Genomic DNA, 112,870 nt, shown 5'->3' on the forward strand with positions numbered 1-112,870 from the left:
GGTGATGCGCCGGACGCCCCAGGCTTCGAAGGCATGCCGGAGCATGAGGTACTTGGCCTCGGTGTTGATGCCGGTACCCCGGGCGTCGCCCGCGATCCAGGTGTTGCCGATCTCGGCGGCGTCCGGCACGGAGGTCAGCGGATCTCCATGGGGCATGCCGGGCACGGGCGGCCAGACCAGCGGCCCCCGCCAGTAGTCGAGTTCGAGGAACCGGGTCGAGCCGATGACTCGCTCGTCGGCCGTACTGACCAGAGCGAAGGGCAGGCATCGTCCTGCCGCCTGATCGGTCAGGGCGCGCGCGATGTAGTCGAGGGCCGATTCGAAGCCGTCGGGTACGGGGGTGAAGGCGTAGGCCGCTCGGTCCGCCCCGCCGGCCCGGGCGAGGGCTTCGGCGTGCCGCATCGCCAGCGGCTCCAGGCGCACGGAGCGCCCGGTCAGGAGAACAGGTACTGGCACGGAACCTCGGGTCTTTCACGGGCAGGGAAAGCTTCCGCCGAGGGGTCACCGCGGCGGCAGCAAGGGGGAGGTTCTCGCCGGTGCCGACCACGTCAAGAGAGCGACAAATAAGCAGGTAAAACGGTTCGTCACCGGTGGCGAGGAGGACAGTATGCAGCCACAAGCGCTCGGAGAACAGAACCCCCGGCGAACCCGGGTACACGCCTGGGTGAAGGCTGGCGCGCGCCCGGGTGGACCGGTCTCAAGCAACGGACGGAGCCGCCCGCCAGTCGGACGGCCGGAGGGTCCGGAAGCGGTTCAGACGCAGGTGGGATGGCCCCAGCCGTCGGGGTTCTTCGCGATGGTCTCGCCCTTGTCGTAGGCCTTGCCGCAGCGGCAGCGGCCGGAGAATCTCGCCTTCAGCGTGCCGCCGGACGGGCGACTCCGACGCGTGGCCGAGCCACCGGAGGAGTCGGCCGAGGACGCACCCGAGGAGCCGGACGGCGCTGAGGAGCGCGCGCGGGGCGCGGAGGCGCGTGTCGGGGCTTCCGGAGGCGGCAGCGGGGCACCGGCGGCGGAGCCCGTGGGCTCCTGGGTACGGGCGGTGTGGCTGGCCGCGCGGTCGGCCGCGTCGTTGAGGGGGTCGCCGTCGACCTGGTGCGCGGGTACATAGACGAAGTCGACGCGCCGGCCGGTGAGGAGCGCGTCGATGCGGACGACCAGGTCCTTGTTGGCGACGGGACTGCCGGAGGAGGTCTTCCAGCCCTTGCGGCGCCAGCCGGGGAGCCAGGTCGTGACGGCCTTCATGGCGTACTGGGAGTCCATCCGGACTTCGACCGGCACCGCCGGGTCGAGGGTTTCGAGCAGCCGTTCCAGGGCCGTGAGTTCGGCCACGTTGTTGGTCGCGCGGCCGAGCGGGCCGGCCTCCCAGCGGTCGATCGCTCCGTCGGCGCGGCCGATGACCCATGCCCAGGCCGCGGGCCCGGGGTTTCCCTTGGACGCGCCGTCGCACGCCGCGATGATCTTTTCCACCATCCCACGATCCTGACACGGCGGCGGGGGTGGGCGGTCCCACCCCCGCGGCGCCGGCCGCCGTGGGTCAGAAGTCGCCGTAGTTGACCTGCCAGGTGGGCAGGCCCATCCGGCGCCAGAGCGCGACGACACGGTCACGGTCGTCGAGCGAGACGCGCACGTTGTACCGGTGGCGCACCTGGGCGTCGAAGAGCTCGGCCTTCACGAGGTCGTCGCCGCGGCCGTCGCCGGACGCCCGCATCCACAGTTCGTCGTACGGCACCTCGTGGTGGGCGAGCCAGGCCTCGGTGAGCGCGCGGTGGTCCTCGCTCCGGCCGGACAGCAGCACGATCCGGTCCCGCTCGGTGTGCCGGAAGGCGCGCAGGGCGTCCCGCACCGAGACGTTGAGCAGGTCGCGGTCGCAGGACCTGAAGTCGTACGGGCCCCGGTCGACGCGCAGGGCGAGGGTGCCGTCGATGTCGCACATGACGGCGGTGGGGAGGCTGAGGTCGGGGACGTAGGGCTCTCCGACGGTGGGGCGGTCGTTGAGCCAGTCCGCGGTGAGCCGCCAGCCGCCCCGGGTGGCCTTGGCGTGCTTCTCGGCGAGGATGCGGATGATCTCCTCGCCGACGGGTCGCTCGCGGGCGGCGTCGCGGCGCACGCATTCGTCGACGGGGACGTCGGTGAAGTCGTGGACGGCGAAGGTGGCGAGTCCTCCCACGGCGGCCTTCAGCCGCTTCGGGATGTGCGGGGTCAGGTGGGTGTTGTCGACGACGACGTCGAAGCCGTCGTCGACGGCGGCGCGGACGGCGGCGTCCTGGATGCCGAGCACGGTCTGCTCGTGCTTGTGGGAGCGGCCGCGGTCCGGCGAGGGGACGTCGAGCATGGAGCGGAGGTCGTCGAGGTTGACGCGCCGCACGCGTCCCTCGGCGGCCGTCTGGAGGGCGCGGGCGGCCGTCGTCTTCCCGGAGGCCGGGAGGCCGGTCATGACATGGACGACTGGCACGGTCAGTTCTCCTGGTCGTCGGCGAAGGGGTCGGTGGCCTCGGGGCGCAGCCGGCGCCATACGAGGAGTTCGGTCGAGCGCCCGTCGAGGCGCAGGAAGAGGGCGGCGCGCAGGCCGCGGTCGGCCACCGCGGCGGCGGCGCGGGCGAAGGCGCCCCGGTCGTCGGCGAGGTGGGCCAGGCGCGCGTACTCCTCGTCGACGGCCCGCTCACGTTCGGCGGCCGCGGCTTCGAGCCGGCCGATCACCTCGCGCACCCAGGCGTCGAACTCGTCCGGCACCTGCTCCAGGAGGGCGTCCAGCGGCTTGCCGCCGTCGGCCTCGACGTCGGCGATCGAGCAGCCGATGCCCTTGGCGACTTCGCCGGCCGGGAGGGCGGCGAAGCGCTGGATGCCGTGGCCGCGCCAGATGTCGCGCTCGGTGACGCCCGTGAGCACCTTGTGGAGGCGTACGTACTCGGCGAGCTTGGCCTTGGCGCGCACGCCGGAGGCGAAGCGCAGCACGAAGCCCTCGGCGTCGGTTCCGGTGGCCCGGTGACCGCCGGGGAGGGTGTTGGACTCGGTCAGGGCGACGAGCTCGGCGATGTCCGTCGCGGGCCAGGTGCGGACGACGGAGCCGACGGGCTGCCAGCCGGTGGCGGCCTCGGCGAGCGGGACCTCGGTGCCGTCCCGGTCGAAGGCGGCGAGCAGGACGAGGTCGCGGCGCTCGCCGTAGTTCACGACGATCCGGTTGCCCGGGTAGAGGATCTCGGCGAGGTACGTGACGCCGGGCGTCAGGCCCGTCGTGTCGGCCGCGTCGAGCCGGCGCTGCGCCCAGGTGGCCTGGGTGCTGGTGAAGGAGCCCTTGGAGGCGACCCGCCAGCGGTCGTCGTAGTGGAAGACCACGCCGAGGCTGCCGTCGACCTTGTCGTACACCTCGAAGGGCTCGTCGGGCAGCGGCGGCGCGTAGGGGCGGCCGCCGGCGTGCTCGGAGACGTTGAAGAACTTGGGGAGGGGGAGCGCGACGATCCGTCCGGTGGCGTCGTCGGTGACGAGTCCGCGGCAGCGTGTGGTCGCCCGGTTCCAGTGCTGGGCGTACTGGCACGCGCGCGTGTACGTGTAGATCGACAGCGGCAGCTCGGGGTGCCGCTTGCGCGTGACGTGCCCGTCCGCGAGTGCGGCGGCGAGCTCCTCGGACGGCATCAGGTCGTGCAGAGTCAGGGTCGCCTGGCTCATGGGGTCCCTCCCGGTTGTTCGGTGATCCATCCTCGGCCGGTGGTGCCCGGAAGGACAGCGAATATCGGGGCACGCGGGCGTGGCGGGGCGGTGTGCGGGGCCCGAGGGGGAGGTCGGGCGTGACCTATAAGACGCCCCCTAGAGCCGGGGCGTGTCGGTAGGGCCCCGTAGACTCGCCGTCTCCCCGTCGGTGACGTCACCGGCGCAGACGAAGGAAGCGAGCTCCATGAACCACGCGGACGGTACGGCACCGATCTACGCCGAGCTCATACGGGAGCGGGGGGATGTTCCGGGTGACGTCCGCCAGGTCGCGGAGGAGGTTCTGCGGGACCTGAGCCGGGTCATCCAGGTGCCGCCGCAGGGCGTCCCGGTGCCGCAGCAGCAGGGCGTCGTCGCCCACGCGGGTGCCGTCGCGCACGCCGCACTGGGTCCGGGCATGGGTACGCACCCGGGTGCCGGCGCTCACCCGGGCGTCGGGCCGATGGGTGTCGGCGGGCCGGCGGGCGTCGTGGGCCAGGCGGGCGCGGTCCTGCCGCACCGGCCGATGCGCTAGCCGAACGTCTCGGGGCCTCGTCCGTGGCGTTGCCGGCGGCTCCGGACACCTCCTGGGCCCGTCCGTCGCGTTTCCGGGCGTTGTCAGTGCCGTAGGCCATGCTGCTTCCCGGACGGCCCGCGCCGTAGTGGGGGCGGGCCGCGTACGGACAACTGGGGATGACGACATGGCCGAGGTTCTGCTCTTCCACCACGCTCTCGGGCTGACCGAGGGCGTCGGCGCGTTCGCCGGGGAACTGCGCCGGGCGGGGCACACGGTGCACACGCCCGACCTGTACGGGGGGGCGTACGTTCACCGACCTGGAGGCCGGCGCCGGGTACGCCCAGGAGATCGGCTTCGGCACCCTGGTGGCGCGCGGCGAGCGGGCCGCGGCCGAGCTGCCGGAGGAGATCGTCTACGCCGGGTTCTCCCTCGGGGTGCTGCCCGCCCAGAAGCTGGCGCAGACCCGGGCCGGGGCGCTCGGCGCGCTGTTGTTCAGTGCCTGCGTGCCGGTGACGGAGTTCGGCGCGGCCTGGCCGGCGGGCGTCCCCGCGCAGGTGCACGGGATGGACGCCGATCCGTTCTTCGTCGAGGAGGGCGATCTGGCGGCGGCCCGCGCGCTGGTCGCGGACGCGGCGGACCGGAGGCTGTTCCTGTATCCGGGCAGTGCGCACCTGTTCGCGGAGCGAGGCGGGTCGTCCTACGTTCCGGAGGCGGCCGCGCTGTGCGTGGAGCGGGCGGTGTGCTTCCTGGACGGCGTCAAGCGCTGAAGCGACGGACGTAGCGGCGCTGCCAGGGGGTCTCCACGGCGTGCGGGTCGTAGTGGCGGCGGACGTGGTCGACGGCCTCGTCGGCCGGGACCCCGTCGAGGACGGCGAGGCAGGCCAGGGCCGTGCCGGTACGGCCCCGCCCACCTCCGCAGGCGACCTCGACCCGTTCCTCCGCGGCGCGTTCCCAGGCATGGATGAGGACGGCGCGGGCCGTGTCCCGGTCGGTGGGGAGGCGGAAGTCCGGCCAGCGGAGCCACACCGACTCCCACGGGACCTCGGGCGGCCTCCTGCCGAGCAGGTGGACGGCGTAGGTCGGATGGGTCCCGTCGGGCAGCGGGCGGCGCAGGGCGCGGCCGCGCACCAGCCGTCCGGAAGGGAGTCTCAGGACGCCGGGGGCCGACTCCTGCCAGGGTTCCGTCATCCCGTCACGGTAGTCGTCGGCGGGGGCTCGTCGCCCGGTTTCCGGGTCGGGGATCTCGGTCGGGGAGCCGGGTCCGGGGATCTGCCGGGAAGCTGTCGGGGCCACGTCGGGGTCAACCGTTCGGTCGACCCCGTTGTCGTCCGTCCCGCCCCCCCGGTGAGGGCCGGCCGGCGGACCGTGCGGGGCCGTGCGCGGGCGGAGGATCGGGACAGGGTGCGGGCCCGTCTTCCGGCGGGTCGCCCGTGTTCGCCGTACCGAGGAGTCCGTCATGACGAAGTACCGCCGTGCGTCCCGTACCGCCCGGGTGCTCCTGCCCGGGGCGGCGGCCGTGGTCCTGCTCGCCGGGTGCGCGCAGGGCTCCGGAGGGGTGGCCTCCGCGACGGGTTCGACGGCGGCGGGGGCGTCTCCCACCACCGCGCCGTCCACGTCCGGCTCCGCCGTCACCGTGACGCCCGCGCCCACCGGGAAGCCCGCCCCGGGCACGCTCCTGGTCAGCGATTTCGGCTCCGACACGGTCACCTTCGTGGACCCGGCGCGGGGTGCCACCGGTTCCGTCGAGGTCGGCACCGCGCCCTACGGCCTCGTCCTCGGCGAGGACGGCCGGGCCTGGGTGGCGACCGCGGAGGGTGTGGCCGTCGTGGACACGACGACCCGGCAGCGGCTCGCGCTCATCCCGTACGAGACGGACGCCGGGCCCGTGACCACGGGCGAGTACCGGGGCGGCGGCATGGGCATCGCGCTCGCGCCGGACGGAAGCCGGGTGTACGTGGGGGTCAACGTGCCTGGTGGGAACGGCACCCTGGAAGTGATCGACACCGCGGCCCTGCGGGTCACGGACACGGTGCCGGTGGGCCGGCGCCCCTTCGACGTGGACGTGTCACGGGACGGCGCCGAGGTGTACGCGACGAACCACGACTCCTTCGACGTCACGGTCGTCTCCGCGGGGACGCTGGACGCGCGCCGGGTGGAGGTCGCCCCGTACGGCACCGAGGGCGGGCTCGGTTCCTGGCTGAAGCCGCACTACACGGCCGTACGGCCCTCGGACGGAAAGCTGCTGCTGCCCTTCGAGGGCGAGCGGCTCGCGGTCGTCGACCCGCGGACGGGCCGCACGACGATCGAGCCGATGACGGCCGACACCCACCAGCACGGCGCCACGGTGACGTCCGACGGAACGCTTCTGACGGTGGGCACGGGCCCGATCGACCCGGACGAGGACCGCGGCCCCTCGCTGACGGTCCGGACCCCCGGCGGCGCGGAGCGGGTCTACCCCCTGGAAGGGCCGCACGAGGACGTGGCCGTGTCGAAGGACGGGCGCACCGCCTATGTGACCGGCGGGTTCACCCGGGACGGGTACTGGGACGGCCTGAGCATCGTCGACCTCGACACGGGCGACACCCGTCGCCTTGAGGCGGGTTCGCGGCCGCTGGGGATCGTGGTCCTCTGACGCGCGGCCGCCCGGGGATCGTCAGCGCTGCGGCAGGACCGTCAGGACGCGCTCGACGAAGGTCTTGAAGTCGGCCATGAAGTCGGAGAGGAACTGCATGGTCGTCGGGTCGGTGACCTCGCCGTCGTCGCCGAAGAGTCCCGGGGTGAACTGGATGTAGGCCTCCGGGGCGTTCATCTGCGGGGAGTTGCAGAAGCTCAGCACCGAGCGGAGGCTCTGCTGGGCGACGGCGGTGCCGATCTTGCCGGGTGAGGCGCCGATGACGGCCGACGGCTTGTGGGTGAAGGAGTTGGTGCCCCAGGGGCGGCTGGCCCAGTCGATGGCGTTCTTGAGGCCGCCGGGGACGGACCGGTTGTACTCCGGGGTGACGAAGAGGACGGCGTCGACGGCCGCGATGGCGTCCTTGAGGGCCTGGCCCTCGGGCGGGTAGTCGGCGTCGAAGTCGTGGTTGTAGAGCGGGAGGTCCTTGATGGGGATCTCCCGGAACTCCAGCCCGGCGGGGGCGACGCGGATCAGGGCCCGGGAGAGGATCCGGTTGATGGACTTCGTCGAGAGGCTGCCGACGAAGTAGCCGACCTGGTACGTGGTCATGCGGGCGGTCCTGCCTTCCGCGAGGGGTGCACGAGGGCGCGGGACGTCGCGGGCGCGCCGTGGCGGCCGGGGTCCCCGGGCAACGTAACCCGGTCGCCTCAGCCGGGCGACCGGAGAGCCCGGTGGGGACGACGGGGGCGCTGTCCGGGGCGGGCGGGCCGAGCGGGAGGCCCGCGAGAAAGGCACCCGCGGTGCCGAGCCCGACCGGCCCGAGGCGGACCGTGCCGAGGAGCGATCCTGCCGCAATGACGATAAAAAGGGTGAACCACGGATAATCGGCGAAATTGCCATACGCGACGTACTCGGCCCTATCCGTTGGCTTCTTGCACGCTCATACGGAAGGGCGGACAGCGTGACGCGACCGAGAATTCTCGTGGTGGGCGCCGGATTCGCCGGAGTGGCCTGCGTACGGAGGCTCGAACGACGCCTCGCGGAGCGGGAGGCGCAGCTCGCGCTGCTTTCGCCGTTCTCGTACCAGCTGTATCTGCCGCTGCTCCCCCAGGTGGCCGCGGGGGTGCTGACCCCGCAGTCGGTCGCGCTCTCGCTGCGGCGCAGCGAACGGCACCGCACCCGGATCGTGCCCGGTGGCGTGGTCGGTGTGGACACCGCGGCGAAGGTCTGTGTGGTGCGGACGATCGCCGGCGAGTACGTGACCGAGCCGTACGACCATCTGGTGCTCGCGCCCGGCAGCGTGACCCGCAGTTTCGACATCCCCGGGCTCGCCGACCACGCGCGCGGGATGAAGACGCTCGCCGAGGCGGTGTACATCCGCGACCACGTCATCGCGCAGCTGGATCTGGCGGACGCGAGCAACGACGAGGAGGAGCGGGCCGCGCGGCTGCGGTTCGTGGTGGTCGGCGGCGGCTACGCGGGGACGGAGACGGCGGCCTGTCTCCAGTTGCTCACCCACAACGCGGTCAAGCGGTATCCGCGGATCGACCCGAAGCTGATCAAGTGGCATCTGGTGGACATCGCGCCGAAGCTGATGCCCGAGCTGGGCGACAAGCTGGGCGCCGCCGCCATGGACATCCTGACCAAGCGCGGCATCGAGGTGTCCCTGGGGGTGTCGGTGGCCTCCGTGGACGACGACGCCGTGACGCTCACGGACGGGCGGGTGCTGCCGAGCCGGACGTTGATCTGGACGGCCGGTGTCGCGGCGAGTCCGCTGATCGGCACGCTCGGCCAGGAGACCTTCCGGGGACGGCTCGTCGTCTCGGCCGAGATGAGGGTGCCGGGGCTCGACGGGGTGTGGGCGCTCGGCGACGCGGCGGCGGTGCCCGACCTCACCAAGGGCGAGGAGGGCGCGATCTGCCCGCCGACCGCCCAGCACGCGATGCGGCAGGGCAAGGCGCTCGCCGACAACGTGGTCTCGACGCTGCGCGGCGAGCCGACCCATCCGTACGCCCACAAGGATCTGGGTCTCGTGGTGGACCTCGGCGGGCTGGACGGGGTCTCGAAGCCGCTCGGTGTGGAGCTGCACGGGGCGCCGGCGCAGGCCGTGGCCCGGGCGTACCACTGGGCGGCGCTTCGGACCAATGTGGCCAAGACCCGGGTGATGACGAACTGGCTGCTGAACGCCGTGGCCGGGGACGACTTCGTACGGACCGGGTTCCTGGCGTCGAAGTCGGGCACGCTGCGGGATTTCGAGTACACCGACGCGTATCTGACCCCGGAGCAGGTTCTCAGCCACACGGGCGCGTTCCGCGGGGCGGTCGGGACCGGCGGCGGGAACTGACTCCACGGGCGTGTACGGGGCCGGCCGCGATCAGGCCGCAGCCGTCACCCGCTCACCGACTCCACGCGCACGACAGGACGGACACGGGGGCCGGACGCCGACGGCGCGTCCGGCCCCCGTGTCGTGCGCTCAGCGGGCCAGTTCGGGCGCCGGGCCCATCACGATGACGGGTTCCTTGACCGGGTCGAGAGCGCGGATGAGTGCGCGCAGCGACTCGCGTTCGAGGGTGACGCAGGCCTGGGTGGGGCCGCCGTGGTCGACGTGGATCCAGACGCCGCCGCCCTTCTCCTCACCGAGCGGGCGTTCCCTGTCGAGCGGGGTCCGGCCGGGGACGCGGTTGTAGTCGATGGCGATCACATGGTCGAAGGAGCCTTCGAGTGGCTCACCGGAGAAGCCGGTGCCGCTGATGGCGAACTGGTCGTCCTCGTCGTACGGGAGGCGGGAGCCCGGGTCGGGCAGCCGGCCGCCGGCGTCGCCGAGCCGGAAGACCCCGATGGGGCTGCGCAGGTCGCCTGCCGTGTGGTCGGCGGTCCAGCCTCGTAGCGCGTTGTGGGCGGGCCACGGCCCCGCCGACGCGATCCAGCGGCCGCGGGGGTCCTTCTCGTAGAGGGTCGCGGTGGAGGTGTTGTCGTCGGCGGTGGCGCCGGTGACGACGAGGGCCTGGGTGGTGCCGTCGGGGACGAAGGACTGGGTGACGGTGCCGACGCCGGGGATCCGGGGGGCGGGGACGGGGGCGGAGGCGAGGCTGTTCGCCGCCCGACCCGGCCCGCCCATGTCACCCGCCGCGCCGGGCGGGGCGCCTTCGGGGCGGGCGTCGTCGGCGGCGGGCGGGGCCGCGGCGGCCGTCCCGGCGGGTGCGGCGGGGGCGGGTTGCGCGGTGCTCGCGCAGCCGCTGAGCAACAGGGCCGCGCACAGCGTGCCGGCGCTCAGCAGCGCGGGGGCGCCCTTGTGGACGGACATGGACGGATCCTCCTGGCCGGGGGCAATGCGTGGATCCGTACCCGTTCGATGGGCGGCCCTGCGGCAACCCCGGTGCCCTCACCCGTACGGCCGCGTCCACCGGGGTTGCCTCGCGGGCCCGAATGGTGTTGACCCGCAGGGGCGGGGCGGGTTTTCTGCTCCCATGAACGATCTTCGTATCGAGTCGGCGCGGAGCGAGCCACAGCTCGCGGACTGGCGGGCCGTCCACAACACGATCATCCCCACGGCCGTCCTCTCCCTCGAAGAGGTGCGGGAGCGCGCGGGCCGGAACCGGCTGGACGTCGCGTACCTCGGGGAGGTGGCGGTGGGTTGTTCGACGGTGCGGCCGCCGGACGAGGAGACCGCGGCGGCGACCGTGATCGCGCGGACGCTGCCCGGGTTCCGGGGCCGGGGCTTCGGGACCGCGTTGTACGAGCGGGGGCTCGCGCACGCGCGGACGCTGAGCGGCGAGGGCGTGGAGACGGTGGTCCTCGCGTCCAACGAGGAGGGGCTGCGCTTCGCGCTCGCGCGTGGCTTCGTCGAGGTGGAACGGTACGTCCTGCCGGGCGACACGGTGCCGTTCGTGACGCTGCGCCTGGCCTGACCGCACCGCGAAGGTCGCCGACCCCACTAGGAATCTGACGAATCGTCAGATCATCGCGTCACGGGTCTGGGAACCTTCGGGGCCCGGCGCTACCCTCCGCGCATGATTCGGACGGTGGTGTGGGGTACCGGGAATGTCGGGCGCGCGGCGATCCGTGCCGTGGACGCCCATCCAGGCCTTGAGCTCGCGGCCGTGCTGGTCTCCGATCCGGCGAAGGTCGGACGGGACGCGGGCCGGCTCGCGGGGCTCGGCCACGACCTCGGGGTGGTGGCCGTCGACGACGTCGGCGCGGTGCTCGACGGGCGGCCGGGGGCGGTGGTGTACGCGGCTTCCGGCGACACCCGGCCCGACGGGGCGCTCGACGACGTGGCGCGCGCGGTGCGGACGGGCGCGGTGGTGGTCACCCCCGCGCTGTATCCGCTGTACGACCAGCGCAACGCGCCGCCCGAGTTCCGGGATCCGGTGCTCGCGGCCGTCGCCGAGGGCGGCGGTTCGCTCTTCGTGTCGGGGGTGGACCCGGGCTGGGGCAACGACGTGCTGCCGCTGCTCGTGAGCGGGCTCGGCAGCACGGTGGACGTGATCCGCTGTCAGGAGATCTTCGACTACTCGACGTACGAGCAGGAGGAGTCGGTCCGGGATCTGATCGGGATGGGCCGGCCCCTGGAGTACGAGCCGCCGATGCTGCTGCCGTCGGTCCCGACCATGGTGTGGGGCGGGCAGATACGTCTGATGGCCCGCGCGCTCGGCGCCGAGCTCGACGAGATCCGCGAGACGGTGGACCGGCGTCCGCTGGAGTCGACCGTGAAGACCCGGACGATGGGTGTCTTCGAGGCGGGCACGCAGGGCGCGATCCGGTTCGAGGTACAGGGGGTCGTCGGCGGGGAGCCCCGCATCGTGATCGAGCACGTGACCCGCATCCATCCCTCGTGCGCGCCGGACTGGCCGGTGCCGCCGGACGGGGCGGGAGCGCACCGGGTGATCGTCGAGGGCAGTCCCCGGATCGAGGTGACGGTGGCGGCGACCGCCGAGGGCGAGAACCGGTCGGCGGGCGGGAACGCGACGGCGGTGGGCCGGCTGGTCGGGGCGATCGACTGGCTGGTGGCGGCGGAGCCGGGACTGTACGACGCGCTGGACGTGCCGCTGCGGCCGGCGGTCGGAAAGCTGGGAAGGAGACCACGGTGATCATCGACATTCCCGAGGGCCAGGAGCCGATCGGATACGTGTGGGGCGACATGGTCCCGGAGATCGGGACGGCGGCGGCGAACTTCTCGCTGTCGGTGTACGCCCATACGACGCTGGGGCTGCGCGAGTTCGAGGCGGCGCGGCTGCGGATCGCGCAGATCAACGGTTGCGGCTTCTGCCTGGACTGGCGTACCGACCGGGACGGCGTGAAGGTCGAGGAGGGCTTCGACGAGGTCGTCGCGGCATGGCGGGAGACGGAGGTCTCGGAGACCTTCGACGAGCGGACGCGGCTCGCGGCCGAGTACGCGGAGCGGTACGCGCTGGACCATCACGGTCTGGACGAGGAGTTCTGGGAGCGGATGACGGCCCGGTACAGCCAGGCGGAGATCGTCGAGCTGACGATGAGTCTGGGCTCGTGGCTGGCGTTCGGGCGGCTCAACCGGGTGCTCGGGCTCGACACGGTGTGCGTGCTGCCGACGCACTGAGGCGGGACGCAGGAGGGGTCGGCCGGGATTCCGGCCGGCCCCTCCTCGTTCCGATCGATGTCACGGTCGGTCAGAAGTCCTCGGCGACGATCCGTTCGATGTTGCGTTCGGCGAGTGCCGTGATGGTGACGAAGGGGTTGACGCTGGCGTTGCCGGGGATCAGGGATCCGTCGATGGCGTACAGCCCCGAGTAGCCGTGGAGCCGCCCGTGGTTGTCGGTCGCCTTGCCCAGGACCGCGCCGCCGAGCGGGTGGTACGTGAGGTGGTCGCCCCAGATCTTGTACACACCGAAGAGGTCGGTGCGGTAGATCGTGCCCTCCTTGGAGTTGATCTTGTCGAAGATGGTCTTCGCGGCGTCGATGGAGGTCTGCTTCCAGGCCCTGTCCCAGCTCAGGTCGACCGTGCCGGTGGCCGGGTTCCAGGTGAACTCGGCGCGGTGGGGGGTCTTGGTGATGGAGAGGTAGAAGGACGCGTAGGTCTCGATGCCGGTGGGCAGCGGGGCGACCTCGGCGAAGGCTCCGCCCGCGTCCCAGTTGTCGATGCCCGCGGTGGGCATGGACGACTGGAGCTTGCCGGTCGGGTCCCACATGTGGTTGGCGCGCCCGCACATGACGTTGCCGTTGTCGCCCCAGCCCTTGCCGATCTCGTTGCTGAGGGCGGGGAGGGCGCCGGTGGCCTTGAGGCGGGTGAGCAGCTTGCTCGTGCCGACGCTTCCGGCGGCGAAGAAGACCTTGTCGGCGGTGACGGTCTTGCTCGCGAGGGTGGCGCCGGTGGTGTCGATCTGGTCGATGGCGACGGTGTATCCGCCGCCTGCCGCCGGGGTGACGGAGGTGACCTTGTGGAGCGCCGAGACGGTGACGCGACCGGTGGCCGCGGCCTGGGCCAGATAGGTCTTCTGGAGGGTCTTCTTGCCGGCGTTGTTGCCGTAGATGACCTCGCCGTCGAGGGCGGACTTCGGGACGGCCCCGGCGGCCTCCTGCTTCATGTAGTCCCAGTCGTAGACGTTCGGGACGAACACGAAGGGGAAGCCGGAGCGCTGGGCGTGTTTGCGGCCGACGCGCGCGTACTGGTAGCAGGCGGTGCTCTCCCACCAGGCCTGGTCCACCTCGGTGACACCGAGCCCGGCGTTGGCGCGCGGGTAGTAGGTCGCGTACATCTCGGCCGCGTCGACGGTGGGGAGGATGGCCGCGAAGTTCTCGCGGCGCGGTGTGACGGCCATGCCGCCGTTGACGAGGGAGCCGCCGCCGACGCCCCTGCCCTGGTAGACGGTGATGCCGGCGAAGTCCTCGGCGTCGAGGATGCCCGTGTGACGGGGGACGTCCTTGTCGAGGGGGAAGCCGAGGAAGTTGCTCAGCGGCTGCTTGGTGCGGGTCCGCAGCCAGAAGGAGCGATAGTCGGGCCGGGTGGTGTTGGCGAAGATCTTGCCGTCGGGCCCGGGGGTGTCCCAGGCCATGCCCATCTCGACCATGTGGACGGCGATGCCCGCGCGGGCGAGCCGGAGGGCGGCGACGGAGCCGCCGTATCCGGTGCCGATGACGAGGGCGGGCACGTGGGCGCCGGTGGGGATCGGCGTGTCGACGAGGCGGGCTTCGGCATGGGCCGGGGTGCCGTGGCCGACGAGAGCCGCGGCACCGAGAACAGAACCTGTTCCCGCGAGGAATCGACGGCGACTGACGCCGCCGATTCCCCTTGCGGACAGGGGTAGTTCACTCATGTGATGTTCCTCACTCGATGAGCGAATGGGAACATGTTCTACTGTCGACAATCAGGGAAGTCACGAGAAACCGCCGGGTAACTTGAATCCGGCCACCCCTCTCGAACGAACCTCGCCCGATGCCGGGTCAGGCGAGCGCGGGCCCCGGGGCGCCGGTGAGGCGCTCGGGCGTGAGCAGCTGGGCGAGCCGGTCGGCGGGCAGCAGGCCCTTCTCCAGAGTCAGTTCGACGACCCCACGCCCGGTGGCGAGCGCCTCCTGCGCGATGGCCGTGGCGGCGGTGTAGCCGAGGTGCGGGTTGAGCGCGGTGGCGAGGCCGATGGAGTTCTCCACGGCCGCCCGGAGCGCCTCGGTGTTGGCGGTGATACCGCTGACGCAGCGCTCGGCGAGGGTCAGACAGGCCGCGCGCAGGGAGAGCAGGCTCTTCGACAGGGCGTGGAAGATGACCGGCTCGAAGGCGTTGAGCTGGAGCTGCCCGGCCTCGGCGGCCATGGTGATGGTGATGTCGTTGCCGATCACCTCGAAGGCGACCTGGTTGACGACCTCGGGGATCACCGGGTTGACCTTGCCGGGCATGATGCTGGAACCGGCCTGGACCGGCGGCAGGTTGATCTCGTTGAGTCCGGCACGCGGTCCCGAGGACAGCAGCCGCAGGTCGTTGCAGGTCTTGGAGAGCTTGACCGCGATGCGCTTGAGGACCCCGGAGAGCTGGACGAACGCGCCGCAGTCCTGGGTGGCCTCGATCAGGTTGGCCGAGGTGACCAGGGGCAGGCCGGTCAGTTCGGCGAGATTGCGGCGGGCGGTCTCGGCGTAACCGGGGGCGGCGTTGAGCCCGGTGCCGATGGCGGTGGCCCCGAGGTTGATCTCGTGGATGAGCTCGGCGGCCTCGGCGAGGCGGCTGCGGTCCTCCTCCAGCATCACCGCGTACGTGGAGAACTCCTGGCCCAGGGTCATGGGCACCGCGTCCTGGAGCTGGGTGCGGCCCATCTTGACGACCTCGCGGAACTCCAGGGCCTTGGCGGCGAAGGCGTCCTGGAGCACGGCCATCGCCAGGAGCAGTTCGCGGGCCGCGCCGATCGCCGCGATGCGGATGGCGGTCGGGTAGACGTCGTTGGTGGACTGACCGAGGTTGACGTCCTCGTTGGGGTGGAGGCGGTCGTACTCCCCCTTGGCGTGGCCGAGGAGTTCCAGGGCGCGGTTGGCGACGACCTCGTTGGCGTTCATGTTGGTGGAGGTGCCGGCGCCGCCCTGGACGACGTCCACGACGAACTGGTCGTGGAGCAGTCCCGTACGGATCTCCCGGCAGGCACCGGCGATGGCGGCGGCCTTGTCGGCGGGCAGCAGCCCGAGTTCCTCGTTGGCGCGGGCCGCCGCCTCCTTGACGGCGGCGAGCGCGTCGATCAGCAGTGGGTAGACGGAGATCGGCGTGCCGGTGACGGTGAAGTTCTCGGTGGCGCGCAGGGTGTGGACGCCCCAGTAGGCGTCGGCGGGAACGTCCCGGTCACCGAGCAGATCGTGCTCGCGACGGACGGGAACGGGGTGCGGGGCCGGTGCGGGAACCATGGGGTCCTCAGGGTGCGTGGCGCGCCCGGGGGGGGCGCCGGGGTTGCGGTGGGGTGGGGCGTTGCCCGTGGGGGCCGCGCCGAGGGGGCGGCCGTCCGCGTGCGCGGTGGCCGGGTCGACTTCACGGCCGTACGACGACGGGGCGGGCGGGAGCCCCGCGAAGGTTGGCTCCGGCTCGCGGGCGGGCGGGGGGGCGCCGCCCGCGAGCCGGGGTTCTGGGGTGCGCCGGGTCAGGCGCGGGCGGCGACGGCCGAGGCCGAGCGGGAGCCGCCGGTGGCGAGGGCCGGTTCCGCGCGGACGGGTCCGTCGAGGAGGCGGCGCAGAAGGGCGGTGCCGCGGGCGGGGTCGCCCGCGCCGCCGTCGGCGAGGAGCGTCGCGAGGAGGGCGATCCGGGCCTGGGCGGCGCGGAGCGTGCCGGTGAGCAGTGCTCCGGCGGCGACGAGGTCGACGGCGCCGCCCCCGGTGTAGATCTCGGCGAGCGGCCCGGCGGGGACACGGGTGGTCACGGCGACGAGGACGCCCTGGGCGACCGCGTCGGCCACGGCGGCGGCTATCTCGGGGGTCGCGTTTCCCGCGCCGGTGGCGACGAGGACGATGCCGCGGGCGCCGGCGCCGACGGCCGCATCGAGGAGGAAGGGGTCTCCGTCGGAGTGGTGCGTGACGATGGCGACCCGGGGAAGCTGGACAGCGTCGGGGACGTCGGGGTTCGCCTTGTCCGCGGCGGCGGGCAGCGGCAGGGGCGTCGGGCGCTCCGGCTGCCGCTCGATGTCGACGCGGGAGAACCCGACGCGGCCCAGGCGCTCGGCCGAGGGGTCGGAGAAGGCGTCGGCGGCGAGCGTCTGGGTCTTGACCGTGCCGCGGGCGGCGTGGACGCGTCCGTCGAAGACGACGAGGACACCGAGGTCGCTGACGGAGGAGGCGACCTGGAGCGCGTCGTACAGGTTGCCGGGGCCGTCCCCGTCGCCGGTGCCGAAGGGGCGCTGGGCGCCGGTGAGGACGACCGGGCGGGCGTCGGTGTGGTGGAGGTCCAGGAAGAAGGCGGTCTCTTCCAGGGTGTCGGTGCCGTGGGTGATCACGATGCCGTCGACGCCGGGGTCGGCGAGGGTCTCGTGGACGGTCCGCAGGAGGGCGAGCTGGTGGGCCGCGGTGATGCGGGAGCTGTTGACGTTGAAGAGGTCGACGACCTCGACGGTGACGCCCTCGGGCAGCGGGGCGGTGGCCAGGACGTCGTTGCCGGAGGCGTCGGCCGCGTAGCCGGTGCCCTGCCAGCGGCTGGCGATCGTGCCACCGGTGCTGATGACGACGATCCGGCGCGCTCCCCCGTCGTTCGTCCGCTTCATGCCTGCCGTCCTTACTCCGTACCGAAATGGCCCTGCGTCGCAACGATAGGACAGAAGGTGCGCAAGGCGATTGCGAAATCAGCCGCCGTATCGTTTCCGCGTGGTAGATAATTGCGCCATGGACCGAATCGATCTCCACATCTTGCGCGAGCTTCAGAACGACGGCCGGCTGAGCAACCAGGAGCTGGCCCAGCGGGTGGGCCTCAGCCCGTCGCCCTGCCTGCGTCGGGTGCGCCAGCTGGAGCAGGACGGGGTGATCCAGGGCTACCGGGCGATCATCGACCCGGAAGCGGTGGGGCGGGGCTTCGAGGTGCTCGTCTCGGTGGAGGTGCGGCGGGACCGGGAGACGGTGGAGGCCTTCGAGGAGGCGCTCCAGGACGTGCCGGACGTCATCGAGGCGTACCGGCTGTTCGGGAGCCCCGGCTGTCTGCTGCGGATCGCGGTGGCCGACCTCGCGGCGTACGAGCGGCTGTGGATCGAGCGGCTGACGACCCTGACCGGGGTCACCGAGGTCAATTCGCAGATCATCATGAAGCGGATCAAGGAGCCGAAGGGGATGCCGGTGGACGTCCGTGGCGTCTGAGTACTCCTGAGGGCATCCGGGGCGGATCCCCGGGTCCTACGGTTCCGCCATATGCGAGAACGTCATGGAACAGCCTCCTCCCCGTTACATGACAGGTACCTGTCGTGTGCCACTCTCCCGGTGACACGAAGTCAACACGCGTAGAACGGCGGGTTCGTCGAGCCGACCCCCGCCACCCCACGCGCACCGTCCCCCGGGAAAGGGCCCCCCATGTCCGTTGTGCGGATCGGCAGATGGAAGGTGTGGGCAGCGGCCGTCGCCGCCACCCTCGTCGGCGTCACGCTCCCCACGGTCGCCGCCACCCCCGCCGGCGCCACCACCACCGCGTACGACAGCACGTACTACAAGAACGCGATCGGCAAGACCGGCACGACCCTCAAGTCCTCGCTGCACACCATCATCAGCAGCCAGAGCAAGATCTCGTACGACGCGGTGTGGAACGCGCTGAAGGTCGCCGACCAGGACCCCAGCAACACCAACAACGTGATCCTGCTCTACAGCGGGACCTCGCGGAGCAAGAACCTCAACGGCGGCGACGTCGGCGACTGGAACCGCGAGCACACCTGGGCCCAGTCCCACGGCAACTTCGGCACCTCGGCCGGCCCGGGCACCGACCTGCACCACCTGCGCGCGGCGGACGTCCAGGTCAACAGCATCCGCGGCAACAAGGACTTCGACAACGGCGGCAGCGCGGTCAGCGGTGCGCCCGGCAGCTACACGGACAGCAACTCCTTCGAGCCGCGCGACGCCGACAAGGGCGACGTGGCCCGGATGATCCTCTACATGGCCGTCCGCTACGAGGGCGACGACGCCTGGGCCGACCTGGAGCCCAACGAGTCGACCACCAACGGAAGCGTCCGCTTCCACGGCCGCCTCTCGGTCCTGAAGCAGTGGAACGAGCAGGACCCGCCGAGCGCCTTCGAGGAGCGTCGCAACGACGTCATCTACAACACCTACCAGGGCAACCGGAACCCGTTCATCGACCACCCGGAGTGGGTCGAGGCGATCTGGTAGTCCGAGCGTCACAGCGGTGAACGGAGCCGGGCCGGGGTCGTCGTACCCGGTCCGGCTCCGTCGCGTTCCGGGCCGGGCACGTCGGGCGCCGCACACGGACAGGCCTCTACGCCTGACCGCTGAGACCGCCTTCAAACGTCAAATGGCGGATGTTCTCACGCTCTTGGCGCGAACGATGGATGCACCCAAGAGACGTTATCCATCCGTTATAAACGGTCAGTTCGGCCCGTTCTGTTTGCCTTTTCCGTGCGACCTGGCGCACATTTCCGCTCCGGGAGCCGTCGACGCATCTATCACGCCCACGTGTCCACAACAACCCCTCCGGACCAGGAAGTTCCGAGATCCACTGGGTAGCTTCGGCGCCCATGACCCCGTTGACCACTGGCCGTACGACCACGACTCCCCGCACGACACCCCCGACGATCGCGGACGGCGCCGAGCTCTGGCGGATCGCACGCGGCTCGGGGGAACTCGACCTCAACTCGCCGTACAGCTATCTGCTGTGGTGCCGCGACTTCGCCGACACGACCGCCGTCGCCCGTGACTCCTCCGGACGCCCGATCGGCTTCGTCACCGGCTACCTGCGGCCCGACGAGCCGGAGACCCTCTTCGTCTGGCAGATCGCCGTCGAGGGTTCGCACCGCGGAAGCGGGGTAGCCGGGACCCTGCTCGACGCTCTGTCCGCACGAGTGGCGGCCGAGCACGGAGTCAGCCGAGTCGAGGCGACGGTCACCCCGGGGAACCTGGCGTCCGACCGGCTGTTCCGGTCGTACGCGCGCCGGCACGGCGCCGAGGTGACGCAGGAGGTCCTGTTCCCCTCGGCCGCCTTCCCCTCGGCGGGGCACGACTCCGAGGTCCTGTACCGCATCGGCCCCCTCGGTGCCCCGGTGTCCTGACCCGTCGTCCGCGCAGACCACGCTCCCGAACCACACCCTGGAGAAGAGCTTCCGTGACCCTGACCGACATCGCCACGCCCACCGTCTTCGAGACCGTCGAATCCGAGGTCCGCAGCTACTGCCGCGCCTGGCCCGTCGTCTTCGAACGCGCCAGTGGCAGCAGGCTGTACGACGAGCACGGGCGTCCGTACCTCGACTTCTTCGCCGGCGCTGGCTCGCTGAACTACGGCCACAACAACCCGGTGCTCAAGCGGGCTCTCCTCGACTACCTCGGCGACGACGGCATCACCCACGGCCTCGACATGTCGACGACCGCGAAGCGTGACTTCCTGGAGACCTTCCGGGCGACGGTCCTGGAGCCCCGCGCCCTGCCCTACAAGGTGATGTTCCCGGGCCCCACCGGCACCAACGCCGTGGAGGCGGCCCTGAAACTCGCCCGCAAGGTCACCGGGCGGCAGACGGTCGTCTCCTTCACCAACGCCTTCCACGGGATGTCGCTCGGATCGCTCGCCGTCACCGGCAACGCCGCCAAGCGCGCCGGAGCGGGCGTCCCGCTCCATCACGCCATCCGCATGCCCTTCGACGACTACCTCGACGGGCAGCTCCCGGACTTCCTCTGGTTCGAGCGGCTCCTCAACGACGCCGGCTCCGGCCTCGACCACCCGGCGGCCGTGATCGTCGAGACCGTCCAGGGCGAGGGCGGCATCAACGTCGCACGGGCCGAGTGGCTGCGCGCGCTCGCGGAGCTCTGCCGCCGCCACGAGATGCTCCTCATCGTGGACGACATCCAGATGGGCTGCGGCCGCACCGGCGACTTCTTCTCCTTCGAGGAGGCGGGCATCACGCCCGACATCGTCACCCTGTCCAAGTCCATCAGCGGCTACGGCCTGCCCATGGCCCTCTGCCTGTTCCGGCCGGAGCTCGACGTGTGGCAGCCGGGCGAGCACAACGGGACCTTCCGCGGCAACAACCCGGCCTTCGTCACCGCCACCGCCGCCCTCGACGCCTACTGGCGCGACGGCTCCCTGCGCGAGCGCACCCTCGGCCGGGCGGGCCGGGTGGAGCGCGCCCTCCTCGACCTGTGCGCGGGCGACGGGCGCACGGGCCTCTCGGTCCGCGGCCGCGGACTGGTGTGGGGCCTGGAGTTCGCCGACGGGGAGCGCGCCGACGCCGTGTGCCGGCGCGCCTTCGAGACCGGCCTCCTCGTGGAGACCTCGGGTCCGCGCGGCGAGGTGGTCAAGCTGCTGCCGCCGCTGACCGCGACGGACGACGAACTCGACGAGGGCCTCGGCATCCTGGCCCGCTCCGTCCGCCACACCGCCTGATCCCTCTGCCGAACCGGCATTCCGCCGACCCGATGACCCGAAAGGCAGTCGTACCCCATGATCGTCCGTACCTTCGACGAGCTGGAGAACACCGAGCGGCACGTGAGGGCCGCGTCGGGCACCTGGGAGAGCAAGCGCATCGTCCTGGCCCGTGAGCGGGTCGGCTTCTCCCTCCACGAGACCGTGCTGTACGCCGGAACCGAGACCGCCATGTGGTATGCGAACCACGTCGAGGCCGTGGTCTGCACGGCCGGCGAGGCGGAGCTCACCGACCACGAGACGGGCCGCACGTACACGATCGTGCCCGGAACGATGTACCTGCTCGACGGGCACGAGCGCCACACCCTCAAGGTGAAGGCCGACTTCCGCTGCCTGTGCGTCTTCAACCCGCCCGTGACGGGGCGCGAGGACCACGACGAGAACGGCGTCTACCCCCTGCTCACCGAACCCGAGCCCCCGTCCGACGACGTCTGAGCCCGGCACGTCACCGACACCCCTACGCGAACCGACACCCCTTCACGAAAGGAAGCACGCTCCCCCATGCCCTCCGCACCCACTCGCCCCGTCGACCTCTACCCCACCCGTGGCCCCAAGGAGGAACTGATCGGCCGCAAGGACCCCGTCGTGTGGTCCGAGCCCGGTACGGCGGGCCCCTTCTGGGCCCGTGAACTGGAGGAGTACGACCGCGACGGATTCGTCACGGTGGACGAGATCGTCACCCCGGACGAGGTCGACGCGCTCCGGGCGGAGCTGGACCGGCTCGTCGCCGACCCGGCCGTACGGGCGGACGAGCGGGCGGTCGTCGAGCCGCGCTCCCAGGAGATACGTTCCGTGTTCGAGGTGCACCGGATCAGCGAGGTCTTCGGCCGGCTGGCCGAGGACCCTCGGATCCTCGGGCGCGCCCGCCAGATCCTCGGCTCCGAGGTCTACGTCCATCAGTCGCGGGTCAACGTCAAGCCCGGCTTCGGGGCCAGCGGCTTCTACTGGCACTCCGACTTCGAGACCTGGCACGCGGAGGACGGCCTGCCGAGGATGCGGACCGTCTCGGTCTCGATCGCGCTCACCCCGAACCACACCACCAACGGCAGCCTGATGATCATGCCGGGCTCGCACCGCACCTTCCTGGGCTGCGCCGGTGCCACTCCCCAGGACAACTACAAGAAGTCGCTCCGGATGCAGGACGCCGGCATCCCCTCGCACGAGGCGCTGACCACGTTCGCCGACGCCTGCGGCATCCGCCACTTCACGGGTCCCGCCGGATCGGCCACCTGGTTCGACTGCAACGCCCTGCACGGGTCGGGCGACAACATCACCCCGTACCCGCGCAGCAATGTCTTCCTCGTCTTCAACAGCGTCGAGAACCAGCCCGAGGCGCCCTTCGCCGCCCCGGTCCGGCGGCCCTCCTTCATCGCCGCGCCCGCCTGGGACCGGTCATGACCGGTCCCGCGCGCCTCGACCGCCGCGGCTTCCTCGGCAGAAGCGCGCTCCTCGGCGGACTCGCCCTGACGCCCGGGCTCCTGGCGGCCTGCACCCGCACCCAGGTCGGGACGGGGGCGCCCGAGGACGACGGCGCCCTCCTGGCGCGACTGCGGAAACAGGGCTTCGTACGGGTCGGGTTCGCCGGTGAGGCGCCGTACGGCTTCCAGGACGGCGGCGAGCCGGCCGGCGAGGCCCCGACGCTGCACCGCGAGATCTTCACGGCGCTCGGCGTACGCGAACTGCGGCCGACACTCACCGAGTTCGGGGCGCTGATCCCCGGGCTGCTCGCCGACCGGTTCGACGTCGTGAGCGCGGGCATGTCGATCACGCCCGAACGCTGTGCCAAGGTGGCCTTCTCCGCGCCCGAGTTCGTCTCCCCCACCGCCCTGATGGTCCGCAAGGGCAATCCGAAGGGGCTGAGCGACCTGCCGTCCTGCGCGGCGAAGGGCGCCACCGTCGGTGTGCTGACGGCCGCGGTCGAGGCGTCGTTCGCCAAGGCGTCAGGAGTCCCCGACCGGTCGGTGAAGACCCTGGCCAAGCAACAGGACGGTCTCGACGCCCTCCTCGCCGGACGGATCGACGCCTTCGCCCTGACCGCCATCTCGCTGCGCTGGCTCGCGCGGACGAACCGGGACGCCGCGGTGGAGGTGACCGAGGCGTTCGTGCCGGTGGTCGACGGAGTACGGCAGCTGGGCGCGGGCGGCGCCGTGTTCCGGCCCGGCGCGACCGGGCTGCGGGACGCGTTCGACGAGGAGCTCCTGAAGATCACCGGCTCCCCCGACCGTTTCGTGGAACTCCTCGGCCGCTACGGCTTCACCGCGCGCGAGGTGCCGCCCCGCTCCCTCCGGACCGCCGACCTGTGCGCCGGGTGATCGGGGACCGGATGACGGACGGCGGCCGGATGACGGGCAGCGGCCGGGTGACGGGCGCGCGGTTGACGGGAGTTCGGTGGACGGGGGTTCGGCATGGCTGACTTCCTCCCCGAGCTCCGCCGGGCGCTGCCCCGGCTCGCCGAGGGGCTCCTGGTCACGGTGGAGGCCACGGTGCTCGGCGCCGCGCTCGCCCTGGTCCTCGCGTACGCCCTCGGCCTGCTGTCCCGGTCGGCGCGGCTACCGGTACGCGGTGCGGTGCGGCTCGTCGTGGAGTTCTTCCGTGGCACCTCGCTGTACGTACAGCTCTTCTGGCTGTTCTTCGCGCTGCCGATGGTCGGTTTCCGGCTGGAGCCGCTGGCCTGCGGCGTGCTCGCGCTGGGGCTGAACTTCGGGGCGTACGGCTCCGAGGTCGTGCGGGGCGCGGTGGCCGCGGTGCCCCGGTCCCAGACCGAGGCGGCGATCGCCCTGGGCATGGGTCCCGTGCTGCGCCTGCGGCGCGTCGTGCTGCCGCAGGCGCACGCCCTGATGGTCGCGCCGTTCAAGAACCTCCTCGTCCAGCTGCTCAAGGCGACGCCGCTGCTCTCCCTGGTCACGGTCCCGGATCTCACGTTCCAGATCGACCAGTTGCGCTCGTCGACGGGCGCGACGGCCGCCTCGTACCTGCTGCTCCTGGGGCTCTACTTCGGCCTGGCCGTCGTCCTGAGCCTCCTCATGAACGCCCTGGAGCGGGCCGCGAAGGCCCGTCTCGGGCAGGAAGGAGGGGCCTGATGTGGGACGGGGAGGCGGCCCGCGCCGCACTGCCGACCGTTCTCGAGGGCTTCGGCGTCACCCTGGTCGCGACCGTGCTCGCCTTCGTCGTCGCGATGGTCCTGGGCCTGGCGCTCGCCCTGGTGCAGCGCGCGGGTCCCCCGTGGCTGGCGCTTCCGGTGCGCGGGGCGGCCGGGTTCGTCCGCTCGACGCCGCTCCTGGTGCAGCTGTTCGCGGCCTGGGTGCTGGTTCCGGGGCTCGACGCGCCGACGCTCGGCGTCCTGGTCCTCGGCGTGCACTACGCCACGTACCTCTCCGAGGTGTACCGGACGGGCATCGACGCCGTGCCGAAGGGGCAGTGGGAGGCGTGCACGGCGCTGTCGCTGCCGCGCCGGCGGGTGTGGCGGGCGGTGGTGCTGCCGCAGGCCGTCCGCAACGTGCTGCCGCCGCTGGGCAATTACGCGGTCTCCATGTTCAAGGAGACACCGCTGCTCTCGGTGATCACCGTGCACGAGATGGTGCACGAGGCGAACACCTTCGGCAGCACCCACTTCGCCTATCTGGAGAGCTTCACCCTGGCCGCCGTGGTGTTCCTGCTCGCGAGCTGGCCGACGTCGGTGCTGATACGACGACTGGAGGCGCGCCTTGCGCACTGAGGAGACCGCGGACATCAAGGACACCGGGAGCACCATGGGGGCGAGCGCCACCACCGGCCCGGCCGTCCGCTTCGACCGGGTCACGAAGCGGTACGGGGACCACACCGTGCTCGACGGTCTCGACCTGGAGGTCGCCCTGGGGGAGCGCGTGACGCTGATCGGCCCGAGCGGCTCCGGGAAGACCACGATCCTCCGGCTGCTCATGACATTGGAGCGGGTGACCGACGGTGTCATCCATGTGAACGGAGAACCCTTCTCCCACATGCCGGGCAGAGGGACCGGGACACTCGTGCCGGCGAGCGAACGTCATCTGGCCGCGCGACGGCGGCGGATCGGCATGGTCTTCCAGCAGTTCAATCTCTTCCCCCACATGAGCGTCCTCGAAAACGTCGTCGAGGCGCCCGTGCACGTGCTCGGCGAGAGCCGGGAGGAGGCCGGCCTCAGGGCCCGGGGCCTGCTCGACCTGGTCGGGCTCTCCGACAAGGTCGACGCACGGCCGACCCGGCTCTCCGGCGGCCAGCAGCAGCGGGTGGCCATCGCCCGCGCCCTCGCGATGCGGCCCGAGATCCTGCTCCTGGACGAGGTGACCTCGGCGCTGGACCCAGAGCTGGTGGCGGAGGTGCTGGACGTGCTGCGGGACGTCGCCCGGCAGACCGACATCACCCTGCTGTGCGTCACGCACGAGATGGGCTTCGCCCGGGACGTCTCGGACCGGATCCTGATGTTCGACGGCGGCCGGATCGTCGAATCGGGACCGGCCGACGAACTCCTGGACGCGCCCGCCGAGCAGCGCACCCGGGCGTTCCTGAGTTCGGTGCGCTGAAGGGGGCGCGCCGGCCGGAGTGCACGGCCCGGCGAGGGCCGGGTCGTGCACTCGGGTCAGCCGTCGGCGCCCGGCTCGACCGTGACCATGCCTTCCCGCAGCCGGTCCAGGCTCCGGGCGAGCAGCCGGGAGACGTGCATCTGGGAGACGCCGATCCGCTCGCCGATCTGGGTCTGGGTCAGCTCCTCGACGAAGCGGAGGTGCAGCAGCAGCCGGTCGCGCGGGGCGAGGGCCTCCACCAGCGGGGCGAGGGTGTGGAACTCCTCGAAGAGTTCGAGCGCGGGGTCCTCCTGGCCGATGAGGTCGGCCAGGGCGGCGTCCTCGTCGTCGCTGTCGCCGCCGGCGATCGTGGCGTCCAGGGAGGTGGAGTGGTAGCCGTTGGCGGCGACCTGGGCCTCGACCACCTCGTCCTCGGACAGGTCCATGACGGGTGCGAGCTCCGCGATGCGCGGGGCCCGGCCGAGCCGTGAGCTCAGTTCGTCGGTCGCCTTCGCCAGCTCCACCCGCGCCTCCTGCAGGCGGCGCGGGACGTGCACCGCCCACGTGGTGTCGCGGAAGAACCGCTTGATCTCGCCGACGATGTAGGGCACGGCGAAGGTGGCGAACTCCACCTCGCGCGACAGGTCGAAGCGGTCGATGGCCTTGATGAGGCCGATCATGCCGACCTGGAGGATGTCCTCCCGCTCGTCACCCCGCGCGCGGAACCGCCCCGCCGCGTAGACCACGAGCGACATGTTCATCTCGATCAGGGTATTCCGGACGTACTGGTGGCCCTCCGTGCCCTCCTCCCGTGCCGCCAGTTCGCGGAGGAACACCTTCGACAGGGCACGCGCGTCGCGGGGCGGAAGCTCGTGCGGGGCTTCCAGAACAGGCAGTTCCTCACCCGTACCGTTCGTCAGGTACGTCACGTTCGTCACGTACGTCGTCGTCGTTTCGGCCGGATCGGTCCGCACGGGGACAACCTCCTCTGGCTCACGGTCCGTTCAGCGGTCCCGGTTCTCGTACCCCGGCTTCCCCGGAGCACTCCTCGGCGGTGGCCTGCCGTTTCCTCCGCGGCGGATCAGGGGGCCGCCGGGGCGGGTTCGCCGTCCGCCGGCCGGTCGGGGCGGTGCTCCGGGAGCGCGTGGAGGCGTACGGCCCCGGGGCCTGCCGTGCAGTGGCGTTCGGCCCAGCCTTCGAGGGCCGCGCGGCAGGCGTGGTCGAGGTGGTGGAGTCCGGAGAGGTCCAGTTCGACCGGGCGGTCGCGCGGCAGCGCTTCGAGCAGGTCGAGCAGCTTCGGCAGCCGGAGGAAGTTCGCGTTCCCCGACAGGCTCACCCGGGCCGGGCCGGCGCCTTCGTCGGTGCGGTCCACGCGGACGTGGGAAAGGTCCCAGGCGGCCTTGGCGACCGAGAGGACGAGTCCGATCAGCACCCCTTCGAGCATGTTCACGCTGACGATCGCCACGGCCGTCACGACGAGGACGAGCGCCTCCCCGCGGTGGCCGTGCCACAGCGTGACCACTCCCCTGAAGGGGATGAGCTTCCAGCCGGCGTGGACGAGGATGCCCGCGAGCGCGGCGAGCGGCACGTATGCGAGGGTGCCGGGGAGCAGGGAGGCGAAGAGCAGCAGCCACACCCCGTGCAGGACCCGGGCGGCCTTGGTTCTTGCTCCCGCCTGGGCGTTGGCCGCGCTGCGGACGATCACTGCGGTCATGGGCAGGGCTCCGAGGAGCCCGCAGCCCGTGTTGCCTCAGCCCTGGGCGAGCAGTTCCTTGTCGTAGTCGGTGCGTGGTCCGTCGTGCAGCCGGTCCACGGCCGCCGCGCCGAAGAGCGACTCGGCGGAGGCGATCAGGACGAAGGCGAGGACGGTGCCCGGCAGGGCGAGGTCGGTCAGGGCGGCGAAGTCGTCGGCGCTGGGGACGCGGACGGCGTTCAGGACGCCGCTCACCCGCACGGTCGCGATCGGCAGGTCGAGCAGAGCGGTCGCGCAGGTCCGGGCGAGACCCCACGAAAGGGCCCGTGCAAGGTCATACCGGCCCGAGGTGTCGATTTCGGGCGACTCCTCGCGTCTTCCGGCCGGAAGCAGCCGGAACTTGACCCGATCCCCCACGGGGAAGGCGCCCGGGGGTGCGGCACCGCAGGGCGCATCCGGACCCAGGCGCCCGCTCACGCGGACGGAAGGAGGCGAACGGCGCCCACGCGGGGCGCACGCCAGGTGATGCAAGGGGTGACTCGACGTGTCCTGCCGGTGACGTGCGGGGGGACCTGGCGGGCCGGGGCGGCGCTCACCACCAGTAGGCGGGGTACCTCGGTGCTCGACGCCGGATGCGGGACGCGGCGTACGCGGTCAGCACGAGCAGGACCGTGGACCCGAACAGCAGGGGTACGAACCTGCCCGGCGCGGGCGCCTGGAGCACGATGACGACGGCGGTCGCGCAGGCGGGTGAGTGCGGGGTCCGGGCCAGCGTCGTGAGGGCGAGGGTGACACCGGCGGCGAGGGCGGCCGCCCATGCGCTGCCGTGCGCCGCGGCGGCGACCGCGTACCCGGCGGCGGCCCCGAGGAGGTGGCCGACGACCACGCTCCGCGGCTGGGCCAGCGGAAGCGCGGGGGCGCAGTGCACCAGCGCGGCGCTGGCGGCGAGCGGTGGTATCAGCACGGGCTCGTGGATGGCGGCGCCGATCGCGACGAGCGCGAGCAGGGCGGCCGTGGCGGCGCTGACGTTGTGGACGGCTGCCGCGGGCGCAGGCCGGGCCGGGGCGCGCCCGGCCATCCAGGGCAGGCGCGGGCGCCGGCTCCGGGAAGCGGTGTCGTCGGGGGTGGCCGGGTCGGGGCGCAGGGCTGTGTCGGTACTCATGTGATGCGGGGTTTTCCGGGGCAGGCGGCCGTGCGGCCGGACGAGACGGGAGGCGGGCTGGTGGTCGTACGGGAGGACCCTGTGGTCGACAGTCGGCCCGGCCTCGCGCCTGAGCCTGGTGCGGCGGCGCAACCTCGCACCACTCTAACCAGCGGGTTCGCGGCGGCGCGGGCGGGGGGCGGGCTCGCCCGGTCGGCGTAAAATGAGGCGGGTGAACGCACTCAGGTACGAGCTGGTGTTCTCCGACGGCAAGGGTTCGGCCCGGGACGTCGTGGTCGTCGAGCGCACCTCCTTCAAGGGCTCCGGCGGTCATCCCGTCTATGCCGACCCCACCGGCATCATCCGGGCGGAGATCAGCGACCGGGACGAGGTGCGCATCCTCGCCTCGGGCGGGCACCAGCAAGCGGCGCAGCACGTCCTGGCCCGCCCCCTCCCCGACGGCGACTCCTCCGATCCCGGCGATCCCCCGAGTGCCTCGGCCCCCGCGTTCTGAGTCCGCACCTCCACCGGGTCCTCATGCGTTCGGTCGCGTCGAGTAGCCCGGCGGCGCGGGGGTGAGCAGGCTGGGGGTGGCCCCGTGAAAGGCCGCCCCCGTGTGCGAGGAGACCGCTGATGGCCGTGCCCGATCCCGCTGCGCCCGATGCCGCCCCGTACCGGTACGACGATCTCAGCGCGCTCTATCTCAACTGCACGCTCAAGCGTTCCCCCGAGGTCAGCAACACCGAGGGGCTGATCGAGCGCAGCCGGTCCGTCATGGAGGAGCAGGGTGTGACGACCTCGCTCGTGCGGCCCGTCGACCTCGACATCGCGACCGGCGTGTGGCCGGACATGGCGGAGCGCGGCTGGGAGACGGACGCGTGGCCGGCGCTGTACGAGCGGGTGATGGCGGCCGACATCCTGGTGCTGTGCGGGCCGATCTGGCTCGGCGACAACAGCTCCGTGATGAAGCGGGTGATCGAGCGGCTCTACGGCTGTTCGAGCCTCCTGAACAGCGACGGCCAGTACGCGTACTACGGGCGGGCCGGCGGCTGTCTGATCACCGGTAACGAGGACGGCGTGAAGCACTGCGCGATGAACGCCCTCTACAGCCTCCAGCACCTCGGGTACACGGTGCCGCCCCAGGCGGACACGGGCTGGATCGGCGAGGCGGGCCCCGGCCCCTCGTATCTGGATCCGGGCTCGGGCGGTCCCGAGAACGACTTCACCAACCGCAACACCACGTTCATGGCGTGGAACCTGATGCATGTGGCCGGGCTGCTGAAGCGGGCGGGCGGCATCCCGGCGCACGGCAACCAGCGCTCGGTGTGGGACGCCGGCTGCAAGCCGGAGTTCCCGAACCCCGAGCACCGCTGACGCCACGGCCGCCTGTCGGCCGGGCATCGGCCGACTCCCGTCGCCGGAGGGCCGCACGTGTCACGGAGTGGGATCCATGCCACATCTTCTTGACGCGCACATGGAGGCCACTTAGCTTCGCCTTACCTAACCACCCCCCTTTTTTCGCCCGGAAGATCACTTTCATGCCAAGAGCCGTGCCACGTTCGCCCCGTCTCACCACCGCGACGGCGGACGTGGCGTCCGTACCGGCTTCCGGGCCGCCCCTGACACCGCAGCTCACCCCGGCCTGGCTCCTGGCCGCCGTCGGACTCCTCGCCACGGCGTTCATCGCGGGGGCCTGCTGGACGGCGGGGCACGTCCACGCGGACGGCTCGCTCCAGACGGTGGCCCGCTTCCTTCACCTCGCCTTCCTCACCGTGGGTTTCGGATCGGTGCTCGCCGTCGACTGGTTCGCCGTCCTGTGGCTGACCGGCCGACGCCCCCTCGCCGGCGTCCTCGACACCGCCTGCGCGCTCCAGACCCCGATCTGGGCCGGCCTGGGCGGCCTCGTCGTCACCGGACTCTTCCTCCGCCCCGACCTCGGATCCACGCTCACCCTCGTCAAACTCGGGCTGGTCGTGGCCGTCACCCTCAACGGCCTCTGGGCACATCGGCTCGGACAGCTCCTGGACGGGTTCCGGGATTCCGCCGTCCCGCGCGGGCTGCTCGTCCGCTCGGGCGTCGCGGCGACGGTCAGTCAGACCGGTTGGTGGGGCGCCTGCCTGATCGGTTTCCTCAACAGCCAGTCCTGAACCGGGTCATTCCGGCGGCCTGCCGGTCCCGGGCACCCCTCCCCGTTTTGGATTGTCGGAGGATCATCAATACGATCCGGCGATGATCACGAGAAAACGGCTGGCGACCGGGGCCTGCGCGCTGCTCGCCGCCCTGAGCGTCGCGCTCCTGCCGACGAGCGCGACCGCCGACGCGCCGGAGGCGAAGGAATCCCCCAAGGTCGAGCTGGTCCTCGACGTGAGCGGCTCCATGCGGGCCAAGGACATCGACGGCAAGTCCCGGATGACCGCGGCCAAGCAGGCCTTCAACGAGGTCCTCGACGCGGTGCCCGAGGAGGTCCGGCTCGGCATCCGCACCCTGGGCGCCGACTACCCCGGGCAGGACCGCAAGCGGGGCTGCAAGGACACCCGGCAGCTGTACCCGGTGGGCCCGCTCGACCGGACCGAGGCCAAGACCGCCGTGGCGACGCTCGCCCCGACGGGCTGGACCCCGATCGGCCCGGCGCTGCTCGGCGCGGCCAAGGACCTGGAGGGCGGTGACGCCACCCGCCGGATCGTGCTCATCACGGACGGCGAGGACACCTGCGCCCCGCTCGACCCGTGCCAGGTGGCGCGCGAGATCGCGGCCAAGGGCATCCACCTCGTCATCGACACCCTGGGCCTGGTGCCGGACGCCAAGACCCGGCAGCAGCTCACCTGTATCGCGGAGGCCACCGGAGGCACGTACACCTCCATCCACCGCACCGAGGAGCTCTCCCGGCGGGTCCGTCAGCTGGTCGACCGTGCCGCCGACCCGGTCGTCACCCCCGTGGCCACCGAGGGCACGCTGCGCTGTGCCGACGCGCCGCAGCTCAAGCCCGGTCTGTACACCGACCGCGAGTCCTTCGGCCAGCACCGCTGGTACCGGGTGGACCTGCTGCCCGGTCAGGAACTCCGCGCCTCCGTCAGCGTGTCGGCCGACCGTGCCGTCAACAACGACTACGGGGTGCTGCTGCGTGCCGTCACCCGCCACGGCCGGGAGATCGTCCGCGGCTCCGAGGCGGGCGACGGACGCACCGACGTGATCTCGACCGGTCTGCGCTACCCGAAGCCGGAGCTCGACGACGAGCCCGAGGACGGCAAGCCGGCCGCCGAGACGGTCTGTCTCCAGGTCAGCAACTCGTTCTCCGCTCCCCCGTCGGTCAAGACGACGCCGGGCATGCCGATCGAGCTGACGGTGGACGTCGTCGACGGCCCGTCGACGGCCTCGGACGTGGCCTCGTTCGGTCTCGGCCGCGGCTGGTGGCTGCTCGGCGCGCTGGTGCTCGCCGGCTTCCTGGCCGGTCTGGTCTGGGGCTGGCTGTCCCGCTGGCGCGTCGCTGTCTGGAGGACCAACTGATGCGTACCGTACGCACGCTCGCCACGGCCGCGCTCGCGGGCGCCGCTCTCCTCGGTCTCGTGGCTCCGGCCGCCCTGGCCGACTCCCCCTCCGCCTCGGCGGACCCGAACGACGACACCGCCTCGACCGCCGGGCCGACGGAGGCGGGCACCACCTTCCGTACCGCCGCGCGCTTCCTCCCCGGGCAGCAGGCCACCGCGCAGGCCGCCACGGGTGACTACCTGTACTGGGTGTTCCCGGCGGACACCGGGCAGCGGCCGACGGTGAACGCCACCGTCACCCTGCCCGACGCGGCCCTGCGGCACGGCTCCGCCACCTGGCGGATCGACGTGTACGACGGGCTCCGGCGGCGCCAGCCGTGCATGTACGGGACCCAGTCCCGTGCCGCGGCGAAGGAGACGGCGACCGTGCAGCTCACCTGTGTGCTGCGGCCGGTCCGCGCCTCGGCCGACGGCTGGTCGAACGACCCGCTGCCGGGCAGCTACTACGTGCGGCTGACCGCCGGCGCGCTGCCGGACGAGGACCTCGGCCAGCCGTTCACGGCCCGGCTCGGGGTGAGCACCGTCGACAAGGGCGGCGCCTACGCCACCGACGGCTCGCTCGCCGCGCCGCTCGTCCCCGGGGCGACGACGGCCGACCAGGCGGAGGCCGACGAGAAGGCCGGCCGGCCCTCCGCCGTCGAGGCCGCGGCCCCGGAGGACGGCTGGTCCTCCGGATGGTGGTCCGACCGCTGGCTCTGGACGGCGGCGGGCGGCATCCTCGCGGCCCTCGCGGGCATCGGCGGCTACAAGCTGACGCGTGGCGCGGGACGCCCGTCCCGCGTCCCGCCGGCCGTCTGACCTGTCCTCGGACGCACGAAGGCCCCCACCGCGCCGATGCGGTGGGGGCCTTCGTGCGTCCGTCCCGGCCCGGGACACGGCCCGGGGTCGGTCCGGTTCACCGGCGGGCCGGGAAGCCGTGGGCGCGGGCACCGGCCACGATCGCGACCACCGGCACGAGGAGGACGAGCACGCTCCAGGGCAGGGCGCCCGCGCCGAGGACGTCGAGCAGGACACCGCCGGCGATGCCGCCTGCCGCCATGGCCGCGTTCCAGAGGCTGACGAGCATCGTCTGGGCGGTGTCGGCGTGCTCTCCGCCCGCGTCGGCGACGGCCGTCTGGAGGAGGGTGGGCGCGCCGCCCCAGCCGAACCCCCAGAGCACGGCGGCCGTCAGGACGAGCTCGGTGCTCCCGGCCGTGACGGCGAGCACGGCGACGGCCACGGCGAACAGGACGGCGCCGGCGAGGGTCAGGGTCCTGAGCCTGCGGTCGATGTGCCGTCCGGTGAACCAGATCCCGGCGAGCGAGGCGGCGCCGAAGACCAGCAGGACGAGGCCGGTGGAGTCGGCGAGACCGAGACGGCCGAGGTAGGCGGCGACGTAGGTGTAGAGGATGGTGTGGGCCAGGACGAGGGTGAACGTGGCGGCCAGGACCGGGAGGACACCGGGCACCTTCAGGGTCCGGGCGACCTGGGCGCGCCCGCCGTGTGCCTCGCCGGGCAGGTCGGGAACGGCGAGGGCGATCCAGCCGAGGAGCCCGACGGCGATCACGGTCATGGCGGTGAACGCGACCCGCCAGCCCACCGCGTCGCCGAGGAAGGTGCCGGCCGGTACTCCGAGGGAGAGTGCCAGCGGGATGCCGGTCATGGCGACGGCGACGGCCCGGCCCTGGAGGCGCGGCGGGGCGATGCGACGGGCGTATCCGGCGAGCAGCGCCCAGGCGAGGCCCGCGGCGACCCCGGCGAGGAACCGGGCGCCCATGGTGAGGGCGTACGAGGAGGAGGCGGCCGTGACGGTGTTGGCGGCGGCGAATCCGGCGACCGAGGTGAGCAGGAGGCGCTTGCGGCGCCATGCGGCGGTGCGGGCGGCCAGGGGCACGGCGGTGAGGGCGGTGCCGAGGGCGTAGACGGTGACGGCCTGGCCCGTGGCGGCCTCACCGACGCCGAGGTCGGCGCTCATGGCGGGCAGGACACCGGCGGGGAGGGTCTCGGTGAGGCTGGTGACGAAGACCGCGGTGGCGAGGGCGAGCAGCGCGAGGAGCGGCAGCCGGCCGGACGGGGTGGTGGAGGCGGCGGGGGTCTCGGGGGCGGCGGGCGCTGCGGAACGGGCCGCCGCTGTCGTGTCGTTGGTCATGGATCTATGCTCGAACCCTCACATTGATGTGAAGGTCAAGCGAGTCCCTGGAGGGGGCGGCCATGCGGATCGGGGAACTGTCGGAGCGCACCGGAACACCGCGCCGACTGCTGCGCTACTACGAGGAGCAAGGTCTCATCGTCGCGGACCGGCTGCCGAACGGCTACCGGGTCTATGACGAGTCGAACCTGGACCGGGTCGTGCAGATCCGGGGCCTTCTGGACGCCGGTCTGCCGACCCGGATCATCAAGCAGATCCTGCCGTGCCTGAACAAGCCGCGGATCATCCATTTCCCGGACGCCACCCCGGAGATGCTGGCGACCCTGGAGGACGAGCGGGACCGGATGACCGAGCGGATCCGCTGCCTCACCCGGAACCGGGACGCGGTGGCGGAGTACCTGGACGCGGTACGGGTGAAGCCGGCGACGCCGTCCGCCTGACCGCGGCCCTCCGGGTCGTCCGTACGCTCCGGCGTCCGCCGTGCCGTTCGAGCGCGAGCGGCGGCCCGCGGCGGGCGCCGACGTGCTCGCCGGTGAGCACGTCGGCGACGGGGGCCCCGCCCGTGGCGGGGGGGGGAAGGTATGGGTGGCGCCGGAGGGCGGGCCGCCGGATCGGTCAGGCCATCCTGGCGGCGCCCTCCATCACCGCCTGCCGGATGCGGTGGTAGGTCCCGCACCGGCAGATGTTGCGGATGGTGTCCAGATCCGCCTCGGTGATCTCGCGCCCTGCCTCGCGGGCCCGGCGGACCTCCGCCACCGCGGTCATGATCTGGCCGGGCTGGCAGTAGCCGCACTGGGCGACGTCGAGGTCCAGCCAGGCCTCCTGCATCGGGTGGAGTTCGCTTCCGACGGTGTCCGGGAGGCCCTCGATGGTGGTGACCTCGTCGTCGGGGGTGAGGTCCTCGACGGGCACGGCGCAGGGCGTGAACGCCTTGCCGTTGAGGTGGCTCGTACAGGCCCGGCAGACGCCGACCCCGCAGCCGTACTTGGGTCCTGTGACGCCCAGGACGTCCCGGAGGACCCAGAGGAGCCGGACGTCACCCTCGACGTCGGCGGTGACGGCCTTGCCGTTCAGGATGAAGGTGTGCTGCGGCACGGATGCTGCTCCAGGTCTCAGAGGGCGCGGTCGCGGCCGTCGGTCGGCGAGGCGGGGACGGGCGGGACGGTCGGCAGGGGGGTGAAGGCGAGCGGGTCGGCGTGGTTGACGGGGAAGACCGTCGGCATCGTGCCGGTGGCCCGGCCGTAGGCACAGGCGACGGCCGCCATCGCGCCGGCGACCGCGAGTTCGCCCGCGCCGCCCGGCTTGTCGCCGGTCGGGGGCATGACGATGATCTCCAGCTCGGGCGGGGTGTTCCACTGCCGGGTGTAGAAGTACTGGTCCCAGCTGCCTTCGAGGAAGTGTCCGTCGCGCAGGTGGAGGCCGGACGTCAGGGTGAGGGCGATGGCGTCGGAGATGCCGCCCATCATCTGGGCCTCCAGACCGCGCGGGTTGACCGCGAGGCCGACGTCGACGGCGCAGACCACCTTGGTCACGCGTGGTCCGGTGACCGCCCCGGGGATCTTCCGCCCGGTGGTCTCGGGACGGCAGTCGATCTCGGCGAGCATCGCGACGGCGGAGTGGTACTCGGTGTGGACGGCGATGCCCTGCGCGGTGCCGGCGGGCATGGACCGGCCCCACTCCCCCACCTCGGCGACCTTGTCGAGGACGGCACGGGCCCGCGGGTCCTTCATGAGACGGCGGCGGAACGCGTACCCGTCCTGGCCCATGCGCTTCGCCAGTTCGTCCATGACGAGTTCCTGCGCGCAGCGCACGTTGGGCGAGTAGATGCCGCGCATGGAGCCGGTGTTGTAGCCCTTGTCGGTCTCGGAGAGCAGCTGGGTGGTGACGCCGAGGTGGTAGGGGCTGACCTGGGTGAGCTGGAACATCGTCTCGGAGAAGGCGAGGTCGCCGACGGGCAGCCGGGCCGCCTCGGCCGTGAGGAGCTCGCCGATGCCGTGCCCGAAGTCGGTGGCCACGGAGGTGTGACGCTGCTCGTACGTGAGGACCTCTCCGAGCGTGTACGTGGCGCGGACCCGCGAGGTGGACATCGGGTGCGTACGGCCCTGGCGGAAGTCGTCGGTGCGGTGCCACATCAGCTTGACGGGCTTGCCCATGGCGCGGGAGATCTCGGCGGCCTCGTGGGCGGCGTCGTGGAAGAGCTTGCGGCCGAAGGAGCCGCCGCCCTCGGTGACATGGACGCGGACGGCGGAGACGGGCAGGCCCAGCTCTACGGCGATCTGTTCCTGGGCGACGATCGGCGCCTTGAGCGACGCCCAGATCTCGGCGGAGTCCTCCCGGACGTCGGCGATCGCGCAGTTGGTCTCCAGTGCGGCGTTACTGGAGAAGTGGAAGGTGAAGCGGGCGTCGACCGCCTTGGTGAGCAGCGGCAGCGGCGGTACCACGAGCGGGAGTTCGGCCCGGCGGAGCTTCGCCAGGACGGTGGCGTCGGAGGCGCCCTCGGCGGTACCGGGCCCCCAGTCGACCCGGAGGGCGCGCACGGCGTCGACGCACTGACCGAAGGTGCGGCCGCGGACGGCGACGCCGGTGGAGACGGCGACGACGTCGGTGACGCCGGGCATGGCCCGGACCTCGGCGAGGTTGGCGACGGAGCGGACCGTGCCGTTGATGGTGGGCGGGCGGCAGACCATGGTGGGCAGGGCGTCCGCGACCTGGAGGTCCATCGCGAACTTCTTGCGGCCGGTGACCGCGTCCAGGGCGTCCACGCGGCGCTGTCCGGTGCCGACGACACGGAAGCGGCCGGCGTCCTTGAGGGTGACCGCGACGGCGGCGTCGGACACGGCCGCCGCCTTCACGGCGAGTTCGCCGTAGCCCAGCAGCGCGCCGGCCGGGGAGAGGACGGCGCCCGACTTGGTGGTGAGGGTGGAGACGGCCTCGCCGAGGACGAGGGAGGCGGCGCGCAGGAGCCGGCCCCGGGCGACGGCGGCGGCGACGCGGAGGGGATGGTAGGTGGAGTACGTGGTGTTGGAGCCGCCGGTCAGCTGGTTGAAGAGCAGCTCGGGCCGGGCGTCGGCGAGCGTCACCTTCACCTTGTCGAGGGGCAGGTCGAGTTCCTCGGCGACGATCATGGCGCTGGAGGTGGTGATGCCCTGGCCGACCTCGGCGCGGGGCAGGGCGAGGTGGGCCGTGCCGTCGGTGTCGAGGCGGATGGTGATGAGCTGACTGGTGGGAAGGGCCGCGAGGGTGAGCAGCTCGTTGAGGTCGAGGAGTTCGGCGGGTCCGGGCAGCGACGGAATGAGCGCCGGGGCCGCGGCGGCGGCCTGCCGGGGAGCGAGGGCCTCCGCGCCGAACTGGGCGGCGACGGTCAGGGTGGGTGCGGCGAGGACGTACCCGAGGAACCGGCGGCGGCTGGTGCCGCGCGCGTCGCCGCCTTCGGGGATCTCACGGGGGTCGGTTCCGTCCCCGGTGCCGCTCGTGGGGTGGTCGTCCCGCACGGGGTGCCGCCTCGCCATTCGGTGTGCCCTTCGTCCTGGTCCGGCGCTGCGCCCCGGGCTGTCCTCAGATGCGTCGATCATCGCTCATGTGGGTGATCCCGGGGGACCGTTCGCACTGCCGGTGTCAGGTCACCGTCAAAAAGGGGTCCCCTCGCCGCCCTCACGGGCCGGTGCGATCCCGTGAGGTCGGCTGACAGACAGCCTGCCGGGACTGGACACTTGTCACCTGCCCGATGCGACGGGCGAGCACGGACGGACGATGCGCCTTCCTCGGGAACGGGGTGGGCGGGTGACAGGGGGTACGGGGAATGGCAGGGTCGGGTGCGCGAAGCCTGTCCAGAGGGGCGTTGATTCGGCAGCGCGCGAAGGCGCGGTTCGTCGGCCGGCGTGCGCAGTTGGCTCTGTTCACGGAGAACCTGTCGAAGGACCCGCTCGCCGAGGACGATCCGGCGGAGTTCCTCTTCCACGTGCGTGGTGTGGGCGGGGTGGGGAAGTCCACGCTGCTGCGGCAGTGGCAGGACGCGGCCAGGCGCGCGGACGCGGTGACGGCGATGGTGGACGAGAACGACGTCCACGGGGTGCGACAGGCCCTGACCGAGCTGACCAGACAGCTGGCGGAGCAGGCGGGCCCGTGCAAGGACTTCGACCGGGCCGTCGAGCAGTACCGGCGTGAGCAGGCGGCACTGGTCGAACCGATGGCGCTGGAGGGCGAGGCCTCGGTGTCGAGCCGCGTCGTGACGCAGGCCGCGCTGGGCGCCGTCTCGCTGATCCCGGGAGCCGGTGTCGTCACCGCCCTGGCGAATCCCGAGGCGGCAGCCCAGGGGCTGGACCGCGTGCGGGCGGCGTCCCGGTCCCGTGTCCAGCGGCGCGGTGCCGGGGGCGACGAGGCCGGGCTGAGCCGTGCCTTCGTCTCGGAGCTGGAGCGCCTGTGCCGGCGCCACCGGTGGGTGGTCCTGTTCTTCGACACGTGGGAGCAGAACGCCGGGTACTTGGACGAGTGGCTGCTGAGCACGCTGGACGAGGAGTTCGGCCCGGTCCCGGTGAACGTCATCGTCGTGCTCGCCGGCCGCGACGAGCTTTCCGAGCGGGGGTGGGCACCGCTGCGGGATCAGGTCGCGGACGTACCGCTGGAAGTCTTCACCGAGGCGGAGACCCGCTCGTTGCTGACGACGCGTGGCGTCACCGACCCGAGAGTGGTGGAAGCGGTGCTGCGGCTCTCGTTGGGGCTGCCGCTGCTCGTGGACCTCCTCGCCCTGGCCCGCCCTCACACCGTCGACGACGTCGACGAGGGCGGACACGTCGCGGACGTGGCCGTGGAACGCTTCGTGCAGTGGATCACGGATCCGGAACAGCGTGATGCCGTACGGGCGGGGGCGTTGCCCCTGCAGCTGAACGAGGACGTCTTCCAGGCCGCGGCCGGGCCCGAAGCACCGGGACTGTGGGAATGGCTGTGCCGGCAGCCGTTCGTCAGCGGCCGCAGCGACTTCAAGCATTACCACGCGGTGGTGCGGGCCAGCATGGTGCGTCAACAGCGCACGCATTCGCCTCAGGCCTGGACCTCGACGCATCTCCGCCTGGCCGACACGCACGCCGCCTGGCGGGTCTCCGTCGAGGAACGCCTCGCCGAGGCGCAGCCGTGGGAGAACGCCGCATGGCGTCGGCACCGTCTGGACGAGACGTACCACCGGCTGTGCGCCCACCCGGGAACGTATCTTCAGCAGGCCGTGGAAGAGGTCGTCCATGCCGCGGGCCAGGACACGGCCGTACTACGGCACTGGGTCGAGAGCATCGAGCAGGCCGGGAACGACACGGCCGACGCGGCGCTCATCAGCTGGTCGGAGCGGCTCCGGGAAGCGCTCCTCTCCGACGAGCCCGCTCTCCGGTGCCTCAGCCTGCTGCTCGCCCGCGGCCAACTGACCGCCGACGGCCGGAGCTGGGCCCACACCCATCGCGGCAACCTCCTCTACCTCGCCGACCAGGACGAAGAGGCGCTCGTCGAGTTCGACCAGGCCCTCGCCGCCGACGCGGACAACGCCCACGCCTGGGCACGGCGCGGGGAGACCCACTGCTGGCTGGGCCACTACGACGAGGCCGTCACCGACCTCACGACCGCCCTGCGACTCGACCCCACCGACGCCAGGGCACTCGCCCACCGCGGTGACGTGCACCGGCAGGCGGGCCGCTACGACCAGGCCATCACCGACTTCACGGCCGCACTCGAACTCGACCCCACAGTGCCGTGGGCACACGCCCACCGCGGTGAAGCGCACCGGCAGGCGGGCCGCCACGACCAGGCCATCACCGACCTCACCGCCGCACTCGAACTCGACCCCACCAACGCCTGGGCACTCGCCTCGCGCGGCGAAGCACACCGCCAAGCGGGCCGCTACGACCAGGCCATCACCGACCTCACCGCCGCACTCGAACTCGACCCCGCCTACCTCTGGGCTCTCGCCTCCCGCGGCCAAGCGCATCGGCAGGCGGGCCGATACGACCAGTCCATCACCGACCTCACGGCCGCACTCGAACTCAACCCCACGTACGACTGGGCACTCGCCAACCGCGGCGAAGCACACCGGCAGGCGGGCCGCTACGACCAGGCCGTCACCGATTTCACGGCCGCACTCGAACTCGACCCCACCCACGCCTGGGCACTCGCCAACCGCGGCGAAGCACACCGGCAGGCGGGCCGCTACGACGAAGCCGTCACCGACCTCACCGCCGCGCTCGAACTCGACCCCACCTACGCCTGGGCACTCGCCAACCGCGGCGAAGCACACCGGCAGGCGGGCCGCTACGACGAAGCCGTCACCGACCTCACCGCCACACTCGAACTCAACCCCACCTACGCCTGGGCACACGCCACCCGCGGCCAAGCACACCGCCAAGCAGGTCGCTACGAGAGGGCGCGCCTGGACCTGGAGCAGGCCGTCGAGGCGCACCCCGAGGATCTCTCCTGCGCGTTCGAGAAGCTCATGCTCGACGTCCTGCAAGAGCGGATCGAAACAGGTACGGAGCAGTGGGAACAGCGGTTCGCCTCTCTGTCGAGCCCACAGGATGCCGCCGACATCAGGTTCCTGGCGCTGTTCAAGGCCTTGCTCTTCGAGTCGGAGGCTCGTGTACGCGAGACGACCGCAGCCGTCCTCTCCTCACAACCGGACCGTGAGGACATCACCTATGCGCTGGAGTATCTGACCGAACTGTCAGCCGTGGGAGGCGAGGTGTCCGACCGCGTACGCCTGTGCCATGACCTGATGGTCGGTCGCGCCTCGGCGTGAGGCGTCCGGGGCCGCAGCCGGGCGGACGTCCGGACGCGGGGACGGAGGCGGCTCCCGGAGCGAAGATGCGGCGCACAGGAGATCCGGGCGCGCTGACCGCCGCCCGCGATCAGGGCGTTGACGGAGGCCATCGGGTCGCCGCCCACCTGCCGGGCGAGCAGCGCGCCGAGCACCAGCGGGCCGAGGACGACCGCGAGGGCCCCACCGGTGGCGGTGACGTGCTGGAGGGGGCGGGTGCGCCGGGCGTCGAAGGTCATGGTCACAGTCCACCAGCGGGCGGGCGGGCGCCGTATCGGTCGAGGTACTCAGGTGTGTGTACGCGGCTACTCAGTCGCTCGCGCGGAGTTCACCCGAGGGGTCCCGGGCGAACGTCTCTTCGGCGATCCTCGGGGACGACGGACGCGACGAGGCGTTCCCGGGGCAGACCATGGAAGGCGGGACGACCGTGACGATGGAGATGGCGGAGACGGCGGGGAGTCGGGAAGCGGTCGTGCTGGTGGTGCAGCACGAGGAGGAGGCCGGTCCGGGGCTCGTCGGCGAGCACCTCGTACGGACCGGCCTCCGGCTCGACGTGGTGCGGGCCTGGGAGGGCGAGGCGCTCCCGGCCGGCTTGAGCGGACACGCCGGGCTGTTGGTGCTCGGCGGGTCGGTGAACTGCGAGGACGACGCAGCCGCTCCGTGGCTGCCCGGGGTCCGGTCGCTCGTCCGGGAGGCCGTGAACGGGGAGATACCCCTGCTCGGGATCTGCCTGGGCGGCCAGATCGTCGCCCACGCCCTGGGCGGCTCGGTCACGACGCGCCCCCAGGGTCGGAGTTGGGTGCCGTACCGCTGCGGAGGCTGCCGACCACGGCGGGAGACCCCGTGCTCGGCGAGGTGCGGGACGGGACCCCGGCGGCGCAGTGGCACTGGGACGAGGTGGACCGGCTGCCGCCCGGCGCGGTCCCGCTGCTCACCGGGGACGACTGCCCGCACCAGGCGTTCCGGGTCGGGAGCGCCTGCTGGGCGGTGCAGTTCCACCCGGAGGTGGGCGGGGAGGCGGTCGCGGTGTGGGCGGCCGCGGACGACGAGTACGTACGAGAGGCGGGCGCCGATCCGGAGGCCGTGGTGAATGCGGTGAGGGACGTGGAACCCGAACTCCGCAGGGGCTGGGGCGCCGTGTCGGAGGCCTGGGGTGCGGTGGTCCTGGCGTTCGCCGCCACCGCGGCGATCACCACCGTCCTCGACATCCCCGCCGCCCGCAGCCTCTGATCCACAGCCCCGGGGCGCCTCCGCGCGCATGAGACCGGGTACTCATTCTCCGGTGAGTGACTGCCCGGCGCGTCCGCTTGGCCGGGCGGGGTCGCTGGGGTTGCTTGAGCGGGCGGCCGTACCGTACGAGCACGCACCCGAGAACGAAGGAGACCGCCGCCATGGCCGACTACCGGATCGAGACCGTCCGCACCGGGTACCGGAACTGGACCGCCCGTAACGACCGGGGCGCGGAGGTCCGGATGGCCGCCGCCGACGACGCCGACGCGCAGCCCGCGTTCACGCCCGTCGAGTTGCTGCTCGCGGCGATGGGCGGCTGCGGTGGGCTCGTCGTGGACAGGACCGCGCGGGCCGTGGACCACGAAGACCTCACGATCGTGGTCGAGTCGGTCTCCGGGCCCGAGGACGACGGCCGGGTGGGCCGTATCCGGGTCAGCTACGAGTTCGAGCTGCCGGACAACAACCCGAAGGCGGCCGAGGTGTTCGCCCGCGGGGTGCGTCTGACGCACGAGAAGTTCTGCACGGTGAGCCGGACCGTGGAGCACGGCGCGCGCGTGGAGGCGATCCTGCCGGACGGCACGGTCGGCTTCGAGGGCTGATTCCCACCGGTGTCCGGACCGCCGGGGGTCATTCCTCGATCGCGCCGCCGATCCGGCGCAGATGCTGCCGGAAGGTGTACGAGGGGTCCTCGGCCCGGCCCGCCAGATAGGCGTCGAACCGGGTCTGCGTCCGGAGCGTCTCCCCCGCCCTGATCCGGCGGGCCTGTTCCCGTTCCGTATCGAACAGGGTGCGGGCCACGTCGAGCACGGCGTCCACGCGGGCGGCCGTCACGAAGAGCACGCCGTCGTCGTCGGCGAAGACGACATCGCCGGCGGTCACCTCGTGCCCGCCGAACCGGGCGGTGGTCAGCGCGTCCGGGTCCCGGGGGTCGAGACGTACGGGGCCGGGCGCGTGACGTCCGTACGAGAAGACGGGCAGCCCGATCTCGACGAGGTCGGGGGTGTCCCGGTGCAGGCCCCAGACGACGACCCCGGTGACGCCCGCCGCCTCGGCCTCCAGGACGGCGAGGTCGCCGACGCAGGCCTCGTCGTGGCGGCCCGCGTTGTCGATGACGAGGACGTCGCCGGGCTCGGCCAGGGTGAACGCCTCCAGGAAGACGTCGACGCTTCCACAGTGCCGTGCGGGCAGCGCGCGGCCGGCCACCCGCTGCCCGGCGACGACGGGCAGGATCCCGGTGGGCGCGGCGCGCAGCGGTTCCCCCAGGCGCACGCACGCGTCGGCGACGAGGGGCGTGGAGAGGTCCTCGAACTTCTTCAGCATCGGCGTTCCGTTCTGTGACGGATGGCGGTACGGCGGGCTGCGCGATGCTATCGGGCGGGCGGGCAGGCGCCTCACGGGCAGGTACCCCGGGCGGGTGAGCCGGGCCACCCGCGGCCGGGCGCCCCGGGCAGGTGGGCGCCTCCCGCGGACGGGCGCACAGGGCGGGTGGGCGGGCTCCCGCGGACATACACCCGGGTGGCCGCCTGGCGTGCGGCCGGACCCCGACCTCCCTACGATGAAGGCATACCTCTCTCCGGATTGAGGGACCAATGGCCGCAGAGGATTCCGCACCCGAAGGCCGACCCCCGGGTCTGAAGGCCAATGCGATCGGGTTCGTCGACGCCCTCGTCATCGGGCTCAACTCCACCTCCCCCGCGTACTCCCTGGCCGCCGTCATCGGCCCGATCGTCGCGCTCGCCGGGATCTACGCGCCCGGCGTGATGTTCGCGTCCTTCGTCCCGATGCTGCTCATCGCTTCGGCGTTCTACTACCTGAACAAGGTGGACCAGGACTGCGGTACGACGTTCTCCTGGGTCACGCGCGCGATGGGCCCGTGGGCCGGGTGGCTCGGCGGCTGGGCCATCGCGATGACCGGTGTCCTGGTCGTCGGTTCACTCGCCGATGTGGCCGTGAGCTTCGCGCTCCTCTCCGTCGGCCTCGACAGCTGGGTGGACAACGCCTTCGTACGGCAGTCCCTCACCGTGCTCCTGATCCTGGTGATGACGGCCGTCTGCGTCATCGGCACCGAGCTGTCGGCCCACGTGCAGAACGTCCTCATCCTGGCGCAGGTCGCCTTCCTGCTGATCTTCGTGGGTGTGGCGCTGTACAAGGTGTACGACGGCACGAGCGCGTACGACTCCGTCGAACCCTCCCTCAGCTGGCTGAACCCCTTCGGCGCCGGAGGCGCGGCGCTGACCGGCGGGCTGCTGCTCGGCGTGTTCATCTACTGGGGCTGGGAGTCGGCGGTCAATCTCACCGAAGAGGTCAAGGACTCCGCGACCGCCCCCGGCAAAGCAGGCCTCTGGTCGACCGTCATCCTGCTGGTCACCTACGTGTCCGTGGGCTTCGCGGTCGTCGCCTACGCCGGTCCGGCGTTCCTCGCGGAGAACGCGGGCGAGGAGGAGTTCATCTTCGCCCAGCTCGCCACCGATGTACTGGGCGGATGGGACTGGGTCCTGCTGCTCGCCGTCTCCACCTCCGCCATCGCCTCCACGCAGACGACGATCATCCCCGCGTCGCGGACCGCCCTGTCCATGGCCCGCCGCCGGGCCCTGCCCGCGCACTACGCGCACATCAGCCCGCGCTTCCGCACCCCCGACGTGAGTACGTGGTGGGTCGCCGGCATCGCCATCGCCTGGTACCTGGTGGTCAACCAGATCAGTACCAACGCCCTCTTCGACTCGCTCACCGCGCTCTCGCTGCTCATCGCCTTCTACTACGCGCTCACGGGCATCGCGTGCGCGGTGTACTACCGGCGCCATCTCTTCGAGAGCGTCCACAACTTCCTGTTGATCGGCCTCGGCCCGCTGGTCGGTGCCGGTCTGCTGACCTGGCTCCTGGTGAGGTCGGTCTCCGACATGTCCGATCCCGCGAACTCGTACAGCGGCACCTCGTGGTTCGGCCTCGGGCCGCCGCTCGTCATCGGTATCGGCATCGCCCTCACCGGGGTGCTCGTCATGATCGTGTGGCGGCTGCGGTCGCCCGTCTTCTGGGAGGAACGCCCGGGCGTGGCCGACCCCGACCTCGTGCACGGCACCAAGGGGCGCTGAGATGTCGGTCGTCCTCGGTTACGACGAATCCCCCGGCGCCGCCCGCGCGTTGCGGATCGCGGTCGAGGTGGCCGCCGCGTTCGACGAGCAGCTGGTGCTGGTCTACGGCGCCGCGGCGCCCGGCCCCCTGGGCGAGGAGTACCGGTCCCACTACGAGGCCATCCGCCAGAGCGGCCGCGCGGGCCTCGAACACGCGGTCACGGAGGCCGATCGGGCGGGCGTCCCGACCGTCGTCGAGGTGCTCGACGAGAAGCCGGCCCAGGCCCTGATAGACGCGGCGACCCGCCACGCGGCCCGCGTCATCGTGGTGGGCAGCTGGGGCGAGAGCCCGATGCGCGGCGCACTGCTCGGTTCCACTCCTCACAAGCTCCTGCACATGTCGTCCGTGCCCGTGCTGTGCGTTCCGCCGGAGGAGTGACGCGGAGGGCCGGAACGCACATGGGGGCGGCGGACCCGGCGAGGAAGCGGCGGCGGCTGGACATCGGGGGCTCCTTGGGCGGGACGGCGAGCGCGAGGGTCGACGGCGTGCCAGGGGCGAACGAGGGCCTGTCGTAGCGCCCCTGGCATCCGGTCGATCATCGGCTCGCCCGCCCCGGCGGACCATGCACAGCGCATGAAGAACGTGTGACACGGCCCGGCCGGCCCGGCCTCCCCTCCTTCGGGTCAGTCGAGCCAGAGCTCGCGGACCTGGGTCAGCGGGTCCTTCGCGATCCGGGGTTCCGCGTCCCAGATCATCGTGGCGCGTCCCTCCGTGCTGTAGCGGGGCCAGTCGGCGCCCGGGTCCTGGTCGGTCACGAAGGCGACCCAGGCGCGGTGCATCGCGTCGGCGAGCGCGCGCGGCGGTGTGTCCCCGGCGACGGCCGGGACTCCCTCGGCGCCTAGGAGGTCGAAGGCGAACGGCAGGTCCACGCAGTGGAAGGCGAGGCCGACGGCCGGCGAGCGCCAGGTGAACTCGTAGAGCCAGGTGGGCCTTTCGCGTGCGGCGCGGGCGTCGGCGACGGCGAGGTTCGGGGCGCGGAAGGTCGCGTCGGTCAGGGCCTGGCCGAAGAGCCGTTCCGGGCCGCCCTCCGCGTACGCCTCCGCGAGGGCGTCGGCCCTGGTGGGTTCGAGGCCGAGGCCGCCGAGGAGGACGGGCAGCGGCGGGCCGTCCGGGCCGGGCGCGGGGAACATCGTGAACTCGTGCTCGGTGAAGCCGAGCATCAGCGGGACGTCCGCGCCCGCCTCGCCCGTGGTGAGCGCTTCGAGGACGGGCAGGGGGATCAGTTCTCCGTCGGCGAAGGGGGCGAAGGACAGCAGGGGCGGCAGGCCCTCGCGGTCGGGGCCCGGCTCGTTCATGCGGTCCTGGAGGGCGAGGATCTCGTCGTCGCCGAGGTCGCGGAGGGCGGCGGCGGTGGCCGGGATGCCGGTGCGGGAGGTGAGGAGCCGGGAGGCGGCGTGGGCGGCCTCCGGGCCGTCGGGCCGCGGGACGGCGCCGGAGACGGAGAGCGCACCGCGGAACAGGCCCTCGGCGGCGGGCACGGCGAGGAGGGTCTGGACGGCGCCGCCGCCCGCGGACTGTCCGGCGACGGTGACCTTGGCGGGGTCGCCGCCGAAGGCCGTGATGTTGTCCCGCACCCATTCCAGGGCGGCGATCCAGTCCCGTACGCCCCGGTTGTCGGGGGCGTCCTCCAGGTGCAGGAAGCCCTCGATGCCGAGCCGGTAGCCGACCGAGACGAGGACGACGCCGTCCCGGTTGAACGCGGCCCCGTCGTACCAGGGGCTGGCCGCCGAGCCCGCGACGTAGCCGCCGCCGTGGATCCAGACGAGGACGGGCAGCGCGGCGGCGGGGTCGGTGCCGGGGGTGAAGACGTTGAGGTTGAGGACGCCGGCGCCCGGGATCGAGGGCTCGGGGATGGTGGTGATCTCGGCGAAGGGGCGGCGCTGGGCCGTCGGCCCGTACGCCGTGGCGTCCAGCGGCTCCGACCAGGGCTCCGGCGGTACGGGCGCGGCGAACCGCAGGTCGCCGACGGGCGGCCGCGCGTAGGGGATGCCGAGGAAACGCAGGCTGCCGTCGGCGCGGCGCTCGCCGCGGACGGGCCCGCGGGCGGTGGTGACGGTGGTGTCTGCGGTCACTGCGGTGCCGGTGCTGCCGGTGGTGCTCATGGGTGCTGCTCCTTCTGCGCGGGGGCACACGAAGCCCGGGGCACGACCCTGCCACCGGTCACTTACACGTGTCAACATCCGTCACGCGCGTCACCCCACGCGCCTCTCCCCTGGGCAGCAGCAGCGGTGTCGCGAGCAGCAGGACACCCGCCAGGCCGATCGCCGCCCTGGGTCCGACGGCGGCCGCGAGGAGCCCCCAGAGCGCGGTCAGGGCCGCGACGGAGGTCTTCGCCGTGACGGACCAGGCGGTGAGGGTACGGGCGACCCGGTCGGTCTCCGTCAGGTCGAGGCGGTGGGCGGCGAGCACCGGGGTGAACACGGCGGAGCAGGTGATCAGCGCCAGCTCGACCGCCATCACGAGCACCAGCCCCGAGACCCCTGAGTGGACGAGGACCAGCCCGACGGGCCAGCAGGCGCGGAGCACGCCCGAGGTCCACAGGACCCGGTGACGGCCGTACCGCACGACGAGCGGCCGGGAGAGCCGTGAGCCGACGAGCCCGCCGACGCAGGGCACCGCGAAGGCGAGCCCGTACTGCCAGGGGGCGAACCCCAGCGGCCCCAGCATGAGGACGGCGAGGAGGGGTGCGGTCGCCATGATGAGACCGTTGACCAGCACGGAGTTGAGGAACAGCGGGCGCAGAACGGGCTGGGCGAGGATGTGCCGCCACCCTTCGAGAAGGTCGCCGGCCCTCATCCCCGCCCCCTCCCTGCGCGCGGGGCGGGGCTCGCGCCCCTTGATCGCGCGGATGCCCGCCGCCGAGAGCAGATAGCTCAGGGCGTCGACCAGCACGGTCGCCGCCGGGCCGAGGAGGGCGACCAGAGCGCCACCGAGCGGCGGTCCGAGGACGGTCGCGGTCCAGGTCGTGGATTCGAGCCGGGCCTGCGCGACGAGCCGGCCCTCCGCCGGTACGAGCGCCTTCAGACAGGCACCGGAGGCCGCGCCGAAGGTGATGTCCGCCGCGGCGACGACCACGGAGACGACGAGGAGCTGGGCGAAGGCGAGCCGGTCGAGCGCGTACGCGACGGTGACGCTCAGCATCGCCGCGCACCGCACTAGGTCCATGGCGATCATCACGGGCCGCTTGCGGCGGAATTCCACCCAGGGGCCGAGCGGCAGCGCGACCGCCGCGCCGACGGCGGCTCCCACGGCGGCCAGCGCCGCCACTTCGGCGGAACCCTTGTGGAGCACGGTGATCGCGAGCAGCGGGAGGGCGTTGAAGGCGACCCAGGTGCCCAGGGTTCCGGCGGCGTACGACGCCCACAGCCATCCGAAGTCCCGCCCGAGGGACACCCCGCGGTCCCGCCCCGAGGACACTCCGCCCGCCATGCCCGTACCCCTCTCGCCGGCCGGCCGCACCATCACGGACCGCCGTCCGCCATCAAAGCGAGCCGAGGACGCGCAGATCAAACAACCGCGGGAGCCGGACGGCACAACCCGTGGTTGTCGGTCAAGACACCCCCTAGGGGGTGTCTTGTCGATCAGGCCGGATCAGGGAGCGGCGGCTGGTGTATGGGGTCTCCCCAGGCCCGCAGGGGCCGAGGGGACGCATCGCAAGGCGGAGGAGGGAGGCATGGCGGAGCCATGCCGACCGACGACAACGCGGCGAGGCGCGGTGCCAGGCGTCGCGAGCCCGGCCTGATCGACAAGACACCCCCTAGGCTGCACGGCGTGGATCTCGAAGCCGTACGCACCTTCCTCGCCGTCGTGGACTCGGGCCGGTTCCGGGAGGCCGCCGACGAGCTGTCGATCACCCAGCAGGCCGTGTCCAAGCGGGTCGCCGCGCTGGAGAGGGAGCTCGGTGTGCGGCTGCTCGACCGGACCGCTCGCGGGGCGGAGCCGACGATCGACGGGCAGGCGTTCCTGCCGCACGCGCGCGCCCTGCTCCATGCCGAGGCGCGCGCCGTGGCCTCCGTGCGTCCGGGGCGGCGGGCGCTGCGGGTGGACGTGCTCGGCCGGCGCCTCGCGCCCGCGGCGCTGCTCCAGGGCTTCCACCGGGCGTTTCCGGAGGTCGAGCTGGACGTCGTGACGCTCTTCGACGCGGACGCGGCCGTCGCCGCCCTCCGCGCCGGGACGATCGACGCGTCCTTCCGGGCGGTCACCATGCCCGGCCGACGGCTGCCCGAGGGAATCGAGGCGTTGCCGGTCCTGGACGAGCCGCTCCAGCTCCTGACGGGTCCGGCGCACGTGCTCGCGGGGGCGCGTGCCGTCACGCCCGAGGGGCTCGTCGGGCACCGGATCTGGATTCCGGGCATCGTCAGCGGGACCGAGTGGGCCGCCTACTACGCCGACCTCGCCGCCGCGTTCGGTCTCACGATCGAGGTGACGGGCCCGGACTTCGGCACCGAGCCGCTGCTCGACACCGTCGCGGACACCCCCGAGCTCGCGACCTTCGTCGGTGCGCGGACCCGCCTGGTCTGGCCCGAGGGCCACGGCCTGCGACGCGTCCCCGTGCACGGGCCGACTCCGGTCTATCCGCACTTCTTGCTGTGGGCCGTGGACAATCCGCACCCCGCGCTGCTCACACTCCGAGCCCACCTCGCCGCCTCGCCCGAGGCCCCCGGGTCCGCCGTGTCCGCCGACCGGGACGGCGATGTCTGGACCCCGTCCTGGGCCCGGCCCAGGGAGCGTCGCCCGCTCCCAGAGCCGGTCCGGTCGCCGGACACCCCCTAGACTTGAGGGACTCGTACCGCAGGTCAGGTCCAGGGGGAAGGCGGCCGGTGATGAGATGGGACGCCGATGCCGTGGTGGGGGTGCTCGTCGTCCTGCTCGGTGCGGGGCTCATGACCGCCGGTGTCCTCTGGAAGGGGCGGGCGGTACGGCCGTTCGCCGCCTCACGCGCGCGTTCCGTGGCCCAACGGGACTACGCCCGTGATCTGCAGCGGGCGGCCGACCATGTGATCGCGGTGGCCCGCCGGTCCGCCGGCGCGGGTGAACCGGCGATCGTCACCGTCGAGGCCGTGGTGCGGACCACACAGGAGCGCTACGGCTACGCCGGGGTGGAGCGGCGGCACGCGGCGGCGGCCCTCCGCCGCAGATACGAGCAGGGGCGCTGCGCGGTCGACTGCGTCACCGACGCCTACGGCTGAACTTCCGTCTCCGGTACGGGCGTTCCCTGGTGGTAGTACATCCGCAGCCCCGTGCCGGGCGGTGCGGCGGGGTCCCGGCGCCAGAGCGAGCTGCGCCTGGCCCTGTGGCCGTCGTGGAGCGTCTCGTACGTGAGGTGGACGAGGCCGGGTGCGAGCAGCGTCCCCGAGAGGGCGCTGGGCTCATAGCTCGGTCCGTCCTCCCGAGCGCCGGACATCTCGGGGAGCGCGGCGAGCATCTCCTCGTACGTCCAGCGCCGGCCGGATGCGCCGACCTCGATGAACTCGGGGTCGAGCAGTGCCGCGGCGCCCGCCCGGGAGACGCGTACGGCCGGGTCCAGGAGCGCCAGTTCACCGGCGACGGCCTCGGCGATGTCGGGGTCGTCGGTGGTTCCGAAGCCGGTCATCGGTGTCACTCCCCCGTCGTGCCGTCGAGGCGTTCGCGCAGCAGGTCGGCGTGGCCGTTGTGGCGTGCGTACTCCTCGATCATGTGGGCGAGTACGTAGCGCACGGAGTACGTCTCGCTCTCGCGGGTTCCGGTGACGTCGAGGGAGTCGGCCGCGGCGACGATCGCGCGGGCGCGCGCGCATTCCTCGCGCCAGACGGTGAACGCCTCGTCGACGTCGGCCTCGTCCACGTCGAAGTCGGCCCAGTCGGTGGAGCCCGGGGGCGTCCAGGGACTGCGGCTCGACTCGCCGTTGAGAACGTTGCGGAACCAGCCGCGCTCGACCTCGGCCGCATGGCGGACGAGACCGAGCAGCGAGAGGCCCGAGGGGGCGATCGCCCGGTCCTTCAGCTGCTCCGGCGCGAGCCCCTCGCACTTCAGGGCGAGGGTGTCGCGCTGGAAGTCGAGCATGGCCGTGAGGACGGCGCGCTCGTCCCCTGCGTACGGCACGGACGTGCGGTGATCTTGGATCGTCATGGGTGCATTGTGCCGCCGTCCACGGCCGGTGGCCCGGGATTTTCCCGGGCCACCCTCGCACGGAAGGGTCTACTCGAAGGCGGCGGCGGCCTCCTTGAGCGCGTCGGCGACGGCCTCGGGCGCGTCGGGGCCGGGGGCTCCGGGGCGGTACGTGACGGACTTCAGGCGGCCGGTGAAGCGGAAGGACCGATGGCGTTCGAAGAGCGGCCAGGAGACGGGGGACTTGCGGTCGACGCCGATGCTGATGCCCTGGAAGGGGGCCATGCCGATGAGCTGGTGCACGCTGTCGGGGGCGGCGCGGTGCTCGCCGTCCACGGTGATCGTGAACCGCCAGCGCAGTCCCTCCTCGGCCGTGGCGGCGAGGAGGATCTCGTGCGGGCCGGGGCCGAGGGGGCCCGCGTCGGTCTCGTGGAGGGTTCCGTACTCGTTGTACGCGAGGGCGAGCCGGCCGTTCTCGACGTACAGGCTGTAGCCGCCGCCCTGGTCGCCGTGGGAGACGAGGACGCCGTCCCCGGTCTCGTCGACGGCCACGGCGATCTCGAAGGAGCGCAGCGAGACGAGCCGGGAGGAGCGGTAGCGCTCCAGCTCGGGGGTGCCGGGCAGCAGGGTGAGGGGGCGGGTGAGGCGCTCCTCGGCGGGGTTGCGGCGGGCGAGGGCTCCGCTGTGGTCGGGCAGCGGGAAGACTCCGTTGCGCCAGGCGGCGTCCTCCCAGGCCGCGGAGAGTTCCTTGACGAGTTCGGGGTGGGCGGCGGCGAGGTCGTGGATCTCGGTGGGATCGGTACGGATGTCGTACAGGGCCCATTCGGAGTCGTCATAGGGGGTGCCGGGCCGGTGGAGGGTGACGAGCTTGTGGCCGTCGCGGTAGTGGCTGCGGTTGCCGGTCATCTCGCAGTACTGCTCGGGGTGGGTGGAGTCGTGGGCGGGGTCGGCCAGGACGGGGGTGAAGCTGGTGCCGTCCGGATCCTGGAGCGGGACGCCCCGGCGGCTCTCGGGCCGGGTGAGACCGGCGAGTTCGAGGAGGGTGGGGGCGATGTCGGTGACGTACTGGTACTGGGGGCGCAGGCCACGCGAGAGCCGGCCGTCCCTGACGCCTTCGGGCCAGGAGAGGACGAACGGCACGCGGACGCCGCCCGCGTAGGTGTGGCCCTTGTACAGGCGGAAGGGGGTGTTGGAGGCCATGCCCCAGCCGCGGGGGTAGTGGACGAGGCTGCGGGGGCCGCCGATGAGCTCGGGGTCGCGGTCGACGTCGGGGTCCCAGTCGCCGGGGAGACGCGGATGGTGGACGAAGCGGCTGAAGTACGAGCGGGTGCCCTCGGCACCGCCCTCGCCGGTGCCGCCGTTGTCGGAGGTGAAGACGATGACGGTGTTGTCGAGTTCACCGAGGGCGGCGAGGGTGTCGGTGAGCCGGCCGAGGTTCTGGTCGATGTTGTCGACGAGGGCCGCGTACACCTCCATGTAGCGGGCATTGAGCCGTTGCTGATCTTCCGTCAGGGAGTCCCAGGCGGGTACGTCGAGTCCGGCCTCGCTGTTGCGAGCGGGGAGTTCGGTGCCGGGCGGGAAGAGGCCGGCGGCCAGCTGGTCGGCGAAGCGTCGCTCGCGCAGGACGTCCCAGCCCTCGTCGTAGCGGCCGCGGTGGCGGGCGATGTCCTCGGCCTTGGCCTGGAGAGGGCCGTGGACGGCGTTGTGGGCGAGGTAGAGGAAGAAGGGCTTGTCGGGCTCGTGGGCGCGCAGCGACTTCACCATGGAGATCGCCTCGTCGGTGATGTCGTCGGTGTAGTAGTAGTCGTCGGCGAACTCGTCGACGTCGAGGGGGCTGTTGTCCCGGACGAGCTGGTGCGGGTGGAAGAGGCTGGTGAGGCCCTCCAGGACGCCGTAGTACCGGTCGAAGCCCTTCTGGAGGGGCCAGTTGACGCGGTCGTTCGCCGCGTTGGAGGCGGAGTCGCGGACGAGGTGCCACTTGCCGACGGCGTAGGTGGCGTAACCGGCGTCGTGGAGGAGTTCGGCGAGCGTGGGGATGTCGTCGGCGATCTCCATGCCGTAACCGGGGAAGCCGGGGTCGGAGTTGGCGACCATGGCGTAGCCGACGCGGTGCGGGTTGAGGCCGGTGAGCAGGGCGGCGCGGGCCGGCGAGCAGAGCGGCATGGTGTGGTAGTTGGTGAGCCGGACGCCCTCGTCGGCGAGTCGGTCGAGGACGGGCGTGGGGATCTCGGATCCGAACGGTCCGATGTCGCTGAAGCCCATGTCGTCGACGAGGACGACGACGATGTTGGGGGCCTTGGCGGGCGGGGTGGTGCGGGTGGGCCAGGCGGGCTCGGACTCGGCGAAGGTACGGCCGACGCGCCCCGCGAATCCCTCGTAGGGGTCGCGCCTGGTGGCGGCGGCAGGCGGTCCGTCGTGCCGGGGGCCGTCGGTCCGGGTGGCTTCGCGTGGGGTGCCGGTGGTCATGCGGGGGCGGGTCCTTCCGGGGGCAGCGAGCGGGCGACGCGGAAGCCGCCGTGGCCGGTCGAGGAGTCGGGGGTGTTGTGGGAGCGGGCGGCGACCCGGTAGCGGTTGCAGTAGGAGGCGTGGCAGAGGTAGGAGCCGCCGCGGATGACGCGCTCGGGGGCCTGGCCGGGCGTCGGACTCTCCCCCGGCCCGAAGGGGTCGGCGCACCACTCCCAGACGTTGCCCGAAGTGTTGTGGAGGCCGTACCCGTTGGGGGCGTACGCGGTGACGGGCACGGTGCCGATGTGGCCGCCGGGCCGCTCGGAGCGGTGCGGGAAGGTGCCGAGCCAGGTGTTGCACATCTCCCGGCCGCCGGGGGTGAAGTCGTCACCCCAGGGGTAGCGGGCGCCGTCGAGGCCGCCGCGGGCGGCGTACTCCCATTCGGCCTCGGTGGGCAGCCGGACCCCGGCCCAGGCGCAGTAGGCGAGGGCGTCGTCGTGACTGATGTGGACGACGGGGTGGTCGGCGCGGCCTTCGAGGCCGGAGCCGGGGCCCTCCGGGGCGTGCCAGGCGGCGCCGCTGACGCCGAGCCACCAGGGGGCCTGCGGGACGGCGCCGAGGACGTGGCGTTCGGCGGAGGGGTGGAGCAGCAGGTGGAAGACGAAGGAGGAGCCGAAGCGTTCGGCGTCGGTGCGGTGTCCGGTGGCCTCGACGAACTCGGCGTAGCGGGCGTTGGTGACGGCGGTGGCGTCGATCGCGAACGGGGCGACGGTCACCTCCCGTACGGGTCCTTCGTGGTCGGCCGGGTAGCCCTCGCCGAAGGCGTCGCCCATGCGGAAGGTCCCGCCCGGCAGCTCCACCATGGGGTGGAGCCGCGGGGCGGTCCGTACGGTGGGCGACGGGAGGAGCGCGAAGGTCTCCGGACGGCCGGTGCCGGCCGTGCAGCCACGGCCCGGGGTGCAGCAGGCGCTCATACGGACACCGCCTCGGCCGGGTGCGGTACGAGCGGCCGGGCCGTAACCGGTACGGGATCGGGCGCGGCGGCGAGCAGCGCGCGCGTGTAGGGGTCGCGGGGGTGCTCGCACAGCTCGTCGGCGCCACCGGTCTCCACGATCCGCCCCTCGTGCATCACGGCGATGCGGTGGCTGACCTGGCGCACGACGGCCAGGTCGTGGGCGATGAAGACGAGGGCGAGACCCAGGTCGCGCTGGAGATCGGTGAGCAGGCCGACGATCTGGGCCTGGACGGAGACGTCGAGCGCCGAGACGGGTTCGTCGCAGATGAGGACGTCCGGTTCCGGGGCGAGGGCGCGGGCGATGCCGACGCGCTGGCGCTGGCCGCCGGAGAACGAGCGGGGGTGCCGGTCGGCGGCGGCCGGGTCGAGGCCGACGAGACGGAGGAGTTCCGCGACGCGGGCGGGGCGCTCCCGGGGGGTGCCGATCCCGAAGGCCCGTAGCGGCTCGGCGACGATCTCCCCCACGGTCATACGGGGGTTGAGGGAGGCGTACGGGTCCTGGAAGACCATCTGCACCCGGCGGCGTACGGAGTGCAGTTCGATGCGGCCGGGGCGGGTGACGTCCCGGCCGTCCAGGAGGATCCGGCCCGTGTCGGCGGGGTGGGCGTGGGCGAGGACCCGGGCGAGGGTCGACTTGCCGGAGCCGGACTCGCCGACGATCCCGAGGGTCTCCCCGGCCGCGAGGGTGATCGAGACGCCGTCCAGGGCGGTGAAGCGGCGGCGGCGGCTCTTGTACGCCTTGTGCACGTCCTCGGCGGCCAGGACGACGGCTCCGGGTGCGGGGCGGTCGATCCGGGCGGGCGGCGGGGGCGGTGGCAGCGGTTCGGTGCGTTCGGAGGCGGGCAGGCAGGCGGCGCGGACGGTTCCGCCGACGGCGACGAGCGGCGGGGAGGTGGTGAGGCAGCGGTCCTCGGCCAGGGCGCAGCGGGCGGCGAAGGCGCAGCCGGCGAGCGGGAGGCTCAGGTCGGGCGGAGTGCCGGGGATGCCGGTCAGACGGGTGCCGGAGGGGGCGGAGAGCCGGGGCACGGCGGCGAGGAGGCCGGCGGTGTAGGGGTGACGGGGGTGGGTGAGGACTTCGGCGGTGGGGCCGTCCTCGACGACCGTGCCTCCGTACATGACGAGGACGCGCGCGCAGGCGCGGGCGACGACGCCCATGTTGTGGGTGATGAGGACGACTGCGGTGCCGGTGGTACGGGTGAGCTCGCCGAGGAGGGTGAGGATCTCATCCTGAACGGTGGCGTCGAGGGCGGTCGTCGGCTCGTCGGCGAGGAGGACGTCGGGTTCGCCGGCGAGGGCCATGGCGATGAGGACGCGCTGGCGCTGGCCGCCGGAGAACTGGTGCGGGTGGTCGTCGAGACGCCGCTCGGGGTCCGGGATGCCGACGAGGCCGAGGAGCTCGACGGCGCGGGCGCGCCGGGCCGCTTTGTCGCGTCCCGCGCGGGGTGTGGCCTTGTCGCGTCCCGCGTCGACGCGTCCCGCGTGGGCGCGGAGCACCTCGTCCAGGTGGCGGCCGACGGTGAGGACGGGGTTCAGGGCCGTCATCGGGTCCTGGAAGATCATGCCGATGCGGACTCCCCGTACGGCCCGGAGCCGGTCCTCCCCGGCTGTGACGAGGTCCTCGCCGTCGAGCCGGACCGAGCCGCCGCTGATCCGGCCGGTGCCGGGCAGCATCCCGAGCAGGGCGAGGGCGGTGGTGGACTTGCCGGATCCGGACTCGCCGACGACGGCGAGGGTCTCGCCCCGGCGCAGCGTGAACGACACGTCCCGGACGGCACGCAGTCGCCCGCCGGCCGGGGTGGTGAACTCCACGTCGAGGCCTTGGACTTCGAGGAGCGGTGGGGTTGTCATCGGCGTATCTCCCGGTTCAGTGCCTCGGCGGTCAGGGAGAGGCCGAGGACGAGCGCGGTCACGGTCACGAGCGGTCCGGCGGCGAAATGCGGGGCCTGGGCGAGATAGGGCATGGACTGGCTGAGGACGGCTCCGAGGGTGGGTTCGGGGGGCCGGACGCCCACGCCGAGGAAGCTCATCGCGCCTTCGATGAAGACGGCGACGGTGAGGGAGACGGCGATCTGGACGACGAGCGGGTCGGCGGCGTTGGGCAGGATGTGCCGGGTGAGGATCCGGCCGCCCGAGATGCCGCCGACGCGGGCGGCCGTCACGTACTCCCGGCCGCGCTGCACGAGGATCCCGGTGCGCAGGAGCCGCCCGAAGACGGGGATCTCGGCGAGCGCGATGACGAGGATCACGGGGAGCCGGCCGGGGCCGAGGACGGCGGTGACGGCAAGCGCGAGGATCAGTCCGGGGAAGGCGAGGATCAGGTCGAAGGTGCGCTGGACGACGGTGTCGGCGATCGGGTGGGCAGCTGCCGCCAGGGCGAGGAGGCAGCCGAGGGCGGCGCCGAGCGGCACGGCGACGACGATGATGCCGAGGTCCGCGCGGATGCCGTGGAGCAGCCGGGCGAGGAGGTCGCGGCCCAGGTCGTCGGTGCCGAGCAGATGGCCGGCGGTGCCGGGCGGGGCGAGCGCCAGGCCGCTCTGGTCGGTGGGGCCGTGTCCGGCGAGGAGCGGCGCGAGGAGTCCGGCGAGGACGACCAGGCCGACGAGGGCGAGTCCGGTGCGGCCGCGGGCGGTGGCGAGAGCGGCCCGGTAGGGGTGGCGGGCCTTGTGGGCGTGCGGCGGGTGGGCCGTTGTCTGGGTGGTCATGGGTCACTCCCACCTGATCCGGGGGTCGAGCCAGGCGTGGACGAGGTCGGTGAGCAGCTGGACGAGGACGAAGACGGTGACGAGGAGCAGCAGGAGGTCCTGGACGACGGGGTAGTCGCGGCGGACCAGGGCCTGTTCGGCGAGCTGGCCGAGGCCGGGCCAGGCGAAGATCGCCTCGACGAGGACGGCGCCGCCGAGGAGGTGGCCGGTCTGCATGCCGAGGAGGGTGACGACGGGCGGGAGGGCGTTCGGCAGGGCGTGGCGCCAGAGGAGGCGCCGGGGGGCGACGCCGGCGGCGGTGGCGGTGCGGACGTAGTCCTCGGCGAGGGCGCGTTCGATGCCGTCCTTGAGGTAGCGGCCGAGGACGGCGGCGCTGGGCAGGGCGAGGCAGAGGGCGGGCAGCAGTAGGTACTGGACGCCGAGGTCGGGTGCGGTGAGCAGCGGGACGCGTCCGCCCGGGGGCAGGACGCCGAGGACGACGGCGAAGAGGAGGACGAGGAGGACGCCGGTGACGAAGGGCGGCACGGCGAGCGCGGCGGTGGTGAGGATCCGTACGGCCGCGCCGACCCAGCGGTTGCGGGAAGTCGCGCCGAGGATGCCGAGGGCGACGCCGAGGACGACGACGAACAGCAGTGCGCCGAGGGTGAGTTCGACGGTGGCGCCGAGTCCTTCGCCGATGAGGTCGGCGGTCTGTCCGCCGATCGCGTAGGACGGTCCGAGGTCTCCGGTGAGGAGGTCGCCGATCCACTGGAGGTACTGGGTGTGCAGCGGGGCGTCGAGTCCGAGGCGGGCCCGGATGGCCGCCTCGGTCCCGGGGCTCGCGTCGGGCCCCGCGAGGACGGCCGCGGGGTCGCCGGGGACGAGCCGGAGGACGGCGAAGGCGACGAAGGAGGCGACGAGGAGGACGAGGAGGGCGGAGGGGAGTCTCCGCAGCAGGTAGCCGCGCATCTCAGCCCGCCAGGTAGGCGTCGTCGAGGTTGAGGTAGGAGAACTTGTTGAGGGTGACGCCGTGCAGCTTCTTGGCGGAGACCTGGACGGCGCCGCGGATGACGAGGTCGATGATGAACGCCTCGTCGAGGAGGGTGTCGGTGATCTGCTGTCGGAGGGCGTTGGCGCGGGCGCCGGTCGCGGGGGTGGTCCAGGCCTCGCGGACGACCTTCGTGTAGGCGGCGGAGCGGAACTTCGAGGTGTTCTTGGCCTCGTTGAAGGGGTACGCGCTGACGGCGAGGGTGGAGGGCTGGACCTGCGCGAAGCCGTGGCTCATGGCCCAGAGGCCCGGCATCTTCTGGGAGATGAGGTTCTTCTGCGCGGTGGCCGGGTCGGTGGGCTGGAGGGTGACCTGGACGCCGATCTGTTGGAGGTCGTACTGGATCGCCTCGGCGACGGCGGTGTCGCCGGGCAGGTTGATGTGGAGGAGCGGCAGGTCGAGCCGGGTGTGGCCGGCCGACTTGAGGAGTTCGCGGGCCTTGCCGGGGTCGTACGTGTAGTGGGTGCGGCCGGCCTCGGTGAAGGCGGGTGAGGACGTGGGCCAGGGGGTGGCGGAGGCGAGTCCGTAACCGCCGAGGACCTGCTTGAGGATGCGTTCGCGGTCGACGGCCCGGGCGAGGGCCTGTCGGACGGTCTTGTCGTTCAGCGGGGCCACGGTGGTGTTGACGCCGAGGTAGTAGGCCCCGCCTCCGGTGGTGTACTGGCTGATGGCGAGCTCGGGGGTGGCTGCGACGACGGCGAGGTTCTTGCCTGGGACGCTGAAGGAGAGCTGGGACTGGCCGGTGCGGAGGGAGGACAGCAGGGCGTCGGCCTGGGGTACGACGCGGAGTTCGACGCCGTCGAGGTAGGGGCGGTCGGGCTGCCAGTACGTCTCGTTGCGGGTGAGGCTGAGACCGCTGCCGGGGCTCCACTTGGTGAGTTTGAAGGGGCCGGTGCCGTTGAGCTTCTTGCCGGTGACGGCGTCCTCGACGCTGTTCCGATCGGTGATGACCATGAATTCGAAGAGGTCGAAGAGGTTGTTCACCGGATGGGCGAGACGGAGGACGAGTTCGTGGTCGCCGCGCTTCTCGAAGCCGGTGACGGCGGCCGCGGTGGCTCTCAACTGCGCTGCGCGGAGCGGGTTCTGAAGGTTCTTCACCGCGAAGATCACATCGTCGGCGGTGAAGGGCCGGCCGTCGTGGAAGGTGACGCCGGTACGGAGCTTGAGGGTGATGCCGCGGCCGTCCTCGGCGTACTCCCAGGAGGTGGCGAGTTCGGGCTGCGGCTTCAGCCGGTCGTCGTAGCGGGTGAGCGTGTTGTAGATCAGCCGTTGCTGGAGCGACTGGCCGCTCTGGGCGAAGAGGAGGCTGGGGGTGAAGTCACTGTTGACGGCGACGGTGACGATGCCGCCGCGGCGGGGGCCCGCACCGGCTTTTGCGGCAGGCGCCTCGGCCTCGGAGACCGCCGAGCGGCAGCCGGCGAGACCGAGACCGAGCAGCAGGGTGCCGCCGCCCGCGGCGCGCAGGGTGGTGCGCCGGGAGGGGGCGGAGGGTGTGGAGGAGTACAGCTCGGTCATCGATGCCTGCCTGTGGAGGAGAGCGGAGGCGCGCGGGACGCACGGATTCGTTCCGCTGCGGAAGGAAAAGGAAACGTGGCACGCGGGGATGCGGCGTGCGGTGAGGGTGCGGCGCGACCGGTCGGCGGCCGGGACGGCAGGGGCGCGGTCCGTCAGCGGGGCGACGACGGGCGACCCGCCTTCAGCGGGGCCGGAGCGGAACAGGTGGGGCCGGAGCGGTGACCGGCGTCGGGTCAGACCCGGACGGCACAGACCGCGCCGGCCTGTCGACAGAGGTCGACGTGCCTGCGGGAGATGAGGCTCATGTCCGGATTCACGGGAGCAATATGACAGCGGCTTCGCGGGGCGGTCAACCGGCCTTGACCGCATTCTGAGACAACCTCAGCTCTACCCCTCTACCGGAAACAGCTCACCCATGGTCTCAATAGGCCTTCTGAACAGGGGATTCAGCAGAACCGTGCCAGCCGCGACAGGCAGCGTGGCCGGTCCGGCATGTGGACTGACGATCCGTTCGGGATCGTCGCAGACGTGCGAGAGGTCGATCGCGGCCCCCCGGATCTCCTCCAGGTACTCCGGTTCGAGGACGCTCGCCTGCTCGGTCACGACGACCAGGTCGGGGTTGAGGACGTCGAGGAGGAGGGCGGTGGCACGGCCCACAGCACGGGCCCGCTCGCGCAGCAGCCGGTCGGCGCGCCGGTCCCCCGCCGCCGCCGCGTCCACCACGAGGGAGGTGTCGGGTTCGGGCACGATCCCTCGACGCACGGCGGTGCGACCCAGGGCGGTGTTCGAGGCGGTCGCCTCCAGGCAGCCGGAACGTCCGCACGCGCAGGGAACGGTGGAGTCCGGCACGGGCAGGTGCGCCACGTCGCCGGCCGCGGCACCGGGGCCCTGGTGGACGACTCCGGCGAGCCCGACGGCCGCGTCGACCACGTTGCCGATGAACAGATGGACCAGGCTCCGCCGGGCGGCGGGCCGGCCGAAGAGGATCTCCGACTGGGCGATGGAACGCGCGTGGTTGTCCACGCGCACGGTGCCCACGCCGAGGTCACGGGCGAGTTCGGCGGCGAGCGGCCGGCGGCGCCAGCCCAGGGCCTGATGGCGGACGACCACGCCCTCGGCGGGGTCCACCCAGCCGCCGACCGCGGCGCCGACCCCGAGCAGCGGGCGCCCCCGCGTATGGGCGTCGAGGAAGGCGCGGAGTTCACGGGCGACGGCACCGGGCAGCCCGTCCGGCGCGATGCCGTCGTGGGGGTACGAGCGCTGGGCCAGGACCTGTCCGCGCAGGTCGACGAGGGCGAAGGTCGAGCTGGGGACGCCGAGATGGACACCGCCGGCGACCGGCCCGCCGGAGGCGCCGATGTGCAGGTCGACGGGGATCTGGGGCCGCCCCACTCCCCCACCGCCGGCCGGTTCGGGCAGTTCCCGCAGGAGACCGAGCCGGGTGAGATCGGTGGCCTGCCGCGAGACGGCGGCGGGGCTGAGGCCGGAGAGCCGGGCGACGGCGCTGCGGGCCACCGGTCCGTGGTCGAGGACGGTCCGCAGGACGGTGGCGGCGTTGGCCTCGCGCCTGCCGTCGCCCGCCATCCGGGGACCGTGCGCGGTGTTCCTCGTCATCGGGGCCTCTCTGGTCACTGTTGCGGCGGTGTGAATTCCCGGGGCGGTCCGCGCCTGGACCGTCGGCCCGCCGCCCGCGCCGCTCCCGCCCCGCGACAGGACGGAGGCCGTCGCAGGTCAACAGCGGTTCGACGGGGTGCGCCGGGTCGGGTCGGCGGCGCCGGGCAGGCGCCGATTCAACCATCGAGAGCGGCCGTTCGGGGAGCGGACCGGCGCTTGACGTGCGGCTGCGGCCGCTGCGAGTCTCCGGGACATGTTCGCGACCTGCTCCTGTCCCGCCGCCTCCGGCGTCTGATCCTCGCGACCCTCCCCTGTGAGCGGTACGCCGCTCCAGCTCTCGTACGTGCCGTCGTACCCCCGGGCCCGTCGGCCGCGCCGCGACCCTCCCCGCGCTCGTACGACGCAGAGAACCCGTGGCAACTCACCGGCCCTCGTCGGGGCTTCTCGCCCCCTCATTGCTTCCGCTCCGAGATTAATTCAGTCCGGGCCCCGTCCGGACCCTGCCCAGACCTCGTTCGGGATCCGTCCCGGACCCGTGAAAGGAACCCGTCATGTCGACCGCGACCACCACCGAGTCCGTCACCGTCCAGAAGGTCGGCGGCCGCCTCGGCGCCGTCATCTCCGGCGTCCGCCTCGGCGGCGACCTGCCCGCCGAGACCGTGGCCGAGATCCGCGCCGCGCTCCTCGCGCACAAGGTCGTCTTCTTCCGCGGCCAGGACCACCTGGACGAGGAGGCACACGAGGCCTTCGGCCGGCTCCTCGGCACACCCGTCGCCCACCCCACCGTCCCCTCGGCCGACGGCCGTTACTCCTTCCCGATCGACTCGGACTACGGCGGCCGTGCCAACCAGTGGCACACCGACGTGACCTTCGTGCCCGCCTACCCCGCCTTCTCGATCCTGCGCGCGGTGGTCATCCCGCCGTACGGCGGCAACACCCTGTGGGCCAACACGGCGACCGCGTACGAGAACCTCCCCGAGCCGCTGCGCGCCCTGGCCGACAGCCTGCGCGCGGTGCACTCCAACGACTACGACTACGCGGCCCTGCGTCCCGGGGCCCTGCCCGAGCAGCTCGCCCGCTTCCGGGAGATCTTCGCCTCCACGAAGTTCCTCACGGAGCACCCGGTGGTACGGGTCCACCCCGAGACCGGCGAGAGGACGCTGCTCCTCGGCAACTTCGTCCAGCGGATCAGCGGTCTGACGGGCGCCGACTCCCGCGCCCTGCTCGGTCTTCTCCAGTCGCACGTCGAGCGCCCGGAGAACACGGTGCGCTGGCAGTGGCAGGTCGGTGACGTCGCCATCTGGGACAACCGCGCGACCCAGCACTACGGCGTGGACGACTCCGACGACCACGTGCGCAAGCTGCGCCGCGTGACGATCGACGGCGATGTCCCGGTCGGCGTGGACGGCAGCTCCTCGGTCCTCCTCGCGCCCGAGTCCGTCCCGGACCCGGCGTTCGGCATCGCCTCGGGCGATTCCGCGGAGGAGCCCGTCGCCGTATGACGGGCGTCCCGCCCCGGGTGATCGTCGTCCTCACCGGAAGGCGATCGAGGCCGCGCGCTCCTCGCCCCTCGACCAGCGGCGTCCCGAGTCGTCCCCGGACGACCGGGTCCCGTGAGAGGGAGTGCGGTTCGGACACCGCCGACCGAGGGCGGCGCCAGGGGCGCGGACGGCGCCGCCGAGGGCAGGGGTGCGGGTTCCGGCCGCGGGTTCGGCGGGGGGCGAGCTCAGAGCCGGACGGCCCTCACTCGGTCAGCCGGACGGCTTCGCGTAGTCGGCGAAGCCGGTCCAGTCCAGCGCGACGCAGGCTTCGTCACCGAGGACCCAGGCGTCATGGCCGGGCTTGACCTCCATGTAGTCCCCGGCCCCGTACTCGGTCGTCTCGCCGTCGTCCATGACGACCTTCATCCGGCCGCTGACGATGTACCCCACGTGCGACGCCTGGCAACTGTCGGTGCCGGCGATCGGCTTGACGTGCTTGGACCATTGCCAGCCCGGCTCGAACACGGCACGGCCGACCGCGCCACGCTCACCGGTGACCAGGTCGAGCCTGCCCTTGTTGCCCTCGAAGGGACGGGTCTCGTCCGCTGCGTCGAAGCTCTTCTTCACGATGCCGGCCATCATCCGCTCCCGGCGGTGGAGGGGTGGAGTCCCCGAGTCCACTTCCAGGCTACGCGTCGGGGCTCGGGCGGGCACCCGCATGCCGAACGACAAGTGGTTCGCATTTGCATTGAATTTTTGTTGAAGGAAGTTCACCGAAGGTGATCGCCACTTGGCGGTTCCAGGCATATCCGCAGCTCAAATTCTGTGCACATCCCTTACCGGGCAGACCTACACATAAAGGCCAGATAAGCGCACAATGAAGCAGCGGCAGCATTTGCCGCAAGTGCGGTCAGACGTGCATGACGCCAGAAGGAGGCGAGTCGTATGGCCGACGTCTCTCACCGTCCTGGTGATATCGCAGGACACCCCGACGCGTCGGAAATGCGGGACCGATATGCCCGTATGCTCCAGACCCGAGGTGTCGCGGCGGTCGAGGAACTCGTGATCCTCGCCGGTATCTACGCCGCGATCTCCGCGTGGACGGTTCACTTCTCCGCCACCCAGCCCGCGCTCGCCATCAGCAACCTGGTCGTCGGCATCTCCCTCGCGGTGCTCGGCCTGTGCATGTCCATGGCCCCGGAGCGGTCACAGGACCTCAACTTCGTTGTCCTGCTGATGGGTGCGTGGCTGATCGTCGCCCCGTGGGTGGTCGGGTCGAGCCCCGACACCGGCACCATCCTCAGCAACGTGATCACCGGCGCGTGCGTCTGCCTGTTCTCCCTCACGGCCGGCGGGCTGCTCATGACCAAGAGAAGGACGTGACGTTCTGATCCTCTCCCGCAACGGCGGCCCCTCCGACACCGGAGGTGCCGCCGTTCACTGTTTTCTGCCCCGGAACGGCCACTGCCCGGTAACGAATTGACCCATGTGGTTTCAGCCACCTAAGTTCTGCGTAAAGCTTGCTCCACAGGGACAGGCTCCCGCTCGCATACCCAGTCCTTGGGGGGACAAAGTGAACTGGTACCTCGACGTCATCAAGAAGTACGCGGTCTTCAACGGCCGGGCGCGCCGCCAGGAATTCTGGATGTTCGAGCTGTTCAACTTCATCATCTCGATCGTGCTCGTCATCATCGGCATGGCACTCGACTTCTCGCTGCTGAGCACGCTGTACTCGCTGGCCGTCTTCCTGCCGTCCCTCGGCGTGACCGTCCGCCGTCTCCACGACACCGGCCGCTCGGGCTGGTGGATCCTGATCGGTCTGGTGCCGCTCGTCGGCTTCATCGTCCTCATCGTCTTCGCCGCCACCGAGGGCGAGCAGCACGAGAACGCGCACGGCCCGAACCCGAAGCTGGCCCCGGCCTACTGACGGACCCGGCCTGCTGAAGGCCTCGCACGCGCACGCACGCGGCCCCCGGAAGGAACGCCTTCCGGGGGCTTTCCGCGTGCCGGACCGGCACAGCCCGGCGAGTTCCCCCGGAGCGCCGCATAGAGCCGGTACGGCGCGTTCGCCGGCACCCCCTTGTGCAGGATGGCGCACGACCGTGACCGGCGGCCCCGCCTAGCCTCGCCGCAACGGCACCAACGAGGGGCGGTACCACCGGTGAACTGGCACATCCACGACTACCGCGAGAGCGATCTCGCCGCCGTCGTCCATCTGATCGACACGACCGCGGAGCTCGGCCAGGAGTCCGTGTTCTCGCTGGCCGAGTGCATCAGCGCCCTGACCGGCCGCCAGCCCGCCGTGGTCGCCGTCCACCAGGGCGTGCCGATCGGAGCCGCGCTCGCCTGTGTCTCCGGCGAGCGGGCCTGGGTCATGCGCATCGCGATCTCCTCGGCCTGGCGCGGCCGCGGTCTCGCCAGCGCCCTGCTCGTGGAGTTGGAGCGACGCCTGGTGGCGGCGCGCGTGGGGCGCATCGCGTACGTCCTGCCGGAGGAGGAGCTCCTCGGCGAGGGCCTCCTCAACGCCGGGTACACCCGGCAGCCCGCCGTCGCGTACTTCGAGAAGGTGGAGCCGCTGCACGGTCCGGCCGCCGGGCTCCTCGACGACCTGGGCGGCCGGCTGCTCCCGGGCGACCTGTGGGCCAAGGTCGCCGGGATGGAGCGGGAGAAGGACCTGATCGAGCGCCGGGTGGTGCTCCCCCTCGCCGAGCCGGAGCGGGCGGGACGGCACGGTGTACGGCCGCCGCGCGCGGTCTGCCTGTTCGGCCCGCCCGGCACCGGGAAGACCACGTTCGCGCGCGGGATCGCCTCACGGCTCGGCTGGCCGTTCGTGGAGATCCTGCCGTCCCGCCTCGCCGACGAGGGCAACCTCGCCGCCGCCCTGCGGTCCGCCTTCGCCCGGATCGCCGAGCTGGAGCGGGTCCTGGTCTTCATCGACGAGGTCGAGGAGATCGCCCCGGTGCGCTCCGAGCCCGCGCAGCCCGGTGGGATGCACGGGGTGACGAACGAACTCCTCAAGTTGATACCCGGCTTCCGGGAGCGGGACGAGCGGCTGCTCGTCTGTGCCACCAACTCGATCCGCTCCCTCGACCCGGCGTTCCTGCGCCCCGGCCGTTTCGACTACCTCATCCCGATCGGTACGCCGGACAAGGCGGCGCGGGCGGCGATCTGGGCCCGGTACACCGACGGCAGGACGGACGTCGACGTCGACGAACTGGTCCTCGCGAGCGACCTGTTCACGCCGGCCGACATCGAGCACGCGGCCCGGGTCGCCGCCCAGGCCTCCTTCGAGCGTGATCTGCTCGCCGTCGGCGGGCGGGGCGGCGACGGTCCGGTGCCCGGGGCGAGCACCGCGGACTATCTGGCGGCCATCGGGGAATGCAGGCCGACGGTCACCCCGGAGATGGTCGAGCAGTTCGCCTCCGACATCACCGCACACGCCCGGACCTGACGGCGAACTCCTGCCCGGCCGCGTCCAGTTCCGACCGGTCGGGCGGCTGGGCGCCGGCCCGGGAGACGGTGACGGCCGCCGCCGTGCCCGCCCTCCGCAGAAGCCCCGCGAGGTACTCGGCGCCGAGCCCGCGCAGCGCGTCCCGCCCCCGCCCGGCGAGCGTGTCGAGGACGGCGGACATGAAGGAGTCGCCCGCGCCGACCGTGTCGACGACGTCGACCCGGGGCGCCTCGGCGGCGACCGTGTGGTGCCGGGTGAGGGCGAGCGATCCGTCGGCGCCCCGGGTGACGAGGACGACGGCCGGGCCGAGGGCGAGCCAGCGGGCGGCGACCGTGTGCGGCTCCTCGCCCGGGTACAGCCAGGCCAGGTCCTCGTCGCTCGCCTTGACCAGGTCGCTGAGGGCGACGCAGCGCTCCACCCGGGCGACGGCCTCCTCGTGTTCCCCCATCAGTTCGGGCCGCACGTTGGGGTCGTAGCTGACGGTGGCGCGCTCGCGCAGCCGCTCGGTCTCGGCGAGGACCGTGGCCGCGCCGGGTGCGGTGACGGCGGCGATCGAGCCGATGTGCACATGGGCGGGTGCCAGGCCGGCCGGCGCGCCGCCCGTCAGCGTCCAGGCCATGTCGAAGGTGTACGAGGCCTGGCCGCGCGCGTCGAGACCGACCACCGCCGACGGGGTGCGTAGCGGCACGTCGCCGACCTCCACCCGTACGCCCGCGCCGGTGAGGTGGGCCTCGATGAGCCGTCCGGTGGGGTCGTCGGCGAGCTGGGTGAGCAGGGTGACGTCCCGGCCGAGGCGGCCCAGACCGTAGGCGACGTTGGCGGGGCTGCCGCCCGGGTGGACTCGGTCGGAGGCGCCGGAGCCGGCCGGGGCGCGGACGATGTCGGCGACGCACTCGCCGATCACCAGGAAGGACATGGGTCAGAGCTCCTTGGCGTAGGTGTCCTGGTAGCCGGCCCGGCCCCCGAAGACGTTCAACCCGACGTGGCCCGCGCTGTAGGTGGCCGCGGTGTCGGTGTGGTCGATGATGCGGTCCCCGTCGAGGAACACCTCGATACGGGTTCCCCGGTGGACGATCCGCAGATGGTACGTGGCCCCGTGCCGTACCAGGGCGGGGACGCGGGCGAGCGCTGCCGCGTCGTCGAAGGAACCGCCGCGCCGCACGACGAGCCGGACGGCCCGCAGGTCCGGATCGACGTTGAGGACGTAGCCGTCGGCACCGTCGGCGGAGGCCCGCCACAGCAGGGAGGCGGCGCCCCGGGTGCCGGTGGGTCCGCCGAGCCTGAGCAGTCCGGAGAGTTCGAGGTCGGCGAAGCGGCGGGCGGACATCGTGTCGCTGTCGCGGTCGAAGGTGCCGGTGTGCCCGGCTCCGGTGGGTTCCCAGCGCCCGGCGGGGACGGTGGTGAGGGTGCCGAGGTCGGTGCGGAACTCCCCCGGCGGCGGCGCGGCGGCCGGATCTGGGAGCTCGTCGGTGAGCCGACAGGTGGAGGCGAGCCGGTGGAAGGCCAGTTCGGCGATCCTGACCGTGCCGCCCTCGGCGGTGAAGGCGAGGCCCCGCGCGTCGGGGTCGGGCAGGACCAGGCTGGTGACGACGGCCTCGCCCGCGCCGCCGAACGCCTCGACGGACGAGGAGTCGACGAGGATCCGGAGCCGTACCGCGCGGCTCCCGTCCGGGGCGCGCCCGGCGGCCAGCGGGGCTTCGGTGCGGCCGGCGAAATACCGGGTGAAGTCGGTGCGGCCGGAGTCGGTACGGTCGACGAACAGGCACTCGCGCACGGCGTCGTAGCCGACGCGCGTGGCCTGCCCGTCCTTCGTCCGCAGGTGGAAGGTGCAGCTGTTCGCCGCCCCGGTCGCGGGCAGGACGAGCTCGGTCTCGATCTCGTACGTGGTCCCGGTCAGGCCGGCGCACGGATCGGTCGCGCCGGGTCCGATCGTGAGGTCCCGTCGTACGGTGCTGCTGGTCCGGATCAAAGCCAGCTCGGATACGGGCCGTTGGCGCAGCACGAGGCCGTCGGGCCCGTCGGCGACGGTGAGTTCGCGGGGGATGCTGTGCTGGCCGTTCCACGGACGGGTGGGCGCACTGAAGGGATAGTCCCAGTTGGTCGTCCAGCCGAGCCAGACGCGCCGCCCGTCGGGCACGTTGTCGAAGGTGATGGCCGCGTAGAAGTCGCGGCCGTGGTCGCTGCGCGGTGCCGGTCCGGGGGCCTGGTCGGCGGTGAAGGCGGTGCCGTCCCAGGTGCCGGTGAGGTAGCGGGCGGTGGACCCGTCGGTGGCACGGACGGCGCCCGTGCTCAGGGTGAGGATCCAGACCGTACGGGCGGGGTCGCCGTCGACCGGGAGCGGGAAGAGGTCGGGGCACTCCCAGACCCCGCCGCCGGCCACCCAGTCCCCGTAGCCGAAGGAGCTGGCGTGGGTCCAGTGGAGGAGGTCGCGTGAGGTGAGGAACCGCAGGTGGTCGCCGCCGGAGACGACCATGACCCATTGGTCGCGAGCCTCGTCCCTGAAGACCTTGGGGTCGCGGAAGTCCCAGCCGCCGTCCGGTCCTCCGGGATTGCCGACGAGCGGTTCGGGACCGCCGTAGGGCTGCCAGGAGCGGCCACGGTCGGTGCTGTAGGCCGCGCGGACCGACTGGTTCCCGCCGGTCTTGTCGGGGTGGAAGCTCGTGTAATAGGCGATGAGTCCGGGCGCTCCGCCGAAGAGACCCGAGTGGTCGTGGGCGTCGACGACGGCGGAGCCGGACCAGCAGTGGCCGTACGCGTTCCAGCCGAGGGCGTGCGGGAGGGTGCGCCAGTGGAGGAGGTCGCTGGAGACGGCGTGCGCCCAGCGGCCCTCGTCCTGGTGGAAGAGGTGGTACTCGCCGTCGTAGTGGACGAGACCGTTGGGGTCGCTCCCCCGGCCGGTCCGGGGTGAGTGGTGGACGGCGGGCCGGTGGGGCTCGGTGAAGTGCTCGCGTACGTCGACGGCGTGGATGTCCTGGAAGTACGCGGTACCACCGGCGGCGACGAGCCCGACGGTGTCACCGTCGGCGCTTGCGGGTGCGCGCAGGCCCCGCACGCCGTCCACGTACACCGTGAACTCTCCGCGCACGAGGTGGACTTCGACGCGGAAGGGAGTGTCGGCACGCAGGGGGCGGACGGGCGGGGGCGCGGTGGCGAGGAGAGTGCGGCGGGTGTGGTCGACGAGTCGGAGCTCCCCGCTGCCGGGCGCCAGGAGGATCTCGTGACCGCGTACGAGGAGTCCTGCCGCGCTCGCGCCCGCGAGCCGCACATCGGCGGAGACCACGAGGTCGGCGCCGCCCGGGGCGGGTGCGGTCCGCAGCCCGTCGGTGCCGCGCAGGCCCCGCAGGTCGCGGGTCCAGGTGCCCGACTGCGTTTCGGCGCCCGGGAGTTCGGAGCGCGGACCGGCGGCGGTGACGTTCTCGTAGGCGACCCGGCCGTTGTAGGCGAGGAGCCCGGGGCGGCCGGAGAGGTGCGGGGCGGGGGCCGGGTCCTCGGTGTCGATGACGGGGTCGTATCCGTCGGGGCGGAGGAAGTCGCTCTGCCAGTACACGCGGAGTCCGCGCCCCTCGGCCTCGACGCGCAGGCGATGGACGGTGCCGGGGGCGATGGTGGTGGCGTGGGTGCCGAGGGTGACGTCGCCGTCGACGCGGTAGAGGCGGAGCCGGCCCTGGTTCGGATCGGCCTCGACGGCGTAGCCACGGGTGCCGGTGGCGTCGGCGCGGACCAGGAGGGCGGCGACGGCGTACGGGTCGTGGACGAGGACGTCGGCCTGGACGAAGGTGTCGTACGCCTCCTCGGCCGCCGTCGTGCGCATGTTGGTGTCTGCGGGGGCGACGGCGACGAGACCCAGCGGGGTGGGCGTCCACGCGCCTCCGCCGCTGGTGGTCCAGCCGCTGAGGTCGGTGGTGACCGACCAGGTCCGGGGCGGTCCGAAGGTGACCGAGCCGTCCGCCGCGAGCAGGCCCACATGGCCGGAGGCGTGACGGTGGTCCTCGACGGCCAGGACCTGGCTGCCGTCGACGTGGACGGTGAGGGCCGGTCCGTCGAGGACGACGTCGAGGGTCGTGCCGGGGCGGCCCGCGCCGGTGGCGAGGGTCTCGCCGCTCGCCAGATCGATGAGGGCGACCCGGCCGGTGGCCGGTTCGAGGACGGCGCCGTATCCGGCGCTGCCGTCGGGCGCGGCCCGGAGGACGAGTCCGCCCCGGGCGTGCGGGGTGGCCGGGTCGGCGGCGATCCGGGCGGAGTATCCGGCGCGGGCCCCGACGCGGTGCTCGGACATCGCGAGCGAGGCGGTCGCGCCGGCGGCGGTGGCGCGCTGACCGCCGTCGGCGGTGCGCTGCCAACTCCCCCGGTACGGAAGGGGGTCGGGGATGGGCGAGGTGACGGCCTCGGGGAGGGTGGTCCGGCGGCGGGCGGCGGGCGCGGCTTCGGCGGTGCCGGACACGGGGGTGGGCAGGAGGACGGGCAGGAGCGCGAGGCCGCCTGCCCGGAGCAGGGTGCGGCGGTGGAGCGGGACATGGGGAACACGCATGGGGGCCTCCTCGGTGGTGGGGTGGCGCCGTACGGGTGAGGGCCCGGTGCGGGGCGGAGCGGACCGCCCGGCACCGGGTCGAGGCGTGACGCGGAGCGGGATGTGCGTGCGTTGGCTACGGCCAGAGCGGGCGGGGCCCCGTGGTGATCGGAGCCATGTGCCAGGCGTCGAGGCCGTCGACGGTCGCGCCGCCCGCGCCGGTGAGGGACACTCCGGTCGCCCGGTCGGGGCGGGTGGGGTAGACGCGGGCGGTCAGGGCACGCCCGTTGGCGAAGATCTCCAGGGCGGAGTGGTCCACGAGGACGCGGAGTGCGACGGCGCCGTCCTCTCCGAACGGCAGCGGGCCGTGGCGGGGTGAGGTGTCGACGTCGGGGTCCAGACTGCTCGCTTCACGGTGGAGACGGAGTGTGCCCGAGGTGCCGGTGGCGTCGCGGGTGACCTCGACGACGGTGCGTTCGGCGGCGTCCGGGGTCTCCCGTACCGCGAGCCGTACGGTGGCGCCCGGAGCGAGCCGGAGCGTCGCCTCCAGGTCGAGCTGGTCGCCCCGGATCGCGTCGAGGGGCGACTCCGTGCCCGCCTCGAAGGGGCCCACGGCCACGTGGTCGCGGCGCAGGCGCTCCAGTTCGGGGACGGGGATCTGGGCGAGCGCTCCGTCGGCGCCCCGGGTGACGAGGCGCGGCAGGGACATGACCCCGGACCAGCCGGCGCTGGCGGTGGCCTCTTCGCCGCGGCCCTCCTGGAGCCAGCCGAACATGATGCGGCGGCCGTCGGCGTCCCGTGTCGACTGGGGTGCGTAGAAGTAGTTGCGGCCGTAGTCGAGCCGGTGCAGGGCGGTCGGTTCGAAGCGGTCCTCGGTGTAGCGGCCCGTCCAGTAGAGGGGGTGGAGCGTGGCGCCCTCGTCCCAGGCCGAGAAGGCGAGCACGTCGACGTCGCCGACACGGAAGAGGTCGACGCACTCCCACATGGTGCCGGTCCAGTCGAGGTCGGTGGCGCTGCCTTCGCTCGCGTCGCCGACGAGGAGCGGGCCGACGTACCGCCAGTCGCGCAGGTCCTCGGACTCGTACAGGAAGGCGGTGCCGCCCCGGCCCCGGATGCCGGAGCCGACGAGCTGACGCCAGCCGGCGCCCTCGCGCCAGACGCAGTGGTCGCGGTAGGCGGTGACGTCGACGCCGGTGGGCGGCGCGGCGATCACGGGGTTGGCGGGGTCCTTGGTCCAGTGCCGCAGGTCGGGGCTTCCGGTGGCGACGCAGGGCAGTTCGCGTTCGCCGTGCCGGCCGGAGTAGACGAGGGTGGGCACTCCCCCGTCGTCGACGAGGACGCCGGACCAGCAGCCGTCGCGGTCGGGTCCCGTGGTGCCGGGGACCAGGGCGACCGGTTCGTCGGTCCAGGTGACGAGGTCGGTGCTGGTGGCGTGACCCCAGTGGATGCGGTGGTGGGCCGGGGCGAGCGGGTTGTACTGGTAGAAGAGGTGATGGACGCCGTTCCAGTGGCTGAGCCCGTTGGGGTCGTTGAGCCAGCCACCGGGCGAGGTGAAGTGGAACCGGGGCCGGTGGGGGTCGCGGAAGGCGCGCTCGGCGAGGCCGTCCACGGCAGAGGTGTCCGCGGCGGCGATCAGGTCGTGTGTCATGCGGCGGTGATCTCGGCTTCCGGGGAGTCCGCGCTCTGGAGCACGCGGTGGGCGAGGTCGTGGGCGGGCGCGTAGAGGTGGCAGCGCACCCAGTGCGGCTGCCCCTCGTCCTCGCCCACGATGTGGCGTACGGGAGTGGTGCTGTTGCAGGTGCCGTCGTCGTACGGGCATGACTCGGGGGCGAGGACGGCGGCCCGCAGCCGGGCCCGCTCGGCCTTGTCGTAGCCGGTGGACCGCGTCGGGTCGGGGACGGCGGAGAGCAGCAGCCGGGTGTAGGGGTGGGCGGGTGCGTCCATGACGGCGAGCGCGTCGCCGCCCTCGACGAGTTCGCCGGCGAACATGACGGTGGTGGTGTCGGCCAGGTAGCGGGCCGAGCCCAGGTCGTGGGTGATGTACAGCATCGAAAGGCCGCGTTCGTCACGGAGGCGGCGCAGCAGGTTGAGGACGCCGACCCGGACGGACACGTCGAGCATGGAGGTCGGTTCGTCGGCGAGGAGGACGCTCGGTTCGACGGCCAGCGCCCGTGCGACGGCGACGCGTTGCCGCTGCCCGCCGGAGAGTTCGTGCGGGTAGGCGTCGAGCATGTCCGGGGTGAGCCCGACCTCCTCCATGAGGGCGGCGAGCCGGCCCCGGTCGGCGGCGTGACCGTGCAGGACGAGGGCTCGGGTGAGGAAGTGGTCGATGCGATGGACGGGGTTGAGGGAGCCGAAGGGGTCCTGGAACACCATCTGGACCTTGCCCCGGTACGTACGGGAGGCGCGGCGGCGTTCGGTGCGCAGGACGTCCTCGCCGTCGAGGAGGATCTGTCCGGAGGTGGGCCGCTCCAGGCGGGCGAGGCAGCGGGCGATGGTGGACTTGCCACTGCCGGACTCGCCGACGAGGGCGGTGACGCGGCCCCGGTCGAGGTCGAGGTCCACACCGCACACGGCCCGGACGCGGCGCCGGGAGAAGACGGTACCGACGGGGAAGTCCTTGGTGAGGCGCCGTATCTGAAGGAGCGTCATGACGTGGTGCCTCCGCTGGACGTGAGGGCGGCCCACCGGCCGGGGGCGATCTCACGCAGATCGGGGATGTGTGTCGAACAGTCGGCGCGGTCGTCGGGGCAGCGGACGTGGAAGCCGCAGCTGTCGGCGGTGCGCGGGGCGTCGAAGAGGCCGCTGAGTTCCCGGCGCGGCCCGGTGAGCGGCGGGAAGGCGTTCATCAGCGCCTCGGTGTACGGGTGGAGGGGCCGGGCGAACAGTTCCTTGGCGTCGGCGAGTTCGACGAGCCGTCCGCCGTACATGACGCCCATGCGGTCCGAGAGTTCGACCATCAGCGACATGTCGTGGGTGATGAAGAGTACGGAGAAGCCGAGCGTGCGCTGGAGTTCGCGGATCTGGGCCATGATCTCCTGCTGCACGACGACGTCGAGCGCGGTGGTCGGCTCGTCCATGATGAGCAGCGCCGGTTCGAGGGCGACGGCTATGGCGATGACGACGCGCTGGCGCATGCCGCCGGAGAGCTGGTGCGGATAGGCCTTGAGCCGGTCGGGGCCGATGCCGACGAGGTCGAGGAGTTCCGCGGCGCGCTCTCGGGCGGCGCGCTTGCGCAGCTTCTCGTGGGTGGTGAGGATGTCGCCGATCTGTTCGCCGATGGTGAGCACGGGGTTGAGGGAGTTCATCGCGGACTGGAAGACCATGGCGATCTCGCGCCAGCGGAAGGCGCGCAGCTCGCGGGTGTCCATGGCGAGGACGTTCCGGCCCCGGAAGGTGACCGATCCGGCGGTGATGGCGGCCGGTGGCTTGAGGAGCCGCATGACGGCGTTGGCGACGGTCGACTTGCCGCAGCCGGACTCACCCGCGAGTCCGAAGATCTCTCCGGCTCCGATGGTGAACGACACGTCGTCGGCGCCGACGACGCTGCGGCCGTCGCCGCGGTACTCGACCCGCAGACCGCGCACGTCGAGGACGGAGTGGCTGTCGTGGCTGTCGTGGCTGTCGTGGCTGTCGACAGGGGCGTTCACTGCTGCCTCCTTCGCCGGGCCCTGAGCCTCGGGTTGGTGATCTCGTCGACCGCGTAGTTGACCAGGGCGAGCGCGAAGGCGACGAGGGCGATGGCCAGACCGGACGGGACGAACGCCCACCAGGCTCCGGTCATCAGGGCTCCGTCGTTGCCCGCCCAGTAGAGGTTGGTGCCCCAGCTGACGACGGAGGCGTCGCCGAGGCCGAGGAACTCCAGGCCGGCCTGGGCGCCGATGCCGAAGATGACGCAGCCGAGGAGCGTGGTCATCACCACGGACGCCATGTTGGGCAGGATCTCCCGGAACATGATCCGCAGGGGGCGCTCCCCCGTGACCACGGCGGCGGCGACGAAGTCCTTGCCGCGGATGGAGGTGGCCTGGGCACGCAGGACGCGCGCCGAGCCGGCCCAGCCGGTGACGGTGAGGACCAGGACGACGGTCGTCGTCCCCGGCGGCAGGAACGCGGCGAGGATGACGAGCAGCGGCAGTCCCGGCACGAGCAGGAAGACGTTGGTGACGAGGGTCAGCAGATCGTCGACGAGCTTGCCGAGATAGGCGGAGGCAAGCCCCACCAGGAGGGCGACCAGGGTGGCGGCGATGCCGACGGTGAACCCGACGAGCATCGAGCTGCGGGTGCCCAGAAGGGTGAGGGCGAGCACGTCCTGGCCCTTGGCGGTGGTGCCGAGCCAGTGGTCGGCGGAGGGCGGGGTGGCGCCGATGTCGGTGATGAGGGACGGGTCGCCGGGCGCGAGGACCGGGGCGAGCAGTCCGAGCAGGGCGAAGACGGTGAGCAGCAGCAGCCCGGCGCGGGCCTTGCGGTCGGCCAGCAGCCGGCGGCCGAGGCCCTGACGGGACCGGCGCTCGGGGGCCGGCGGGCCGGCCGGTGGGTCGTGGGACACGGCGTTGGCGGTGTCCGGGGTGTCGAGGACGGGCATGGTCGTGGTCCCTCCTCAGCGGACGCGGACGCGCGGGTCGAGCCGGACGTGGATGAGGTCGACGACGAAGTTGGCGAGCAGGACGGCCGCCGTGATGGTGAGGAAGATGCCCTGCATCAGCGGGTAGTCGAGGGCCTGGACGGAGGCGAGCAGCTGGTAGCCGATGCCGGGGTAGGCGAAGACGACCTCGGTGAGGAGAGCGCCGCCGACCATGAAGCCCAGGGCCATCCCGAAGTTGGTGACGGACGGCAGCAGCGCGTTGCGGGCGGCGTACCGGAACATGATCCGGGCGGGGCTGAGCCCCTTGGCCTCGGCCATGGTGATGTAGTCCTCGGCGGCGGTGGCGATCATCGTGTTCCGCATGCCGAGCATCCAGCCGCCGATGGAGACGAGCACGATGGTCAGGGCGGGCAGGACGAGATGGGTGGCGACGTTCCCGAGGAACGCGGCGTCGAATCCGGGTTCGAGGCCGACGTCGTACGCGTGCCTCAGCGGGAACCAGCCGAGGGTGACGCCGAAGAGGTAGAGCGCGCCCATGGCCAGCCAGAAGTACGGGAACGAGCCGACGAAGATCAGCAGCGGCGGGAGCGCGGAGTCGAGGATCCCGCCCCTGCGCCAGGCGGCGAGGACGCCGAGGAGGTTGCCGACGAGGGCGGCGACGATCAGGGCGGTGAGGCCGAGGAGCAGCGTCCAGCCGATCTGGGAACCGATGACCTCGGAGACGGGGGTCGGGAAGCGGGAGATGGAGATGCCGAGGTCGCCGGTGGCGACGCTGTGGAGGTAGTCGACGTACTGCCGCGGCAGCGGCCGGTCGTCGAGACCGAAGAGTTTCTGCAGCTGGGCGATCTGATCGGGCTGCATCGTCCCCTGGGCCTGGGCGAACATCCGGGAGACGGGGTCTCCGGGCATGAAGCGCGGCAGCAGGAAATTGAGGGTGACGGAGGCCCAGAAGGCGATCAGGTAGAACCCCAGGTTGCGCAGGACGAGACGCACTGCTCTTCTCCCTGTCGGGGTGGGGGGCCGGCGCGCGGGGCGGCGGGCCGGCCCCGGGGCGGGGTCAGCCCTTGACGGGCGTGAGGGAGGTGAGCACGAGGACGGTGGTCACGGACCGGTTGGACAGCGTCGCGTACGGGTTGTCCTTCGTCGGCCAGCCGGTGAAGCGGGCGTCGGTGTACGCGCCCCACTCGGGTCCGGGGAAGAGCGGGACGACGGGGGCGTCGGCGGCGAACAGCTTCTGGAGTTCGCTCGCCTTGGCCTGCTGGACCTGCGGGTCGGTGGTGGCGGCGAAGGCGTCGATGAGCTTGTCGGCCGCGGCGTCGCCGTAGCGGTGGTAGTTCTCGGTGGCCTTGGTGCCGACGGGTTTGACCATGGTGGTGGCCAGGGCGCCGCGGTAGAACTCGTAGGGTGTGGCGCCGTTGTTGCTCCACACGATGCCGCTGTCGAAGGTGCCCGTCTCGTACGAGGAGACGACGGCGGACCAGTCCGGGGACTTGACGGTGGCGGTGACGCCCACCTCGGCGAGGTTCTGCTTGATGATGTTGGCGACGGAGATCCAGTCGGAGGACGCCGAGCCGACGGAGATGTCGAGGGCGAGCGGCCTGCCGTTCCTCTGGGTGCGTTTGCCGTCGGCGCCGAGCTTGTACCCGGCGGCGTCGAGGGCTTGGGCGGCGGCCGAGGTGCTGTACGTGGTCCAGTCGCAGGAGGCGGCGACCGCCTTGTCGCGCCAGGTGTCGTAGGCGTTGGAGAGGCCGGTGCAGTCGGCGGGGGTGCTGTAGCCGTTCATGGCGACCTTGGCGATCTTCGCGCGGTCGACGGCCCGGCTGAGGGCCTTGCGCAGGGCGGGGTCGTCGAAGGGTGCCTTGGCCGTGTTGAGCTGCCAGTTGATCATCGCGCCGGTGGTGGGGAACCAGTAGTGGTTCGTCCGGGGGTTCCTCGCGACGAAGGACTTCTGGATGTCCGGGACGAACGCCTGCGTCCAGTCGACCTCGCCGTTGGTGAAGGCGAGGTTGGCGCTGTCGTTGCCGGAGAAGGCGAGCATCCGTATGCCGGCGATCCGCTGCTTCGCGGGCTGCCAGTACGAGGGGTTCCTGCGGAGCTCGTACGACTGGCTCTGGAACTTGTCGACCTTCGTGTACGGGCCGGTGCCGACGGGGGTGGCGTTGGTGTCCTTGGCCGGATCGGCGATCTTCGACCAGATGTGCCGGGGGACGACGAAGTGGCCGGCGATCTCGTACAGGGCCGGGGAGAAGGGCTTGGTGAGGTGGAAGGTGACCTTCTGCGGGACGCCGTCCGCCGGTGCGTCGGCCGTGACCCTGCCCAGGTAGTCGAAACCGCCGAGCAGTTTCTTCTGCAGCTCGAAGGTGTGGACGACGTCCTCGGCGGTGAAGGGCTTGCCGTCGGACCACTTCACGCCCTCGCGGAGGGTGAAGGTGAGGGACCTGCCGTCGGGGGCCTGGGTCCAGGCGGTGGCGAGCCACGGCGTGTCCTTGCCGTCGGCCGGGTTGTGGACCATGAGCGGCTCGTAGACCGCCTCCTTGGTCATGGGCGCGGCCTTCGGCGAGAACGGGTTGAAGTTCCGTGTGAAGGTGCCCATGTCCTCGCGGGGCACGGTGAGGAGCTGGTCGCCGGAGGTGTCTCCGGCACCGCTCGCTCCCGTGCCGCCGGAGCAGCCGGTCAGGAACAGCGCGGCCGCCGTGGCGCCGGCGAGCAGCGCGGGGCGGAGCCGCCGCGCGGCTCGGCCGCGGACGGGGGAGGGTGTCATAATGGTGGCTCTTTCCTCTCTTCAACACACCTGACGAAGACGGGACGAGAAGACTCGACGGAGCTGATTCGCGGTCAGACCGACGAGCGTTCGAGCAGCGGGCAGTCGACCGTCACCCTGCGGGTGTCGAGCGGCTGCCCCGCTGCGAGAGCGGCCAGCATGTCCACGCCCTTGGCGCCCATCGCCTCGAACGGCAGGGCGAGCGTGGTCAGTTTGGGCCGCAGGTAGGCGGCGATGAGTTCCTGGTTGTCGTAGCCCACCACGGCCACGTCCGCCGGAATCCGCAGCCCACGTTCCTTGATGGCGTCGTACGCGCCCATCGCCATCCGGTCGTTGCCGCAGAAGAGGGCGGTCGGCCGGTCGGCGCGGTCGAGCAGTTCGCAGGCGGCCGTGTAGCCGCCGTCGGCGGTCGCGTGGCCGGAGACGACCAGCGACGGGTCCAGGGGAAGCCCGGCCTCGCGCAGGGCCCGCTCGTATCCCTCGCGCCGGCCGAGGGCGGCCGGGATGTCCGGGTCGAGGTTGATGAACCCGATGCGCTCGTGACCGGCCTCGACGAGGTGGCGGGCGGCGCGGTGGCCGCCGGTGACCTCGTCGGGGACGACGGAGGGGAGTTCGCCCTCGGCGTCGTAGCAGTTGACGAGGACGGTGGGGACCTCGCGGGCCGCCTTGGGGAGGGTGACCGCACGGTGCCAGGTCGTGGCGTAGAGCAGTCCCTCGACCCGCTGTTCGAGGAGTTTGTCGAGGGCGGCGGCCTCCTGGGCGGCGTCTCCCTCGCTCGCGGCGATCAGCAGGAACTTGCGGTCGAGCCAGGCGCGGTCCTGGGCGCCCTTGATGACGTCGACGGCGAAGGGGGCGGTGACGATCTCGGTGATCAGTCCGTACCACTCGCTGCGCTTGGCGGCGAGCGCCCGGGCGCCGGCGTTCGGCCGGTATCCGAGCTCGTCGATCGCGGCCAGAATCCGCTGCCGCGTCGCGTCCGGGATGGCCGCGCCGGGGCGGTCGTTGAGGACGAACGAGACGGTGGTGCGCGACACGCCCGCATGCCGGGCGACATCACTCATGGTGACGCTTCGAGCACTGTGGGCGGCCACGGGATCCCTTCGGTTACGCGCTTTAATAACGCGCGTTAGTTGAGCGTTGCTGGCAAGTTACGACCGCGCTCCGGCCGATGTCAATATCTTGGTCACGAGCGCTCCGGACGACTTCCGGGAGCGACGACCGACGAGTGACGACGACGGCCGACGACGACAGGGGGACCGGTCCGGTGGAGCAGTACGAGGGACTTGAGCTGATGACCGTCACGAAGGTCTCGGAGCTGGAGGCGTGGCTGGAAAGCCACCATGCCGACCGGCCCGGGGTCTGGCTGAGGATCGCCAAGAAGGGCCAGGGGGGCGAGTCGCTGACGAATCCGGAGGTCCTCGACTGCATGCTCTGCTTCGGCTGGATCGACGGGCAGCGCAAGGGCGGGGACGGGGCGTACTACTTCCAGAAGTACACGCCGCGACGGTCGCGGAGCCTCTGGTCGCAGGTGAACGTCCGCAAGGTCGCGGCGCTCACCTCGGCGGGACGGATGCGCGAGTCGGGTCTCGCCGAGGTGCGGGCCGCACAGGCGGACGGCCGGTGGGAGGCCGCGTACCCCTCCCAGGCGGAGGCGACCGTCCCGGACGACCTGGCGGCGGCCCTGGCGGCCGACGAGGGGGCGCGGGTCTTCTACGAGGGCCTCGGGAGGACCGATCAGTACCTGGTGATCATGCGCCTCTGGCAGGCCCGCACCGAGAAGGGCCGGGCGCAGCGTCTTGAGCGCATGATGGCGAAGCTGGCGGCGGGCGAGAAGGTCCGGTGAACCCCTGGAGCTGCCGGGATCAGCGGCGTCGTCGGTAGAGGACCTGATGGGCGTCGTACTCGACGAACGAGGAGACGTGGGTCATGCCGACGGCCTCCAGGAGCCGCCGGGAGCGGTGGTTCGCCTCCTGGGTGAGGGCGACCACGCTGGGGGTGGCGAGGAGCGTGGCCTCGACGACGGCGGCGACGGCCTCGCGCGCGTATCCGTGCCCCCAGTGCTCGGGCAGGAACTGGTAGGAGACCTCCGTCTCCCCGTCCCGCGCCCCGGGCTCCACCGTCACGAGCCCGAGCAGCACCCCGTCGGCGGCCCGCACCACGGCGTGGACGCCGGGCGCCCCGACGACTCGCCGCTGCCGGATCCTCACGACCTGCTCGGTGACCGGCCCGCCCAGATGGCGCCTGACCTCGGGGTCCGTCCACAGCCGGGTGACGGCCGGCACGTCGGCCGCCCGCACGGGGCGCAGCAGGAGCCGCTCGGTGACGAGGGAGGCGCTCGGAGCCGGAGCCGGGACCGGGGCCGGGTCGGCGGTCGAATCCGGAGTCGGGGCCGGAGCCAGGGCGGCGGTCGCGTCCGGAGTCGGAGCCGGAGAGGTGGGCATACATCCGATCATCTCAGCCCGGCCCCGCTCCCCCGTCACGCGGCCTAGGACGAGGGACGGACACGGGTAGGGCCCCCGGGCCGAGGTGCGGGTGGCGTCGGCCGCACCAGGATGGCGCTCATGCGAATCGGAATTCTCGGCACAGGACATGTAGGACAGGCACTCGCTTCGGCGTGGGCGCGGGCCGGCCATGACGTGGTCATCGGATCGCGGCGGCCGGACGACCCGGAGCTCCTCGCGAAGCTGAAGGAACTCACCGCCACCGGATTACGGGTCGACAGCTGCGCGGGGGCCGCGGCGCACGCCGAGGTGCTGGTGAACGCCACCCCGGGCACGGCCTCCGTGGCACTGCTGCACACGATCGGCGCCCGGGCGCTCGCCGGAAGGATCATCCTTGACGTAGGGGTCGGCTTCCTGGCGGACGGATCGCTCTCACATCCGGATGTGAGCCTCGGCGAGGAGATCCAGCAGGCGTTCCCCGAGACGCGGGTGGTGAAGACGCTCTGCACGATCGACCGGAAGGTGATGATCGCACCGGACTCCCTGGAGGGTCCCGGCACTGTTTTCCTCTCGGGCGAGGACGCGGAGGCGAAGAAGGCGGTAGGCGGACTGGTCGCCGATCTCGGCTGGTCGGACGACTCCCTGCTCGACCTGGGCGGCATCGTGACGGCGCGGGGCCAGGAGCACTTCGCCCTGCTGTTCACCGGAATCGCGCGGGCGACCGGCACCTACGAGTTCGGCATCCGGGTCGTCCTCCCCACCTCGGGCGGGAGCGGCCTCGACCACTAGGTGCCGATCATGCCGGGCTCGCGACGCCTGGCACCGCGCCTCGCCGCGTTGTCGTCGGTCGGCAGGCCCCCCGTAGCCCTTCGGGCACGGGAGGTGCCCCCCACCGCCATGCCTCCCTCCTCCGCCTCGCGATCCGTCCCCTCGGCCCCTGCGGGCCTGAGGAGACCCCATGCACCAGACGCCGCTCCCTGATCCGGCCCGATCGACAAGACACCCCCCGGCCCGCTCTCGGGTCAACGGCGGGTGACGGCAACGTGCCGTCATCCGCCGTTGTCCGGCGATGGATCAGATCTGCCACCGGTAACGGATGTACCCCGACAGGGTGTTGCTGACGTGTTCGTGGTCCAGCAGGTTGACCTGGGCGTTCATCTTGCCGCCACCGGTCGCCTCCTCGAAGCTGCCTTCGCCGCGGGTGATCGTGAAGGTGCCGGACGGGTAGACCATGGTGTCCGAGGTCAGCGGAGCGGTGAGGTGGTAGCTGAGGAAGAGCTTGTCGCCGTCGCTTTCGGTGATGGTGGCCGTCCCGGTGATGTCGTACTGGCCGGGGACCGTCGCCGTGCACGCCACCTCGTCCTGCGTCCAGGTGCTGCCGGCGGCGACCGGCTTGCCGACGACGGTCCCCGTTCCGGTCACCTTGTAGCCCACACAGCCGACGGTGTCCGGATGGGCGGTCGCGATCACCGAGTAGTTCGCGCCGAGGTCGAACGTGGGCGGGTTCGTGACGGCGCCCGCGGTGCCGGTCGTGCTGCCGAAGATCAGTGCTGCTGTGGCTGCCGCGCCCGCTATGCGAGCGGTCCAACGGTGAGCGATTCCCGCCATGTTCTCCCCCGTGTTCGTGCAGAAGTCATCCAACGCGGCCTGAGTAAAGGCCTGTTGCGGACAGCTTCTCCGAACGGGGGCTCGTGCGTCGAGGCATTCAGCCTCGTTTCGCGTCTTCGGTTTGGATCCGACGCCTGTTGTTCGCTCACCGGGACCAGTACTGCGCGAGGGCCCCCTCTCGGTACGGTGCCGGGCTCACGCTGAGTTCGCCGGCGAAGGGGCGGTCGAGCACGAAGACCAGGAGGAGGCTGAAGCCGATGAGCGCGGCGACCGAGGCGACGAAGAGGAGCTGGATCCGGAGCTTGCGCATGCCGTAGAGGAAGGTGAGCGGGACGAGGACGATCGCGCCGCCGAAGGCCAGGGCCTGGAGCAGCGGCGGGAGTTCCTGCTCGGCCATGGTCAGGCGGGCCCGGCGCTGGGCGGCGACGTCGTTGAGGTGACCGACGGCCTCTTCGTAGAAGACCTCTTCGCGCGGGGACTTGGGTTCGTACGTCTGGAGGACGTCGAAGGCGGCCCGGAGGTGCTTCTCCGTGGCCCCGTAGCTCGGCTGCCCGGCGCGCATCCGGGGCCACTGGTCCTCGACGACCGCGTGGACGTAGCCGCTGAGGGCCGCGTCGAGGTCGGCGCGGACGTCGGGCGGGAAGGCGGCGGCGTCGCGGGCGATGAGCGCGGTGTCGGTGGCCTCGCTCGCGACGATGGTCTGCGTGCTGTCCAGCTGGGTCCAGAGGGTGACGATGACGAAGGCGAGGATGATCCCGTAGATCGCGCCGAACATCCCCAACGTCACCCCGACCATGTCGTTGTGCTCCCCCCGGGCCAGCGAGGGGTATCTGCGGCGGAGCAGCACGCTGCCGGCCACGGCGAGGGCGACGGTCCCGCCGACGGTGACCACGGCCAGGGTGAAGGTGCTGAAGTGATTGAGCAGCCAGAGCGACATGTGCGCGGAGTCTAGGTGCGCCGCGCGGCCCGACCTGCCAGACGGCGGCGATCACGGTGAATGATCACTCGCCCGTGTAGGCGATGGAACACGCATGGCCCGCAACCGCTGCCCGGACGACGTCAACCGGGTGTGACCGACGACCGCACTCGTACCGGCGCCGCCGTCACCTCCGATGAACGTACGCGCACGGAACCGGCCCCTGAGCCCGGGCCCTTCGTCCGCTCCGAGTAGAGTCGACGGGCCGGTGAGGTACGAGCGACGGGGAGCTCATGCTGATCGATTCCGCATTGCCGCGATGGGACTTCCGCGAGGTGCACACCTTGGTCGTGGCTGCGCCGCCCGAGGCAGTCTGGACGGCCCTGGAGTCACTGACGTCCCATGACATTCCCGTCGCACGTGTCCTGTTGGGACTGCGAGCCCTGCCCGCCCGCCTCCGGGGGAAGAAGAGTCACGACACCCGCAGGGACGAACCGATGCTCGCGTCCCTGAACGAGAACTTCGTGCAGCTCGCGGACATCGCCGGCGAGGAGATGGTCTCCGGAGCGGCCGGCCAGTGGTGGAAGCCCAACGCCCCCTTCGTGGACGTGGACAGTCCCGAGCAGTTCCATCGCTTCGATCGCACGGGATATCTGAAAGCGGTGGTCAACTTCCGGGTGACCGGCCACCCGCGGGGCACGTTGCTGCTGACGGAGACGCGCGTCGTCGCCCTGGACCCGAGGACCCGGCGGATCTTCCGGCCGTACTGGTTCCTGCTGGCCCGCCCCTTCGGCGGTCTGATCAGAAAGGCCTGGCTCAGGGCGGTGGGGACCCGGGCCGTCGCCCTGCAGCGGGGCTGACCTCCTCCCCTCTCGCGCCGGTCCGGACCCGCGAACGACCTGTGTGGCTACCCCGCCCCGACGGACGTCAGGGCGGCCTTGATCGACGCCCACTCCGGGGCCGTCGGTGCGTACGTCTCCCGCGCCGTGGCGATGTCCTTGTAGCCACTGGAGGTGACCACGCACACCACAGGGCCGTCGTTCTCGCTCGGCCCGTGGGCGCGCAGCCCGGCGAGACCTGCGGCCGACGAGGTCTCACACCAGAGCCCCAGCATCGCCAGCTCCTCGCGTGCCACCGTCATTTGACCATCCGTCACCGTACGAGCCGCTCCCCCGGTGTCACGGACGGCGAGAACGCCCCGGTAGCTGTTGAACTCGCAGTCGATCGCGTACGCCGTTGTCGGACCCACGGGAACCCTGGCCACGGGCGTACCGGTGCGGAGCGCCTCGGTGAGGGCGCCGGCCGCGGCGGGCTCGGTGGCGTACATCCGGGGGACGGAGTCGGTGACCCCGAGCCGTACGAGTTCCTGGAAGCCCTTGGCCACTCCGAAGAGCAACTCTCCGTAACCCGTGGGGAGATGAACCGCCGTCGGCGCACGTCCGAGGTCGAGGGCGATCTCGTAGGCGAGGGTCTTGTAGCCCTCGGGCCCGAACGGGTGCCCGGTGTGACCGCGGTCCGTGACGCTGCTGACGCTCTGGAAGCCGAGCTCGTCGACGATCCGCCGCATCAGGGGCCGCACCGACGCGTACGGGACGGTCAGGACCGTCGCCCCGTAGGCGCGGAGGTGTGAGGCGACGGCGGGCGGGGCGTCCGGGGAGGTGAACACCGCGCAGGGCAGTCCGGCGCGGGCCGCGTACGCGGCGGCGGCCGCGCCGTGGTTGCCGGAGGAGGAGACGACGATGCCACGCGCGCCGGAGGCGACGGCGGCGCTGACGGCGACCCGGTTGAGCCGGTCCTTGTGGCTCCAGGTCGGGTTGCGGGACTCGTCCTTGATCCAGACCCCGTCGGGGAGTTCGACCATCGGGGTGTTGCCTTCGCCGAGGCCGGGGGCGGCGAGGGGCGGGAGGAGCGGAGCCCACCGGTCGAGGCCGTGGGCGGCGGGGCGGGTGAACAGGTCGGCGGGTACGTCGTCGTAGGCGTAGTCGATGTCGAGGGGGTACGCGATCTCGTCGGTCGAGGTGACCGGGCAGCCCCGGGTGAGCGGGGGCCAGAGCGGGTGGCGCACGGACGGATCGGCGAGCGAACGCTGGGCGAGGGCGAGCGAGGTCACACGTGGCCCTTTCCGGAGGGGTGAACGTCGGGTACGGAGTCAGTCGGCCATGCGTCGTGTCACCGCGGCCAGGGCTCCCGGCCGGCGGCCCGGGACCCGCTCGCGCAGGGCGACGAGCAGGGGGCCGAGGGTGCGGGCCCTCGCCCTGTCGCCGATCTGCTCCCACTGGTGGTGGGCCCGGTCCACGGCCCCTTCGACGTCGGGGTCGTCCGGCCGCTGCCGCAGGCCGAGCCTGGCTTCGGCGGCGGCGAGCCACAGTTCGCAGCTGCGGGCGGGTTCTCCGGCGAGGCGGGCCAGGTCGGCCCGTACCTCCGTCCAGTGGACGGCCTCCTCGGACCGGGGCCCGTGGCGGCGCAGGGCCTCGTGCTCCCAGGCCGCCGCCACCGCCGCCGCCTCGCCGTGGCGCCCCGCCATCGCGGCGGCCAGGATCGCGGGGTGCGGATCCTGCTCCACGACCGGTACGGGAGCGGGGGCGGGCGCCAGGAAACGCGACTCCGGCGCGACCGTGGCGGCGTGGGCGGCGGACTCCGCGTGGAGCGTGGCGTACGGGAGGCGGGCGCCGGAGCGCCAGAGTTCCGCCCAGGACCGCAGATACACGGGAGCCATGGGCTCGCCCCGGCGCGGGGCGGGGGTCACCCGCCCGTAGAGGGTCGGTCCGGGACCCAGGTACAGGAGGTCGGGTGTGGTGGTGAGGCGTTCCCATACGACGGGATCCGCCGCGAGGTCCGCGACGACGGTCGTGGTGCCGGGGGCCCGGACGCCCAGTTCGCCGGCGAGCCAGTGCCAGGGCAGGGCGGTGTAACGGAGGGTCGCCGGAGTGGTGCGGGCCAGGGCGAGGTGGGTCAGCTGTTGCCGGCGGTCGAGATGGAGCTGCCCCGCGAGGCAGAGGACCAGCGGACCCGGGCTCGCCGCGGCGGCACGCAGACGGGTGAGGACGGTCTGCGGGTCGAGCGGATCGGCGAGTTCGACGACCGTGGCGGTGCCGGTGCCGGTGAGGACGCCGGGCGGTACGGCGGCGAGAGCGGGGAGCACGGAGGCGGCGTCGATGGCGCGCCCCCGCCCGGCGGGCGCGGCGGCGAGCAGCACGGCGGTCCCGGTGGCGGCGGCTCCGGAGTTCCCCGTACGCACCTCAGGCGCCCCGTGCGCGCCTGACGCGTCCGGGCTCGGCACAGTCGGCACGCCTGTCACGGCCGGACTCGGCACAGTGGCCACACCTGTCACGGCCGGACCCGGCACAGGCTGTGCAGTCGGCACGCCCGCAACCGTCGTACCCCCCGCTCCGGGCTCGCTCGTGCGCGTCCCACCCGTCACGCCCGTAACTGCCGTACCAGGGGCTCCCGTCGTGCCCGGTTGCCTTCTCGTGCCCGCCCCGCCCGTGACCGCCGTGCGCGTGCTCACCGTGCCGATTCCGTCGTCGTTCACCACCCCAGCACCGTAACCCGTCGCGCCCTGGCCGATAATCGCTGGGCCTTTGGCATATGCCATAGGCACCACCGGATCGAGTGTTGCCAAATCCCTTACGGGCTGTCGCGGGCTGTGCAACAGTCGTATGCGGGCCTCACATTCACACCTGGCCTGGCCGTGCCGCGCCTGTATCGGAGTACGACATGCCGTCCCCACTGTTCGCGGATCGCCCCGCCCAGCAGCCGGAGCCGGGCGCGGTGGACGCGCTGATCTCACAGACCCGCCGCCTGCGCGGCGAGCTCGTCGCCGTGCGCCGGGAAGCCGTGGTGAACGACGACGATCCCCAGCAGCGCTGGCAGCGCGCCCTCTGTGACCTCGCGGTTCACCAACTCGACGACCTCGGGACCCACTTGGGTCAGCTTCGGGCGGGCGTCCCGGAGGAGGTCGCCGTCGAGCCGGCCGCCGAAGCGGTCCCCGACACGGCGCTCTCCACGGACCCCGGCACCGCGTACGGCGAGGCCGCCCCGCAGGGCACCGGCTCGCTGCTCTCCCGCGTGGGCAGCGCCGAGTGGAACCTCCTCACCGACGAGGTCAGCTGGTCCGAAGAGCTGTTCCAGATCTTCGGACGTACGCGCGAGAGCGGTCCGATGTCGCTGGACGAGATGCCCACGATGGTCTTCGCCGAGGACCAGCCCGTCCTCCAGGGCATGGTGACGGACTGCCTGATCGACGGGAAGCCGATCGACGGCGAGTTCCGGATCGTGCGGACCGACGGCTGCGTGCGCACGGTGCACATGACGGGCGAGCCCGTCCTCGACGCCGACGGCTGCACCGCCTCGATGTGGGCCGTGCTCCGTGACGTCAGCGAACTGCGGCGCAGCCAGCGGGCGGTCCGGGAGAGCCGGGACAGCCTGGAGCGCAGCCGCCACATCGAGCAGACCGAGCGGCGGGTCGCCGTCGAGCTCCAGGAAGCGGTGCTCCCGCCGTGGCGCGGCTCCCTCCGCTTCGCCCACGACGGCCCCGCCCCGCTCGACGTGGCCGCCCACTACCTCCCGGCCGCCAGCACCGGTCTCATCGGTGGCGACTGGTACGACGCACTGGCCCTGCCCGACGGGGACGCGCTGCTCACCGTGGGTGATCTGACGGGTCACGGGGTCGCCGCGACCTCCTCGATGGCCATGCTCCTCGGCGCACTGCGCGGCATGGCGGTGGCCGGGATCCGGCCCGCCGCCCTGATGGGTCACCTCAACCAGCTCCTGGAGACCTCCGTACAGCCCGCGCTCGGCAGCGCGATGTGCTGCCGCTACGACCCGGTCGCCCAGACGCTGACCTGGGCGCAAGCCGGCCACCCCGCCCCGCTGCTGTTCCGCGACGGGACGGGGCACGTCCTCCGGCGGCCCGAGGGTGTTCTCCTCGGGGCAACGACCGGGGCCGTGTACGGCGAGGCCGAGACCCGGCTGCTCCCCGGTGACCTGCTCGTCCTGCACACCGACGGGCTGACCCGTGGCAGCGGTCCGGACGACGACACGGGCACCCGACGACTGCTCGCGCTCGGTCGGCGGCTCATCGGGGCGCGCGACGCCCAGGAGGGTGTGCGCGCGGTGGTCGAGGAGTTCGGCGAGGAGCAGCGCGAGGATGACGCCTGCGTGATGGTGGTCCGGGTCGGACGCTGAAGCCCCGGGAGCGGATCGGGCACTGAAACCCCCGGAGCGGGGCGGCCGTTCGGCCTCGGCGAGGCGTGCCGCAACGGCCCGGCGCACGGGCATGGCGACCCGGCGTACCACGACGCTGTGGCACGACAGCCCAGGTCACCGACTGCCGCTCGGCGACAGCCCGTTGACGACGATGCGTGAGGCTCCTCGGCCGCGACCCCGTCGCTCGGCCTCGTAGTTCGGCTTCGTGGTTCGGCAGCGCTGGAGGTCGAAGCCCCTCAGGCCTGCCCCGTCCTCGGTCGGTTGACCGGCGACCTCGGCAGGGCCAGTTCGATCTCCTCGCGCAGGTGCTCGATCCTCGCGTAACCGGCGTACTGCCCGGTCAGCCGGTACATCTCCCGGAGCCGGTCCCAGGTGCGGTGGGACGAGGTCTCCCCCATGGACATCAGGGCGAGCCGGGCGTACCGGTCGGCCTGCTCCGGGTCGTCGGCGATGAAGCAGGCCGAGGCGAGCGAGATGTGGTCGAAGAGCTTCGAGCGGTCGTGGCCGCCGAGCCGCAGTTCCAGCGCCAGCTTGGCGTGACGCTGGGCCGGGACCGCGGCGGCCGGGTCGTGATCGGCGAGGGTGCGGTAGGCGAGGGCCTGCATGCCGTGCATGTCGGCCTCGTCGAAGTTCTGCATCCAGCTGGGGTTCTTCTCGTCGCGCCGGTCGGACACGAACAGGTCCTCGGCCTCGCCGAGGGTGCGGCGCATGGCCTGTCCCCGGCCCATCGAGGCCTGCGCCCAGGCCTCGATCGTGTGGAACATGGCCCGGGTCCGGGGCAGGACGCGTTCGCCCGAGCCGTCCTTGGCGAGCTTCATCAGGTCGAGGGCGTCGTCCGGCCTGCCCAGGTGCACCATCTGGCGGGCGGCACGGGACAGTGCCTCGCCGGCCCGGGGCCGGTCGCCGCCCTCGCGGGCCGCGTGGGCCGCGATCACGAAGTACTTCTGTGCGGTGGGTTCGAGGCCCACGTCGTGCGACATCCAGCCGGCCAGGACGGCCAGGTTGGCGGCGACGCCCCAGAGGCGCCGCTGGAGGTGGTCGGCGTGGCGGTAGGCGAGCATGCCGCCCACCTCGTTGAGTTGGCCCACCACGGCCTTGCGCTGGAGACCGCCACCCCGGGAGGCGTCCCAGGCACGGAACACCTCCACCGAGTGCTCCAGAGCCTCGATCTCCTCCGACCCGATGGGGGCGGCCTCGTAGCGGTCGAACCCAGCGGGGTCGGCGTGGAGGGGATCGATGGCCCGCTGGGGGCCGGCCTGGCGGTTGGGGTCGGTCTGCAGCCAGTCGTGCATGGCATTGCTGAGTACGGAGCCGGCGGCAAGCGCGGCACCCGCGCCCACCAGGCCGCGTCGGTTGAGCATGAGGTCCATTCCCGTGAATTCGGTGAGGACCGCCGCCGTACGATCGGGTGCCCAGGGCAGCCCGTCAGGGTTTTCCGTCTTCCTGACGTCCTGCCTCTTTCCGCTGCGCCCGTGTCGTACGAACCCGAGGTCCTCGATGGTCACGACACGGCCGAGTCGCTCGGTGAACAGTGCTGCCAGCACCCGGGGGACGGGATCGCGCGGGGTTTCGCCCCGGTCGATCCACCGCCGCACCCGCGAGGTGTCGGTCGCCAGCTGGGGGTGGCCCATGGCCGCCGCCTGCCGGTTGACGAGTCTCGCGAGTTCGCCCTTGGACCAGCCGGCCAGGCCGAACAGGTCTGCCAGGCGGGTGTTGGTTTGTCCGGTCACGTCTAAGCCCCCAGGTTCTCGGCTGAGTTGAATCTAGCCCCCTGTCATAGGCCTGGCGACAATTCGCCAGGGTTCGCCATGGCCCGCTCGATGTTCCGCCACCCGCGCCCGGGTGTCAGGTAGGAACGCGCCACCCCGCCCCGCCGACCGGCCCTCATTCCCCAGGGTGCGGACCGGGGGCGGGCGGGGCGACGCACGCAACTCGTCGGCACACGAAGGGATCTGTCACCTCCATGTACACAGCATCGTCCTCCGTGTCCGCCCCGCCCCGGCCGCAGCACCGCATCGTCCAGGCCGGCGCCGGACCCTACCTCGCTCCCGCCCCGCAGGCCGTCCGGCCGCGGCGCTGGACGGGCGGCACGGGTACCCAGCCGATCAGCGGGAGAATCGATCTGTCCGGCCCCCAGGGGGCTCAGCTGAAGATGGCGATCGCCTCCGTCCACCGCATCTGCCCGGAGTTCAACCCGGTACAGGTGCTGCGACGCAGCGGGCGTTCCGTACTGATCGTCGGAACGACCGGGCGGACCACGGCAGTCGCGAAGTGTTTACTGGACCACTCCCCCGCGTGGGTCGAGCGGTTCCGGCACGAGATAGCTTCCTACCGCTCCTTCGTCCGCCACCGTCCGCCTGTGCGGGCGCCGCGGCTGATCGCGGCGGACCCGGAGAACTGCACGCTGGTGATCGAGCGGATGCCCGGACGGGCGGCGGCGCTCTCGCGCCACCCCGTCGAGGCTCCGCCCCGGGCCGATGTGCGGGCCGCGCTCGGCGCGATCGCCCGGCTCAACGCCTGGCGGCCGCCGGTCGGGACCTTCGACGCACCGCTGGACTACGGCACCCGGATCACGCGCTACCACGAGCTCGGCCTCTTCACGGACCGGGACCGGGACGACCTGCAGAAGCTGCTGCACGGTCTGGCGCACGCGGGCGGCCGCCAGGGCATGGGCCAGTTCTGTCACGGTGACGCCCTGCTCTCCAACATCCTCCTCTCCCCCGCCGGACCGGTCCTCGTCGACTGGGAGCACGCCGGCTGGTACCTGCCCGGGTACGACCTGGCGACCCTCTGGGCGGTGCTCGCCGACGCGCCGCTGGCCCGGCGTCAGATCAGTCAGCTCGCCCAGCAGGCGGGCCCGGCCTCCCGGGACGCCTTCCTGGTGAACCTGATGATCGTGCTGACGCGGGAGATCCGCACCTACGAGACGGCGGTGCAGCGCACCATGAAGGAGGCTCCGCCCGCCGGTTCCGTACCGGTGCCCACGGGCGCGCTCGCGCCGGGTGAGGAACAGCGGCTGCTCCTGAGGCGGCTGCACGACGACTGCGCCATGGCACGGCGGGCCGTGCGCGCGGCGGTCGGGACGCGCTGAAAGGGGCGGGACCGACCGACGACACGGGGGAGGGTGCGCCGTGCGCCCGGTGCCGACACACCGGGACGCGGCGCATCGGCTTCACCGCCGACGGAGCGACTCCGATCGGCTTCGGACCTGAGCCAATGGTCCACTCCACTGACGCGTCCCAGGCCCGGGACCCGTCTCCGCGAAACTCCGCCAAATGGCCTCCGTTCCCACTCTGACGTGGGAACTTGCCTTTGCGTAGGCGTGATTGACGGATCGTCCGGGAGCCGATACCCCTGTACGGGTTCGGCCCCGCACGCCCCGGTGTCACCCCCCGCCTCTGGAGGCTGCCTTGCTCCGTTCCGCGTCGCTCAGACGTACGGCTCCACGCCGTCCCCTCAAGACGGCGGGCGCCCTCGCGTCCGCCGCCCTACTGCTGCCCCTGTTGTCCGCCGCTCCCCCGGCCGGCGCCGAGGTGCCGGAGCCGGGTTCCCTGCAGGGGCAGTTCGCGCGGGCGGCCGCACGCCACGGCGTACCCGAAAGCGTGCTGCTCGCCGTCTCGTACCTCCAGTCGCGCTGGGACGCCCACGGTGGTGCGCCGAGCGTGACGGGCGGCTACGGGCCGATGCATCTGACGGACGCGGTGACGGCGCTGGCCGAGGCACCTCCGCACCACTCGGAGGGTACGGAGGACGCCCGGGGCGACTCCTCGCGCGCCGTGCGCTCCGGCGCGGAGACCCCGACACCGGTGCCGGCCGCCGGGTCGCTGCCCGCACGGCTGCGGACCCTGGAGCGGGCGTCCGCGCTGTCGGGGATTCCGGCCGAGGAGCTGCGCACCCGTACGGCCGCGAACATCGAGGGCGGCGCGGCGCTGCTCGCCGCCGCGCAGCGCGAGTCCGGCCTGGCGGCGAGCGCGGACCCGGCGGACTGGTACGGGGCCGTGGCGCGGTACTCCGGCGCGGACGACTCCGCCACGGCCTCGACGTACGCCAACGACGTCTTCGACGTGATCCGGAGCGGCGAGTCGCGGACGACGGACAGCGGGCAGGTGGTCACCCTTCCGGCCGCTCCGGCGGTCGAGCCGGCCACGGAGCAGGTCGCCGGCCTCGGGCTGCGCCCGCCCGCCGCCGGTCCCGTGGAGTGTCCGCGCTCGGTGGCCTGTGAGTGGATCCCGGCGCCGTACGAGGAGTTCGGCGACGGCGACTACGGCAACCACGACAAGGCGAACCGGCCGGCGGCGCAGTCGATCGACTACATCGTGATCCACGACACCGAGGCCGACTGGAAGACCACCCTGGACCTCGTGCAGGACCCGACGTACGTGTCGTGGCAGTACTCGCTGCGCTCCTCCGACGGGCACATCGCCCAGCACGTGCCGCTCAAGGACGTCGCCTGGCACGCGGGCAACTGGTTCGTGAACGCCAAGTCCGTGGGCCTTGAGCACGAGGGCTTCCTCACCTCACCGGACTCCTGGTACACGGAGGCGATGTACCGGACGTCGGCACGGCTCGTACGTCATCTCGCCGCCCGGTTCGACATCCCGCTCGACCGGCAGCACGTCCTGGGTCACGACAACGTGCCGGGCACGGTCACGTCCACGATCAAGGGCATGCACACGGACCCGGGGCCGTACTGGGACTGGGCGCACTACTTCCGGCTGCTCGGCCGTCCGATCACGCCGAGCGCCGGGCCCGGCGCCGCGGTGGTGACGATCCGCCCGGACTACAGCGCCCATCAGCCGGTCTACACGGGCTGTGTCACGGCGGGCGAGGCGTGTGCGCCGCACGGCAGCGGGGCGGTGCGCCTGCACACCGGGCCGAGCGCCGACGCGCCCCTGGTGAAGGACATCGGTCTGCGGCCGGGTGGGCAGGACTCGACCACCGGGGTCAACGACACCGGGGCGCGTGCCTCGACGGGGCAGAGCTACGCGGTGGCGGAGCGCCGGGGCGACTGGACGGCGATCTGGTACCTCGGGCAGAAGGCGTGGTTCCACAATCCGGGGAAGGAGCCGACCGCGGTGAACGCGCGGGGTCCCGTCCTGACTCCTCGGGAGGGGCTGCCGTCGGTGCCGGTGTACGGGCGGGCGTACCCGGAGGCCTCGGCGTATCCGGCGGGTGTACCGGTGCAGGCGGTGTCGCCGCTGCCGTACCAGCTGCTCGCGGGGCAACGGTACGTGGTGGGCGACCGGACCACGGGCGAGTACTTCTTCGCGCCGGTGTTCGACAGCAGCGGGCACAAGGTCGTTCGGGGGCAGGAGGAGTACTACCAGATCCAGTTCGGCCATCGGGTGGCCTTTGTGAAGGCGGCTGACGTGCGGGTTTCCCGGTCCTGACGGAGGGCTGGCCGAAAGGTGCGGGGTGGTGCCGGATGAGCGATCCGGCACCACCCTTTCGGCGTTCATAGGACTATTCGGGAGATCGCGTGCGCCGTACGGGCGACGGGTAAAGGTGGGCCGGACAACAGCTCGTGCTCACCGGAAGGCCCCCCAGCAGATGCCTCAGCCCTTCGTTATGCCGGATTTCTATGTTCCGTATCCGGCGCGGCTCAATCCCCATGTGGAGGCCGCCCGCACGCACACCCGGGACTGGGCGCGGGAGATGGGGATGCTGGAGGGTTCGGGGGTCTGGGAGCAGCAGGATCTCGACTCCCACGACTACGCGCTGCTCTGCTCGTACACGCATCCCGACTGCGACGAGGAGGCGCTGAACCTCGTCACGGACTGGTACACCTGGGTGTTCTTCTTCGACGACCACTTCCTGGAGGTCTTCAAGCGGCCCCAGGACCGGGCGGGCGGCAAGACGTACCTGGACCGGCTGCCGCTGTTCATGCCGGCGAACCCGGCGGCGGGCATGCCCGAGCCCACCAACCCCGTCGAGGCGGGTCTCGCCGACCTCTGGCGACGAACCGTTCCCTCGATGTCCGGGGGCTGGCGGGTGCGGTTCGCGGAGGCGACGGAGCACCTCCTGTACGAGTCGCTCTGGGAGCTCGACAACATCAACGACGGGCGGGTCGCCAACCCCGTCGAGTACATCGAGATGCGGCGCAAGGTGGGGGGCGCGCCCTGGTCCGCCGGTCTCGTCGAGTACGCGGCGGGGGCGGAGGTCCCCGCCCGGGTGGCGTACTCCCGGCCGCTGCGGGTGCTCAGGGACGCCTTCTCGGACGCCGTCCACCTGCGCAACGACCTCTTCTCGTACCAGCGCGAGGTGGAGGACGAGGGCGAGAACAGCAACGGCGTCCTGGTCCTGGAGAAGTTCCTCGGCTGTACGACCCAGAAGGCGGCCGACGCCGTCAACGACCTGCTGACCTCGCGGCTCCAGCAGTTCGAGAACACGGCGCTCACCGAAGTGCCGCTGCTCGCCGCCGAGAAGGGCCTCGACGCGGCCGAGTGCGCGGCCGTGGCCGCGTACGCCAAGGGGCTCCAGGACTGGCAGTCCGGCGGGCACGAGTGGCACATGCGCTCCAGCCGGTACATGAACGAGGGCATGGTCGGCGGACCTTCGCATCTCGACGGGGTCATCGGCACCTCCGCACTCGACATCCGCACCCTCTTCGGGCGCCCGGCCGCGTCCCGGCTGCGGGCGCTCACGCACGTACCGCACCAGCCGGTGGGGCCGTCGCTGCTGCCCGAGTTCGACCTGCCGTACCCGCTGACGCTCAGCCCGCACCACGCCGAGGCGCGGCGGCTCTCCCTGGACTGGGCCGAGCGGTTCGGTCTCCTGGACGACATCTGGGACCGGCCGATGGCGGAGGGCTTCGACCTGGCGCTGTGCTCGGCCGGCCTCGATCCGGACGCCACGCCGGAGGAGCTGGAGCTCAGCGCGGAGTGGCTGACCTGGGGCACGTACGCGGACGACTACTACCCGTCGGTCTTCGGACGGAGCCGCGACCTCGTCGGCGCGAAGGAGCAGACCGACCGGTTCAAGTCCTGTCTGACGGTTGCCGATCCGGCCGCCGGGGCGACGCTCGCCGTGAACCCGATGGAGCGCTCGCTCGCCGACCTCTGGACGCGCACCGCCGGCCCGATGGCGCCGGAGGCCCGCGTCCAGTTGCGGTACGCGCTCGACGTCATGCTGGACAGCTGGATGTGGGAGCTGCACAACCAGATCCAGCACCGGGTTCCCGATCCCGTCGACTACATCGAGATGCGGCGCAGCACCTTCGGCTCGGAACTGACCACGCTGATGTGCCGGTTGCGGCACACGGAGGTGCTGCCGCCGGAGCTGTACCGCTCGGGCACGGTGCGCGCGCTGGAGAACGCGGTCATGGACTACGGGACGCTGATCAACGACCTGTTCTCGTACCAGAAGGAGATCGAGGTCGAGGGCGAGGTGCACAACGGCGTTCTGGTGCTCCAGAAGTTCTTCGACTGCGACTACCCGACCGCGGTGGCCATGGTCGACGACCTGATGCGGGGCCGGCTGCGCCAGTACGAGCACCTGAAGGCCCGTGAAGTCCCGCTGATGTACGAGGAGTTCGGGCTGGACGCGGCCGGGAGGGCGGCCTTCGAGGGGTATCTGCGGGAGCTGGAGGACTGGCTCGCGGGGATCCTCAACTGGCATCGGGAGGTGCGGCGTTACCGCGCCGAGGACGTTCACTCGGGCAGCGGGACCCCGCTGGTGGGCCGGGGGCCGACGGGCCTGGGGACCTCGGCGGCGCGGGTGGCGTCGCTGCTGGGATCCGCGGCGCGCTGACACCGACCGTCGATACGGCGGAGGGCCGCCACCGGGGCAGTCCCGGGGCGGCCCTCCGGCCGGTGCGGCTCAGGCGCGGCGGCTGCCGCGCAGCTCGTCGAGTTCGCGACGGTCGCGCTTCGTGGGGCGTCCGGTGCCCCGGTCGCGTACGGCGGCGACGGCCACCTGCTCGCGCGGCGGCGGGGGCGGGCTGTTGTCCACGTACGCCTCGGCGGCGACCGGCGGACCGATCCGCTTGGCGTGGAGCACCTTGACCTCGACGATCCGCTCCCGTCCGCCGTGGAAGAGCCGGACCTCGTCGCCGGGCTTCACCGGCTGGGCGGGCTTGGCCCGTTCGCCGTTGACCTTGACGTGTCCGGCCCGGCAGGCCGCGGCGGCCTGGGCACGGGTCTTGGTGAGGCGGACCGCCCAGATCCAGCTGTCGACGCGTGCGCTCATCGGCCCCCGCTCCCCGTCAGCCCTGCTGGAACAGCTCGGCGGGCAGCGGCTTGAGCAGCGCGTACAGGTCGTCGGTGATCGGCCGGTCCCAACTGGCGATCGTGACGAGGACGTTGTCGCTGCGGTCGAACTGGACGCAGGAGATACGGCTCTCGGAGAGCTTGAGGCGACGGACGATGAGGAGGTTGTCGCCCTGCATCACGGGGCAGTCCTCGGTGTCGAGGAGCTCGACCGGCTCGTCGTTCTCCAGGGCGGCGAGGAGCTGCGCCACCTCGAAGGGGATCTGGCCGTCGGCGAGCTCGCGCGCCGGGGAGCCCTCGGGCAGATTGCCGATGATCATCGCGGGGCCGCGGCCGCCGAACAGGTCGTACCGGAGGAAGACGCCCTGGCAGGAACCGTCGGGAGCGGGCAGCAGGCCGGCGCCGAGATTGCCGGGCCAGTCCCCCGGGTCCATGGCCAGGACGTCGAAGTCCGGGCCCGCGGGAGTGGCGGCGCTGCGGCGGCGGAGGAAGGACATACGGCCATGGTACGTGCCCCGGCGCGCGATGCGACGCGCCGGGCGGCTCCGGGCGGTCAGCCCTGTCCGGCGGGGTCGCGCGGCTCCCGTCCCGTGTTCCTCAGGGCCTGGGCGAGGCCCGTGCGGTCGGTCCCCAGCTTGCGGTAGACGGCCGACAGGAGACGGGCCACGGTGGTCGCGTCGAGACCGAGGACGGCGGCGGCGTCCTGGTCGCGGACGGTGAGATCGGCGGCGGCGCGCTCACGGGCGGTGAGCGTGTCCGTGCCTGCGGGGTGGAGGGCTCGGGGGCGGAGTCCGGCCGCCGCCAGCTCGGCGCGCGCGACCTCGACGAGGGCGTCGGCGCCGCAGTCCTGGGCTGCCTCCAGACCCCGGTAGAGGTGCTCGGCGGCCTCTCCGGCGCGTTCCGTGCGGCGCAGGGCCGCGCCGAGGGCGACGAGGGAGCGGGCCAGCTCGTACGCGGCGGGTGACTGGTCGAGCCAGTCGACGGACTCCTCCAGGAGCTTCACGCGCTCGGAGGGCTCGGACACCTCGGCGGTCACCCGGAGCGCCTGGCCGATCGCGGAGGGCGCCCCGTACTGGCGGGCGCGGGCGACCGCGTCGTGGGCGGTGGCGCGGGCCCGGCCGGGGGTGGTGGCGGCCTCGGCGAGGGCCAGGTGGAGCTGCCAGGGGCACCAGGCGGGGTTGCGCATGCCGCGCGGGTCGAGGCGGCGGCCGACGGCGGCCAGCTCGGCGGCGGCCTCCTCGGTACGTCCCCGGGCCAGGAGCAGTTCCGCGTGGACGGTCTGGGAGTCGGGGAAGGTGACGGCGGCGGGGAAGGGCTCGCCGAAGTCGTGGGCGTCGGCGATCCTGGCGGCCTCCTCGGTCCGGCCGCGGGCGAGCAGCACCTCGATGGTGGCACCGACCGCGTACCACTGGGCGGGGGTGCGGGGTCCGACACGCTCGGAGAGTCGGAGGCCCGCGCGGACGAAGTCCTCGGCCTCGACGAGCCGGCCGCGCCGGTAGCGGATGTAGCCGAGCAGGGTGTACGCGAAGGAGAGGTGGGCGCCGCGCCAACCCTGGCTCTCGAACTCGGCGGTGCCGGCGGCGAACAGCTCCTCGGCGCGGCCGGGCCGGTCGGCGTAGAGGTGGGTGAGGGCGACGAGGACCGGCACTTCGAAGCCGCGGCTCTCGTCGGCCCAGCTCAGGCCCCCTTCGAGGGCGCGTTCGGCATGGCGGAGAGCGACCGCGGAGGGTTCTGCGCGCAGGGTGGCGTCCCAGGCGCGGAGGCCGATGATGTACCGCTCGGTGAGGTCGCGGCCGGTCAGCCGGTCGGCGAGGGCGGAGAGGCGGCGGGAGCGCGCGGGCGACTCGGGTTCGTCGGCGCGGAAGGCGTCCCACATGAACTTCTCGGCCTGCATCCGCAGCCGGCTGCGGGCGTCGGTGGCCTTGCGGGCCTCGCGGCCGAGGAGCTCGGAGGCCTCGACGAGCCGGTCGCTGTGGGCGAGGACCTGGGAGAGGCGGTAGACGATGCCGTGGCGGAGCGCCGGGTCGGCGACGGGCTCCTCCAGGGCGGCGCGCAGATGGTTGACGGTGGTGGCGGGTTCGGTGAGGAGTGAGGAGCAGCCCAGTTCGAAGAGGACGGCGGCCCGGTCGTCGGCGGCGGGCGGCTCGCGCAGGGCGCGGGCGAGGAAGCGGCGGGCCGCGTCGGGGGCTCCGGCCCGGAGGTTCTCCCCGGCGGCGGCGCGCAGCTGGTTCACGACCCAGGGGTCGCCCTCGGGGTGGGTCTCCAGAAGGTGGCGGGCGGCGGCGGTGGGGCCGAGTCCGGCGTCGACGACGCACCAGGCGGCCTGCCCGTGCAGGGCCACACGGGTGGCGGCGGGGATGGAGCGGTAGACGGTGGTCGCGATGAGGGGGTGGACGAACTGGAGGGGGTCGTCGGGGCCTTCGGTCTCGGCGAGGACCCGGGCCTCGCGCAGTCGGGCGGCGCACTCGGCGACCGCCTCGCCGCCGAGACCGGCGACGGCACCGGCGAGTTGGGGGGAGATCTCGGTGCCGAGGACGGCACAGGCCCAGGCGAGGCGGACGGTGGCGGGGCCGAGGCGTTCGAGGCGGGTGACGAGGCCGGTGCCCTTGAGGGCGGCGGCGAGGTCGCGGAGCTCGTGGGCGCCGTCGGCGTTGGGTTCGAGGCCGCGGTCGCGGACCTTGGCGGCGAGTTCGACCGCCTCGAAGGGGTTGCCGGAGGTGACGGTCCAGAAGTCGCGGCAGAAGGTGTCGTCGGCGTGGGCTCCGACGCGGTCGCGGACGAGCCGGGCGACGGCGCCGGAGGTGAGCGGGGCAAGCCCGAGGGGCCGCTGCCCTGACCTGCGTCCGGTGAACTCCACGCCCTCGTCGGGGAGTTCGTCGGGCCGGTAGGCGACGACGAGGAGCATGGGCAGCTCCTCGGCGCGTGGGGCGAAGGCGGCGAGCCAGCCGAGGGATTCGGGGTCGGCCCAGTGGACGTCGTCCAGGACGACGACGAGGGGTGCGCGGCGTACGGCGAGATGGGTGAGGACCCAGTCGAGCCCGTCGCGCAGTCCCTGCGGGTCGGGCGGCGAGCCCTCGGCGGAGGCCCGGAGCCCGAGGGCGGGGCCGACGATGTCGTACCAGGAGCCGAGGCGTTCGCGGAGTTCGGCGTCGGAGGCGTGGGCCAGCTGCGGCTGGAGGAGCTGCCGGGCGACATGGAAGGCGACCCGCTGCTCCTGGTCGCCGCCGCGCGCGGAGAGGACCGTGCAGCCGCGGGCGCCGGCGCGGCGGCGGATCTCGGCGAGCAGCGTGGTCTTGCCGAGACCCGCGGGGGCGGCGTAGGCGAGGATGCCGCCGCGGCCGGTGTCCGGGCGGCGGCCGGGGGCCTCGATGGCGGGGTCGCCCGGTCGGGCGGAGTCGCCGGTCCGGGCGTGGCCGGCCGTTCGCCCGGGGTCACCGGTCCGGGCGTGGTCGGCACCCGTCGCGGGCCGAGGGCCCGCTCCCTGCTGAGGAACCGGGTTCGGTACGGCGACCAGGCGGGGTCCACGGGCGGCCTCGCGGGGCGCGGGGACGCGGTCGGGCCACGGCGGCTCGTCCGCCAGGCCTGTCAGGAGGTCAAGCGCCTCCTCGGCCGCGGTGAGCGCCGTCTCGCGCTCGATGAGGCCGAATCCCCGACGGGCCGACCCGCCGTCCTGACGTGCCACGTTCCACCCCCACACCGGGGGCGCACGCCCGGCGCACGGTCAGGGGCGTCGAGCGGGTGGCCCCGCGAAAGCCCCAGCGTACGCCCGAAGGAGTGAGCTGCGGCGGTCAAACGTCCAAGCAAGGGCGTTCGGTGGCGTCCACGGCTCATTCGGCTCGGCACAGAGCGGTGGAGAGCACCTTCATCGCGGCCGTCGCCGCCGCGTCCGTCATGGTCAGGCCGGTGTTGACGGACAGCGTGATCTGCCGCTCGCCGTCCGCGGAGGTGAAGCTGAACGTCTGGTATCCGACGACTTCTCCGGTGTGCCCGATGACCGGCCCGCCGGAGGGGCAGGTGTTGCCGTTGCTCTCCAGGCCGAGGCCGTAGGAACGCCCCGGCCGCCCGGGGTTCATGGGCTGCATGGCGCGCATCTCCTTCACCAGGCGGGGCGACAGCAGCCGGCCGTCGAAGAGCGCCCGGTAGAAGGTGTTCAGGTCATGGGTGGTGGAGATGAGCGTCCCGGTGGCCCAGTAGACGGCGGGACTGAACTCGGTGAGGTCGGTGGGCACGGCGCCCGGTCCCCTGCCTTCGAGCCATTCGTACCCGCTCAGGTGCCGGCCCGTAAGGCTCGGGGAGGTCGGGAAGGTGGTGCCCCTCAGGTGCAGGGGCCGCAGGATGCGGCGGTCGATCTCGTGCCGGAGCGACCGCCCGGTGACGTGCTCGACGAGCAGTCCGAGGACGACGTAGTTGGTGTTGGAGTACTCCCAGGTCGTGCCGGGGGCGGGCCTGTTCGGCGCGTCGGCGACGAGCGCGACGAGTTCCCGCGGGGTGTACGTGGCCTTCTGCGCGTCCCGTAACGGGTCGGGCTTCCTCAGCAGGACGTCGGTGTAGTTGGCCAGGCCGCTGGTGTGGTGCAGCAGCTGCCGTACGGTGATGTGCTCGCCGCCCGGCACCACGCCGGGGAGCTGTCGCTCGACGGTGTCGTCAAGCCGGACCTCGCCCTCGGCCACCAGCTGCAGGACGAGGGTGGCGGTGAAGCTCTTGGTCACGCTTCCGGCCCGGAAGCGGTCACCGGCGTGGGCGGCGCGTCCACTGTCCAGGTCGGCGGTCCCGCTGCTGCCGCGCCACACCCCGCGCCCGTCCCGTACCTCGGCCACGGCTCCGGGCACGCCGGCGGCGACGGTGGTCGAGTGCCTGCTGGAGCGCGGTCCGGTCGGCGCCGGGTGCGGGTACGGCGGCCGTGGCGGGGGTGCCGGCGGGCAGGAGCAGGGCGACGGAGGCGGCGAGTACGGAGACGGCGGTGGCCTTGCGGTGCTGCTTCATGTGGTTGACGGCCTCATCTGCGGCTGGAACGGCTGGAGTTGGCTTCAGCGTAGGCCGGTGGACACGAGTCGGCGATCATGACTGGGGAGGAGCGAGGGGACCCGGGGCCCTAGGGGGTGTCTTGTCGATCAGGCCGGATCAGGGAGCGGCGTCTGGTGCCGGGCATCGCAAGGCGGAGGAGGGAGGCATGGCGGAGCCATGCCGACCGACGACAACGCGGCGAGGCGCGGTGCCAGATGCCGCGAGCCCGGCCTGATCGGCAAGACACCCCCTAGGGGTGACCCCGAGGTCCGACGGGGCCCGTCCGCGCGTCGGTTGTCAGCTGCGTGCGAGCCGTTCGAGCACGGCCAACGCCTCCTCCGCGCGGGCGTGTTCCACGAAGAGGTGGTCGTGGTGGAAGCCGGCCACCACGTTGCAGCTGAGCCCCGCCTCGGCGAGCGCCCCGGCGACGGCGGCCGTCAGCCCGACGGCGTCGAGCGCGGAGTGCACCCGCAGCGTGATCCGGCCCGCCACGTAGTCGTACGGGAGGGAGGCGGTGTCCGCCTCCTCCTGGCGCACGACGAGGGTGAGCCCCTCGTCCTCGGCGACGGTGACGACGGGGGCGACCCCGGCCGGGGCGGGGCCGTCCACCGTGGTGAAGACATAGCGGCCGGGGTCGAGTTCCGGCCGCATCCCGGCGAGGAGCCGGGTCAGATCACGTTCCGCGTTCATGGCCGCCAGGGTAGGCGCCCGCCCGGCGGTTCCGTGCACGGGCGCGGGAGGAGGCGGCCGGCGTGGCTCAGCCGGTGGGCGGGGTGTCTCCGACGAGCCACATGGAGAAGAACTGGGCGCCGCCTCCGTAGGCGTGTCCGAGGGCCCGGTGCGCGCCGTCGACCTGGTGCTCGCCGGCTTCCCCGCGTACCTGGAGGGCGGCCTCGGCGAAGCGGATCATCCCGGAGGCTCCGATGGGGTTGGTGGAGAGCACCCCGCCGGAGGGGTTCACGGGGAGGTCGCCGTCGAGTTCGGTCACCCCGGCCTCGGTGAGCTTCCAGCCCTCGCCCTCCTCTGCGAAGCCGAGGTTCTCCAGCCACATCGGTTCGTACCAGGAGAACGGTACGTACATCTCGACGGCGTCGATCTCCCGCCGGGGGTCGGTGATGCCGGCCTGCCGGTAGACGTCCGCGGCGCAGTCCCGGCCCGCCTGGGGCGAGACGAAGTCCTTGCCAGCGAAGAGGGTGGGTTCGCTGCGCATCGCCCCGCCGTGCACCCAGGCGGGCGGGCGTGGCGAACGGGCCGCGCCCGTACGGTCGGTGAGGATCATCGCGCAGGCGCCGTCCGAGGAGGGGCAGGTCTCGGAGTAGCGGATCGGGTCCCAGAGCATCGGGGAGGCCTGCACCTTCTCCAGGGTGAGGTCGTGCTCGTGGAGATGGGCGTACGGGTTCTTGAGCGCGTTGCGCCGGTCCTTGTAGGCGACGAGGGAGCCGGTGGTGTCGGGGGCGCCGGTGCGGCGCATGTACGCGCGCACGTGCGGGGCGAAGAAGCCTCCGGCGCCGGCCAGGAGCGGCTGCTGGAAGGGGACGGGCAGGGAGAGGCCCCACATGGCGTTGGACTCGGACTGCTTCTCGAACGCGAGGGTGAGGACGGTCCGGTGCACGCGCGCGGCGACCAGGTTGGCGGCGACGAGCGCGGTGGAGCCGCCGACCGAACCGGCCGTGTGCACCCGGAGCATGGGCTTGCCGACCGCGCCGAGCGCGTCGGCGAGGTACAGCTCCGGCATCATCACGCCCTCGAAGAAATCGGGGGCCTTGCCGATGACGACGGCGTCGATGTCCGCCCAGGTCAGCTCCGCGTCCGCCAGGGCGCGGACGGCGGCCTCGCGGACGAGTCCGGCGATCGACACGTCCCGGCGTGCGGCGACGTGCTTGGTCTGGCCTATGCCGACGACGGCGACGGGCTCCTTACCGGACATGCGGCTCTCCTTCCAGGACGGCGACCAGGTTCTGCTGGAGGCAGGGCCCTGAGGTGGCGTGGGCGAGGGCGCGGTCGGAGTCGCCCCGGTGGATGCGGGCGGCGGCCTCGCCGAGCCGGATGAGGCCGGTGGCCATGACGGGGTTGGCGGCGAGCGCTCCGCCGGACGGGTTGACCCTCACGCTCTCGTCGAGGCCGAGGGCCCGGCGCAGGACGACCTCCTGGGAGGTGAAGGGCGCGTGGAGTTCGGCGGTGTCGACGGGCGCGTCGAAGGCTCCGGCGCGTTCGGCGGCGAGGCGGCTGGAGGGCGAGTCGGTGAGGTCGCGGACGCCGAGGGAGTGGGCCTCGACGCGGTGGTCCATGCCCCGGATCCAGGCGGGGCGGGCGCAGAGTTCGCGGGCCCGGTCGCCGGCGGCGAGGATCACGGCGGCGGCCCCGTCGCCGATGGGCGGGCAGTCGCCGGTGCGGAGGGGCTGGACGACGTACCCGCCCTGGGGGCGGGCGCCGGGCAGCTGGGCGTGGGGGTTCGCGGCGGCGTCCTCGCGACTGCGGGTGGCGATCGCGGCGAGGGCGGGTTCGTCGGTGGCGCCGGCGTCGACGAGCGCCTGTGCCTGGAGCGCGGCGAGGGCGACGGAGTCGGGCCAGAGCGGGGCCAGGTAGTAGGGGTCGAGCTGGCGGGTGAGGACGTCGCGGACGGAGCCGGGCGAGGACTTGCCGTACGCGTAGACGAGGGCGGTGTCGGCCTCGCCGGTGAGGAGCTTCACCCAGGCCTCGTACAGCGCCCAGGCGCCGTCGGTCTCGACGTGGGACTCGGAGATCGGGGGCCAGGCGCCGACTCCGTCGAGGGCCATGGTGAAGGAGAAGGCGCGTCCGGCCAGGTAGTCGGAGGAGCCGGAGCAGGTGAAGCCGATGTCGGAGGTCTTGAGCCCGGTCTGCCGGAGGACGTCGTGCAGGACGGGCATGACCATCTCGACCTCGGAGAGGTCGTCGGTGCGGCGGCGGTGGTCGCTCTGGGCGAAGGCGACGATCGCCACCTCTCGGTCCGGCCGGTGCGGCGTCACAGCAGCTCCTTGTAGGTGTCGTAGTCGGCGTCGGGCTCGCCGGTGGGCCGGTAGTGGTCGGGGTAGCGGCCGTCCTCGCTCCACACGGGTTCGACGCGCAGGCCCATCCGGACCTGGTCGTACGGGATGCCGGCGATGCGTCCGTGGAGGGCGAGCCCGGCGCCGTCGAGGGCGATGTGGGCGTAGACGTACGGGACGTCGATCTCGGCGTTCCTCGCCTTGATGTTGACGATGCAGAAGGTGGTGACGGTGCCGCTCGGCCCGACCTCGACCTGGTCGGTGGTGGCGATGCCGCAGGTGGGGCAGGCGCCGCGGGGCGGCACGTAGACCTTGGCGCAGGAGGGGCAGCGCTCGCCGACGGTACGGCGCTCGGCGAGGGCGTGCAGATAGCGGGTCTGGGCGCGGCCGGGGCTGTAGGTGTAGTCGAGGCGGGCGGGGGCGACGATGCCGGTGACGGGGTCGGCGAACCGCCCCTCGTGCGGACGTGGTTCGACCGTCGGGTCACTGTCGTGCGGCTCGAAGCAGGCGATGTCCGTGATCGCGCCGGAGCGTTCGGCGGCCCAGCGGATCCGGACCCGCATGCCGGTGCGGACTGCTTCGGGGCCGGAGGCGTCCAGGGCGTGCAGGAGGGCGGTGTCGGCGCCGTCGAGGCGGACGAGGACCCAGGCGAAGGGCGTCGCGAGGGGCTGCCCGGTGCGGGGCTCGGGGTTCCAGGCCCAAGTGGTGACGGTGCCGGTGGCGCCGACCTCGACGAGGTCGCGGAGCTCGGCGGCGGTGGCGGGGTCGTACTCGACGGGCGGGACGAGGACCTCGCCGGTCTCGGTGCGGACGCCGAGGACGGTTTGCTCGCGCAGGCCGGTGAGGAAGGCGGACTGGACGGGGCCTAGGGAGCGGGTGAAGGGGAATTCGACGACGAGGGGGGCTTGGAGGATTTCGGGGGGCGGGGCGGCTTTCATGAGCGGGGCTCCTTCGTAGGGTTGGGTTACGGGGCCGCTGCGCGGGGCCGTTTCCCCACCCCGCCGCTTCCCGTAACCGGGGTCTCCGCCCCCGGACCCCCGCGCGTCACATGCCGGCGAGGCTTGATGTCAGCCCGTGCGGCGTTCGAGGACCGGGGTCTGGGGCGGAGCCCCGGTTCGGGAAGGGGCGGGGTGGGGAAGGGTCACTCCCGGCGGTACTCCGGCGCCCGCTTCTCCGCGAACGCCCGCGCCCCCTCCTTCGCGTCCGCCGTGTCGAAGATCGGCCACCCGCGCTTCAGCTCGGCGGCCAGCCCCTCCGTCTCCGTCATCTCGGCGGTTTCGTACACGGACGCCTTCACGGCCTCGACGGCGAGCGGGCCGCAGGCGTTGATCCGGTCGGCGATGTCGAGGGCCGTGTCGAGCGCGGTGCCGTCGGGGACGACCCGTCCGACGAGGCCGATGCGGGCGGCCTCCTCCGCTGTGTACGGGCGGCCCGTGAGGAGCATTTCGAGGGCGTGGGTACGGGCGATCTGCCTGGGGAGGCGGACCGTGGAGCCGCCGATCGGGAAGAGCCCGCGCCGGACCTCGAAGAGGCCGAACGTCGCCGAGGCGGCCGCGACCCGGATGTCGGTCCCCTGGAGGATCTCGGTGCCGCCCGCGACGCAGTAGCCCTCGACCGCGGCGATGACGGGTTTGCGGGGGCGGTGGTGGCGCAGCATCGCCTTCCAGTGCAGGTCGGGGTCGGCCTTGAGCCGGTCCCGGTACTGCTCGCCCTCCATTCCCTTGCCGGCGAGGGCCTTGAGGTCCATCCCGGCGCAGAAGGTGCCGCCCGCGCCGGTGAGGACGACGGAGCGGATGCTGTCGTCGGCGTCGGCCTCCAGCCAGCCGTCGTAGAGACCGACGAGCATCGGCAGCGAGAGGGCGTTCTTGGCCTCGGGCCGGTTCAAGGTGAGTACGAGCGTGGCGCCTTCGCGCCGCACTCCGAGGTGTTCGGTGCCACCCATGAGGGTCTCCCGTCTCCAGTTCTGGAACAGGTTGCAGGAGCCGGGGGTCCAGTTCAATAGTTTTCTGACACTCAGTCAGATTCTTCTGCGCACCCCCTTCCCCCCGTCGCCGGTCGGCGCTCTAATGACCGCCGAGCCAGTGCGCACCCGTACGAGTCAGCGCGAGCCGGGGTCAGGAGGAACGGTGGAGTACAACCTTGCCGACCTGTTCGAATCGGTGGTCGACGCGGTGCCCGACCGCGAGGCGCTGGTGTACGTGGATCATCCGGGGACGGGCGAGGAGCGCAGGCTCACGTACGCCGGACTCGACGCCGCCGCCAACCGCATCGCCCACCACCTCATCGACGCGGGCATCCGGCCCGGCGAACACCTCGGCCTCCACCTGTACAACGGGATCGAGTACCTGCAGACCGTCCTCGCCTGCCTCAAGGCGCGGATCGTGCCGGTCAACGTGAACTACCGGTACGTGGAGGAGGAGTTGGTCTACCTCTACCGGGACGCCGACCTGGCCGCACTCGTCTTCGACGCCGAGTTCACGGACCGGGTCGCGGCGGCGCTGCCGCAGACGGAGAAGCTGCGGCACCTCGTGCGGGTGGGGACCCCGCCCACGCGTCGCCCGACCACCACCCCTCAAGGACCTGCTGCGCAGCACAGCGCCGAATTCGAGGGAGCGGCCGACCTGGACTGCGTGCCGTACGCGGTGGCGGAGGCGGGTGGATCGCCCGAGCGGGGCTTCGGCCCCCGCTCGGGCGACGACCTCTTCATCATCTACACCGGCGGTACGACCGGGATGCCCAAGGGCGTCCTGTGGCGCCAGGAGGACCTGTTCTTCGCGGGACTCTTCGGCGGCGACCCCTCGGGCGAGCCGGTGAAGCGCCCCGAGGAACTGGCCGAGCGGGTCGCGGCCGGTGGCGCCGGCATCACCTTCTTCCCCGCGCCGCCGCTCATGCACGGCACCTCCACGCTGACCGCGTTCATCGCCTTCAACTACGGCCAGCGGGTCGTCCTGCACCGCAAGTACGTCCCGGAGGAAGTCCTCCGCACCCTGGAGAAGGAGAAGGTCTCCAGCATCTCCCTGGTCGGGGACGCGATGCTGCGGCCCCTCGTGGACGCGCTGCGCGGGCCGCTGAAGGGCACGGACCTCTCGGCCCTCTTCAGCCTCTCCTCGTCCGGGGCGATCATGTCGGAGACCGTGCGGGCGCAGCTCCAGGAGCTGATGCCGAACGTGCTCCTGCTCAACAACTTCGGCTCCACCGAGTCCGGTTCCAACGGTCGTGCCACCGACGACTCCGGCCCCGCCAAGGGCTTCCGGCTCCACGTCAACGAACGGACCCAGGTCGTCGACCCGGCGACCCGTGCCCCCGTCGGCACCGGTGAGATCGGCCGGCTGGCCCAGCGCGGCCACGTGCCGCTCGGCTACTACAACGACCCCGAGAAGACCGCCGAGACGTTCTTCGAGCGGGACGGGGTGCGGTGGGTCCTCCTCGGTGACATGGCGACCGTGGACGAGACCGGGGTGGTCACCGTCCTCGGGCGCGGCTCCCAGTGCATCAACACGGGCGGCGAGAAGGTCTATCCGGAGGAGGTGGAGCAGGCGCTGAAGTCCCACCCCGACGTGTACGACGCACTGGTCGCCGGCGTGCCGGACGCCCGCTGGGGCAACCACGTCGCCGCGGTCGTACAGCTCCGCCCGGACGCGCCTCTGCTGGACCTTGAGTCCCTCCAGACGCACTGCCGTCCCCGCTTGGCGGGGTACAAGGTCCCCCGCCAGCTGGTCCTCACCGACCGCATCCAGCGCTCCCCCAGCGGCAAGGCGGACTACCGCTGGGCCCGCACGGTGGCGGTGGAGGCGGACGCGAGCGCCGAGGAACGCGCCTGAGGCGTGGCATGGCGAACGCCCCGTCCTGATGAGGACGGGGCGTTCACCGTGGGCGTGCGCCGCTCGGCGCTCCCGCTCCCTACCGGATCCGGATCCGGATCAGCTCTGCTCGGTGATGTTGACCATCCAGGTGATCCCGAACTTGTCCGTGCACATGCCGAACACATCGCCCCACATCTGCTTGTCCAGCGGGACGGACACGGTGCTGCCGTCGGACAGCTTCTCCCAGTAGCCGCGCAGCTCGTCCGCGTCGTCGCCGCTCAGGCTCACCGCGAAGTTGTTCCCCGGCGTGTGCTCCATGCCGGGCGGGGTGTCGGCGCCCATCAGAGTGAATCCGCTGGGCGTCTCCAGCATGCCGTGCATGATCTTGTCGGCGTATCCGGGGGGCGCCCCCGCGCCGGAGTCGCCGTACGTGTTGAGGGCGAGGCTGCCACCGAGGACCTGCCTGTAGAACTCCATGGCCTGCTTCGCTTCACCGGAGAAGCTGAGGTAGGGATTGAGGCGAGTGGTCACGCCTGGCTCCTGTTCTTGTCACGCCGAGGCGATGTCGGTCGTGGGCGGAGGTCCGATCTTCCACCCGCATCCGCCCGTACGGCCGAGGCGCGCCGCACCTGAGCCGATCGGCCCAAGGGCGTCGTCGGTCCGGGTGTGAGCCGTCCTGGACCAAAGATCCCGCCGGTAGGGCTGTCCGATGCCGAGCGGCCCGGGCGGCGGGACCTCACCGGAGTCCGAACTCCCGCAGTGCGGCGAGGAACTCCGTGGGCCGGTCCGTGTGGACGAGGTGTCCCGACTCGATCGTCACGAGGCGGGCGTCGGGGATGCGGTCGGCCAGCCAGGGCAGCCGGTCCTGGGAGATGTGGCTGGCCGGGCCGCCCGCGACGACGAGGGTGGGGGCCGTGATCGCGGGGAGCTCCTCGCACCAGGCGGGGTCGGGGGCGTTCAGCTGGGCGTTGGTGGCCGGGACGATCTCCCAGTCGAAGCCGAGGGGACCCTCGGGGCGTGCGACCCACGGGCGCGGCGGGTCGAGCGGGAAGAAGACCGGCGGCTCCTCCAGGACGAGCCGGCCGATGAGCTCCGGCTTCCGCTGGGCGAGCAGATACGCGGCGCCGGCGCCCATCGAGTGGGCGACGACCGTGGCGCCGGTGAGGCCGAGGGCCTCGATGAAGCCGCCGAGTTCGTCTCGGAAGACGTCGAAGCCGTAGCGACCCGGTCGGTCGCTGAGTCCGTGGCCGCGCAGGTCGACCGCGTACACCCGGTGGTCGGCGGCGAGTTCCGTCGCGATCCGCGTCCAGGTCGTGCTGTTCTCGGTGCGCCCGTGCACCAGGACGACGGGCGGGGCGCCCTCGGCGCCCTGTACCCGGTAGGCGAGGCGTACGCCGTCCACCGTGACCGTACGCACCTCCGGGTCGAGGAAGGCGGCGATCGGGTGGACGAACGCCTCCGCGTCGTCCACCCACGGGAAGTGTCCGGCGCCCGGCAGCACGACGAGTTCGGCGTGGGGGAAGTGGGCGGCCGCCTCGGCCGCCATGGCCGGGGTGGGATTCGCGTCGTACTCCCCCGCCAGGATCAGGACCGGCGCGGTGAGCGCGGTGAGCGCGCGGCGGGTCGCCTCCGGGTCGTAGGCGCCCTCGCCGTGGTAGGCGACGGCGGCCTCCCAGTGGATCTGCCGTTCCGCGCCCGCCGCGTGTTCCTGCGCGGCCGCGTCCCAGCGGCCGTAGGCGAAGGGGGCCGTGATCTCGCTGACGCGCGGCAGCGGGGTGTCCGGGCCGATCGTGTCGAGCGCGGCCCTCGCCTCCGCGTACCAGGGCCGGTCGGCGAAGAGCTCGACGGCCTTGTCCCACTCCTCGTCGGTGGTCTCGACGCCGACCGCGCGGCCCGTGGAGGTGACGAGGACGAGGGAGCGGATCCGTTCGGGGTGGGCGGCGGCGTACAGGGTGGCCAGGTTCCCGGAGGCCGAGTGGCCGAGGAGGTCGATGCGCTCCAGACCGAGGTGGACGCGGAGCGCCTCGACGTCGCCGACCTGCCGGTCGCAGCGGTAGGTGCCGGGGTCGGCGGGCTCGGCGCTCGCCCCGGCGCCTCGGGGGTCGAGGAGGACCAGTGCGCGGTGGGCGGCGAGTCCGCCCAGGTCGCCGAGATAGGCGGTGTCGCGCATCGGTCCGCCCGCCAGGCAGACCAGGGGCTCGCCCTCCCCCACGATCCGGTAGGCGAGTTCGGTCCCGTCGTACGAAATGATCTTGGGCATGGCGTCGATCCTCACGGACCCCGGGCGATCTTCGCAACGGGTTTCACCGAGAGCGCGATACGGTGGTCGGACCGTCCCCGATCAGCGAAGGAACCGTTCCACCGTGGCCGAGACCCGGGAATCCGCACTGCGCGGCGACTGCGCCAACTGCTTCGGCCTGTGCTGTGTGGCGCTGCCTTTCGCGAAGTCCGCCGACTTCGCCGTGAACAAGGCGCCCGGTGAGCCCTGCCGGAACCTCCAGGAGGACTTCCGCTGCGGCATCCACACCCGGCTGCGGACGAGCGGTTTCCAGGGCTGCACGGTGTACGACTGCTTCGGCGCCGGCCAGCAGGTCTCCCAGGTGACCTTCGGCGGCGTGTCCTGGCGCGAGGCGCCGGAGACCGCGAGCCGGATGTACGACGTGTTCTACGTGATGCGCCAGCTCCACGAGCTGCTGCGCTACCTCACGGAGGCGCTGGCCCGCCCGGCGGCCCGCCCCGTCCACGCCGAGCTGCGGACGGCGCTCGCCCGCGTCGAGGAGCTCACCGGAGGCTCGGCGGACGACCTGGAGAAGCTGCGGGTGCCGGACGTGCGCGCCGAGGTGAACCAGCTGCTCCTGCGGACGAGCGAGCTGGTCCGCGCCACGGCCGGCGGCAAGCCGAAGAGCCGGCGCGGGGCGGACCTGCTCGGCAAACGGCTGCGCGGGGCGAAGCTGCGGGGCACCGACCTGCGCGGGGCGCTGCTGATCGCCGCCGATCTGACGGGGGCCGATCTGTCGCTCACGGATCTGATCGGCGCGGACCTGCGGGACGCCGATCTCTCGGGCGCGGACCTGACGGGCGCCCTCTTCCTGACGCAGCCCCAGCTGAACGCGGCGCGCGGGAACGCCGAGACCCGCCTTCCGGAGGGTTTCGAGCGCCCCGCGCACTGGGCGTCCTGACCTGGGCCGTGTCCGGCCCTACGACGACGGGGCCGCGTTGCGCCAGACGGTCACGTCGATGGTCACGTAGGTGCTGGGCGAGTCCTCCGGGGAGATGCCCTTGACGGTGACGAGGCCCATGTGGCCGCTCCCTGTCGTGACGCACAGCTGGCGGCCCTGGGACAGTTTGCTCACGTACACGTTCTGGGTGAACCGGGTCTCGGCGCGGCACACGTCGAGGGAGCCCACCTGCCCCGGGTCGAGGAGCACGAGGTTGCCGCCGCTGCTCTCGGCGTCGAAGTACCCGCCGGTGTCGTAGGAGAGTTCGTACCCGCCGTCCTCGCCGTCCTGGGGCCGTACGACCTCGTCCCCGAGGGTCAGGTGGTATCCGGCGGTGAGGTTGATGTTCGTGAAGTCGGCGGGCTTCGCGGCGGGCGCGGTCGGGGGCTTCGCACTCGGCGTACCGGTCGTGCCGCTGGTGCTACCGGTGCCGCCGGTGCCGCCGGCCCCGGTGGTACCCGAAGCCGTCGGGCCCCCCGTGCCGCTCGGCTTGTCGTTGTCCGACGCGTTCGTCCGGTCCTTGTCCTTCAGGAGCGTGTAGGCGGTGACACCGCCCACGACGCCGAAGGCGAGCACGGCGGCCACGGCGACGAACAGCCCCTTCTTGGCCGAGCCGCGCCGCGCGCCGGGCGGCGTGGACATCGGCCCTCCCGGGGCTCCGGGGTGCGGGTACGACGGCGGGAACGGCCCCTGCTGCGGCGCGTAGGTGTGGCCCGGCGCCGCGTGGGTCGGTGCCGTGTGGGTCGGCGCCGCGTGCGGCAGTGCGGCATGGGTCGGCGCCGCGTGCGGCGGGGGCGTGCTGTACGGCCCGGGCGGCGGCGTGGCCTGGTGTCCGACGGGCGGCCCGTAGGCGCCGGGCGGGGCGGCCGGCGGCGCCGGGGTGGACGGGGCGGTCGGCGAGTAGGCCGCGGCGGGCGCGGGCCCGGCCGGAGCGGTGGGCGTATGGCCGCCCGTGGGCGCGGTCGGCGGGGGCGGCGGCGTCTGGACGGGCGCCGGAGCGGCCGCGCGGGCCGTGATGTCGGCGGAAACAGGTGCCGGCAGCCAGTCCTCGGGCCGTCGGAGCACCGTCGACGCGTTCGCCGCCTGGCAGAGCTGAATGATCTCGGCGAGCGTCGGCCGCGCCTCGGGGTCCTTCGCGAGGCAGCGGGTGACCAGTTCGTTCAGCCGCTCCGGGACCGCGCTGAGGTCCGGCTCCTCGTGCACGATCCGGTAGAGGACGCCGTGCGAGGTTCCCTCGCCGAAGG

99 protein-coding genes and 3 pseudogenes (2 of these 102 cut by a window edge) are annotated in these 112,870 nt (G+C 72.5%); 44 read left to right on the top strand and 58 right to left on the bottom strand.

Going from position 1 to position 112,870, the window contains the following annotated elements:
• The 4 genes from OG514_RS34150 to OG514_RS34165 all read right to left on the bottom strand — a co-directional run.
• On the bottom strand, positions 1 to 456 hold the 5' portion of the coding sequence (locus tag OG514_RS34150) for a GNAT family N-acetyltransferase (protein ID WP_266901346.1). Its footprint begins 228 nt before the window's first position; 456 of the gene's 684 nt are visible here — the first part of the coding sequence; the start codon lies at positions 454 to 456; its stop codon lies off the left edge, out of view.
• Positions 457 to 753: 297 nt separating this feature from the next.
• Positions 754 to 1,470: a ribonuclease H gene (locus tag OG514_RS34155; protein ID WP_266901348.1), complete on the bottom strand. Its 717-nt coding sequence runs from the start codon at positions 1,468 to 1,470 to the stop codon at positions 754 to 756.
• Between the two features lie 64 nt (positions 1,471 to 1,534).
• The gene (locus OG514_RS34160; protein ID WP_266901350.1) at positions 1,535 to 2,452 is read right to left on the bottom strand and encodes an AAA family ATPase; all 918 of its coding nucleotides are present in this window, start codon (positions 2,450 to 2,452) and stop codon (positions 1,535 to 1,537) included.
• A 2-nt stretch (positions 2,453 to 2,454) separates the two neighbouring features.
• Positions 2,455 to 3,663, bottom strand: coding sequence for a T4 RnlA family RNA ligase (locus tag OG514_RS34165; RefSeq protein WP_266901352.1), 1,209 nt, complete (start codon positions 3,661 to 3,663; stop codon positions 2,455 to 2,457).
• 226 nt (positions 3,664 to 3,889) lie between these two features.
• On the opposite strand from OG514_RS34165, the gene OG514_RS34170 reads away from it, so the two are divergent.
• Complete coding sequence (locus OG514_RS34170) at positions 3,890 to 4,216, top strand: hypothetical protein (protein ID WP_266902333.1); 327 nt, start codon at positions 3,890 to 3,892, stop codon at positions 4,214 to 4,216.
• 166 nt (positions 4,217 to 4,382) lie between these two features.
• A pseudogene (locus OG514_RS34175) lies at positions 4,383 to 4,965 on the top strand (dienelactone hydrolase family protein).
• Here the strand turns inward: OG514_RS34175 and OG514_RS34180 are convergent.
• Complete coding sequence (locus OG514_RS34180; RefSeq protein WP_266901356.1) at positions 4,955 to 5,386, bottom strand: protein phosphatase; 432 nt, start codon at positions 5,384 to 5,386, stop codon at positions 4,955 to 4,957. The pseudogene OG514_RS34175 and the gene OG514_RS34180 sit on opposite strands and share 11 nt — an antisense overlap.
• Positions 5,387 to 5,654: 268 nt before the next feature.
• On the opposite strand from OG514_RS34180, the gene OG514_RS34185 reads away from it, so the two are divergent.
• Positions 5,655 to 6,830 (top strand): hypothetical protein, encoded by a 1,176-nt coding sequence (locus OG514_RS34185; RefSeq protein ID WP_266901358.1) that lies wholly within the window; start codon positions 5,655 to 5,657, stop codon positions 6,828 to 6,830.
• Between the two features lie 21 nt (positions 6,831 to 6,851).
• Here OG514_RS34185 and OG514_RS34190 read toward each other — a convergent pair whose 3' ends face one another.
• Positions 6,852 to 7,421 carry an NADPH-dependent FMN reductase gene (locus tag OG514_RS34190; RefSeq protein WP_266901360.1) on the bottom strand — a complete coding sequence of 190 codons (570 nt, stop codon included), beginning with the start codon at positions 7,419 to 7,421 and terminating at the stop codon, positions 6,852 to 6,854.
• Positions 7,422 to 7,773: 352 nt separating this feature from the next.
• Here OG514_RS34190 and OG514_RS34195 point away from each other — a divergent pair, with 352 nt between their 5' ends.
• On the top strand, positions 7,774 to 9,156 hold the full coding sequence (locus tag OG514_RS34195; RefSeq protein WP_266901362.1) for an NAD(P)/FAD-dependent oxidoreductase: 1,383 nt from the start codon (positions 7,774 to 7,776) through the stop codon (positions 9,154 to 9,156).
• Positions 9,157 to 9,285: 129 nt separating this feature from the next.
• Here the strand turns inward: OG514_RS34195 and OG514_RS34200 are convergent, their stop codons facing one another.
• On the bottom strand, positions 9,286 to 10,116 hold the full coding sequence (locus OG514_RS34200; protein ID WP_266901364.1) for a hypothetical protein: 831 nt from the start codon (positions 10,114 to 10,116) through the stop codon (positions 9,286 to 9,288).
• Between the two features lie 163 nt (positions 10,117 to 10,279).
• On the opposite strand from OG514_RS34200, the gene OG514_RS34205 reads away from it, so the two are divergent.
• The 3 genes from OG514_RS34205 (at position 10,280) to OG514_RS34215 (ending at position 12,387) form a co-directional block, all read left to right on the top strand.
• On the top strand, positions 10,280 to 10,720 hold the full coding sequence (locus tag OG514_RS34205) for a GNAT family N-acetyltransferase (protein ID WP_266901366.1): 441 nt from the start codon (positions 10,280 to 10,282) through the stop codon (positions 10,718 to 10,720).
• 102 nt (positions 10,721 to 10,822) lie between these two features.
• Positions 10,823 to 11,902, top strand: a complete 1,080-nt coding sequence (locus tag OG514_RS34210) for a dihydrodipicolinate reductase (protein ID WP_266901368.1) — start codon at positions 10,823 to 10,825, stop codon at positions 11,900 to 11,902.
• On the top strand, positions 11,899 to 12,387 hold the full coding sequence (locus OG514_RS34215; RefSeq protein ID WP_266901369.1) for a carboxymuconolactone decarboxylase family protein: 489 nt from the start codon (positions 11,899 to 11,901) through the stop codon (positions 12,385 to 12,387). Before OG514_RS34210 ends, OG514_RS34215 begins: the two co-directional genes overlap by 4 nt.
• Before the next feature lie 70 nt (positions 12,388 to 12,457).
• Here OG514_RS34215 and OG514_RS34220 read toward each other — a convergent pair whose 3' ends face one another.
• The 3 genes from OG514_RS34220 to OG514_RS34230 all read right to left on the bottom strand — a co-directional run bounded on the left by OG514_RS34220 (position 12,458) and on the right by OG514_RS34230 (position 17,002).
• On the bottom strand, positions 12,458 to 14,101 hold the full coding sequence (locus tag OG514_RS34220) for a GMC oxidoreductase (protein ID WP_266901371.1): 1,644 nt from the start codon (positions 14,099 to 14,101) through the stop codon (positions 12,458 to 12,460).
• A gap of 127 nt (positions 14,102 to 14,228) precedes the next feature.
• A complete protein-coding gene (locus OG514_RS34225; protein WP_266901373.1) occupies positions 14,229 to 15,662 on the bottom strand; it encodes an aspartate ammonia-lyase in 1,434 nt (477 codons plus the stop codon).
• Between the two features lie 230 nt (positions 15,663 to 15,892).
• On the bottom strand, positions 15,893 to 17,002 hold the full coding sequence (locus tag OG514_RS34230; RefSeq protein ID WP_266901375.1) for an asparaginase: 1,110 nt from the start codon (positions 17,000 to 17,002) through the stop codon (positions 15,893 to 15,895).
• Positions 17,003 to 17,120: 118 nt separating this feature from the next.
• On the opposite strand from OG514_RS34230, the gene OG514_RS34235 reads away from it, so the two are divergent.
• From OG514_RS34235 to ehuA, 10 genes are all read left to right on the top strand, one after another.
• Positions 17,121 to 17,585 (top strand): Lrp/AsnC family transcriptional regulator, encoded by a 465-nt coding sequence (locus OG514_RS34235; protein ID WP_266901377.1) that lies wholly within the window; start codon positions 17,121 to 17,123, stop codon positions 17,583 to 17,585.
• A 210-nt stretch (positions 17,586 to 17,795) separates the two neighbouring features.
• Positions 17,796 to 18,599 carry an endonuclease I family protein gene (locus OG514_RS34240; RefSeq protein WP_266901379.1) on the top strand — a complete coding sequence of 268 codons (804 nt, stop codon included), beginning with the start codon at positions 17,796 to 17,798 and terminating at the stop codon, positions 18,597 to 18,599.
• 365 nt (positions 18,600 to 18,964) lie between these two features.
• Positions 18,965 to 19,495, top strand: a complete 531-nt coding sequence (ectA, locus tag OG514_RS34245; protein WP_266901381.1) for a diaminobutyrate acetyltransferase — start codon at positions 18,965 to 18,967, stop codon at positions 19,493 to 19,495.
• A 53-nt stretch (positions 19,496 to 19,548) separates the two neighbouring features.
• Entirely contained in the window at positions 19,549 to 20,820 is a 1,272-nt protein-coding gene (gene ectB, locus OG514_RS34250) for a diaminobutyrate--2-oxoglutarate transaminase (RefSeq protein ID WP_266901383.1), read from the top strand.
• 57 nt (positions 20,821 to 20,877) lie between these two features.
• Positions 20,878 to 21,294, top strand: a complete 417-nt coding sequence (locus OG514_RS34255; protein WP_266901385.1) for an ectoine synthase — start codon at positions 20,878 to 20,880, stop codon at positions 21,292 to 21,294.
• Positions 21,295 to 21,360: 66 nt separating this feature from the next.
• Complete coding sequence (gene thpD, locus OG514_RS34260; protein ID WP_266901387.1) at positions 21,361 to 22,257, top strand: ectoine hydroxylase; 897 nt, start codon at positions 21,361 to 21,363, stop codon at positions 22,255 to 22,257.
• On the top strand, positions 22,254 to 23,171 hold the full coding sequence (ehuB, locus tag OG514_RS34265) for an ectoine/hydroxyectoine ABC transporter substrate-binding protein EhuB (protein ID WP_266901389.1): 918 nt from the start codon (positions 22,254 to 22,256) through the stop codon (positions 23,169 to 23,171). Before thpD ends, ehuB begins: the two co-directional genes overlap by 4 nt.
• A 93-nt stretch (positions 23,172 to 23,264) precedes the next feature.
• The gene (gene ehuC, locus OG514_RS34270) at positions 23,265 to 23,939 is read left to right on the top strand and encodes an ectoine/hydroxyectoine ABC transporter permease subunit EhuC (protein WP_266901391.1); all 675 of its coding nucleotides are present in this window, start codon (positions 23,265 to 23,267) and stop codon (positions 23,937 to 23,939) included.
• On the top strand, positions 23,939 to 24,574 hold the full coding sequence (gene ehuD / locus OG514_RS34275; RefSeq protein WP_266901393.1) for an ectoine/hydroxyectoine ABC transporter permease subunit EhuD: 636 nt from the start codon (positions 23,939 to 23,941) through the stop codon (positions 24,572 to 24,574). The genes ehuC and ehuD overlap by 1 nt, the downstream gene beginning before the upstream one ends.
• A 34-nt stretch (positions 24,575 to 24,608) precedes the next feature.
• Complete coding sequence (gene ehuA, locus OG514_RS34280; protein ID WP_266902271.1) at positions 24,609 to 25,397, top strand: ectoine/hydroxyectoine ABC transporter ATP-binding protein EhuA; 789 nt, start codon at positions 24,609 to 24,611, stop codon at positions 25,395 to 25,397.
• A gap of 56 nt (positions 25,398 to 25,453) precedes the next feature.
• Here the strand turns inward: ehuA and OG514_RS34285 are convergent, their stop codons facing one another.
• The 3 genes and pseudogenes from OG514_RS34285 to OG514_RS34295 form a co-directional block, all read right to left on the bottom strand.
• Complete coding sequence (locus tag OG514_RS34285; protein WP_266902273.1) at positions 25,454 to 26,305, bottom strand: RNA polymerase sigma factor SigF; 852 nt, start codon at positions 26,303 to 26,305, stop codon at positions 25,454 to 25,456.
• Between the two features lie 152 nt (positions 26,306 to 26,457).
• Positions 26,458 to 27,354: pseudogene (locus OG514_RS34290) on the bottom strand (SulP family inorganic anion transporter); the annotation flags it as partial.
• Positions 27,355 to 27,661: 307 nt separating this feature from the next.
• Entirely contained in the window at positions 27,662 to 28,231 is a 570-nt protein-coding gene (locus OG514_RS34295) for an HPP family protein (protein WP_266901395.1), read from the bottom strand.
• 202 nt (positions 28,232 to 28,433) lie between these two features.
• Between OG514_RS34295 and OG514_RS34300 the strand changes: the two genes are divergently transcribed.
• From OG514_RS34300 to OG514_RS34320, 5 genes are all read left to right on the top strand, one after another.
• Positions 28,434 to 28,724 (top strand): DUF6296 family protein, encoded by a 291-nt coding sequence (locus OG514_RS34300; protein ID WP_266901397.1) that lies wholly within the window; start codon positions 28,434 to 28,436, stop codon positions 28,722 to 28,724.
• Positions 28,725 to 28,843: 119 nt separating this feature from the next.
• A complete protein-coding gene (locus OG514_RS34305; RefSeq protein ID WP_266901399.1) occupies positions 28,844 to 29,584 on the top strand; it encodes a flavodoxin family protein in 741 nt (246 codons plus the stop codon).
• Positions 29,585 to 29,748: 164 nt separating this feature from the next.
• On the top strand, positions 29,749 to 30,357 hold the full coding sequence (locus OG514_RS34310) for a hypothetical protein (protein ID WP_266901401.1): 609 nt from the start codon (positions 29,749 to 29,751) through the stop codon (positions 30,355 to 30,357).
• Between the two features lie 82 nt (positions 30,358 to 30,439).
• A complete protein-coding gene (locus tag OG514_RS34315) occupies positions 30,440 to 31,714 on the top strand; it encodes a VWA domain-containing protein (RefSeq protein WP_266901403.1) in 1,275 nt (424 codons plus the stop codon).
• Positions 31,714 to 32,553: a hypothetical protein gene (locus tag OG514_RS34320; RefSeq protein ID WP_266901405.1), complete on the top strand. Its 840-nt coding sequence runs from the start codon at positions 31,714 to 31,716 to the stop codon at positions 32,551 to 32,553. The genes OG514_RS34315 and OG514_RS34320 overlap by 1 nt, the downstream gene beginning before the upstream one ends.
• Positions 32,554 to 32,650: 97 nt before the next feature.
• On the opposite strand, the gene OG514_RS34325 is transcribed toward OG514_RS34320, so the two are convergent.
• On the bottom strand, positions 32,651 to 33,883 hold the full coding sequence (locus tag OG514_RS34325; protein WP_266901407.1) for an MFS transporter: 1,233 nt from the start codon (positions 33,881 to 33,883) through the stop codon (positions 32,651 to 32,653).
• A 62-nt stretch (positions 33,884 to 33,945) separates the two neighbouring features.
• Here OG514_RS34325 and OG514_RS34330 point away from each other — a divergent pair, with 62 nt between their 5' ends.
• A complete protein-coding gene (locus OG514_RS34330) occupies positions 33,946 to 34,323 on the top strand; it encodes a MerR family transcriptional regulator (protein ID WP_266901409.1) in 378 nt (125 codons plus the stop codon).
• A gap of 175 nt (positions 34,324 to 34,498) precedes the next feature.
• Here OG514_RS34330 and OG514_RS34335 read toward each other — a convergent pair whose 3' ends face one another.
• Together OG514_RS34335 and OG514_RS34340 are read right to left on the bottom strand one after the other, a co-directional pair.
• Positions 34,499 to 34,978, bottom strand: a complete 480-nt coding sequence (locus tag OG514_RS34335) for a (2Fe-2S)-binding protein (RefSeq protein WP_266901411.1) — start codon at positions 34,976 to 34,978, stop codon at positions 34,499 to 34,501.
• Between the two features lie 17 nt (positions 34,979 to 34,995).
• Positions 34,996 to 37,392 (bottom strand): molybdopterin cofactor-binding domain-containing protein, encoded by a 2,397-nt coding sequence (locus tag OG514_RS34340; protein WP_266901413.1) that lies wholly within the window; start codon positions 37,390 to 37,392, stop codon positions 34,996 to 34,998.
• A 377-nt stretch (positions 37,393 to 37,769) separates the two neighbouring features.
• On the opposite strand from OG514_RS34340, the gene OG514_RS34345 reads away from it, so the two are divergent.
• The 4 genes and pseudogenes from OG514_RS34345 (at position 37,770) to OG514_RS34355 (ending at position 42,499) form a co-directional block, all read left to right on the top strand.
• Positions 37,770 to 40,652 carry a tetratricopeptide repeat protein gene (locus OG514_RS34345; RefSeq protein WP_323181674.1) on the top strand — a complete coding sequence of 961 codons (2,883 nt, stop codon included), beginning with the start codon at positions 37,770 to 37,772 and terminating at the stop codon, positions 40,650 to 40,652.
• Positions 40,653 to 41,109: 457 nt separating this feature from the next.
• Positions 41,110 to 41,442 (top strand): annotated as a pseudogene (locus OG514_RS39540) (type 1 glutamine amidotransferase); the annotation flags it as partial.
• Between the two features lie 23 nt (positions 41,443 to 41,465).
• Complete coding sequence (locus OG514_RS34350) at positions 41,466 to 41,900, top strand: type 1 glutamine amidotransferase (protein ID WP_266901417.1); 435 nt, start codon at positions 41,466 to 41,468, stop codon at positions 41,898 to 41,900.
• A 161-nt stretch (positions 41,901 to 42,061) separates the two neighbouring features.
• Positions 42,062 to 42,499 (top strand): OsmC family protein, encoded by a 438-nt coding sequence (locus tag OG514_RS34355; protein WP_266901419.1) that lies wholly within the window; start codon positions 42,062 to 42,064, stop codon positions 42,497 to 42,499.
• Positions 42,500 to 42,527: 28 nt separating this feature from the next.
• Here OG514_RS34355 and OG514_RS34360 read toward each other — a convergent pair whose 3' ends face one another.
• Complete coding sequence (locus OG514_RS34360) at positions 42,528 to 43,220, bottom strand: RraA family protein (RefSeq protein WP_266901421.1); 693 nt, start codon at positions 43,218 to 43,220, stop codon at positions 42,528 to 42,530.
• Between the two features lie 269 nt (positions 43,221 to 43,489).
• Between OG514_RS34360 and OG514_RS34365 the strand changes: the two genes are divergently transcribed.
• Positions 43,490 to 44,989: an APC family permease gene (locus OG514_RS34365; protein WP_266901423.1), complete on the top strand. Its 1,500-nt coding sequence runs from the start codon at positions 43,490 to 43,492 to the stop codon at positions 44,987 to 44,989.
• Position 44,990: 1 nt separating this feature from the next.
• Entirely contained in the window at positions 44,991 to 45,407 is a 417-nt protein-coding gene (locus OG514_RS34370) for a universal stress protein (protein ID WP_266901425.1), read from the top strand.
• A gap of 245 nt (positions 45,408 to 45,652) precedes the next feature.
• Here OG514_RS34370 and OG514_RS34375 read toward each other — a convergent pair whose 3' ends face one another.
• Positions 45,653 to 47,131: a carboxylesterase/lipase family protein gene (locus OG514_RS34375; protein ID WP_266901427.1), complete on the bottom strand. Its 1,479-nt coding sequence runs from the start codon at positions 47,129 to 47,131 to the stop codon at positions 45,653 to 45,655.
• 58 nt (positions 47,132 to 47,189) lie between these two features.
• Positions 47,190 to 48,458 (bottom strand): MFS transporter, encoded by a 1,269-nt coding sequence (locus tag OG514_RS34380; RefSeq protein WP_266901429.1) that lies wholly within the window; start codon positions 48,456 to 48,458, stop codon positions 47,190 to 47,192.
• A gap of 342 nt (positions 48,459 to 48,800) precedes the next feature.
• On the opposite strand from OG514_RS34380, the gene OG514_RS34385 reads away from it, so the two are divergent.
• Positions 48,801 to 49,802: a LysR family transcriptional regulator gene (locus OG514_RS34385; RefSeq protein WP_266901431.1), complete on the top strand. Its 1,002-nt coding sequence runs from the start codon at positions 48,801 to 48,803 to the stop codon at positions 49,800 to 49,802.
• Positions 49,803 to 49,852: 50 nt separating this feature from the next.
• Positions 49,853 to 50,218 carry a hypothetical protein gene (locus tag OG514_RS34390; RefSeq protein ID WP_266901433.1) on the top strand — a complete coding sequence of 122 codons (366 nt, stop codon included), beginning with the start codon at positions 49,853 to 49,855 and terminating at the stop codon, positions 50,216 to 50,218.
• Here the strand turns inward: OG514_RS34390 and OG514_RS34395 are convergent.
• The 10 genes from OG514_RS34395 to OG514_RS34435 form a co-directional block, all read right to left on the bottom strand.
• Positions 50,209 to 50,622, bottom strand: coding sequence for a nuclear transport factor 2 family protein (locus tag OG514_RS34395; protein ID WP_266901435.1), 414 nt, complete (start codon positions 50,620 to 50,622; stop codon positions 50,209 to 50,211). The genes OG514_RS34390 and OG514_RS34395 overlap by 10 nt on opposite strands.
• Before the next feature lie 5 nt (positions 50,623 to 50,627).
• Entirely contained in the window at positions 50,628 to 51,137 is a 510-nt protein-coding gene (locus OG514_RS34400; RefSeq protein WP_266901437.1) for a DinB family protein, read from the bottom strand.
• A 69-nt stretch (positions 51,138 to 51,206) separates the two neighbouring features.
• Complete coding sequence (locus OG514_RS34405; RefSeq protein WP_266901439.1) at positions 51,207 to 53,582, bottom strand: arylsulfatase; 2,376 nt, start codon at positions 53,580 to 53,582, stop codon at positions 51,207 to 51,209.
• The gene (locus OG514_RS34410; RefSeq protein WP_266902275.1) at positions 53,579 to 54,424 is read right to left on the bottom strand and encodes a formylglycine-generating enzyme family protein; all 846 of its coding nucleotides are present in this window, start codon (positions 54,422 to 54,424) and stop codon (positions 53,579 to 53,581) included. Before OG514_RS34410 ends, OG514_RS34405 begins: the two co-directional genes overlap by 4 nt.
• Before the next feature lie 107 nt (positions 54,425 to 54,531).
• Positions 54,532 to 56,424 (bottom strand): ABC transporter ATP-binding protein, encoded by a 1,893-nt coding sequence (locus OG514_RS34415; RefSeq protein ID WP_266901441.1) that lies wholly within the window; start codon positions 56,422 to 56,424, stop codon positions 54,532 to 54,534.
• Positions 56,421 to 57,278 carry an ABC transporter permease gene (locus tag OG514_RS34420; RefSeq protein ID WP_266901443.1) on the bottom strand — a complete coding sequence of 286 codons (858 nt, stop codon included), beginning with the start codon at positions 57,276 to 57,278 and terminating at the stop codon, positions 56,421 to 56,423. Before OG514_RS34420 ends, OG514_RS34415 begins: the two co-directional genes overlap by 4 nt.
• A 3-nt stretch (positions 57,279 to 57,281) precedes the next feature.
• Positions 57,282 to 58,226 (bottom strand): ABC transporter permease, encoded by a 945-nt coding sequence (locus OG514_RS34425; protein ID WP_266901445.1) that lies wholly within the window; start codon positions 58,224 to 58,226, stop codon positions 57,282 to 57,284.
• Position 58,227: 1 nt separating this feature from the next.
• On the bottom strand, positions 58,228 to 59,820 hold the full coding sequence (locus tag OG514_RS34430) for an ABC transporter substrate-binding protein (RefSeq protein ID WP_266901447.1): 1,593 nt from the start codon (positions 59,818 to 59,820) through the stop codon (positions 58,228 to 58,230).
• Positions 59,821 to 60,053: 233 nt separating this feature from the next.
• Positions 60,054 to 60,125: a putative leader peptide gene (locus OG514_RS39545; protein WP_319313152.1), complete on the bottom strand. Its 72-nt coding sequence runs from the start codon at positions 60,123 to 60,125 to the stop codon at positions 60,054 to 60,056.
• A gap of 82 nt (positions 60,126 to 60,207) precedes the next feature.
• Positions 60,208 to 61,434: an ROK family transcriptional regulator gene (locus tag OG514_RS34435; protein WP_266901449.1), complete on the bottom strand. Its 1,227-nt coding sequence runs from the start codon at positions 61,432 to 61,434 to the stop codon at positions 60,208 to 60,210.
• A gap of 551 nt (positions 61,435 to 61,985) precedes the next feature.
• Here OG514_RS34435 and OG514_RS34440 point away from each other — a divergent pair.
• Positions 61,986 to 62,936, top strand: coding sequence for a TauD/TfdA family dioxygenase (locus OG514_RS34440; protein ID WP_266901451.1), 951 nt, complete (start codon positions 61,986 to 61,988; stop codon positions 62,934 to 62,936).
• Between the two features lie 249 nt (positions 62,937 to 63,185).
• Here the strand turns inward: OG514_RS34440 and OG514_RS34445 are convergent, their stop codons facing one another.
• Entirely contained in the window at positions 63,186 to 63,554 is a 369-nt protein-coding gene (locus OG514_RS34445) for a cupin domain-containing protein (protein ID WP_266901453.1), read from the bottom strand.
• Positions 63,555 to 63,938: 384 nt separating this feature from the next.
• Between OG514_RS34445 and OG514_RS34450 the strand changes: the two genes are divergently transcribed.
• The 3 genes from OG514_RS34450 to OG514_RS34460 all read left to right on the top strand — a co-directional run bounded on the left by OG514_RS34450 (position 63,939) and on the right by OG514_RS34460 (position 66,366).
• Positions 63,939 to 64,298 (top strand): SPW repeat protein, encoded by a 360-nt coding sequence (locus OG514_RS34450; protein WP_266901455.1) that lies wholly within the window; start codon positions 63,939 to 63,941, stop codon positions 64,296 to 64,298.
• A 190-nt stretch (positions 64,299 to 64,488) separates the two neighbouring features.
• Complete coding sequence (locus OG514_RS34455; RefSeq protein ID WP_266901457.1) at positions 64,489 to 64,842, top strand: DUF805 domain-containing protein; 354 nt, start codon at positions 64,489 to 64,491, stop codon at positions 64,840 to 64,842.
• Between the two features lie 234 nt (positions 64,843 to 65,076).
• Entirely contained in the window at positions 65,077 to 66,366 is a 1,290-nt protein-coding gene (locus tag OG514_RS34460; protein WP_266901459.1) for an ATP-binding protein, read from the top strand.
• Here OG514_RS34460 and OG514_RS34465 read toward each other — a convergent pair.
• From OG514_RS34465 to OG514_RS34505, 9 genes are all read right to left on the bottom strand, one after another.
• On the bottom strand, positions 66,344 to 67,282 hold the full coding sequence (locus OG514_RS34465; RefSeq protein ID WP_266901461.1) for a carbohydrate kinase: 939 nt from the start codon (positions 67,280 to 67,282) through the stop codon (positions 66,344 to 66,346). The genes OG514_RS34460 and OG514_RS34465 overlap by 23 nt on opposite strands.
• A 3-nt stretch (positions 67,283 to 67,285) precedes the next feature.
• On the bottom strand, positions 67,286 to 70,894 hold the full coding sequence (locus OG514_RS34470) for a glycoside hydrolase family 32 protein (protein WP_266901463.1): 3,609 nt from the start codon (positions 70,892 to 70,894) through the stop codon (positions 67,286 to 67,288).
• 115 nt (positions 70,895 to 71,009) lie between these two features.
• Entirely contained in the window at positions 71,010 to 72,521 is a 1,512-nt protein-coding gene (locus OG514_RS34475; protein ID WP_266901465.1) for a glycoside hydrolase family 32 protein, read from the bottom strand.
• A complete protein-coding gene (locus tag OG514_RS34480; RefSeq protein WP_266901467.1) occupies positions 72,518 to 73,525 on the bottom strand; it encodes an ABC transporter ATP-binding protein in 1,008 nt (335 codons plus the stop codon). Before OG514_RS34480 ends, OG514_RS34475 begins: the two co-directional genes overlap by 4 nt.
• The gene (locus OG514_RS34485) at positions 73,522 to 74,523 is read right to left on the bottom strand and encodes an ABC transporter ATP-binding protein (protein ID WP_266901469.1); all 1,002 of its coding nucleotides are present in this window, start codon (positions 74,521 to 74,523) and stop codon (positions 73,522 to 73,524) included. Before OG514_RS34485 ends, OG514_RS34480 begins: the two co-directional genes overlap by 4 nt.
• Positions 74,520 to 75,455 carry an ABC transporter permease gene (locus OG514_RS34490; protein ID WP_266901471.1) on the bottom strand — a complete coding sequence of 312 codons (936 nt, stop codon included), beginning with the start codon at positions 75,453 to 75,455 and terminating at the stop codon, positions 74,520 to 74,522. Before OG514_RS34490 ends, OG514_RS34485 begins: the two co-directional genes overlap by 4 nt.
• Before the next feature lie 15 nt (positions 75,456 to 75,470).
• Positions 75,471 to 76,448, bottom strand: a complete 978-nt coding sequence (locus OG514_RS34495) for an ABC transporter permease (protein ID WP_266901473.1) — start codon at positions 76,446 to 76,448, stop codon at positions 75,471 to 75,473.
• A 64-nt stretch (positions 76,449 to 76,512) separates the two neighbouring features.
• Positions 76,513 to 78,216 (bottom strand): ABC transporter substrate-binding protein, encoded by a 1,704-nt coding sequence (locus tag OG514_RS34500; RefSeq protein WP_266901475.1) that lies wholly within the window; start codon positions 78,214 to 78,216, stop codon positions 76,513 to 76,515.
• A gap of 74 nt (positions 78,217 to 78,290) precedes the next feature.
• On the bottom strand, positions 78,291 to 79,277 hold the full coding sequence (locus tag OG514_RS34505) for a LacI family DNA-binding transcriptional regulator (protein ID WP_266901477.1): 987 nt from the start codon (positions 79,275 to 79,277) through the stop codon (positions 78,291 to 78,293).
• A gap of 230 nt (positions 79,278 to 79,507) precedes the next feature.
• Between OG514_RS34505 and OG514_RS34510 the strand changes: the two genes are divergently transcribed.
• The gene (locus OG514_RS34510; protein WP_266902277.1) at positions 79,508 to 80,059 is read left to right on the top strand and encodes a YdeI family protein; all 552 of its coding nucleotides are present in this window, start codon (positions 79,508 to 79,510) and stop codon (positions 80,057 to 80,059) included.
• A 19-nt stretch (positions 80,060 to 80,078) separates the two neighbouring features.
• Here OG514_RS34510 and OG514_RS34515 read toward each other — a convergent pair whose 3' ends face one another.
• Positions 80,079 to 80,657, bottom strand: a complete 579-nt coding sequence (locus OG514_RS34515; protein WP_266901479.1) for a GNAT family N-acetyltransferase — start codon at positions 80,655 to 80,657, stop codon at positions 80,079 to 80,081.
• A 111-nt stretch (positions 80,658 to 80,768) separates the two neighbouring features.
• Here OG514_RS34515 and OG514_RS34520 point away from each other — a divergent pair, with 111 nt between their 5' ends.
• Positions 80,769 to 81,446, top strand: a complete 678-nt coding sequence (locus tag OG514_RS34520; protein WP_266901481.1) for an NADPH-dependent F420 reductase — start codon at positions 80,769 to 80,771, stop codon at positions 81,444 to 81,446.
• A gap of 285 nt (positions 81,447 to 81,731) precedes the next feature.
• On the opposite strand, the gene OG514_RS34525 is transcribed toward OG514_RS34520, so the two are convergent.
• Positions 81,732 to 82,265, bottom strand: coding sequence for a hypothetical protein (locus OG514_RS34525; RefSeq protein WP_266901483.1), 534 nt, complete (start codon positions 82,263 to 82,265; stop codon positions 81,732 to 81,734).
• A 145-nt stretch (positions 82,266 to 82,410) separates the two neighbouring features.
• A complete protein-coding gene (locus OG514_RS34530) occupies positions 82,411 to 83,202 on the bottom strand; it encodes a DUF4239 domain-containing protein (RefSeq protein WP_266901485.1) in 792 nt (263 codons plus the stop codon).
• Between the two features lie 476 nt (positions 83,203 to 83,678).
• Here OG514_RS34530 and OG514_RS34535 point away from each other — a divergent pair, with 476 nt between their 5' ends.
• Positions 83,679 to 84,041 (top strand): hypothetical protein, encoded by a 363-nt coding sequence (locus OG514_RS34535; RefSeq protein WP_266901487.1) that lies wholly within the window; start codon positions 83,679 to 83,681, stop codon positions 84,039 to 84,041.
• A gap of 47 nt (positions 84,042 to 84,088) precedes the next feature.
• Here OG514_RS34535 and OG514_RS34540 read toward each other — a convergent pair whose 3' ends face one another.
• Positions 84,089 to 85,291 carry a pyridoxal-phosphate dependent enzyme gene (locus OG514_RS34540; RefSeq protein WP_266901489.1) on the bottom strand — a complete coding sequence of 401 codons (1,203 nt, stop codon included), beginning with the start codon at positions 85,289 to 85,291 and terminating at the stop codon, positions 84,089 to 84,091.
• A gap of 39 nt (positions 85,292 to 85,330) precedes the next feature.
• Positions 85,331 to 86,419, bottom strand: coding sequence for a hypothetical protein (locus OG514_RS34545; RefSeq protein ID WP_266901491.1), 1,089 nt, complete (start codon positions 86,417 to 86,419; stop codon positions 85,331 to 85,333).
• 479 nt (positions 86,420 to 86,898) lie between these two features.
• Between OG514_RS34545 and OG514_RS34550 the strand changes: the two genes are divergently transcribed.
• The gene (locus OG514_RS34550; RefSeq protein WP_266901493.1) at positions 86,899 to 88,368 is read left to right on the top strand and encodes a PP2C family protein-serine/threonine phosphatase; all 1,470 of its coding nucleotides are present in this window, start codon (positions 86,899 to 86,901) and stop codon (positions 88,366 to 88,368) included.
• 257 nt (positions 88,369 to 88,625) lie between these two features.
• Here the strand turns inward: OG514_RS34550 and OG514_RS34555 are convergent, their stop codons facing one another.
• The gene (locus tag OG514_RS34555) at positions 88,626 to 90,119 is read right to left on the bottom strand and encodes a hypothetical protein (protein ID WP_266901495.1); all 1,494 of its coding nucleotides are present in this window, start codon (positions 90,117 to 90,119) and stop codon (positions 88,626 to 88,628) included.
• A gap of 233 nt (positions 90,120 to 90,352) precedes the next feature.
• Between OG514_RS34555 and OG514_RS34560 the strand changes: the two genes are divergently transcribed.
• From OG514_RS34560 to OG514_RS34570, 3 genes are all read left to right on the top strand, one after another.
• Positions 90,353 to 91,480 carry an aminoglycoside phosphotransferase family protein gene (locus OG514_RS34560; RefSeq protein WP_266901497.1) on the top strand — a complete coding sequence of 376 codons (1,128 nt, stop codon included), beginning with the start codon at positions 90,353 to 90,355 and terminating at the stop codon, positions 91,478 to 91,480.
• A gap of 319 nt (positions 91,481 to 91,799) precedes the next feature.
• The gene (locus OG514_RS34565; protein ID WP_266901499.1) at positions 91,800 to 93,779 is read left to right on the top strand and encodes an N-acetylmuramoyl-L-alanine amidase; all 1,980 of its coding nucleotides are present in this window, start codon (positions 91,800 to 91,802) and stop codon (positions 93,777 to 93,779) included.
• 160 nt (positions 93,780 to 93,939) lie between these two features.
• Entirely contained in the window at positions 93,940 to 96,138 is a 2,199-nt protein-coding gene (locus OG514_RS34570) for a germacradienol/geosmin synthase (protein WP_266901501.1), read from the top strand.
• A 69-nt stretch (positions 96,139 to 96,207) separates the two neighbouring features.
• Here OG514_RS34570 and OG514_RS34575 read toward each other — a convergent pair whose 3' ends face one another.
• The 10 genes from OG514_RS34575 to OG514_RS34620 form a co-directional block, all read right to left on the bottom strand.
• Positions 96,208 to 96,576, bottom strand: coding sequence for an RNA-binding S4 domain-containing protein (locus tag OG514_RS34575; protein WP_266901503.1), 369 nt, complete (start codon positions 96,574 to 96,576; stop codon positions 96,208 to 96,210).
• A gap of 16 nt (positions 96,577 to 96,592) precedes the next feature.
• Entirely contained in the window at positions 96,593 to 97,093 is a 501-nt protein-coding gene (locus tag OG514_RS34580; protein ID WP_266901505.1) for a hypothetical protein, read from the bottom strand.
• A gap of 56 nt (positions 97,094 to 97,149) precedes the next feature.
• Positions 97,150 to 99,966, bottom strand: coding sequence for an AAA family ATPase (locus OG514_RS34585; RefSeq protein ID WP_266902279.1), 2,817 nt, complete (start codon positions 99,964 to 99,966; stop codon positions 97,150 to 97,152).
• Positions 99,967 to 100,423: 457 nt separating this feature from the next.
• Positions 100,424 to 101,425: a serine hydrolase gene (locus tag OG514_RS34590; RefSeq protein WP_266901507.1), complete on the bottom strand. Its 1,002-nt coding sequence runs from the start codon at positions 101,423 to 101,425 to the stop codon at positions 100,424 to 100,426.
• A complete protein-coding gene (locus OG514_RS34595) occupies positions 101,325 to 101,579 on the bottom strand; it encodes a hypothetical protein (protein WP_266901509.1) in 255 nt (84 codons plus the stop codon). Before OG514_RS34595 ends, OG514_RS34590 begins: the two co-directional genes overlap by 101 nt.
• Before the next feature lie 318 nt (positions 101,580 to 101,897).
• Positions 101,898 to 102,290: an ACT domain-containing protein gene (locus tag OG514_RS34600; protein WP_266901511.1), complete on the bottom strand. Its 393-nt coding sequence runs from the start codon at positions 102,288 to 102,290 to the stop codon at positions 101,898 to 101,900.
• Positions 102,291 to 102,357: 67 nt separating this feature from the next.
• The gene (locus tag OG514_RS34605) at positions 102,358 to 103,527 is read right to left on the bottom strand and encodes a thiolase domain-containing protein (RefSeq protein WP_266901513.1); all 1,170 of its coding nucleotides are present in this window, start codon (positions 103,525 to 103,527) and stop codon (positions 102,358 to 102,360) included.
• Positions 103,517 to 104,587 (bottom strand): thiolase domain-containing protein, encoded by a 1,071-nt coding sequence (locus tag OG514_RS34610; RefSeq protein WP_266901515.1) that lies wholly within the window; start codon positions 104,585 to 104,587, stop codon positions 103,517 to 103,519. The genes OG514_RS34605 and OG514_RS34610 overlap by 11 nt, the downstream gene beginning before the upstream one ends.
• On the bottom strand, positions 104,584 to 105,543 hold the full coding sequence (locus OG514_RS34615) for a Zn-ribbon domain-containing OB-fold protein (protein WP_266901517.1): 960 nt from the start codon (positions 105,541 to 105,543) through the stop codon (positions 104,584 to 104,586). The genes OG514_RS34610 and OG514_RS34615 overlap by 4 nt, the downstream gene beginning before the upstream one ends.
• A gap of 203 nt (positions 105,544 to 105,746) precedes the next feature.
• On the bottom strand, positions 105,747 to 106,547 hold the full coding sequence (locus tag OG514_RS34620; protein ID WP_266901519.1) for a crotonase/enoyl-CoA hydratase family protein: 801 nt from the start codon (positions 106,545 to 106,547) through the stop codon (positions 105,747 to 105,749).
• A gap of 184 nt (positions 106,548 to 106,731) precedes the next feature.
• Here OG514_RS34620 and OG514_RS34625 point away from each other — a divergent pair, with 184 nt between their 5' ends.
• Entirely contained in the window at positions 106,732 to 108,426 is a 1,695-nt protein-coding gene (locus tag OG514_RS34625; RefSeq protein WP_266901521.1) for an acyl-CoA synthetase, read from the top strand.
• 99 nt (positions 108,427 to 108,525) lie between these two features.
• Here the strand turns inward: OG514_RS34625 and OG514_RS34630 are convergent, their stop codons facing one another.
• Entirely contained in the window at positions 108,526 to 108,939 is a 414-nt protein-coding gene (locus tag OG514_RS34630) for a VOC family protein (protein ID WP_266901523.1), read from the bottom strand.
• 205 nt (positions 108,940 to 109,144) lie between these two features.
• Complete coding sequence (locus tag OG514_RS34635) at positions 109,145 to 110,668, bottom strand: alpha/beta fold hydrolase (RefSeq protein ID WP_266901525.1); 1,524 nt, start codon at positions 110,666 to 110,668, stop codon at positions 109,145 to 109,147.
• A gap of 103 nt (positions 110,669 to 110,771) precedes the next feature.
• Here OG514_RS34635 and OG514_RS34640 point away from each other — a divergent pair, with 103 nt between their 5' ends.
• A complete protein-coding gene (locus OG514_RS34640; RefSeq protein ID WP_266901527.1) occupies positions 110,772 to 111,587 on the top strand; it encodes a pentapeptide repeat-containing protein in 816 nt (271 codons plus the stop codon).
• A gap of 18 nt (positions 111,588 to 111,605) precedes the next feature.
• Here OG514_RS34640 and OG514_RS34645 read toward each other — a convergent pair whose 3' ends face one another.
• Positions 111,606 to 112,870, bottom strand: the 3' portion of a protein-coding gene (locus OG514_RS34645; protein ID WP_266901529.1) for a serine/threonine-protein kinase. Its footprint extends 673 nt past the window's final position; 1,265 of the gene's 1,938 nt are visible here — the last part of the coding sequence; its start codon lies off the right edge, out of view — the gene reads right to left on this strand; it ends in the stop codon at positions 111,606 to 111,608.

Origin of the sequence: Streptomyces sp. NBC_00572 (genome assembly GCF_026341815.1) — a bacterium.
Taxonomy (GTDB): Bacteria; Actinomycetota; Actinomycetes; order Streptomycetales; family Streptomycetaceae; genus Streptomyces.

What these genes read in the sequence shown, in the direction of transcription:
- OG514_RS34310 (WP_266901401.1), top strand. Translation starts at nt 29,749, where the DNA reads ATGCCAAGAGCCGTGCCACGTTCGCCCCGTCTCACCACCGCGACGGCG.
- OG514_RS34500 (WP_266901475.1), bottom strand. Translation starts at nt 78,216, where the DNA reads ATGACACCCTCCCCCGTCCGCGGCCGAGCCGCGCGGCGGCTCCGCCCC.
- OG514_RS34370 (WP_266901425.1), top strand. Translation starts at nt 44,991, where the DNA reads ATGTCGGTCGTCCTCGGTTACGACGAATCCCCCGGCGCCGCCCGCGCG.
- OG514_RS34515 (WP_266901479.1), bottom strand. Translation starts at nt 80,657, where the DNA reads ATGCCCACCTCTCCGGCTCCGACTCCGGACGCGACCGCCGCCCTGGCT.
- ehuC (WP_266901391.1), top strand. Translation starts at nt 23,265, where the DNA reads ATGGCTGACTTCCTCCCCGAGCTCCGCCGGGCGCTGCCCCGGCTCGCC.
- OG514_RS34450 (WP_266901455.1), top strand. Translation starts at nt 63,939, where the DNA reads ATGCTCCAGACCCGAGGTGTCGCGGCGGTCGAGGAACTCGTGATCCTC.
- OG514_RS34445 (WP_266901453.1), bottom strand. Translation starts at nt 63,554, where the DNA reads ATGGCCGGCATCGTGAAGAAGAGCTTCGACGCAGCGGACGAGACCCGT.
- OG514_RS34220 (WP_266901371.1), bottom strand. Translation starts at nt 14,101, where the DNA reads ATGAGTGAACTACCCCTGTCCGCAAGGGGAATCGGCGGCGTCAGTCGC.
- OG514_RS34320 (WP_266901405.1), top strand. Translation starts at nt 31,714, where the DNA reads ATGCGTACCGTACGCACGCTCGCCACGGCCGCGCTCGCGGGCGCCGCT.
- OG514_RS34490 (WP_266901471.1), bottom strand. Translation starts at nt 75,455, where the DNA reads ATGCCCGTCCTCGACACCCCGGACACCGCCAACGCCGTGTCCCACGAC.
- OG514_RS34615 (WP_266901517.1), bottom strand. Translation starts at nt 105,543, where the DNA reads ATGAAAGCCGCCCCGCCCCCCGAAATCCTCCAAGCCCCCCTCGTCGTC.
- OG514_RS34525 (WP_266901483.1), bottom strand. Translation starts at nt 82,265, where the DNA reads ATGGCGGGAATCGCTCACCGTTGGACCGCTCGCATAGCGGGCGCGGCA.
- OG514_RS34330 (WP_266901409.1), top strand. Translation starts at nt 33,946, where the DNA reads ATGCGGATCGGGGAACTGTCGGAGCGCACCGGAACACCGCGCCGACTG.
- OG514_RS34165 (WP_266901352.1), bottom strand. Translation starts at nt 3,663, where the DNA reads ATGAGCCAGGCGACCCTGACTCTGCACGACCTGATGCCGTCCGAGGAG.
- OG514_RS34210 (WP_266901368.1), top strand. Translation starts at nt 10,823, where the DNA reads ATGATTCGGACGGTGGTGTGGGGTACCGGGAATGTCGGGCGCGCGGCG.
- OG514_RS34420 (WP_266901443.1), bottom strand. Translation starts at nt 57,278, where the DNA reads ATGACCACCCAGACAACGGCCCACCCGCCGCACGCCCACAAGGCCCGC.
- OG514_RS34230 (WP_266901375.1), bottom strand. Translation starts at nt 17,002, where the DNA reads ATGAAGCGGACGAACGACGGGGGAGCGCGCCGGATCGTCGTCATCAGC.
- ehuB (WP_266901389.1), top strand. Translation starts at nt 22,254, where the DNA reads ATGACCGGTCCCGCGCGCCTCGACCGCCGCGGCTTCCTCGGCAGAAGC.
- OG514_RS34205 (WP_266901366.1), top strand. Translation starts at nt 10,280, where the DNA reads ATGAACGATCTTCGTATCGAGTCGGCGCGGAGCGAGCCACAGCTCGCG.
- ectA (WP_266901381.1), top strand. Translation starts at nt 18,965, where the DNA reads ATGACCCCGTTGACCACTGGCCGTACGACCACGACTCCCCGCACGACA.
- OG514_RS34620 (WP_266901519.1), bottom strand. Translation starts at nt 106,547, where the DNA reads ATGGGTGGCACCGAACACCTCGGAGTGCGGCGCGAAGGCGCCACGCTC.
- thpD (WP_266901387.1), top strand. Translation starts at nt 21,361, where the DNA reads ATGCCCTCCGCACCCACTCGCCCCGTCGACCTCTACCCCACCCGTGGC.
- OG514_RS34600 (WP_266901511.1), bottom strand. Translation starts at nt 102,290, where the DNA reads ATGAACGCGGAACGTGATCTGACCCGGCTCCTCGCCGGGATGCGGCCG.
- OG514_RS34355 (WP_266901419.1), top strand. Translation starts at nt 42,062, where the DNA reads ATGGCCGACTACCGGATCGAGACCGTCCGCACCGGGTACCGGAACTGG.
- OG514_RS34365 (WP_266901423.1), top strand. Translation starts at nt 43,490, where the DNA reads ATGGCCGCAGAGGATTCCGCACCCGAAGGCCGACCCCCGGGTCTGAAG.
- OG514_RS34375 (WP_266901427.1), bottom strand. Translation starts at nt 47,131, where the DNA reads ATGAGCACCACCGGCAGCACCGGCACCGCAGTGACCGCAGACACCACC.
- OG514_RS34255 (WP_266901385.1), top strand. Translation starts at nt 20,878, where the DNA reads ATGATCGTCCGTACCTTCGACGAGCTGGAGAACACCGAGCGGCACGTG.
- OG514_RS34380 (WP_266901429.1), bottom strand. Translation starts at nt 48,458, where the DNA reads ATGGCGGGCGGAGTGTCCTCGGGGCGGGACCGCGGGGTGTCCCTCGGG.
- ehuA (WP_266902271.1), top strand. Translation starts at nt 24,609, where the DNA reads ATGGGGGCGAGCGCCACCACCGGCCCGGCCGTCCGCTTCGACCGGGTC.
- OG514_RS34395 (WP_266901435.1), bottom strand. Translation starts at nt 50,622, where the DNA reads ATGACCGGCTTCGGAACCACCGACGACCCCGACATCGCCGAGGCCGTC.
- OG514_RS34550 (WP_266901493.1), top strand. Translation starts at nt 86,899, where the DNA reads ATGCCGTCCCCACTGTTCGCGGATCGCCCCGCCCAGCAGCCGGAGCCG.
- OG514_RS34295 (WP_266901395.1), bottom strand. Translation starts at nt 28,231, where the DNA reads ATGAGTACCGACACAGCCCTGCGCCCCGACCCGGCCACCCCCGACGAC.
- OG514_RS34505 (WP_266901477.1), bottom strand. Translation starts at nt 79,277, where the DNA reads ATGAGTGATGTCGCCCGGCATGCGGGCGTGTCGCGCACCACCGTCTCG.
- OG514_RS34480 (WP_266901467.1), bottom strand. Translation starts at nt 73,525, where the DNA reads ATGACGCTCCTTCAGATACGGCGCCTCACCAAGGACTTCCCCGTCGGT.
- OG514_RS34435 (WP_266901449.1), bottom strand. Translation starts at nt 61,434, where the DNA reads ATGACGAGGAACACCGCGCACGGTCCCCGGATGGCGGGCGACGGCAGG.
- OG514_RS34225 (WP_266901373.1), bottom strand. Translation starts at nt 15,662, where the DNA reads ATGGTTCCCGCACCGGCCCCGCACCCCGTTCCCGTCCGTCGCGAGCAC.
- OG514_RS34410 (WP_266902275.1), bottom strand. Translation starts at nt 54,424, where the DNA reads ATGGTGGAGCTGCCGGGCGGGACCTTCCGCATGGGCGACGCCTTCGGC.
- OG514_RS34535 (WP_266901487.1), top strand. Translation starts at nt 83,679, where the DNA reads ATGCTCGCGTCCCTGAACGAGAACTTCGTGCAGCTCGCGGACATCGCC.
- OG514_RS34475 (WP_266901465.1), bottom strand. Translation starts at nt 72,521, where the DNA reads ATGACACACGACCTGATCGCCGCCGCGGACACCTCTGCCGTGGACGGC.
- OG514_RS34430 (WP_266901447.1), bottom strand. Translation starts at nt 59,820, where the DNA reads ATGACCGAGCTGTACTCCTCCACACCCTCCGCCCCCTCCCGGCGCACC.
- OG514_RS34185 (WP_266901358.1), top strand. Translation starts at nt 5,655, where the DNA reads ATGACGAAGTACCGCCGTGCGTCCCGTACCGCCCGGGTGCTCCTGCCC.
- OG514_RS34605 (WP_266901513.1), bottom strand. Translation starts at nt 103,527, where the DNA reads ATGTCCGGTAAGGAGCCCGTCGCCGTCGTCGGCATAGGCCAGACCAAG.
- OG514_RS34635 (WP_266901525.1), bottom strand. Translation starts at nt 110,668, where the DNA reads ATGCCCAAGATCATTTCGTACGACGGGACCGAACTCGCCTACCGGATC.
- OG514_RS34425 (WP_266901445.1), bottom strand. Translation starts at nt 58,226, where the DNA reads ATGCGCGGCTACCTGCTGCGGAGACTCCCCTCCGCCCTCCTCGTCCTC.
- OG514_RS34360 (WP_266901421.1), bottom strand. Translation starts at nt 43,220, where the DNA reads ATGCTGAAGAAGTTCGAGGACCTCTCCACGCCCCTCGTCGCCGACGCG.
- OG514_RS34560 (WP_266901497.1), top strand. Translation starts at nt 90,353, where the DNA reads ATGTACACAGCATCGTCCTCCGTGTCCGCCCCGCCCCGGCCGCAGCAC.
- OG514_RS34190 (WP_266901360.1), bottom strand. Translation starts at nt 7,421, where the DNA reads ATGACCACGTACCAGGTCGGCTACTTCGTCGGCAGCCTCTCGACGAAG.
- OG514_RS34530 (WP_266901485.1), bottom strand. Translation starts at nt 83,202, where the DNA reads ATGTCGCTCTGGCTGCTCAATCACTTCAGCACCTTCACCCTGGCCGTG.
- OG514_RS34470 (WP_266901463.1), bottom strand. Translation starts at nt 70,894, where the DNA reads ATGCGTGTTCCCCATGTCCCGCTCCACCGCCGCACCCTGCTCCGGGCA.
- OG514_RS34305 (WP_266901399.1), top strand. Translation starts at nt 28,844, where the DNA reads ATGGCCGTGCCCGATCCCGCTGCGCCCGATGCCGCCCCGTACCGGTAC.
- ehuD (WP_266901393.1), top strand. Translation starts at nt 23,939, where the DNA reads ATGTGGGACGGGGAGGCGGCCCGCGCCGCACTGCCGACCGTTCTCGAG.
- OG514_RS34510 (WP_266902277.1), top strand. Translation starts at nt 79,508, where the DNA reads ATGACCGTCACGAAGGTCTCGGAGCTGGAGGCGTGGCTGGAAAGCCAC.
- OG514_RS34595 (WP_266901509.1), bottom strand. Translation starts at nt 101,579, where the DNA reads ATGAAGCAGCACCGCAAGGCCACCGCCGTCTCCGTACTCGCCGCCTCC.
- OG514_RS34520 (WP_266901481.1), top strand. Translation starts at nt 80,769, where the DNA reads ATGGCGCTCATGCGAATCGGAATTCTCGGCACAGGACATGTAGGACAG.
- OG514_RS34570 (WP_266901501.1), top strand. Translation starts at nt 93,940, where the DNA reads ATGCCTCAGCCCTTCGTTATGCCGGATTTCTATGTTCCGTATCCGGCG.
- OG514_RS34440 (WP_266901451.1), top strand. Translation starts at nt 61,986, where the DNA reads ATGTCGACCGCGACCACCACCGAGTCCGTCACCGTCCAGAAGGTCGGC.
- OG514_RS34300 (WP_266901397.1), top strand. Translation starts at nt 28,434, where the DNA reads ATGAGGCGGGTGAACGCACTCAGGTACGAGCTGGTGTTCTCCGACGGC.
- OG514_RS34340 (WP_266901413.1), bottom strand. Translation starts at nt 37,392, where the DNA reads ATGGCGAGGCGGCACCCCGTGCGGGACGACCACCCCACGAGCGGCACC.
- OG514_RS34315 (WP_266901403.1), top strand. Translation starts at nt 30,440, where the DNA reads ATGATCACGAGAAAACGGCTGGCGACCGGGGCCTGCGCGCTGCTCGCC.
- OG514_RS34235 (WP_266901377.1), top strand. Translation starts at nt 17,121, where the DNA reads ATGGACCGAATCGATCTCCACATCTTGCGCGAGCTTCAGAACGACGGC.
- OG514_RS34390 (WP_266901433.1), top strand. Translation starts at nt 49,853, where the DNA reads ATGAGATGGGACGCCGATGCCGTGGTGGGGGTGCTCGTCGTCCTGCTC.
- OG514_RS34325 (WP_266901407.1), bottom strand. Translation starts at nt 33,883, where the DNA reads ATGACCAACGACACGACAGCGGCGGCCCGTTCCGCAGCGCCCGCCGCC.
- OG514_RS34580 (WP_266901505.1), bottom strand. Translation starts at nt 97,093, where the DNA reads ATGTCCTTCCTCCGCCGCCGCAGCGCCGCCACTCCCGCGGGCCCGGAC.
- OG514_RS34415 (WP_266901441.1), bottom strand. Translation starts at nt 56,424, where the DNA reads ATGACAACCCCACCGCTCCTCGAAGTCCAAGGCCTCGACGTGGAGTTC.
- OG514_RS34240 (WP_266901379.1), top strand. Translation starts at nt 17,796, where the DNA reads ATGTCCGTTGTGCGGATCGGCAGATGGAAGGTGTGGGCAGCGGCCGTC.
- OG514_RS34200 (WP_266901364.1), bottom strand. Translation starts at nt 10,116, where the DNA reads ATGTCCGTCCACAAGGGCGCCCCCGCGCTGCTGAGCGCCGGCACGCTG.
- OG514_RS34180 (WP_266901356.1), bottom strand. Translation starts at nt 5,386, where the DNA reads ATGACGGAACCCTGGCAGGAGTCGGCCCCCGGCGTCCTGAGACTCCCT.
- OG514_RS34405 (WP_266901439.1), bottom strand. Translation starts at nt 53,582, where the DNA reads ATGACCACCGGCACCCCACGCGAAGCCACCCGGACCGACGGCCCCCGG.
- OG514_RS34155 (WP_266901348.1), bottom strand. Translation starts at nt 1,470, where the DNA reads ATGGTGGAAAAGATCATCGCGGCGTGCGACGGCGCGTCCAAGGGAAAC.
- OG514_RS34465 (WP_266901461.1), bottom strand. Translation starts at nt 67,282, where the DNA reads ATGTCCTTCCTGGTGATCGGCGAGTGCGTCGCCGACATCGTCCGCGCC.
- OG514_RS34400 (WP_266901437.1), bottom strand. Translation starts at nt 51,137, where the DNA reads ATGACGATCCAAGATCACCGCACGTCCGTGCCGTACGCAGGGGACGAG.
- OG514_RS34170 (WP_266902333.1), top strand. Translation starts at nt 3,890, where the DNA reads ATGAACCACGCGGACGGTACGGCACCGATCTACGCCGAGCTCATACGG.
- OG514_RS34575 (WP_266901503.1), bottom strand. Translation starts at nt 96,576, where the DNA reads ATGAGCGCACGCGTCGACAGCTGGATCTGGGCGGTCCGCCTCACCAAG.